104 protein-coding genes and 1 riboswitch (1 of these 105 cut by a window edge) are annotated in these 113,479 nt (G+C 69.8%); of the genes, 66 read left to right on the top strand and 38 right to left on the bottom strand.

Annotated elements, in window-relative coordinates; translation table 11 throughout:
- The 3 genes in view from AB0F44_RS18935 to AB0F44_RS18925 are tightly spaced (at most 10 nt apart) and all read left to right on the top strand, a layout consistent with a single transcriptional unit that may run on beyond the window.
- Positions 1 to 1,156 carry the 3' portion of a folylpolyglutamate synthase/dihydrofolate synthase family protein gene (locus tag AB0F44_RS18935; RefSeq protein ID WP_357357991.1) on the top strand. It extends 287 nt beyond the left edge of the window, so only the last 1,156 of its 1,443 coding nucleotides appear in the window; the start codon falls outside the window, past its left edge; the stop codon is at positions 1,154 to 1,156.
- Positions 1,146 to 1,577: a DUF4233 domain-containing protein gene (locus tag AB0F44_RS18930; RefSeq protein ID WP_357357989.1), complete on the top strand. Its 432-nt coding sequence runs from the start codon at positions 1,146 to 1,148 to the stop codon at positions 1,575 to 1,577. Before AB0F44_RS18935 ends, AB0F44_RS18930 begins: the two co-directional genes overlap by 11 nt.
- A gap of 10 nt (positions 1,578 to 1,587) precedes the next feature.
- Positions 1,588 to 1,854, top strand: a complete 267-nt coding sequence (locus AB0F44_RS18925) for a competence protein CoiA family protein (RefSeq protein ID WP_357357987.1) — start codon at positions 1,588 to 1,590, stop codon at positions 1,852 to 1,854.
- On the opposite strand, the gene AB0F44_RS18920 is transcribed toward AB0F44_RS18925, so the two are convergent.
- Positions 1,851 to 3,197: a PLP-dependent aminotransferase family protein gene (locus AB0F44_RS18920; RefSeq protein WP_357357985.1), complete on the bottom strand. Its 1,347-nt coding sequence runs from the start codon at positions 3,195 to 3,197 to the stop codon at positions 1,851 to 1,853. The two genes, AB0F44_RS18925 and AB0F44_RS18920, sit on opposite strands and share 4 nt — an antisense overlap.
- A 73-nt stretch (positions 3,198 to 3,270) precedes the next feature.
- On the opposite strand from AB0F44_RS18920, the gene AB0F44_RS18915 reads away from it, so the two are divergent.
- On the top strand, positions 3,271 to 3,966 hold the full coding sequence (locus tag AB0F44_RS18915; RefSeq protein WP_357357983.1) for a pyridoxamine 5'-phosphate oxidase family protein: 696 nt from the start codon (positions 3,271 to 3,273) through the stop codon (positions 3,964 to 3,966).
- Positions 3,967 to 3,980: 14 nt separating this feature from the next.
- Here the strand turns inward: AB0F44_RS18915 and AB0F44_RS18910 are convergent, their stop codons facing one another.
- Positions 3,981 to 4,346 carry a hypothetical protein gene (locus AB0F44_RS18910; RefSeq protein ID WP_350664018.1) on the bottom strand — a complete coding sequence of 122 codons (366 nt, stop codon included), beginning with the start codon at positions 4,344 to 4,346 and terminating at the stop codon, positions 3,981 to 3,983.
- A 90-nt stretch (positions 4,347 to 4,436) separates the two neighbouring features.
- Positions 4,437 to 6,872 carry a Tex family protein gene (locus AB0F44_RS18905; protein ID WP_357357981.1) on the bottom strand — a complete coding sequence of 812 codons (2,436 nt, stop codon included), beginning with the start codon at positions 6,870 to 6,872 and terminating at the stop codon, positions 4,437 to 4,439.
- A 112-nt stretch (positions 6,873 to 6,984) separates the two neighbouring features.
- On the opposite strand from AB0F44_RS18905, the gene ndk reads away from it, so the two are divergent.
- The 8 genes from ndk to AB0F44_RS18865 all read left to right on the top strand — a co-directional run bounded on the left by ndk (position 6,985) and on the right by AB0F44_RS18865 (position 16,917).
- Complete coding sequence (ndk, locus tag AB0F44_RS18900) at positions 6,985 to 7,389, top strand: nucleoside-diphosphate kinase (RefSeq protein ID WP_008358543.1); 405 nt, start codon at positions 6,985 to 6,987, stop codon at positions 7,387 to 7,389.
- Positions 7,390 to 7,654: 265 nt separating this feature from the next.
- Positions 7,655 to 8,680 carry a rod shape-determining protein gene (locus AB0F44_RS18895; RefSeq protein WP_160024659.1) on the top strand — a complete coding sequence of 342 codons (1,026 nt, stop codon included), beginning with the start codon at positions 7,655 to 7,657 and terminating at the stop codon, positions 8,678 to 8,680.
- 1 nt (position 8,681) lies between these two features.
- Positions 8,682 to 9,707: a rod shape-determining protein MreC gene (gene mreC, locus AB0F44_RS18890; protein ID WP_357357980.1), complete on the top strand. Its 1,026-nt coding sequence runs from the start codon at positions 8,682 to 8,684 to the stop codon at positions 9,705 to 9,707.
- Positions 9,704 to 10,258, top strand: a complete 555-nt coding sequence (gene mreD, locus AB0F44_RS18885; protein WP_357357978.1) for a rod shape-determining protein MreD — start codon at positions 9,704 to 9,706, stop codon at positions 10,256 to 10,258. Before mreC ends, mreD begins: the two co-directional genes overlap by 4 nt.
- Entirely contained in the window at positions 10,258 to 12,342 is a 2,085-nt protein-coding gene (gene mrdA / locus AB0F44_RS18880) for a penicillin-binding protein 2 (protein ID WP_357357976.1), read from the top strand. The genes mreD and mrdA overlap by 1 nt, the downstream gene beginning before the upstream one ends.
- Positions 12,343 to 12,351: 9 nt before the next feature.
- Positions 12,352 to 13,575, top strand: a complete 1,224-nt coding sequence (gene rodA / locus AB0F44_RS18875; protein ID WP_357357974.1) for a rod shape-determining protein RodA — start codon at positions 12,352 to 12,354, stop codon at positions 13,573 to 13,575.
- 92 nt (positions 13,576 to 13,667) lie between these two features.
- Positions 13,668 to 15,350: a S8 family peptidase gene (locus AB0F44_RS18870; RefSeq protein ID WP_357357972.1), complete on the top strand. Its 1,683-nt coding sequence runs from the start codon at positions 13,668 to 13,670 to the stop codon at positions 15,348 to 15,350.
- A gap of 349 nt (positions 15,351 to 15,699) precedes the next feature.
- Entirely contained in the window at positions 15,700 to 16,917 is a 1,218-nt protein-coding gene (locus tag AB0F44_RS18865) for a S8 family peptidase (RefSeq protein WP_357357970.1), read from the top strand.
- A gap of 71 nt (positions 16,918 to 16,988) precedes the next feature.
- On the opposite strand, the gene AB0F44_RS18860 is transcribed toward AB0F44_RS18865, so the two are convergent.
- Positions 16,989 to 17,663, bottom strand: coding sequence for a class I SAM-dependent methyltransferase (locus AB0F44_RS18860; protein ID WP_357357968.1), 675 nt, complete (start codon positions 17,661 to 17,663; stop codon positions 16,989 to 16,991).
- Between the two features lie 97 nt (positions 17,664 to 17,760).
- Between AB0F44_RS18860 and AB0F44_RS18855 the strand changes: the two genes are divergently transcribed.
- Complete coding sequence (locus AB0F44_RS18855; RefSeq protein ID WP_357357966.1) at positions 17,761 to 19,731, top strand: TIGR03960 family B12-binding radical SAM protein; 1,971 nt, start codon at positions 17,761 to 17,763, stop codon at positions 19,729 to 19,731.
- 118 nt (positions 19,732 to 19,849) lie between these two features.
- On the opposite strand, the gene AB0F44_RS18850 is transcribed toward AB0F44_RS18855, so the two are convergent.
- From AB0F44_RS18850 to AB0F44_RS18825, 6 genes are all read right to left on the bottom strand, one after another.
- Positions 19,850 to 20,080 (bottom strand): hypothetical protein, encoded by a 231-nt coding sequence (locus AB0F44_RS18850; RefSeq protein WP_357357964.1) that lies wholly within the window; start codon positions 20,078 to 20,080, stop codon positions 19,850 to 19,852.
- A 44-nt stretch (positions 20,081 to 20,124) separates the two neighbouring features.
- Positions 20,125 to 20,526, bottom strand: a complete 402-nt coding sequence (locus AB0F44_RS18845) for a hypothetical protein (protein ID WP_357357962.1) — start codon at positions 20,524 to 20,526, stop codon at positions 20,125 to 20,127.
- 72 nt (positions 20,527 to 20,598) lie between these two features.
- Positions 20,599 to 20,982, bottom strand: coding sequence for a RidA family protein (locus AB0F44_RS18840; RefSeq protein WP_357357960.1), 384 nt, complete (start codon positions 20,980 to 20,982; stop codon positions 20,599 to 20,601).
- Positions 20,983 to 21,033: 51 nt separating this feature from the next.
- Positions 21,034 to 21,645 carry a GNAT family N-acetyltransferase gene (locus AB0F44_RS18835; protein ID WP_357357959.1) on the bottom strand — a complete coding sequence of 204 codons (612 nt, stop codon included), beginning with the start codon at positions 21,643 to 21,645 and terminating at the stop codon, positions 21,034 to 21,036.
- On the bottom strand, positions 21,569 to 22,306 hold the full coding sequence (locus AB0F44_RS18830; protein ID WP_357357957.1) for a septum formation family protein: 738 nt from the start codon (positions 22,304 to 22,306) through the stop codon (positions 21,569 to 21,571). The genes AB0F44_RS18835 and AB0F44_RS18830 overlap by 77 nt, the downstream gene beginning before the upstream one ends.
- A 42-nt stretch (positions 22,307 to 22,348) precedes the next feature.
- Positions 22,349 to 23,338 carry an endonuclease/exonuclease/phosphatase family protein gene (locus tag AB0F44_RS18825; RefSeq protein WP_357357955.1) on the bottom strand — a complete coding sequence of 330 codons (990 nt, stop codon included), beginning with the start codon at positions 23,336 to 23,338 and terminating at the stop codon, positions 22,349 to 22,351.
- Positions 23,339 to 23,437: 99 nt separating this feature from the next.
- On the opposite strand from AB0F44_RS18825, the gene AB0F44_RS18820 reads away from it, so the two are divergent.
- From AB0F44_RS18820 to AB0F44_RS18810, 3 genes are all read left to right on the top strand, one after another.
- Positions 23,438 to 24,166: a TIGR03936 family radical SAM-associated protein gene (locus AB0F44_RS18820; RefSeq protein ID WP_357357953.1), complete on the top strand. Its 729-nt coding sequence runs from the start codon at positions 23,438 to 23,440 to the stop codon at positions 24,164 to 24,166.
- 24 nt (positions 24,167 to 24,190) lie between these two features.
- Positions 24,191 to 25,387 (top strand): winged helix DNA-binding domain-containing protein, encoded by a 1,197-nt coding sequence (locus tag AB0F44_RS18815; protein ID WP_357357951.1) that lies wholly within the window; start codon positions 24,191 to 24,193, stop codon positions 25,385 to 25,387.
- 411 nt (positions 25,388 to 25,798) lie between these two features.
- Positions 25,799 to 29,344, top strand: a complete 3,546-nt coding sequence (locus tag AB0F44_RS18810; protein WP_357357949.1) for an Rne/Rng family ribonuclease — start codon at positions 25,799 to 25,801, stop codon at positions 29,342 to 29,344.
- A gap of 141 nt (positions 29,345 to 29,485) precedes the next feature.
- Here the strand turns inward: AB0F44_RS18810 and AB0F44_RS18805 are convergent, their stop codons facing one another.
- Complete coding sequence (locus AB0F44_RS18805) at positions 29,486 to 30,697, bottom strand: hypothetical protein (protein WP_357357947.1); 1,212 nt, start codon at positions 30,695 to 30,697, stop codon at positions 29,486 to 29,488.
- Between the two features lie 68 nt (positions 30,698 to 30,765).
- Between AB0F44_RS18805 and AB0F44_RS18800 the strand changes: the two genes are divergently transcribed.
- The gene (locus AB0F44_RS18800; RefSeq protein WP_357357945.1) at positions 30,766 to 31,779 is read left to right on the top strand and encodes a helix-turn-helix domain-containing protein; all 1,014 of its coding nucleotides are present in this window, start codon (positions 30,766 to 30,768) and stop codon (positions 31,777 to 31,779) included.
- 21 nt (positions 31,780 to 31,800) lie between these two features.
- On the opposite strand, the gene AB0F44_RS18795 is transcribed toward AB0F44_RS18800, so the two are convergent.
- The 5 genes from AB0F44_RS18795 to AB0F44_RS18775 all read right to left on the bottom strand — a co-directional run bounded on the left by AB0F44_RS18795 (position 31,801) and on the right by AB0F44_RS18775 (position 37,327).
- Positions 31,801 to 33,276, bottom strand: a complete 1,476-nt coding sequence (locus AB0F44_RS18795) for a mannitol dehydrogenase family protein (RefSeq protein ID WP_357357943.1) — start codon at positions 33,274 to 33,276, stop codon at positions 31,801 to 31,803.
- Positions 33,273 to 34,109 (bottom strand): carbohydrate ABC transporter permease, encoded by an 837-nt coding sequence (locus AB0F44_RS18790; protein WP_355232661.1) that lies wholly within the window; start codon positions 34,107 to 34,109, stop codon positions 33,273 to 33,275. Before AB0F44_RS18790 ends, AB0F44_RS18795 begins: the two co-directional genes overlap by 4 nt.
- Positions 34,109 to 35,059: a sugar ABC transporter permease gene (locus AB0F44_RS18785; RefSeq protein WP_357357941.1), complete on the bottom strand. Its 951-nt coding sequence runs from the start codon at positions 35,057 to 35,059 to the stop codon at positions 34,109 to 34,111. The genes AB0F44_RS18790 and AB0F44_RS18785 overlap by 1 nt, the downstream gene beginning before the upstream one ends.
- On the bottom strand, positions 35,059 to 36,435 hold the full coding sequence (locus AB0F44_RS18780) for a sugar ABC transporter substrate-binding protein (protein WP_357357939.1): 1,377 nt from the start codon (positions 36,433 to 36,435) through the stop codon (positions 35,059 to 35,061). Before AB0F44_RS18780 ends, AB0F44_RS18785 begins: the two co-directional genes overlap by 1 nt.
- A gap of 109 nt (positions 36,436 to 36,544) precedes the next feature.
- Positions 36,545 to 37,327, bottom strand: a complete 783-nt coding sequence (locus AB0F44_RS18775; protein WP_357357937.1) for a DeoR/GlpR family DNA-binding transcription regulator — start codon at positions 37,325 to 37,327, stop codon at positions 36,545 to 36,547.
- A 287-nt stretch (positions 37,328 to 37,614) separates the two neighbouring features.
- On the opposite strand from AB0F44_RS18775, the gene rplU reads away from it, so the two are divergent.
- Complete coding sequence (gene rplU / locus AB0F44_RS18770; protein WP_160024636.1) at positions 37,615 to 37,917, top strand: 50S ribosomal protein L21; 303 nt, start codon at positions 37,615 to 37,617, stop codon at positions 37,915 to 37,917.
- 36 nt (positions 37,918 to 37,953) lie between these two features.
- Positions 37,954 to 38,211: a 50S ribosomal protein L27 gene (rpmA, locus tag AB0F44_RS18765; RefSeq protein WP_141803598.1), complete on the top strand. Its 258-nt coding sequence runs from the start codon at positions 37,954 to 37,956 to the stop codon at positions 38,209 to 38,211.
- Positions 38,212 to 38,277: 66 nt separating this feature from the next.
- Here rpmA and AB0F44_RS18760 read toward each other — a convergent pair whose 3' ends face one another.
- Positions 38,278 to 39,132, bottom strand: a complete 855-nt coding sequence (locus AB0F44_RS18760) for an LLM class flavin-dependent oxidoreductase (protein ID WP_357357935.1) — start codon at positions 39,130 to 39,132, stop codon at positions 38,278 to 38,280.
- A 77-nt stretch (positions 39,133 to 39,209) separates the two neighbouring features.
- Here AB0F44_RS18760 and obgE point away from each other — a divergent pair, with 77 nt between their 5' ends.
- From obgE to AB0F44_RS18745, 3 genes are read left to right on the top strand one after another with little or no spacing between them, the layout of a single operon-like run.
- Positions 39,210 to 40,760 carry a GTPase ObgE gene (obgE, locus tag AB0F44_RS18755; protein WP_357357933.1) on the top strand — a complete coding sequence of 517 codons (1,551 nt, stop codon included), beginning with the start codon at positions 39,210 to 39,212 and terminating at the stop codon, positions 40,758 to 40,760.
- A complete protein-coding gene (proB, locus tag AB0F44_RS18750) occupies positions 40,757 to 41,869 on the top strand; it encodes a glutamate 5-kinase (RefSeq protein ID WP_357357932.1) in 1,113 nt (370 codons plus the stop codon). Before obgE ends, proB begins: the two co-directional genes overlap by 4 nt.
- Positions 41,866 to 42,840, top strand: a complete 975-nt coding sequence (locus AB0F44_RS18745; protein WP_357357930.1) for an endonuclease/exonuclease/phosphatase family protein — start codon at positions 41,866 to 41,868, stop codon at positions 42,838 to 42,840. Before proB ends, AB0F44_RS18745 begins: the two co-directional genes overlap by 4 nt.
- A gap of 12 nt (positions 42,841 to 42,852) precedes the next feature.
- Here the strand turns inward: AB0F44_RS18745 and AB0F44_RS18740 are convergent, their stop codons facing one another.
- Positions 42,853 to 43,392: a GNAT family N-acetyltransferase gene (locus AB0F44_RS18740; protein ID WP_357357929.1), complete on the bottom strand. Its 540-nt coding sequence runs from the start codon at positions 43,390 to 43,392 to the stop codon at positions 42,853 to 42,855.
- A gap of 455 nt (positions 43,393 to 43,847) precedes the next feature.
- On the opposite strand from AB0F44_RS18740, the gene AB0F44_RS18735 reads away from it, so the two are divergent.
- The 4 genes from AB0F44_RS18735 to AB0F44_RS18720 all read left to right on the top strand — a co-directional run bounded on the left by AB0F44_RS18735 (position 43,848) and on the right by AB0F44_RS18720 (position 46,449).
- On the top strand, positions 43,848 to 44,471 hold the full coding sequence (locus AB0F44_RS18735) for a DUF222 domain-containing protein (RefSeq protein ID WP_357357927.1): 624 nt from the start codon (positions 43,848 to 43,850) through the stop codon (positions 44,469 to 44,471).
- On the top strand, positions 44,416 to 44,649 hold the full coding sequence (locus AB0F44_RS18730) for a hypothetical protein (RefSeq protein WP_357357925.1): 234 nt from the start codon (positions 44,416 to 44,418) through the stop codon (positions 44,647 to 44,649). Before AB0F44_RS18735 ends, AB0F44_RS18730 begins: the two co-directional genes overlap by 56 nt.
- Before the next feature lie 54 nt (positions 44,650 to 44,703).
- Positions 44,704 to 45,111 carry an HNH endonuclease gene (locus AB0F44_RS18725; protein WP_357357923.1) on the top strand — a complete coding sequence of 136 codons (408 nt, stop codon included), beginning with the start codon at positions 44,704 to 44,706 and terminating at the stop codon, positions 45,109 to 45,111.
- A 618-nt stretch (positions 45,112 to 45,729) separates the two neighbouring features.
- Entirely contained in the window at positions 45,730 to 46,449 is a 720-nt protein-coding gene (locus AB0F44_RS18720; RefSeq protein ID WP_357357921.1) for a phosphotransferase, read from the top strand.
- A gap of 27 nt (positions 46,450 to 46,476) precedes the next feature.
- Here AB0F44_RS18720 and ppk2 read toward each other — a convergent pair whose 3' ends face one another.
- The gene (ppk2, locus tag AB0F44_RS18715; RefSeq protein WP_357357919.1) at positions 46,477 to 47,367 is read right to left on the bottom strand and encodes a polyphosphate kinase 2; all 891 of its coding nucleotides are present in this window, start codon (positions 47,365 to 47,367) and stop codon (positions 46,477 to 46,479) included.
- A 109-nt stretch (positions 47,368 to 47,476) separates the two neighbouring features.
- On the opposite strand from ppk2, the gene AB0F44_RS18710 reads away from it, so the two are divergent.
- Genes AB0F44_RS18710 through AB0F44_RS18695 form a run of 4 tightly spaced genes read left to right on the top strand, consistent with a single transcriptional unit; the run spans position 47,477 to position 51,887 of the window.
- On the top strand, positions 47,477 to 48,670 hold the full coding sequence (locus AB0F44_RS18710; RefSeq protein ID WP_357357917.1) for a cysteine desulfurase family protein: 1,194 nt from the start codon (positions 47,477 to 47,479) through the stop codon (positions 48,668 to 48,670).
- A gap of 11 nt (positions 48,671 to 48,681) precedes the next feature.
- Positions 48,682 to 49,782, top strand: coding sequence for a tRNA 2-thiouridine(34) synthase MnmA (gene mnmA / locus AB0F44_RS18705; RefSeq protein ID WP_350663935.1), 1,101 nt, complete (start codon positions 48,682 to 48,684; stop codon positions 49,780 to 49,782).
- Entirely contained in the window at positions 49,779 to 50,777 is a 999-nt protein-coding gene (locus tag AB0F44_RS18700) for a methionine synthase (RefSeq protein ID WP_357357915.1), read from the top strand. Before mnmA ends, AB0F44_RS18700 begins: the two co-directional genes overlap by 4 nt.
- Before the next feature lie 9 nt (positions 50,778 to 50,786).
- A complete protein-coding gene (locus AB0F44_RS18695; RefSeq protein ID WP_357357913.1) occupies positions 50,787 to 51,887 on the top strand; it encodes a hypothetical protein in 1,101 nt (366 codons plus the stop codon).
- A gap of 6 nt (positions 51,888 to 51,893) precedes the next feature.
- Here AB0F44_RS18695 and AB0F44_RS18690 read toward each other — a convergent pair whose 3' ends face one another.
- Positions 51,894 to 53,378: a hypothetical protein gene (locus AB0F44_RS18690; RefSeq protein ID WP_357357911.1), complete on the bottom strand. Its 1,485-nt coding sequence runs from the start codon at positions 53,376 to 53,378 to the stop codon at positions 51,894 to 51,896.
- A 245-nt stretch (positions 53,379 to 53,623) separates the two neighbouring features.
- Here AB0F44_RS18690 and ligA point away from each other — a divergent pair, with 245 nt between their 5' ends.
- Positions 53,624 to 55,729: an NAD-dependent DNA ligase LigA gene (gene ligA / locus AB0F44_RS18685; RefSeq protein ID WP_357357909.1), complete on the top strand. Its 2,106-nt coding sequence runs from the start codon at positions 53,624 to 53,626 to the stop codon at positions 55,727 to 55,729.
- A 25-nt stretch (positions 55,730 to 55,754) separates the two neighbouring features.
- Positions 55,755 to 58,019 carry a glycosyltransferase gene (locus AB0F44_RS18680; protein ID WP_357357907.1) on the top strand — a complete coding sequence of 755 codons (2,265 nt, stop codon included), beginning with the start codon at positions 55,755 to 55,757 and terminating at the stop codon, positions 58,017 to 58,019.
- Between the two features lie 4 nt (positions 58,020 to 58,023).
- Here AB0F44_RS18680 and AB0F44_RS18675 read toward each other — a convergent pair whose 3' ends face one another.
- From AB0F44_RS18675 to AB0F44_RS18665, 3 genes are read right to left on the bottom strand one after another with little or no spacing between them, the layout of a single operon-like run.
- Positions 58,024 to 58,824, bottom strand: coding sequence for a hypothetical protein (locus tag AB0F44_RS18675; protein WP_357357905.1), 801 nt, complete (start codon positions 58,822 to 58,824; stop codon positions 58,024 to 58,026).
- Positions 58,821 to 59,597: an ABC transporter ATP-binding protein gene (locus AB0F44_RS18670; RefSeq protein ID WP_357357904.1), complete on the bottom strand. Its 777-nt coding sequence runs from the start codon at positions 59,595 to 59,597 to the stop codon at positions 58,821 to 58,823. Before AB0F44_RS18670 ends, AB0F44_RS18675 begins: the two co-directional genes overlap by 4 nt.
- Positions 59,594 to 60,178: a TetR family transcriptional regulator gene (locus AB0F44_RS18665; RefSeq protein ID WP_357357902.1), complete on the bottom strand. Its 585-nt coding sequence runs from the start codon at positions 60,176 to 60,178 to the stop codon at positions 59,594 to 59,596. Before AB0F44_RS18665 ends, AB0F44_RS18670 begins: the two co-directional genes overlap by 4 nt.
- A gap of 90 nt (positions 60,179 to 60,268) precedes the next feature.
- Between AB0F44_RS18665 and gatC the strand changes: the two genes are divergently transcribed.
- The 4 genes from gatC (at position 60,269) to AB0F44_RS18645 (ending at position 64,460) form a co-directional block, all read left to right on the top strand.
- Positions 60,269 to 60,568 (top strand): Asp-tRNA(Asn)/Glu-tRNA(Gln) amidotransferase subunit GatC, encoded by a 300-nt coding sequence (gene gatC / locus AB0F44_RS18660; protein ID WP_350663917.1) that lies wholly within the window; start codon positions 60,269 to 60,271, stop codon positions 60,566 to 60,568.
- Positions 60,565 to 62,061: an Asp-tRNA(Asn)/Glu-tRNA(Gln) amidotransferase subunit GatA gene (gene gatA, locus AB0F44_RS18655; RefSeq protein WP_357357900.1), complete on the top strand. Its 1,497-nt coding sequence runs from the start codon at positions 60,565 to 60,567 to the stop codon at positions 62,059 to 62,061. Before gatC ends, gatA begins: the two co-directional genes overlap by 4 nt.
- The gene (gene gatB, locus AB0F44_RS18650) at positions 62,058 to 63,566 is read left to right on the top strand and encodes an Asp-tRNA(Asn)/Glu-tRNA(Gln) amidotransferase subunit GatB (RefSeq protein WP_357357898.1); all 1,509 of its coding nucleotides are present in this window, start codon (positions 62,058 to 62,060) and stop codon (positions 63,564 to 63,566) included. Before gatA ends, gatB begins: the two co-directional genes overlap by 4 nt.
- Before the next feature lie 129 nt (positions 63,567 to 63,695).
- Entirely contained in the window at positions 63,696 to 64,460 is a 765-nt protein-coding gene (locus AB0F44_RS18645; protein ID WP_357357896.1) for an NYN domain-containing protein, read from the top strand.
- Between the two features lie 10 nt (positions 64,461 to 64,470).
- On the opposite strand, the gene AB0F44_RS18640 is transcribed toward AB0F44_RS18645, so the two are convergent.
- A complete protein-coding gene (locus AB0F44_RS18640) occupies positions 64,471 to 65,106 on the bottom strand; it encodes a glycoside hydrolase family 19 protein (protein WP_357357894.1) in 636 nt (211 codons plus the stop codon).
- A gap of 41 nt (positions 65,107 to 65,147) precedes the next feature.
- A riboswitch (cobalamin riboswitch) is annotated at positions 65,148 to 65,293 on the top strand.
- A 65-nt stretch (positions 65,294 to 65,358) separates the two neighbouring features.
- On the opposite strand from AB0F44_RS18640, the gene AB0F44_RS18635 reads away from it, so the two are divergent.
- From AB0F44_RS18635 to AB0F44_RS18615, 5 genes are read left to right on the top strand one after another with little or no spacing between them, the layout of a single operon-like run.
- The gene (locus AB0F44_RS18635; RefSeq protein WP_357357892.1) at positions 65,359 to 66,432 is read left to right on the top strand and encodes a prenyltransferase/squalene oxidase repeat-containing protein; all 1,074 of its coding nucleotides are present in this window, start codon (positions 65,359 to 65,361) and stop codon (positions 66,430 to 66,432) included.
- A complete protein-coding gene (locus tag AB0F44_RS18630; RefSeq protein ID WP_357357890.1) occupies positions 66,426 to 67,037 on the top strand; it encodes a hypothetical protein in 612 nt (203 codons plus the stop codon). The genes AB0F44_RS18635 and AB0F44_RS18630 overlap by 7 nt, the downstream gene beginning before the upstream one ends.
- Entirely contained in the window at positions 67,034 to 68,149 is a 1,116-nt protein-coding gene (locus tag AB0F44_RS18625; protein WP_357357888.1) for an energy-coupling factor transporter transmembrane component T, read from the top strand. The genes AB0F44_RS18630 and AB0F44_RS18625 overlap by 4 nt, the downstream gene beginning before the upstream one ends.
- Positions 68,146 to 69,735, top strand: coding sequence for an ATP-binding cassette domain-containing protein (locus AB0F44_RS18620; RefSeq protein WP_357357886.1), 1,590 nt, complete (start codon positions 68,146 to 68,148; stop codon positions 69,733 to 69,735). Before AB0F44_RS18625 ends, AB0F44_RS18620 begins: the two co-directional genes overlap by 4 nt.
- Positions 69,732 to 70,514: an ECF transporter S component gene (locus tag AB0F44_RS18615; RefSeq protein ID WP_357357885.1), complete on the top strand. Its 783-nt coding sequence runs from the start codon at positions 69,732 to 69,734 to the stop codon at positions 70,512 to 70,514. The genes AB0F44_RS18620 and AB0F44_RS18615 overlap by 4 nt, the downstream gene beginning before the upstream one ends.
- Here AB0F44_RS18615 and AB0F44_RS18610 read toward each other — a convergent pair.
- The 5 genes from AB0F44_RS18610 to AB0F44_RS18590 all read right to left on the bottom strand — a co-directional run bounded on the left by AB0F44_RS18610 (position 70,511) and on the right by AB0F44_RS18590 (position 76,121).
- The gene (locus AB0F44_RS18610) at positions 70,511 to 71,434 is read right to left on the bottom strand and encodes an alpha/beta hydrolase (protein WP_357357883.1); all 924 of its coding nucleotides are present in this window, start codon (positions 71,432 to 71,434) and stop codon (positions 70,511 to 70,513) included. The two genes, AB0F44_RS18615 and AB0F44_RS18610, sit on opposite strands and share 4 nt — an antisense overlap.
- Complete coding sequence (locus tag AB0F44_RS18605; RefSeq protein WP_357357882.1) at positions 71,431 to 71,688, bottom strand: hypothetical protein; 258 nt, start codon at positions 71,686 to 71,688, stop codon at positions 71,431 to 71,433. Before AB0F44_RS18605 ends, AB0F44_RS18610 begins: the two co-directional genes overlap by 4 nt.
- A gap of 120 nt (positions 71,689 to 71,808) precedes the next feature.
- Positions 71,809 to 72,696 (bottom strand): EamA family transporter, encoded by an 888-nt coding sequence (locus AB0F44_RS18600; RefSeq protein WP_357357880.1) that lies wholly within the window; start codon positions 72,694 to 72,696, stop codon positions 71,809 to 71,811.
- Between the two features lie 30 nt (positions 72,697 to 72,726).
- On the bottom strand, positions 72,727 to 75,345 hold the full coding sequence (locus tag AB0F44_RS18595) for a glycosyl hydrolase family 65 protein (RefSeq protein ID WP_357357999.1): 2,619 nt from the start codon (positions 75,343 to 75,345) through the stop codon (positions 72,727 to 72,729).
- A gap of 23 nt (positions 75,346 to 75,368) precedes the next feature.
- Entirely contained in the window at positions 75,369 to 76,121 is a 753-nt protein-coding gene (locus AB0F44_RS18590; RefSeq protein ID WP_357357878.1) for a beta-phosphoglucomutase family hydrolase, read from the bottom strand.
- A gap of 128 nt (positions 76,122 to 76,249) precedes the next feature.
- Here AB0F44_RS18590 and AB0F44_RS18585 point away from each other — a divergent pair, with 128 nt between their 5' ends.
- From AB0F44_RS18585 to AB0F44_RS18555, 7 genes are all read left to right on the top strand, one after another.
- On the top strand, positions 76,250 to 77,317 hold the full coding sequence (locus tag AB0F44_RS18585; protein ID WP_357357877.1) for an exo-alpha-sialidase: 1,068 nt from the start codon (positions 76,250 to 76,252) through the stop codon (positions 77,315 to 77,317).
- Between the two features lie 86 nt (positions 77,318 to 77,403).
- Positions 77,404 to 78,444 carry a CapA family protein gene (locus tag AB0F44_RS18580; protein ID WP_357357875.1) on the top strand — a complete coding sequence of 347 codons (1,041 nt, stop codon included), beginning with the start codon at positions 77,404 to 77,406 and terminating at the stop codon, positions 78,442 to 78,444.
- Positions 78,441 to 79,415 carry a M28 family metallopeptidase gene (locus AB0F44_RS18575; protein ID WP_357357872.1) on the top strand — a complete coding sequence of 325 codons (975 nt, stop codon included), beginning with the start codon at positions 78,441 to 78,443 and terminating at the stop codon, positions 79,413 to 79,415. Before AB0F44_RS18580 ends, AB0F44_RS18575 begins: the two co-directional genes overlap by 4 nt.
- Positions 79,416 to 79,471: 56 nt before the next feature.
- Positions 79,472 to 81,319, top strand: coding sequence for a dihydroxy-acid dehydratase (ilvD, locus tag AB0F44_RS18570; RefSeq protein WP_357357871.1), 1,848 nt, complete (start codon positions 79,472 to 79,474; stop codon positions 81,317 to 81,319).
- Between the two features lie 6 nt (positions 81,320 to 81,325).
- Positions 81,326 to 81,889 (top strand): pyridoxamine 5'-phosphate oxidase family protein, encoded by a 564-nt coding sequence (locus AB0F44_RS18565; protein WP_357357869.1) that lies wholly within the window; start codon positions 81,326 to 81,328, stop codon positions 81,887 to 81,889.
- Between the two features lie 91 nt (positions 81,890 to 81,980).
- Positions 81,981 to 83,201, top strand: coding sequence for an MFS transporter (locus AB0F44_RS18560; protein WP_357357867.1), 1,221 nt, complete (start codon positions 81,981 to 81,983; stop codon positions 83,199 to 83,201).
- A gap of 48 nt (positions 83,202 to 83,249) precedes the next feature.
- Positions 83,250 to 83,942 (top strand): GNAT family protein, encoded by a 693-nt coding sequence (locus AB0F44_RS18555; RefSeq protein ID WP_357357865.1) that lies wholly within the window; start codon positions 83,250 to 83,252, stop codon positions 83,940 to 83,942.
- 5 nt (positions 83,943 to 83,947) lie between these two features.
- Here the strand turns inward: AB0F44_RS18555 and AB0F44_RS18550 are convergent, their stop codons facing one another.
- From AB0F44_RS18550 to AB0F44_RS18535, 4 genes are read right to left on the bottom strand one after another with little or no spacing between them, the layout of a single operon-like run.
- The gene (locus AB0F44_RS18550; protein WP_357357864.1) at positions 83,948 to 84,790 is read right to left on the bottom strand and encodes an ABC transporter ATP-binding protein; all 843 of its coding nucleotides are present in this window, start codon (positions 84,788 to 84,790) and stop codon (positions 83,948 to 83,950) included.
- On the bottom strand, positions 84,787 to 85,860 hold the full coding sequence (locus tag AB0F44_RS18545; RefSeq protein WP_357357862.1) for an iron chelate uptake ABC transporter family permease subunit: 1,074 nt from the start codon (positions 85,858 to 85,860) through the stop codon (positions 84,787 to 84,789). Before AB0F44_RS18545 ends, AB0F44_RS18550 begins: the two co-directional genes overlap by 4 nt.
- Positions 85,857 to 86,915 carry an iron ABC transporter permease gene (locus AB0F44_RS18540; RefSeq protein ID WP_357357860.1) on the bottom strand — a complete coding sequence of 353 codons (1,059 nt, stop codon included), beginning with the start codon at positions 86,913 to 86,915 and terminating at the stop codon, positions 85,857 to 85,859. The genes AB0F44_RS18545 and AB0F44_RS18540 overlap by 4 nt, the downstream gene beginning before the upstream one ends.
- Position 86,916: 1 nt before the next feature.
- Positions 86,917 to 87,945 (bottom strand): iron-siderophore ABC transporter substrate-binding protein, encoded by a 1,029-nt coding sequence (locus AB0F44_RS18535; protein WP_357357858.1) that lies wholly within the window; start codon positions 87,943 to 87,945, stop codon positions 86,917 to 86,919.
- A gap of 158 nt (positions 87,946 to 88,103) precedes the next feature.
- Between AB0F44_RS18535 and AB0F44_RS18530 the strand changes: the two genes are divergently transcribed.
- Both AB0F44_RS18530 and AB0F44_RS18525 read left to right on the top strand, forming a co-directional pair.
- Entirely contained in the window at positions 88,104 to 88,421 is a 318-nt protein-coding gene (locus tag AB0F44_RS18530) for an SHOCT domain-containing protein (RefSeq protein WP_355021036.1), read from the top strand.
- Between the two features lie 46 nt (positions 88,422 to 88,467).
- A complete protein-coding gene (locus tag AB0F44_RS18525; protein ID WP_357357856.1) occupies positions 88,468 to 88,878 on the top strand; it encodes a VOC family protein in 411 nt (136 codons plus the stop codon).
- Positions 88,879 to 88,890: 12 nt separating this feature from the next.
- Here AB0F44_RS18525 and AB0F44_RS18520 read toward each other — a convergent pair whose 3' ends face one another.
- Complete coding sequence (locus tag AB0F44_RS18520; RefSeq protein ID WP_357357854.1) at positions 88,891 to 90,228, bottom strand: AarF/ABC1/UbiB kinase family protein; 1,338 nt, start codon at positions 90,226 to 90,228, stop codon at positions 88,891 to 88,893.
- 54 nt (positions 90,229 to 90,282) lie between these two features.
- Here AB0F44_RS18520 and AB0F44_RS18515 point away from each other — a divergent pair, with 54 nt between their 5' ends.
- Positions 90,283 to 92,403, top strand: a complete 2,121-nt coding sequence (locus AB0F44_RS18515) for a prolyl oligopeptidase family serine peptidase (protein WP_357357853.1) — start codon at positions 90,283 to 90,285, stop codon at positions 92,401 to 92,403.
- A gap of 10 nt (positions 92,404 to 92,413) precedes the next feature.
- Here the strand turns inward: AB0F44_RS18515 and AB0F44_RS18510 are convergent, their stop codons facing one another.
- The gene (locus AB0F44_RS18510; RefSeq protein ID WP_357357851.1) at positions 92,414 to 92,896 is read right to left on the bottom strand and encodes a nitroreductase/quinone reductase family protein; all 483 of its coding nucleotides are present in this window, start codon (positions 92,894 to 92,896) and stop codon (positions 92,414 to 92,416) included.
- A 365-nt stretch (positions 92,897 to 93,261) separates the two neighbouring features.
- On the opposite strand from AB0F44_RS18510, the gene AB0F44_RS18505 reads away from it, so the two are divergent.
- From AB0F44_RS18505 to ilvC, 3 genes are read left to right on the top strand one after another with little or no spacing between them, the layout of a single operon-like run.
- On the top strand, positions 93,262 to 95,013 hold the full coding sequence (locus AB0F44_RS18505) for an acetolactate synthase large subunit (protein WP_350663853.1): 1,752 nt from the start codon (positions 93,262 to 93,264) through the stop codon (positions 95,011 to 95,013).
- Entirely contained in the window at positions 95,013 to 95,576 is a 564-nt protein-coding gene (gene ilvN / locus AB0F44_RS18500; RefSeq protein ID WP_141792540.1) for an acetolactate synthase small subunit, read from the top strand. Before AB0F44_RS18505 ends, ilvN begins: the two co-directional genes overlap by 1 nt.
- A gap of 33 nt (positions 95,577 to 95,609) precedes the next feature.
- On the top strand, positions 95,610 to 96,635 hold the full coding sequence (gene ilvC, locus AB0F44_RS18495; protein ID WP_350663851.1) for a ketol-acid reductoisomerase: 1,026 nt from the start codon (positions 95,610 to 95,612) through the stop codon (positions 96,633 to 96,635).
- A 109-nt stretch (positions 96,636 to 96,744) separates the two neighbouring features.
- Here the strand turns inward: ilvC and AB0F44_RS18490 are convergent, their stop codons facing one another.
- Positions 96,745 to 97,578, bottom strand: a complete 834-nt coding sequence (locus AB0F44_RS18490; protein ID WP_357357848.1) for an ABC transporter permease — start codon at positions 97,576 to 97,578, stop codon at positions 96,745 to 96,747.
- Entirely contained in the window at positions 97,575 to 98,510 is a 936-nt protein-coding gene (locus tag AB0F44_RS18485; RefSeq protein ID WP_357357846.1) for an ATP-binding cassette domain-containing protein, read from the bottom strand. Before AB0F44_RS18485 ends, AB0F44_RS18490 begins: the two co-directional genes overlap by 4 nt.
- A 148-nt stretch (positions 98,511 to 98,658) precedes the next feature.
- Between AB0F44_RS18485 and AB0F44_RS18480 the strand changes: the two genes are divergently transcribed.
- The 4 genes from AB0F44_RS18480 to efeB all read left to right on the top strand — a co-directional run bounded on the left by AB0F44_RS18480 (position 98,659) and on the right by efeB (position 103,426).
- Complete coding sequence (locus AB0F44_RS18480; protein WP_357357844.1) at positions 98,659 to 99,354, top strand: DsbA family oxidoreductase; 696 nt, start codon at positions 98,659 to 98,661, stop codon at positions 99,352 to 99,354.
- 82 nt (positions 99,355 to 99,436) lie between these two features.
- On the top strand, positions 99,437 to 100,981 hold the full coding sequence (gene efeU, locus AB0F44_RS18475) for an iron uptake transporter permease EfeU (protein ID WP_357357842.1): 1,545 nt from the start codon (positions 99,437 to 99,439) through the stop codon (positions 100,979 to 100,981).
- Positions 100,971 to 102,176, top strand: a complete 1,206-nt coding sequence (gene efeO / locus AB0F44_RS18470; protein WP_357357840.1) for an iron uptake system protein EfeO — start codon at positions 100,971 to 100,973, stop codon at positions 102,174 to 102,176. Before efeU ends, efeO begins: the two co-directional genes overlap by 11 nt.
- Complete coding sequence (gene efeB, locus AB0F44_RS18465; RefSeq protein WP_357357838.1) at positions 102,176 to 103,426, top strand: iron uptake transporter deferrochelatase/peroxidase subunit; 1,251 nt, start codon at positions 102,176 to 102,178, stop codon at positions 103,424 to 103,426. Before efeO ends, efeB begins: the two co-directional genes overlap by 1 nt.
- A gap of 108 nt (positions 103,427 to 103,534) precedes the next feature.
- On the opposite strand, the gene AB0F44_RS18460 is transcribed toward efeB, so the two are convergent.
- Positions 103,535 to 104,104 (bottom strand): class I SAM-dependent methyltransferase, encoded by a 570-nt coding sequence (locus AB0F44_RS18460; RefSeq protein ID WP_357357836.1) that lies wholly within the window; start codon positions 104,102 to 104,104, stop codon positions 103,535 to 103,537.
- A 267-nt stretch (positions 104,105 to 104,371) separates the two neighbouring features.
- Here AB0F44_RS18460 and AB0F44_RS18455 point away from each other — a divergent pair, with 267 nt between their 5' ends.
- The 8 genes from AB0F44_RS18455 (at position 104,372) to AB0F44_RS18420 (ending at position 113,328) form a co-directional block, all read left to right on the top strand.
- A complete protein-coding gene (locus AB0F44_RS18455; RefSeq protein WP_350663840.1) occupies positions 104,372 to 104,542 on the top strand; it encodes a hypothetical protein in 171 nt (56 codons plus the stop codon).
- A gap of 9 nt (positions 104,543 to 104,551) precedes the next feature.
- Positions 104,552 to 105,607, top strand: coding sequence for a 3-isopropylmalate dehydrogenase (locus tag AB0F44_RS18450; RefSeq protein WP_357357834.1), 1,056 nt, complete (start codon positions 104,552 to 104,554; stop codon positions 105,605 to 105,607).
- Between the two features lie 113 nt (positions 105,608 to 105,720).
- Positions 105,721 to 106,806, top strand: coding sequence for a branched-chain amino acid aminotransferase (locus AB0F44_RS18445; RefSeq protein ID WP_357357832.1), 1,086 nt, complete (start codon positions 105,721 to 105,723; stop codon positions 106,804 to 106,806).
- A gap of 169 nt (positions 106,807 to 106,975) precedes the next feature.
- Positions 106,976 to 108,481: a serine/threonine-protein kinase gene (locus tag AB0F44_RS18440; protein WP_357357830.1), complete on the top strand. Its 1,506-nt coding sequence runs from the start codon at positions 106,976 to 106,978 to the stop codon at positions 108,479 to 108,481.
- A gap of 152 nt (positions 108,482 to 108,633) precedes the next feature.
- Complete coding sequence (cimA, locus tag AB0F44_RS18435; RefSeq protein WP_357357828.1) at positions 108,634 to 110,244, top strand: citramalate synthase; 1,611 nt, start codon at positions 108,634 to 108,636, stop codon at positions 110,242 to 110,244.
- Positions 110,245 to 110,308: 64 nt separating this feature from the next.
- On the top strand, positions 110,309 to 110,848 hold the full coding sequence (locus AB0F44_RS18430) for an NAD(P)H-dependent oxidoreductase (RefSeq protein ID WP_357357826.1): 540 nt from the start codon (positions 110,309 to 110,311) through the stop codon (positions 110,846 to 110,848).
- 104 nt (positions 110,849 to 110,952) lie between these two features.
- Positions 110,953 to 111,912: a GNAT family N-acetyltransferase gene (locus AB0F44_RS18425; protein WP_357357824.1), complete on the top strand. Its 960-nt coding sequence runs from the start codon at positions 110,953 to 110,955 to the stop codon at positions 111,910 to 111,912.
- Positions 111,913 to 111,921: 9 nt separating this feature from the next.
- Positions 111,922 to 113,328, top strand: a complete 1,407-nt coding sequence (locus tag AB0F44_RS18420) for an amidase (RefSeq protein WP_357357822.1) — start codon at positions 111,922 to 111,924, stop codon at positions 113,326 to 113,328.
- Positions 113,329 to 113,479 lie beyond the last annotated feature (151 nt).

The following is a 113,479-nucleotide window of genomic DNA, read 5'->3' as shown; positions in this document are numbered from 1 at the left end:
CGACGGCGAGCCGCTGACCGACGACGAGTTCGTGGCCGCGTTCAACGACGTCGCCCACTACCTCGGCATGGTCGACGACGACCAGCCGTACCCGCTGTCGTTCTTCGAGTCCATGGTCGGGATGGCGTACGCCAAGTTCGCCGAGGCGCCGGTCGATGTGGCCGTTGTCGAGGTCGGGCTGGGCGGTGGCTGGGACGCGACCAACGTCGCGAACGCCGATGTCGCCGTGGTGACCCCGATCGCGGTCGACCACGCGAAGTACCTCGGTGATACCCCGGTCGCCATCGCGCGCGAGAAGGCCGGGATCATCAAGCCTGATTCGGTCGCCGTGATCGCCGAGCAGTCCGTCGAGGTCGCCGCGGTGCTGGACCAGCACGCGGCGGAGGTCGGCGCCCGGCTGCTGTGGGAGGGCACCGACTTCGGTGTCGTGTCCCGCACCCCGGCGGTGGGCGGTCAGATCCTCACGCTGCGTGGGCTGCGAGGGGAGTACGAAGACCTCTTCCTGCCCCTCTACGGCGCCCACCAGGCGCAGAACGCGGCGACGGCGCTGGCTGCGGTCGAGGCGTTCCTGGGCGATACCGTGCTGGCCGACGAGCTCGTGCGCGACGCGTTCGCCAAGGTCGACTCGCCGGCGCGGCTGGAGATCATGCGGTCGTCTCCGACGGTCCTGCTCGACGCGGCCCACAACCCGGCTGGTGCCGAGGCCACGGTCGCCGCGCTCGAGGACTCCTTCTCGTTCTCCGGTGTCGTCGGGGTCATCGGCGTGATGGGCGACAAGGACGTGGAGGGCCTGCTCGCGGTCTTCGAGCCCGTGCTCGAGCATCTCGTCGTCACCCAGAACTCCACCGAGCGAGCCCTTCCCGCGGTCGAGCTCGCCAAGATTGCCGTCGACCTCTACGGCGAGGAACGGGTCTCGGTGGTGCCCCGCCTCGCCGACGCCATCGACGCCGCGATCGGCCTGTCGGAGTCCTCCGGCGGCGGCTCGATCTCCGAGGGTGCGGTGCTGGTGACCGGCTCCGTGGTGACCGCCGGGGAGGCGCGTACGCTGCTGGGTTCCCGCGGCCCGGCCTCCGGGTCGGCTGCGACCGCCAAGGTCGTGCCGACCGAGGACCCCGAGCTGGCGGCCTATCTGGAGGCGGACGCAGATGGCGACTGAGCGGGAGAAGTCGCCGCGGCGCGGGATGTGCGCCGCGATCGTGTCGATGGAGGGACTCGCGGTCGCGCTGGCCGCACCCGTGATGATCTCCATCGGCGGGGTCTCTCCAGGGTTGGCGCTCCCGCTGGGCCTCGGGTTCTTCGTCGCCTGCATCCTGGTGGCCGGAATGCTGCGTCGCCCCTGGGCCTACTGGGTCGGCTGGGCACTCCAGGTCGTGGCGATCGCGATGGGCTTCCTGATCCCGATCATGTTCGTCGTCGGCGTGATCTTCGCGGTCCTGTGGGGCATGGCCGACATCCTCGGTCGCAAGATCGAGAGCGAGCGTGCCGCGGCCTTCGAGGCGTTCGACCGGATCGCCGCCGAGGAAGACGCCGAGGAAAGCGCTGAGGAAAGCGCCGGGGAAGAGGCCGAGCCCAGGTAGGTTGGCTGCCGTGGAGGAGCGCGACGAGCTGCAGATGGCGACGGACGAGACGCCGACCGACTGGGCACTGTGCCCGGCGTGCGGGAACGCGCTGGTGCTGCGGCGGCCGCGGACGCGTACGGCTCACTACGCGCACAAGGCCGGGGAATCCTGCCGGCTGGTGGGCGCTCAGCTGCGGCGTACCAGCTCTGGGTGGGCCATCGGCGGCGGCGAGGACGACCCGGACAGCCTGGAGAACCTCTTCGACCTGATCGAGGACGACGCGCCGGGTCGCTAGCGCGCGAGGGCCCCGGTGAGCGCGGCGAGCGCCCGATCGAGCTCGGCGTCGGTCACTCCGCCGAAGCCGATCACCAGGCCGGTCAGGCCGCTGGTGCGGGCGTAGGTGGAGAGCAGGTTGATCTCGAAGCCGGCCGCCCGGGCGGCGTCGCGGGCTCTGCGCGCGTCCGCCTCGGGCAGCAGCCAGGTGGAGTACATGCCGGCGAGCGGGCCGGCGAGCGTGGCGTAGGGGCTCATCGCCTCGGCCACCCTCGGGGCGCGCTCGGCGTAGACGCGGCGGGCGGAGCGTACGGCCCTGTCGAGCCAGCCGTCGCGGAGCAGCGTCAGCAGTGCGCGCTGCGAGGGCCAGGCGGCTCCGGCATGGGTGATGGTGCGGCGGCGCAGGATCAGCTCGTGCAGGTCGGGCGGCGCGACCAGCCAGCCCAGGCGCAGCGTCGGGACCACCGACTTCGCCGCGGTGCCGAGATAGACCACCCGGCCGCGGTCGAGGCGGGCGAGCGCGGGCACCGGCGCGACGTCGTAGCGGAACTCCGAGTCGTAGTCGTCCTCGATCACCACCGCGTCCGCCCGTCTCGCGGCCTCGAGGAGGGCCAGCCGGTCGGCCGCCGGCATGACGCGTCCCAGCGGGTGCTGATGCGCCGGAGTGACGTACGCAGCCACAGCATCACCCAGGTCGCCCACCGTCTCCACGGCGGGCAGGTCGATGACCTCGCGTCCGTAGGTGAGCACCGTCTCGGCCGCCGCCCGGTATCCCGGATCCTCCACCGCCACCGGACCTGGGCGCAGCTCGGGAAGGAGCGCGCGGAGCCCGTCGGTGGTGCCGGCGGTCACGATGATCTCGTCGGGATGGAGGTCCAGACCGCGGGTGCGTCCGAGCCTCGCCGCCAGCGCCTCGCGCAGCTCGAGCAGCCCCCGCGGATCGTCGTAGCCACGTGGGGGAGTGGCGACCGAAACCTCCCGCCAAGCCCGCCGCCACCCCGGCTCCAAGCGCGGGTCGAAGAACGGCGTCCCCGTGTCCAGTCCAAACGTCACCCCGGTCGGCCGAGACGTCGACCGCGTCGGCCGAGATGTCACCTGGGGCGCTGCTGCGGTGGTCGTGGTGCGGGTCGCGGTGACGTACGTCCCGGATCCGCGGCGGGCCTCGAGCCAGCCCTCGGCGGTGAGCTGGTCGTAGGCCTGTTCGGTCACCGCGCGCGAGACGCCCAGGTCTGCCGCGAGCGCACGGCTCGAGGGCAGCCGGTCGCCGGTCCCGAGCGTGCCGGCGACGACCAGGGCGCGGACCTGGCCGGCGAGCTGGGCGGGAAGCGGCTCGCTGGAGGTGCGGTCGAGGGTCACGGGGAGCATCGGTCGAATGGCCTGTCGGAGTGGGGTGGAATTGGCCCGTGCATGCAGGCCACTTCGCTACCAGGATGGTCCCATGAGCACGACGTTGTCACCCACCCCACGCACCCGGATCAGCCGCGGGAAGAACCGCGCCGTCCCCGACCGCGAGCGCCTCCACGCCTTCCTCGGCGAGGCACTCATCGCCCACCTGGGCGTCACCGTCGGGTCGGGCGAGGACGCCCACCCGGTCGTCCTGCCCACGGCGTACGGCTTCGATCTCAACGGCCCGGACGCAGGCGGGTCGCTCTACCTGCACGGCTCGGTGGCCGCCGGCTGGCTCGCGCGGGCGCTGGAGCGCGACGTGTGCGTCACGATCACCGAGCTCGACGGCCTGGTCGCCGCGCGGAGCGGGTTCCACCACTCGATGAACTACCGCTCGGCCGTGGTGATCGGCCGCGCACGTCTCGTCGAGGACCCGGAGGAGCGGGAGCGTGCCCTCGCCCTGGTCGTCGACCAGATGATCCCCGGGCGCTGGGACACCCTGCGGCCGGCCACCCGCAAGGAGCTCGCCGCGACCGCCGTGCTCGCCCTCCCGCTCGCCGAGGCCTCGATGAAGGCGCGCGCCGAGGGACCGGTCGACGAACCCGCCGACATCGACGCCGGCACCTGGGCGGGTGTGATCCCGATCCGCCGCGTCGCCGGCACCCCGGTCACCGCAGTAGACGCGACCGGTCCGGCGCCGGAGGATGTCGCACGTCGCGCGGCCCAGCTGGGGGCCACAGCGGGGTAGTCCAACTCCCTGGACTACCCGCTCAGCGCGTCGGAACGCCAGAACAGCCAGCCCGAGACCGCGAACAGGGCGGCGTACAGCGCACTGATCATCACGATGTCTCGGGCGCCGTCGACGTCGTCATGGAGCCCGGCGGCGATCGCGATCAGGCCGACAAGAAGTGTGGCGAGGGCAGCGGCACCGACGGCGAACGCCATCCCGCGGGCTCGAAACCGAACCACGAGCGCGCCGAGCACGACGATGGCGATGGGGGCGAGGTACATCATGTCCGCGCGCCCGCCGTCGCCGATGATCCCGAGCGCACCGGCGCCGAGGACGAGAAGGATCGCGGTGCCGACGGCGGCGATCCCGCCGAGCACGTACAGGTTCTTGGAGGTCATGCTCCGAACCTAGGGCGCCGAGTCGGGAGGATGCGGGGAGGAGATGTGCAGGTCTCGTGCAGATCTCCTCCCCAGCGATTTTGGAGAGACCTAGGAGAGCCCGGCGCGCCGCAGCGCGTCGGCCATAGCGCTGTTGGCCGGGGCGGAGGAGCCGCGCCCGCCGCCCTGGCCACCACGGTTGCCACTGGGGCGCCCGCCGCCCTTGCCGCCACCGTTGCCGCCGCCCTTGGGTCCGCCCTTGCCCTGGCCACGCTGGCCGCCGGGGCGACCGGAGCGGTCGCCGGACTCGCCCTTGGCGGGAGCACCCGCGGGAGCGTCGTCGTTGAGCCGGAGTGTGAGCGAGATCCGCTTGCGGGCCTCGTCGACCTCCTGGACCTTCACGCGCACCACGTCACCGGAGCGGACCACGTCGCGGGGGTCCTCGACGAACTTGTCCGACATCGCGGAGATGTGGACCAGTCCGTCCTGGTGGACGCCGATGTCGACGAAGGCGCCGAAGGCGGCCACGTTGGTGACGGTGCCCTCCAGGACCATGCCGGGACGCAGGTCGGCGATCACGTGCACCGACTCGGAGAAGGTCGCCGTGCGGAACTCCGGACGCGGGTCGCGTCCGGGCTTCTCGAGCTCGGAGAGGATGTCCGTGACCGTCGGCAGGCCGAACTTCTCGTCGACGAACTCCGACGGCTTCAGCGACTTCAGCGCAGCGGCGTTGCCGATCAGCGATCCGATGTCCGCCGACGCCTTGTCGAGGATGCGGTTGACCACCGGATAGGCCTCCGGGTGCACGCCGGACATGTCGAGCGGGTCGTCACCGCCGCGGATCCGGAGGAACCCGGCCGCCTGCTCGAACGCCTTCGGGCCGAGCCGCGCCACCTTGGTGAGCTCGCGACGGGTGCGGAAGGGGCCGTTGGCGTCGCGGTGGGCGACGATCGCAGAGGCGAGCGACTCGGTGATCCCCGAGACCCGGCGCAGCAGCGGAGCCGAGGCGGTGTTGAGGTCGACGCCGACGCCGTTCACGCAGTCCTCGACGACCGCGTCCAGGGACTTGGAGAGGCCGTATTCGGGCAGGTCGTGTTGGTACTGCCCGACGCCGATCGACTTCGGCTCGATCTTCACCAGCTCGGCCAGCGGGTCCTGAAGACGGCGCGCGATCGACACCGCACCACGGATCGACACGTCGAGGTCCGGAAGCTCGGCGGAGGCGTAGGCCGAGGCGGAGTAGACCGAGGCGCCCGCCTCCGAGACCATCACCTTCGTCATCTTCAGTTCCGGCAGCAGCTTGAGCAGGTCAGCGGCGAGCTTGTCGGTCTCACGTGAGGCGGTGCCGTTGCCGATCGCGATCAGGTCGACCGAGTGCTTCTTCGCCAGCTTGGCCAGCGTCGCCAGCGATCCGTCCCAGTCGCGCCGCGGCTCGTGCGGGTAGACCGTCGAGGTGTCGACCACCTTCCCGGTCGCGTCCACGACGGCCACCTTCACGCCCGTCCGGATGCCGGGGTCGAGACCCATCGTCGCCCGCGTGCCGGCCGGCGCGGCCAGCAGCAGGTCGCGCAGGTTGTCGGCGAAGACCGCGATCGCGGCCTCCTCGGCGGCGGTGCGGATCCGGGTGCGCATGTCGAGCTCGAGGCGGAACAGGATCCGCGTACGCCACGCCCACCGCACCGTCTCGGCCAGCCACTTGTCGGCCGGACGGCCGGAGTCCGTGATCCCGAAACGAGAAGCGATCGAGCGCTCGTAGTCGGTGACCCCGCCCGGCTCCGGCTCCTCGGCGTAGGGGGAGAGGGTGACGTCGAGCACCTCCTCCTTCTCAGCACGGAGGACGGCCAGGGTGCGGTGCGACGGCAGCGAGGCGTACGCCTCGGAGAACTCGAAGTAGTCGGAGAACTTCGCGGCGGCCGGGTCGTTCTCGCGCCCTTCGCGGACGCGGGTCACCAGGCGGCCCTGCTTCCACATCCGCTCCCGCAGCGTGCCGATCAGGTCGGCGTCCTCGCCGAACCGCTCGACCAGGATCGCGCGAGCGCCGTCGAGCGCGGCCTTCACGTCGGGGACGTTCTCGCCGAGGAAGCCCTCGGCCACGACGGCCGGGTCCTGCGACGGGTCGCCGAGCAGCCCGTCGGCCAGCGGCTCGAGCCCGTTCTCGCGGGCGATCATCGCCTTGGTGCGCCGCTTCGGCTTGAACGGCAGGTAGATGTCCTCCAGCCGCGCCTTCGTGTCGGCGGCGAGGATCGAGGCCTGCAGTTCGGGGGTGAGCTTGTCCTGCTTCGCGATCTCGGCGAGCACGGCGGCACGCCGCTCCTCGAGGTCGCGCAGGTAGCCGAGGCGCTCCTCCAACGTACGCAGCTGGGCGTCGTCGAGGCCGCCGGTGACCTCCTTGCGGTAGCGCGCGATGAACGGCACCGTCGAGCCCTCGTCGAGCAAGGCGACCGCTGCGGTCACCTGCGCCGGGCGCACCCCGAGGTCTTCGGCGATGCGGGCCGGGATGGCGGCCATCGAGTCTGCGAGCGTCGGAGCTGATGGGGTTGTCGTCACGGAGCGCCATCCTGCCGCATCCCACCGACATGGTCTCAACGTGGCCGACAAGGGCACAGCGGCGACCGGCCCGAACGTGCCCGCACCGGCCCGCCCCGATACGCTCGGCCCCATGACGCAGCGCACGTTCGTGATCCTGAAGCCCGACGCCGTCCGCCGGGGCCTGGTGGGGGAGATCCTGTCCCGCTACGAGGCCAAGGGCCTCTCGATCGTGAAACTGGAGCACCGCACCATCGACGCGGGCATGGCCGACGAGCACTACGCCGAGCACGTCGAGCAGCCCTGGTACCCGCCGCTGCGTGACTTCGTCACCTCCGGCCCGCTCGTCGCCGCCGTCCTCGAGGGCGACGAGGCGATCGAGGTCGTCCGCGCGCTCAACGGTGCCACCGACGGCCGCAAGGCCGCTCCGGGCACCATCCGCGGCGACTTCTCCCTCTCCAACCGCGAGAACCTCGTCCACGGCTCGGACTCGCCCGAGTCGGCCGACCGCGAGATCAAGCTCTGGTTCGGCGCCTAATCGCCTGACCCTGGGATCGCGCCGGTAGCCCTACCGGCGCGATCTCTCATTTGCCCTGGAGACCGCTTTCACGGGCCTCCGTGAGCCGTTCCGCAACACCCGGTGAACACAGGCATCCCCTGGTTCGGCGACGTGGATGCACCCCGTATCGTTGCGGTTTCGGCGAGCCTCTCCGGATTGAGGCTCGGACCTTCGTAGCCTCGTCGGGAGGCCCGCATCCTGCAGCACAGATCCCCGACGCGGCGCCCCGGGAACGCGAGGACGCATGGCGAGCATCATTGGACGTGACATGGCGGTGGACCTCGGCACCGCAAACACACTCGTCTACGTCCGCGGCAAGGGTGTCCTTGTCGATGAGCCGAGTGTGGTCGCGCTCAACAAGAACACCGGCGAGATGGTCGCCGTCGGCCATGAGGCCAAGAAGATGCTGGGACGTACGCCCGACGACATCGTCGCGCTGCGGCCGCTGAAGGACGGCGTGATCGCCGACTTCGAGGCGACCGAGCAGATGCTTCGCTACTTCATCCATCAGGTCCACCGCCGCCGCTACTTCGCCAAGCCGCGGATGGTCATCTGCGTCCCGTCCGGGATCACCGCGGTCGAGATCCGCGCGGTGAAGGAGGCCGGCTACCAGTCCGGCGCCCGGATGGTGAACATCATCGAGGAGCCGATGGCGGCCGCGATCGGCGCCGGGCTCCCGGTGCACCTGCCGACCGGCAACATGGTCGTCGACATCGGCGGCGGCACCACCGAGGTCGCGGTGATCAGCCTCGGCGGCATCGTCACCTCGCAGTCGATCAGGACCGCCGGCCACCAGCTCGACAACGCGATCATGACCTGGCTGAAGAAGGAGCACGCGCTGCTCCTGGGCGAGCGCACCGCCGAGGAGGTCAAGATGACCCTCGGCTCGGTCTGGCCGCTGCCCAACGAGCCCGAGGCAGAGATCAGGGGACGAGACCTGGTCAGCGGCCTGCCGCGCACCGTGACCGTCTCGAGCGCCGAGGTGCGCAAGGCGATCGAGGAGCCGCTGCACGACATCTTCGACGCGGTCCGGTCCACCCTCGACCAGACGCCGCCCGAGCTCGCCGGCGACATCATGGACCGCGGCATCGTGCTCACCGGCGGTGGTGCCCTCCTGCGCGGGCTCGACGAGCGCCTGCGCCACGAGACCGGTATGCCCGTCCATGTCGCCGAGTCCCCGCTGACCTCGGTCGCGATGGGCGCCGGCCGCTGCGTCGAGGACTACGACGTACTCCGCCCCGTCCTGGTGAACGAGAACAGGAGATGGTGACGTGTCGTTGCTGAGCCCCCGCCCCAGCGAACGTCTGCGCAAAGGGCTGGCACAACGCAAGGGCCCCAAACCCATGGTCCGTACGCCGCGGGAGCGGCTCAACCGCCGCGGCAGCCTCGAGACCAAGGCCGGCGGCGGTGGCCCGAAGCGCTCCTGGCTGATCGCGCTCATCCTGTGCTGCGCCACGCTGGCCACGCTCGACCAGACCCCCGTGCTGGAGCCGGCCCGCGCCGCGGTCGGTGAGGTGATCTCTCCGCTGGAGACCGGTGCGGCGATGGTGGCCCGTCCGTTCACCGACATCCCGGAGTGGTTCGACACCCGCGACGAACTGCGTGACAAGGTCGCGAAGCTCGAGGCCGAGAACTCCGCGCTGCGCCGCCAGGTCGAGGTCACCGACTACGGCCGCGCCAAGCTCGCCGAGTACGAGTCGATCACCCGCGCCGCCGAGGACCTCGGCTACGCCATGGTGCCGGCGCGCGTCACCGCCTACGGCCCCGCTCAGACCTTCAACCGCACCGTCACCATCGACGCCGGCAGCGCCGCCGGGATCAGGTCCGACATGTCGGTCGTGACCGGCGACGGCCTGGTCGGCCGGGTGCTGCGGGTCACCAAGACCTCGGCGACGGTTCTGCTGATCGTCGATGCCGCCTCGGTCGTCGGCGGCCGCGTCGGCGGCGCCGACCGCAGCGGCAAGAAGTCGGGCCAGGTCGGCATGGTCCGGGGCTCCGGCGCGGTCGCCGGTGGCACCAACGCCGGCCTGCTGACCCTCGACCTCGTCGACCAGTCCACCGCCCCGCTCAAGGGGGACACGGTCATCACCTGGGGTGACGGCCGGGCCGCTCCGTATGTCTCCGGGCTGCCGATCGGTGAGGTGACCGACACCTTCGAGAGCGTGCGTGACTCCTCGCAGACGGTGCGGATCAAGCCGTACGTCGACTTCGGCTCGCTCGACGTCGTCGGGGTGGTGGTGCCCAACGACACCATGAGCGACCGAGCCGTCATCACGCCGGAAGGGGAGCTGCGATGAGCGAGATGGAAGGCCGCGCCTCCGGCGCCGCCCCGGTGCTGCGTAACGTCCTGGTCGGCATGCTGGTCATCATCGCGGTCGTCCTTCAGCTGAGCGTGGCGCCGGCCTTCGCCATCCGCGGGATCACCCCCGACCTGGCGCTCCTGGTCGTCCTCGCGGTCGCGCTCACCCGCGGCGGGCAGGCCGGTCTGGTGACCGGATTCGCCGCCGGCGTACTCCTCGATCTGGCGCCTCCCGCCGACCACACCGCGGGCCGATGGGCGCTGGCGCTGCTGATCGTCGGCTACGTCGCCGGCCGCGTGCGCGAGGGCAGCATCGATGAGGGCAGCATCCACGGTGGCCAGGGCCGTCCCAACGCGATGACCGTGATGGCAACGGTGGCCACCTGCGCGTTCATCGGGGTCAGCATCTTCGCGGTCAGCGGCCTGATCCTCGGTGAGGCGCCGCTGACGCTGCTGCCGACCGTGGCGATCAGCGTCGGCTACGACCTGCTGCTGGCGCCGTTGCTGATCCCGGCGATGCTGTGGCTGATCGGCAAGGGAGATCTCTAGTGCCGAGTCGACTCTCCACAGCCCAGGTCAGCCGGCTGCGGCTGATCGTGATCCAGGCGCTCGTCTTCTCGCTGCTGGCCACGCTCGGGGTCAGGCTCTTCTACCTGCAGGTACGCCACGGCGACGCCTATCAGGCCGCAGCGGCCTCGCAGTCCAAGCGCGAGATCGTGCGCCAGCCGGTGCGCGGCATCATCGTCGACGCCCAGGGCCGGCCGATGGTGACCAACCGCTCCGCCTGGGTGGTCAGCCTCGACCAGGGCGTGCTCGACGGGCTCGACGACGACGACAGGAAGACGCTGATGGCCCGCGTCGCCAAGGCCGTCGACGTGTCCCCGAAGAAGCAGGACGAGGCGATCGCCAACTGGTCCGGCACCCGCTACCAGCCGGTCCCGATCGCCACCGACGTCTCCGAGTCGACCGCGCTGCGCATCCTCGAGCAGCCGGAGGACTTCCCTGGGGTGGTCGCGGAGAAGCAGACGCTGCGCTCCTACCCGAGCCCCTTCGGCATCAACGCCGCCGGCGTGCTCGGCTATCTCTCCCCGATCACCGAGGACGAGAACGACAACGCCAAGGAGCGTGGCGACGAGTCGCTCAACATCACCTCGATGGTGGGTCGCTCCGGTGTCGAGAAGGAGTACGACCAGTGGCTGCGCGGGATGCCCGGCTACGACACCGTCACCGTCGACTCGCTCGGCCGGGAGATCGGGCGCGGCGACTCGGTCGCCTCCCAGCCCGGCGACACGCTGGTGACCAGCATCGACGCCAAGGTGCAGGGCCGTGCCGAGAAGCTGCTCGCCGAGTCGATCGAGACCGCGCGCAACACCTTCGACAAGATCTCCGGCCGCAACTTCGAGGCCGACTCCGGCTCGGTCGTGGTCATGGAGGCGCAGACCGGCCGACTGGTCGCGATGGCCAACCAGCCGACGTACGACCCCGAGGAGTGGGTCGGCGGGATCACCCAGAAGCAGCTCGACAGGCTCTACTCCGAGAAGGCGGGCTACCCGCTGTTGCCACGGGCGACGCAGGGTCAGTTCGCGCCGGGCTCGACGTGGAAGCCGTTCATGACGGTCGGCGCGCTCAACAACGGCTACAGCCGCGACACCCTGCTCAACTGTTCCAGCGGGCTCCAGGTGGGCAACCGGGTGTTCAAGAACTACGAGTCGGGCGCCTACGGGTTCATCGACTTCGCCAAGGCGCTCCAGGTCTCCTGCAACACGTTCTTCTACCAGGTCGGGGTCCACTACTGGCAGAAGTACGGCGCCAACCCCGCCGACGTCAACGCCAAGGACCCGCTGGTGGAGACCGCCAAGGCCTTTGGCTTCGGTAAGCGCACCGGCATCGACCTGCCGGGGGAGTCGACGGGCCGGATCGCGGACCGGAAGTGGAAGGCCGAGTACTACCAGGCCATGAAGGGCTACTACTGCCGGATGGACGAGAAGAAGAACGCCCCCACCGACTTCCTGCAGCTCTTCGCCCACGAGTTCTGCATCGAGGGCAACTACTACCGCACCGGCGACGCGGTGAACTTCTCCATCGGCCAGGGCGACACGATGGTCACCCCGATCCAGCTCGCTCGGGCCTACGCGTCCCTGGCCAACGGCGGCACCCTCTACGAGCCCAGGATCGGGAAGGCGGTCGTCAGCGGCGACGGGACGGTGGTCGAGAAGATCGATCCCAAGGTCGCCGGCAAGGTGAAGATGTCGGCCAAGAGCATCGACTACGTCAACGAGGCGCTGCTCGGCACTCCCCAGTCGGGCTCCCTGGCCTGGAAGTTCGGCGGGTTCCCGCTCGACGAGGTGAAGGTGCGCGGCAAGACCGGCACCGCCGAGGTCACCGGCAAGCAGACGACCGGCTGGGTCGCGACGTACAACAAGAAGTACGTCGTCATCATGACCATCTCCCAGGGTGGCACCGGTTCGGGCTCGGTGGGCGATGCCGTACGCAAGCTGTGGGAGACGCTCTACGGGATCGAGGAGGGCGGCGCCGAGGTGCGGCCCGACAAGGCCGCGATCCGGGGCATCGACCCACCCAGGAATCTGCCCGCATTCGGCGCCGACGGCTCGATCGTCGCCCCGAAGGACTGAGGCCGGAGCATGAAGAACGACGTGATGGCCTTCGTACGCCGCATCGACCTGGTCCTCCTGGGCGCGGTGCTGGTCCTGGTGTCGCTCTCGGTGCTGCTGGTCTGGTCCGCGACCATCCACCGGGACGCGATCACCGGTGGCGACACCACCGCCTACCTGCGCAAACAGGCGATCAACGTGGCCGCCGGGCTGGTGCTGATGGTGGGCGTGGTCGCGACCAACCACCGCTGGGTCCGGCTCCTGACGCCGGTGGTCTACCTGGGCGCGGTGGTGGGGCTGGTGCTGGTCCTGGTGATGGGATCGACGGTCAACGGGTCGAAGTCGTGGGTGGTCCTCGGGCCGGTGCAGGTCCAGCCCTCGGAGCTGGCCAAGCTGGCCGTGGTCGTCGCGATGGCGCTGGTCCTGGCCGAGCGCAGCGAGGGCCGTTGGCGGGCACGGGTGTCGCTGGGCGACGTGGTCGCGATGATCCTGGTCGCGGCGGTGCCGATCGTCCTGGTCCTGCTGCAGCCCGACCTCGGCACCACGCTGGTGCTCGGTGTGACGGTCTTCTGCGTGCTCGCGGCCGCGGGAACACCGCGGCGATGGCTGGCGCTGCTGGCGTTGACCGGCGTGGCGGGTGCCACGACGGTGGTCGCGACCGGGGTGCTGAAGCAGTACCAGATCAACCGGTTCATGGCGTTCACCGATCCGTCGCTGGATCCACGCGGGGCCGGCTACAACGTGCAGCAGGCGCGGATCGCGATCGGTGACGGCGGCATCTTCGGGCAGGGTCTGTTCGAGGGATCGCAGGCCCGTGCGGGCTTCGTCCCCGAGCAGCACACCGACTTCATCTTCACGGTCGTGGGGGAGGAGCTCGGGCTGGTCGGCTCGCTGCTGGTGATCGGGTTGATCGGCGTCGTGCTGTGGCGCGGACTGCGGATCGCGGCGCGCACCGACGATCTCTTCGGGCGCGTGGCGGCAGCCGGGATCGTGTGCTGGCTCGGCATCCAGAGCTTCCAGAACATCGGGATGTGCCTGGGCATCATGCCGGTCACGGGGGTGCCGCTACCTCTGATCTCCTACGGCGGTTCCTCGATGATCGCGGCCCTGCTGGCGGTGGGTGTGCTGCTCGGCATCTCGGCCCGCTCGCGACGCACCGGTCTGGACCGGTCCGGACCACTTCAGGACCTCCGCTCGCGTGATCGCCTGCAGGTTGCTGCAGTGCGAAAAGATGTCGCGTTTCATCGAAATTAAACTCGATTACGTTCCCTCCCGGTGCCCTACAGGGCATCTGTTACCCCTTGCAGCCCTCATCCCGAGGCTGCTTGACGACGGGAGCAGTAACCGTGAACCGACCCCACAAAATCCAGCGCCTCGGCGCACTGGCAGCAGCGACGGTCACCGCCGTCGGTGCGGCTACCACCATCCTGGCCATGTCCGGTCCCGCCGGCGCGGCAGACAGCCCGGCACCGCTGATCGGTGCCGAGAAGTCGACGGCCATCGACAACTCCTACATCGTCGTGATGAAGGGCAACGGTGCGGCGGCCAAGGCCAACGCCGCCGACGCCCGGGCGCTCGCGAAGGAGAAGGGTGGCTCGGTGAAGTACGCCTATGACAAGGCGGTCACCGGATTCTCCGCCACGCTCGACGCCGACGCGCTCGACGCGCTCCGCAGCAACCCCGACGTGGACTACATCGAGGCCAACCAGGTCGTGAAGGCCAGCGGCGACCAGGCCAACCCCACCTGGGGTCTCAACCGCATCGACCAGCGCAACCTGCCGCTGAACTCGAACTACCACTACGACTACACCGGCTCGGGTGTGAAGGCGTACATCATCGACACCGGCATCCGTTCCGCGCATGCGGACTTCGGTGGCCGGGTGACCTCCGGCTACACCGCCATCGGGTCCAGCACCGAGGACGAGAACGGCCACGGCACCCACGTGGCCGGCACCGTCGGCGGGTCGACGTACGGCGTCGCCAAGAACGTCACGCTCGTGCCCGTCCGCGTGCTCGACGCCTCCGGGTCCGGCACGACCGCCGGTGTGATCGCGGGTGTGAACTGGGTGACCTCCAACCACACCTCCGGTCCGGCGGTAGCCAACATGTCGCTCGGCGGTGGGGTCTCCTCGACCCTCGACTCCGCGGTCTCCAGCTCGATGGCGGACGGCGTCACCTACGCCGTGGCCGCGGGCAACGACTCCGGTGCCAACGCGTGCAACGGCTCGCCCGCTCGGGTGGCCGGTGCCCTGACCGTCGGCTCGACGACCAACACCGACGCCCGGTCGAGCTTCTCCAACATCGGCTCGTGCGTCGACCTGTTCGCCCCCGGCTCCTCGATCACCTCGGCGTGGCACACCTCCAACACGGCGACCAACACGATCTCCGGTACGTCGATGGCGACCCCGCACGTCGCCGGAGTGGCGGCGCTCTACCTGCAGGCGAACCCGACGGCATCGGCATCCGCCGTCGCCTCGGCGATCAACTCCAACGCCACCACCGGCGTGGTCACCTCGCCCGGGACCGGTTCTCCCAACCGCCTCCTCTACTCGCTGTGGAGCGGTGGCACGGACCCGACGGACCCGCCGACCACGGGCAACCTGCTCACCAACCCGGGCTTCGAGTCGGGCGCGACCGGCTGGAGCGCCTCCTCGGGCGTGATCGACAACTCGAGCGGCGCCCCCGCCCGCTCGGGCTCCTACAAGGCGTGGCTGAACGGCTACGGCACCGCCCGCACCGACAACCTGTCGCAGTCGGTCACCCTGCCGACGACCGGCAAGACCCTGTCGTTCTACCTGCGGGTGATCACCAATGAGACGACCACCTCGACGGCCTACGACAAGCTGACCGTCAAGGTCGGTTCGACGACGCTGGCGACGTACTCCAACCTGAACGCGAGCTCGTCGTACTCGTTGAAGTCGTTCTCGCTCGGGTCCTTCGCCGGCAGCACCGTCACGCTGACGTTCACCGGCACCGAGGACTCCTCGCTCGGGACCAGCTTCCTGATCGACGACACCTCTATCGCCTGATCTGAGGCGCTCGTCTGAGGATTGACCGCACCGGGTCGCTCGCGTTACGCGAGCGGCCCGGTGTGTTGGGTTACAAGCCATTTTTCCTGCCTTGTTTATGGGCTGTTTATAGGTGTTCACCTTTGGTATCTGCACGTTGCTGCAATGCGAAGAGTTGGGTCGTTACGGGTTCTACGTAACGTGATTACGTGGTTGACCGAACGCTTCGGGTTGCGGCCGTAGGGAGGGCGCAGGGCGTTCGGCCGGCACGTGCGAGGTCTGCGCGTGGGACCACCTACAGGCGGTTCCCAAGTCCGGTGCAATGAATGGTTGTGGCCCCATCGGGCCGCACGATGACGGGAGTCAGTTCGTGAACCGAACCATCAAGAACCGGGCCTTCAAGGCGCCGGCAGTCATCTCCGCCGTAGCTGTTGGAGCAGCAGCGTCGGCGATCGCCTTCACCGTCCCGGCCGGCGCCGCGGACAGTCCGGCACCGCTGCGCGGCGCGGACGCCTCGACCGCAATCGAGGGTGAGTACATCGTCGTGATGGAGAAGCAGGGCCGCAGCGACGTGGCCAAGTCCGAGGCCAAGTCGGTGCGCAGTGACGCCCGCGACGCCGGTGGAGACGTACGGGAGGTCTTCAACACGGCGTTCAATGGCTTCTCCGCCTCGCTCGACAAGGACGCGCTCGACGAGGTCCGCTCCAACCCGGACGTCGCCTACGTGCAGGCCAACCACCGCTACACCACCCAGGGCGACCAGGCGGACCCGACCTGGGGCCTGGACCGGGTCGACCAGGCCGCACTGCCGCTCGACAAGAACTACCACTACGAGCAGACCGGTGCCGGCGTGACCGCCTACATCATCGACACCGGTGTCGCGACCGACCACTCCGAGTTCAGCGGCCGCATCGGTGAGGGCTTCGACGCCGTCGACGGCGACACCGACCCGACCGACGGCAACGGCCACGGCACCCACGTCGCCGGCACCGTCGCGGGCACCACATACGGTCTGGCCAAGGAGGCCACGATCGTTCCGGTCCGCGTCCTCGACGACCAGGGCTCCGGCACCACCGAGGGTGTCGTCGCGGGCATCGAGTGGGTCACCGAGAACCACACCGACGGCCCGGCCGTCGCCAACATGTCGCTCGGTGGCGGCAACGACGCCGCTCTCGACGCGGCTGTCCAGGCCTCGATCGCCGACGGCGTGACCTACGCAGTCGCGGCCGGCAACGAGAGCTCCGACGCCTGCGGTTCCTCGCCGGCGGCCGTTCCGGAGGCGATCACCGTCGGTGCCACCGACAACGCCGACGCCGCCGCGGACTTCTCCAACACCGGTGAGTGCCTCGACATCTTCGCCCCCGGCGTCGACATCACCTCGGCCTGGAACGACGGCTCGACCAACACCATCTCCGGTACGTCGATGGCGACCCCCCACGTCGCCGGTGCCGCCGCGCTCTTCCTCGAGGCGAACCCCTCGGCCACCCCGGCCGACGTCGCCACGGGCCTGACCGGCGCCGGCGTTCCCGACGTGGTCACCAACCCGGGCACCGGTTCCCCGAACCTGCTGCTCACCACGCTGTTCTGAGCCACTGGCTCTGAGCTCAGGGCCGTTGGGGCCGTCCGGGAGGGGCGGCCCCAACGGCCATTTCCGCTCCGCTAGGACGGCTTGGTCCACGCGATCGTGTGCCGGAAGCCGAGGCGCCGCCGGACCGAGGCGCCGGGCATGACGTCGAGGACGATCTCTCGCAGCTCGTCGAAGGGCATCGTCGGGTCCTTGATCGGGACTGGGGTGACGGGTACGCCGTCGGCTGATGGCCACGGATGCTTGACATAGCCGATCACCGGGTTCGTGACGGCGGACGCGAGGTCCCACAGATGGTCCGTCGCGCTGCGCGGCGGGGCGAGGCCGACCGCCAGGAACCGCCCACCTGGCTCCAGGAGGCGGCGCACGTCGGCGAGAGCGGCGGCGATGTCGAGATGGTGCAGGACGGCGACCATCGTGACCAGGTCGATCGGGCTCGTGGCCTCGGACCACGGACGACCGTCGATGGTCACGTTGGCGAGACCCGTGCAGCGAGCGGTGGCATGTCGCCGCATCTCCTCGTCGCGATCGTTCCCGCGGACCGACGCGAACCGCGGCGACAGCGCGGCCACGAGCTCGCCGCGGCCGCAGCCGACGTCCAGCGCGCCGCGACGCAGCGCCGGCAGGTTCGCGAGGATCCAGCTGTGGAAGTGGTCGTTGTGGCTCCACGGATGCCGGGCGTTGAGCCTGGCCATGCCTGTCGCAATGGTTCCTCCGGCGAACTCTCCTGCCCACGTACGCAAAGCCATGCCCGGCATTCTGTCCTCGCGGCGCCAGGTTTGGTAGGGGAGTCAGGGGGCGGCGTACGCTTGGGGTTGATCGTTCCCGAGCTTTGAGGTGCCCATCGTGACCGTCGCCCAGAGCGACCTCGTTCCTGAGTCCGTCTTCCCTCGGCTGGAGCCGCGCCTGGCGCTGGTGTCCAAGCCGATCCAGTACGTCGGTGGGGAGCTCAACTCGACCGTCAAGAAGTGGGACGAGGTCGAGGTGCGGTGGGCGCTGATGTACCCCGACGCCTACGAGGTCGGCCTGCCCAACCAGGGTGTCCAGATCCTCTACGAGGTGCTCAACGAGCGCGACTGGATCGCCGCCGAGCGCACCTACGCCGTGTGGCCCGACCTCGAGAAGATCATGCGCGAGGGCGACGAGCAGGGGCCGATCCCGCAGTTCACCGTCGACGCACACCGTCCGGTGAAGGCGTTCGACGTCTTCGGGCTCTCGTTCTCGACCGAGCTCGGCTACACCAACATGCTCAACGCACTCGACCTCGCCGGGATCCCGCTGCACGCGGTCGACCGTGGCGACGACGACCCGGTGGTGCTCGCCGGCGGCCACGCCGCGTTCAACCCCGAGCCGATCGCCGACTTCCTCGACGCTGCCGTGCTCGGCGACGGCGAGGAGGTCGTGCTCAAGATCTCCGAGGTCGTGCGCGAGTGGAAGCAGGACGGTCGCCCCGGCGGTCGCGACGAGCTGCTGCGGCGACTGGCCGTCTCCGGGGCCGTCTACGTCCCGAAGTTCTACGACGTGAACTACGCCGCCGACGGCCAGATCGAGGCCGTGGTCCCAAACCGCCCCGACATCCCGTGGCGGGTGCGCAAGCACACCCTGATGGACCTCGACGCGTGGCCCTACCCGCGGAATCCCTTGGTGCCCTTGGCTGAGACCGTGCACGAGCGGTTCTCGGTGGAGATCTTCCGCGGCTGCACCCGCGGCTGCCGCTTCTGCCAGGCCGGGATGATCACCCGCCCGGTGCGCGAGCGCTCGATCACCACCATCGGCGACATGGTCGAGAACGGAATCCGGAAGTCCGGTTTCGAGGAGGTCGGCCTGCTCTCGCTGAGCTCGGCGGACCATACCGAGATCGGTGACGTAGCGACCGGCCTGGCCGACCGCTACGAGGGCACCAACGTGTCGCTCTCGCTGCCCTCGACCCGTGTCGACGCCTTCAACATCACCCTGGCCAACGAGTTCTCCCGCAACGGCCGTCGCTCTGGTCTGACCTTCGCCCCCGAGGGTGGCTCCGAGCGGATGCGCAAGGTGATCAACAAGATGGTCACCGAGGAGGACCTGATCCGCACCGTCGGTGCGGCTTACAGCCACGGCTGGCGCCAGGTGAAGCTCTACTTCATGTGCGGCCTGCCGACCGAGACCGACGAGGACGTGCTCCAGATCGCCGAGCTCGCCAAGAAGGTCATCGCCAAGGGCCGCGAGGTGTCGGGCCGCAACGACATCCGCTGCACCGTCTCGATCGGTGGCTTCGTACCCAAGCCCCACACCCCCTTCCAGTGGGCCTCCCAGCTCGACCACGAGACCACCGACGAGCGGCTGCAGAAGCTGCGCGACATGGTCCGCTCCGACAAGAAGTTCGGCCGCGCGATCGGTTTCCGCTACCACGACGGCAAGCCCGGCATCGTCGAGGGCCTGCTGTCTCGCGGCGACCGCCGCGTCGGCCGGATCATCGAGCATGTCTGGCGCGACGGCGGCCGCTTCGACGGCTGGAGCGAGCACTTCTCCTACGACCGCTGGATGACCGCCGCCGAGACCGGTCTTGCCGGCACCGGCGTCGACCTCGACTGGTACACCACCCGCGAGCGTGAGTACGACGAGATCCTCCCCTGGGACCACCTCGACTCCGGTCTCGACAAGGACTGGCTCTGGGCCGACTGGGAAGACGCTCTCGCCGTCGCCAACGGCGAGGACATCGAGGTCGAGGACTGCCGCTGGACCCCCTGCTACGACTGCGGCGTCTGCCCGGAGATGAACACCGACATCCAGATCGGCCCGACGGGCAAGAAGTTGCTGCCGCTCAGCGTGGTCTGAGTCGTACGACTCGCCTGGAGGCGTCACCTTCCCCCATGTGCATGGAAGTGGTGGGGACCGGCGCGACTTCAGCCGTCACTTCACCGCACATGGGGGATTGTGACGGCATAGGTCCTGGTCAGGGTCGATTGGCGCGCATCGTTCCGGTGACGGAGTCTTCGGAGACGGCCCAGCAGGAGACCACGTAGGGCTCGTCTCCGGAGACGGAGAATCCGTAGCGCCAGGCAGCCTCGTCCTCGGAGATACCGAGGTACTTCGCTACGGCGTTGGAGCAGAGCGGATCAGCCTCGGCTTCCGCATCCTCGAACCAGCCCTTGTCGGCAAGCGTGTAGGTGCCGGCGACCTCCACCCGGTGAGGCTCGTCGCAGGAGGTGAGGGTTGGGCTCTCGATACTCAGCAGGCAGTCACCGGTGACGGATTCTTCCGGAGGAACGGGCCAACCGGGATCCTTCGCCATCTCGAGATCGTCTCCGCAACCACGGGAACGTCTATGGCTTCTGTGGTCGTCACCAGGATCAGAGCGAGCGCAAGAGTGACAGCCAGGTGCAGCGCGGCACTTGCCAAGGCGATCGACGCCGGCACCTTGCCGTGGTCGACGCCGTGGCGTGAGCGCAGGAGCACAATGATGGCGAGGGTCGTGCCGCCGAATGTGCACGCCAGGCCCAAGAATGTGTCCAGAGGACCGATCAGCAGACCGAGCGGAGGAACCCACACCAAGGTGAGCGCCAGAGCGATCCAGGCCAGGTGCGACGACTGTTCGGCCTGTGGGCCGAGCGCCGCCGGCGGGTGATCCATGGCGCGGAGGCTAGGGCATCGAGCGCCTGGGCGTCCTCGGGATGGGTCGGCGTACCTGATCTGGCTGACCGGTCAGCTGATGGCGGCGGTCGCCTCGATCTCGATGAGTACGTCGGGGCGGAAGAGGCCGGCGACCTGAACCAGCGAGCTGGCCGGCGGGTGCGCGAGGTCGACGAACTCGTCGCGTACCGCGCGGATCAGCGGCAGCTCGGTGGTGGAGACGACGAAGTAGGTCAGCTTCACCACGTCCGCCCAGCTCGCGCCCGCAGCGGCCAGGGCCACGCCGAGGTTGACGAAGGTCTGCCGGGTCTGTGCCTCCCAGCCGTCGGCCGTGGCGCCCTCGGCGGTGATGCCGACCTGGCCCGAGGTCACGACCAGCCGGGCGCCGGGGTCGGTGATCACCGTGTGGCTGTAGCCGGCGGGTGCGGGAAGGTCTTCGGGGGTCAGGAAATCCATCCGCTGAACGTAGACCCGACTCGGTCTCTTTGGCGACCGGTTACCCGCCGTTCAGCCGACCGGGCGGACCCAACGACGCCACTCGGCCTGCGACTCGTACCCCGAGCTCTTCCACAGCGACTGCCCCAGGTCGTTGCCCTCCAGGACCATCGCGTCGATCCGGCCCGCGCCGAGCGCCACGAGGCGGGCCTCGGCGTGATCCAGGAGGCGGCGGGCCAGCCCTTGGCGGCGTACGTCGGGGTGGACCGCCAGACGGTAGAGGTGGGCGCGCCAGCCGTCCCAGCCGGAGATCAGGGAGCCGACGACCCGGCCGTCCTCGGTGATCGCGACCGTGCAGGCCTCCGGGTCGCGCGCGATCAGCGTCTCGACCTTTGCCGCGCAGTCGGTCGGCCGTGCGTCGTTCTCCGCGGCCACCTCCCACAGCTCCAGAAGTACGGGGACGTCGGCGGCGGTGGCAGGCCGGAGTTCGATCACGCCCGGGAGTCTTTCACGCCTCCGCCAGGCCGATACGACGGGACATCTACGTCCATCACTGATTGGTAGAGCGACGCAGACGTCCCGTCGTATCGACCATCTCGGACCGCATCTAAGGGGTATCCCGCCAGGCGGAGCCGCGCAGCGAGTCGGTCGTCGGTGACCCGGTCCCCAGGTAGCACACGACATGACGGTCGCCGGACTGCCAGGTCACCTCGCTGGGCACGTAGAAATCCATCCGCAGGTCACTCGGGCCCTCACGCTCGCCGATGAATCCGTGGAAAGCGGTACGGCACCACGGATCTGCGAGCCAGGCAACCTCGTTGTCTCCGGGCCACGGTCCGTCGGCGAGGTTGAAGTGGTGGTATGCCTCCCACTGGTGCGGCTCGGAGCAGGGCACGACGTCGATTGTGTAGAGGAAGACCGGCTCGCCCACGGGGTTGTCGTCGTCGAAGCAGTCACCGACCCGCAGCAGGTCGGGCACCGTGAGCCCGCTCGAAGTCACAGCACCGTTCTTGTCGCGGTCGATGTTGGTGCCATAGGTGAAAGACCAGAGCCAGGCGAACAGACCGGATACGAGAACCAGCCCGCAGACGCCAATCACGATCGCCGTGATTGCCTTCCTGACTCCGTGGTTGCGTGTCGGCTTCGACTGAACTAACACCGTGATCGCGAGTCCGATGCCGATGATGACGGCGACGGGGTTGAAGAGGAAGCAGCACAGAACAAAGGCGGCGACAGCCATCGCCTGAGTGGGCCGCTCGTGCAACGGCGAAGGCGACGGAACCCTCGACCCTGCCGCGTCCTGCTGGTTCTGCTCATGCGCCTGGGGCAGCGCCGTGTTGGACATGGGCGGGATGCTCCCACGCCCGGTGAACCTGCGTCCGGTGAATCAGCAGTTCGCGGCGCCGCGCATGGCGAAGTCGATGCTGACGGCGTGGTGGTCGGAGAGGCCGGTGGGGGTGACGTTGCCGTCTCCGGCGGAGAGCCAGGAGTTGGGGAGGAGGTAGTCGACGCGGCCGCCGCCGTCGTGGCTGGCGCCGAGAGAGGCCCCGGCGTCGGACAGCGTGCCCAGTGCGGCGCCCAGGACGCTGGAGCCGTCGCCCGCGTTCAGGTCGCCGCCGAGGAGCTTGGCGCCGTCGTAGGCGTTGACCTTGGACATGACCGCACCGATCTGGGCCTGCCGCAGCGAGTCGGAGGTGTGGTCGAGGTGGGTGTTGAAGACGACCAGGCGCTGGCCCTCGACGATGATGTTGGCCCGGAGCACGCCGCGCTGCTCCTTGCCGTCGCGGTTGGGCAGGTGGGTGTTGTCGTAGCCGTCGATGGGGAAGCGCGACAGGATCGCGGTGCCGTAGCCACCGCGGTCGGTGATGTAGGCGTTGGCGCCGAAGACCGACTGCATGCCCAAGTGCGAGGCGATGATCGCCGGCTGGTCGACGTTGCCGGAGCGGCGGCGGTTCTGGTCGACCTCCTGGAGGAGTACGACGTCGGCGCCGGAGGCCCGGATCACGCCCGCGATGCCGCCGAGTTCGCCGGGAGAGACCCGGCCACCCTTGATGTTGAAGGTCATCACGGTCAGGTTGCGCGGGACCGCGCACGGGTCGATCTTCGGCTTCTTCGGGACCTTGTCGATCGCCGGCGGCGCGTCCAGCGTCTTGAACTTCGGGAGCGGCTCCGACAGCACCGAGGCGGAGGCCGACGGGCTGGCATCGGGATCGGCGCTCGGCGAGGAAGAGGTGTCCGCGGAGGCCTGCCTGGAGTCGCTCAGCCGGGGCGCGAGAACGGTCAGGGCAGCGATGGCGCCGACCGTGAGGACCACCGCGAAGATCGGCAAAAGCTCCTTGAGGCGTACCGAGAACTTCCTGCTTCTGTGGTGGGTCACCGCGCGAGTCTCCCATTTTTGGTGTGCAAACCGTTACAGACCGTTCGCCTTCCATTCGCCGGATGGGTGATCGCGCCCCTGGACCGACATAATCGACCCGTGCGCCAACAGCCCGAACAGCAGGCCCCGCCGGTCCAGCGTCTCCGCATCCGCTACGCGAAGCGCGGCCGGCTCCGGTTCACCAGCCACCGCGACTTCAGCCGCGCCTTCGAGCGCGCGGTCGCGCGGGCCCGGATCCCGGTGGCGTACTCCTCGGGCTTCAACCCGCACCCGCGGATCTCATACGCCGGCGCGGCTCCGACGGGAGCGGCGAGCGAGGCCGAGTACGTCGAGCTGGGATTGCGCGAGACGGTCGACCCGGCCGCGACCAAGGCTGCCCTGGACGAGGTCATGCCCGACGGCCTCGACCTGATCGACGTCGTCGACACCGCCACCTCGCCCAAGGGCGCGCTGGCCGACCTGCTCACCGGCAGCGAGTGGATCATCGACCTGCCGGCGGCGCCGGAGGAGGCCGCAGCGGCGGTCGAGGCGTTCCTCGGCGCCGAGGAGGTCATCGTGTCCCGGATGACCAAGAAGGGCCTGCGTGAGTTCGATGCCCGAGGCGCGGTCGTACGCCTCGCCTCGGCGCCCCGCGAGCGTGGCTCCCGGCTGGAGCTCCTGCTCAAGCACGGCACACCGACCGTTCGTCCCGACGACGTCGTCACCGGACTGGAGCGCATCGGCGGCCTGAAGGTCGGTCCCGAGCACGGCGGGCTGCCGCTTCTGACCCGGCTCAGCCAGGGCATCTACGACGAGGTTTCCGGCACGATCGGCGACCCGCTCCACTAACGTGCTTTCGGTGAGGCTTCGCCGATGAGAATGGTCACCGATCGTGAGCGCCGGGCGAGGCTGGCCCGCAGGCACGGGCTCGCCCCCGCCCACAGGTACGCCGACGTGGCGGCCGCGACGCAGGCGATGACCGCCTGGCATGCGACCGAGGCGGCGACCGTCCACCTCGCGCTGCACGCGCGGGTCCGCGATCTCCAGATCGAGGACGTCGAACGAGCCCTCTACGAGGAGCGGTCGCTGGTCAAGCAGCTGGCGATGCGGCGTACGCTCTTCGCCTTCCCGCGCGACCTGCTGCCGGCCGCGCTGGGGAGCGCCTCGGCCCGGGTGGCGGCCCAGGAGGAGAAGAACCTCTACAAGTGGCTGACCTCCGGCGGCATTCACGAGGACCAGGACGGCTGGATCGAGAAGGCGTACGCGGCGACGCTGGCGGCGCTGGCCGACGGCGTGCCGCGGACCACGACGCAGCTGCGCGAGCTGGTCCCGGAGCTCGACGCGCGTTTCCAGCTCGGCACGCCGGGGAAGAAGTGGGGCGGAGAGTTTCCGATCGGTCGCTGGGTGATCGGCACCCTCGCGGCGCAGGGTCGGCTGGTGCGGGCGACCAACCTCGGTCACTGGCGGCTGAACAAGCCCGCTTGGACGCTGACCGAGTCGTGGCTCGACGAGGTGCCGGACCCGCTTGCGCCTGCGGAGGGCTATGCCGAGCTCGTCCGCCGCTGGTTGTGGACCTTCGGTCCCGGGACCGAGGCAGACCTGGTCTGGTGGCTGGGTTCCACGAAGTCGGCGGTGCGGGCCGCGCTCGCGGCGGTCGGTGCCGTGGAGGTCGGGCTCGAGGGCGGCGGCACCGGCTGGGTGCTCCCGGATGACCCGATCGCCACCTCGCCGGAGCCCGAGATCGAGCCCTGGGCCGCGCTGCTGCCCACCCTCGACCCCACCGTCATGGGCTGGAAGGAACGCGGGTTCTATCTGGACACGGAGGATGTGGCGTACCTCTTCGACTCCAACGGCAACGCCGGCAACACCGCCTGGTGGGACGGCCGGATCGTCGGGGCCTGGGCGCAGGACGACGACGGCCGGGTACACCCGATCGTGCGCCACGACATCGGCGACGCCGGCCGGAAGGCGCTGGAGACCGAGGCCGAGCGGCTCACCGCATGGCTCGACGGCGTGGTGATCGTGAACGTCTACAAGTCGCGCCAGATGAAGGAAGCAGTCCTTCCCTGAGTTTCGTTGGTGTCCGGATATCGGTCTGTCGACAGGGTGTATGCGATACTCCGAGACGACTGCTCAAATAATCGGGCCCGACCCGAGGAATGGACAGTCCGACGACGCCTCGCCGGCGTGGACCCTCCGGGGCCGCACTCCGGCACACAGGAGGTAGGGCGTCACCAGACCGCGACGCAGGCCTAGCAGGTCAGTGAGAGCGACTCGCCCGGGAAGGTCCCGGACGGCCGAGCGACCGCGGCAGGTGACGAACCGCCACCTGTGACGCACCGCTGCGGAGGATGCCGCCGCCCTGACAAGCTTTGCGCCGCGACGCGGCTGCTACGTGGAAAAAGTTCGACACTGCGCAGCGCCCGTTTCCCGGCACCTGACTATCCGGCACCTGTGAAGGTCCTGGATGAGGAGAACGGCATGGCCGACGAGACCACTGTCGAGAACACCGAGAACGGCGCTGAAACGGCGCAGACTCCGGTGACCGACACCCCCACGCCCGACGCGGAAGCGACCGGCGAGACCGCCCCCGCGAAGAAGACCGCGGCGAAGAAGACCACGCGCAAGCGCACCACCAAGAAGGCCGCCGCGGCTCCGGCGGAGGCCGTCGAGGCCCCCGCCGACGAGACCGCCGAGGCCGCTGAGGCAGCCGAGGCCCCCGCCAAGAAGACGGCGGCGAAGAAGACGACCCGGAAGCGTACGACCAAGAAGACCGCCGCCCCGGCGCCGGCCGAGGTCGAGACCACCGAGGCCACCGCCGCCCCGGAGGCCGAGACCCCAGAGACTCCCGCCGAGACCGTCGAGGCTCCGGCCAAGAAGACGGCGGCGAAGAAGACCGCCGCCAAGCGGACTACCGCGAAGAAGACGGCCGCCAAGAAGGCCGCCGCGCCTGTGGCCGAGCCTGTCGAGACCCCCGCGGAGGAGCTCGCCGACGAGACCCTCGAGGAGACCGAGGCCGAGCAGGCCGGTCCGCCGGCCCCCGCGGTGCTGTTCCAGGCGCCGACCAAGACGACCACCCGCCGGCGTACGCGTAAGACGGCGGAGCCGAAGCCCGTCGAGGAGCCGGTCGAGGCCGCTGTCGAAGCGCCCGCCGAGGACGAGCCGCAGGCCGCCGAGCCCGCCGCCGAGCCCGGCGCCGAGGTCGCGAAGGAGGAGGCGGCCCCGACCCGGACCCGCAAGCGCGGCTCGCGCAACGCGGCCCCGGTCGAGGAGAAGGCCGCCGACGAGACGCAGCCCGAGGCCGAGACCACCGTGCCCGAGTCCGAGACCGAGTCCGGCACCGAGTCCGACGACAGCTCGGACGACGGTGAGGGCGGCGGCAACGGCCGTCGCCGTCGCCGCCGTGGCGGCCGTCGCCGTCGCAAGGGTGCCAACGGGGACGCCGACGCCTCCGACGCGTCCGACAACGACGACAGCTCCGAGGACGCCGAGGCCGAGAACGACGACGCCGGCAAGGACGCCGACGCCGACCAGGGCGAGGGCGGAACGTCCTCGCGCCGTCGCCGCCGCCGTCGCCGGGCCGGCGAGGCCTCGGGCGACGCCGCTACCGGGGACGACCCGGAGAACACCGTCACCAAGGTCCGCCAGAGCCGCACCGGCGACGACCAGATCACCGCGCTGGCGGGCTCGACCCGCCTGGAGGCGAAGAAGCAGCGCCGCCGCGAGGGCCGCGAGGCCGGTCGTCGTCGCGCTCCGATCGTGAGCGAGGCCGAGTTCCTGGCCCGCCGCGAGTCGGTCGACCGGGTCATGGTGATCCGTGAGCTCGAGGACCTCACCCAGATCGCGGTGCTCGAGGACAAGGTGCTCGTGGAGCACTACGTCGCCCGCGAGAGCCAGACCAGCCTGATCGGCAACGTCTACCTGGGCCGTGTCCAGAACGTGCTGCCGAGCATGGAGGCCGCGTTCATCGACATCGGCAAGGGCCGCAACGCCGTGCTCTACGCCGGTGAGGTCAACTGGGCCTCGCTGGGCTGGAAGGAGGGCCAGCCCCGCAAGATCGAGTCGGTGCTGACCTCCGGCCAGAAGGTGCTCGTCCAGGTGACGAAGGACCCGATCGGCCACAAGGGCGCCCGCCTGACCTCGCAGATCTCGCTGGCCGGCCGATTCCTGGTCTACGTGCCCGACGGCACCACCTCCGGCATCTCCCGCAAGCTGCCCGACACCGAGCGCAACCGCCTCAAGACCCTCCTGAAGGAGATCGTCCCCGACACGGCCGGCGTGATCGTACGCACCGCTGCCGAGGGCGCCGCAGAGGACGAGCTCACGCGTGACGTCGAGCGGCTCAAGGCGCGCTGGGAGGACATCGAGAAGAAGGCCAACGGCAACGCCCCGCAGCTGCTCTACGGCGAGCCCGACCTGACCCTCAAGGTCGTCCGCGACCTGTTCACCGAGGACTTCGCCAAGCTGGTCATCTCCGGCGACTCGTCGTGGGAGACCGTCAAGGACTACGTCCAGTCGGTCGCACCCGACCTCGAGGAGCGCGTGGAGAAGTACGACGGCGAGGCCGACGCCTTCGCTGCGTACCGCATCGACGAGCAGATCGCGAAGGGCCTGGACCGCAAGGTCTGGCTGCCCTCGGGTGGCTCGCTGATCATCGACCGCACCGAGGCGATGACCGTCGTCGACGTCAACACCGGCAAGTTCACCGGCTCCGGCGGCAACCTGGAGGAGACGGTCACCAAGAACAACCTCGAGGCGGCCGAGGAGATCGTGCGCCAGCTCCGGCTGCGCGACATCGGCGGCATCATCGTCGTCGACTTCATCGACATGGTCCTCGAGTCCAACCGTGACCTGGTGCTTCGTCGCCTGGTCGAGTGCCTGGGCCGCGACCGGACCCGTCACCAGGTCGCCGAGGTCACCTCGCTGGGCCTGGTGCAGATGACCCGTAAGCGGATCGGCACCGGCCTGCTCGAGGCCTTCTCCGAGAACTGCGACGCCTGTGGCGGTCGTGGCCTCGTGATCCACGAGCACCCGGTCGAGGCCGGCAAGTCCTCCGGTGTCGCCCCCGACGAGCCGCGTTCGCGTCGTCGTGGCGGTCGCGGTGGCCGCGGGAAGGGCAAGGACGAGATCGGCACCGAGCACCGCGCCGAGCCCGTCGAGGAGTCCGCCAAGACGCCCACGCCCGCCGAGTTCGCCGCCATGGCCGGACAGAGCGACAGCGTGGAGAAGACCGACGAGCCGGCTGCCCAGGTGGCCGAGCCCGTCGAGACCCCCGCCGAGCCGGCAGAGGCGCCCAAGGTCACCACCCGTACGCGTTCGCGTCGGTCCAAGGCGTCGGCCCCGGTGGCCGAGCCGGTCGAGACCCCCGCGGAGCCGACGGTCGCCGAGCCCGTCGAGGCCGCGTCCGAGGCGGCGCCGGTCGAGGCTCCCAAGGTCACGACCCGTACGCGTTCGCGTCGGTCCAAGGCGTCCACGCCGGCGCCCGAGCCGGTCGAGACCCCCGCCGAGACCCCGGCCGCCGAGACCCCGGTCGAGCCGCAGACCCCGGCCGAGCCGGAGGCCCCGAAGGTCACCACGCGTACGCGCACCCGCCGTGCCGCCACGACCGGCCGTCCGGTCCTGGCCGCGGTCGTCGGCAGTTCGACCGAGTCGAAGCCGGAGCCGGTTGCCACCGAGCCGGTTGCAGCCGAGCCGGTCGCCGAGGAGGAGCCCGCTCCCGTGGCCCCGGCCGTCGAGCCCGAGGCGACCGAGCCCGAGTCGAAGCCGGAGCCGATCGTGGCCGAGCCGGTTGCGGCCGAGCCGGTTGCGGCCGAGCCGGTCGACTCCAAGCCCAAGGTGGTCACCCGGCAGCGCCGCGGCGCCCGCCGCGAGGTCGTGAGCACCGGTGAGGGCGCGGTGATGACCGCGACCAAGTCAGAGGCCCCGGTCGTCAGCAATGGCACCGCCTCGACCCCGGCGCCGAAGGTCGTGACCCGCACCCGCGGTGGCGCGAGCCGCTCGACCACGCCGTCAGAGACGACCGAGTGAGGTCGAGCGGCGAGCTTGCTCGTCCGCTCGCGCCGAGCGAGGGAGTAACCGCCCGAAGGGCGGAGGACAGCTGACGTACGTCCCCGGAGCCCCGGCCACCGCACCCGCGGTGGCCGGGGCTCCGGCGTTTTCCGCCCGCGACTACCGGCCCAGCGAGGGCGGGGCGGAGCGCCGAAGGCCAGGGGTGAGCCCGATGGTGACCAGCAACGAGGCCGCGGCCAGGAGTCCCATGGCGTGGCCGGGGGCGAGGTAGGTGGCGATGGCGCCGCCGATGCCGGCGCCCATGGCTTGGCCGATCATCATGCCCTGGCCCTGGAGGCCGAGCGCTTGGCCCTGGATGTCGTCGGTGGTGTGGGTGATGAGGCGCTCCTGCAGCGGGAGCGACGCGGCGTAGCCGACCGAGGCGAGGAGCACCGCGCACACCGCGACCGGGGCGGGCGGGGAGAGCCAGAAGACGAGGAAGGGCGCGGCCAGGAGATAGCGCAGCGGGCCGATCAGACGATCGCGCTGGGGGATCGTCAGGAAGCGGCCGGCGCCCAGGTCGCCGATCATCATCCCGGCCGCCCCGGCGGCGAAGAGATAGCCCGCGAGCGAACCGTGACCGTAGGGAACGAAGAGCGCCTCGCAGCCGACGATCAGCCCGTTCGGCACCCAACCGGCGAGGTAGAGCGGCCGGGTGATCCGCGAGCCGAGAAGCAGCCGGTTGATCCGGCGGGTCCTGGCGACGACCCCCTCCGACGTACGTCCTGGGGCTGGCCGGTCCTTGATGCCGAACCGCATCGTCAGCAGGCTGAGTAGGTTGACGACGGCCGCGACCACGAACAGCGTCTGGGGCGAGAGCCACAGCAGAGCGACACCGCCGAGGCCGTATCCGACGACCTGCATCCCGCCGACGGCGAGGTTCAGCGTCGAGCGACCCAGGGCGTAGGACTCGCCGGACATGATGTCCCGCAGCACGACCCACTGCGTGCCGGCGAGCATGGCGTTCACCGCGTAGGGGATGACCAGGAGCGCGAACCGTGCCTGCCACGGCATCCCCGGCACCGCCTGCAGCGTGTTGGCCACCAGCGGCCCGGCCATCTGCAGCATCAGGCCGGTGCGGGGTCGCAGGGTGTCGGAGAGCCCGAGGAACAGCTGTGATACGACCAGCGAGACCAGCGGCCCGCCGAACATCGACAGCGCGCTGAGCAGGGCCGATCCCGTCGTCTCGTACATGATCGTCCCCAGGGCCAGCGACGAGGCGGCCACCGAGATCATCACCAGACAGCGGTTGGCGAAGAGGACCCGGAACTCCGGGATCGAGAAGAGCTGCCCGTACGTCGTCGGTGTGGGCCGCGCGGAAGTGCTCGTCATGCTGTGAAGTCTGGGACGGTTGAGACCCGCATGGATAATGATTCGCACACACGCGAAAGGTCGTGGCGATGGGAACCTGGATCATCCCGGCAGATCTGCTGGCCGAGAGCAGGTTCGTGGTCTCCCCACTCCATGAGACGGTGGCCGCGCTGACCGTCCTCAGCCGTCCCGACGCCAACGGGACCCCGTGGCAGCGATCCTTCCGCGCTGCTTACCTCGAGGCGTACCGAGATCTGCTGGCCTCCGACCCGATGCTGAAGGCGCTCGACGCGACGATGTGGCGGCCCCGCCGCGGCGACAAGCCCGGGTGGATGGCCGACTTCCTCACCCCGCCACCGCTCGGTGACGGGGCCACCTTCGAGGACGAGCTCGCCCAACTGCTCGCCTGGGAGGAGCCGCGCATGCGCGCCGAGCTACGCGAGATCGCCGGCGATCTCCCGGTCGCCGCGGAGCGACCGGGGATCCGCGAGGCCGTGACCGAGCTGCTCCGCTGGATTTGGACCGCGACCGTCCAGGCCGACTGGCCGCGTCGACGACGCGTGCTGGAGGCCGACATCGTGTCCCGCGCCAGCCAGCTCGCCAGCGAGGGCTGGGCCGGCGTCTTCGACACCCTCGGCACGAAGCAGAAGAAGTGGCTCGGTGACGGGGTCCTCCAGGTCAACGGCTACGACCTGCCCACCCGGGACCTCTCCGACGCCCACGAGCTCCGCTTCGTGCCGGTCCACAGCGACGGCTCCTGGCTGGCCTGGGACCTGCCGCAGCGCTACGCGATCATCTACCCGGTCTCGGGCGCGCTCGCTGGAACCGGCAGCGATGGCGCCGACCCCGCCCGAGCCCTGGCCCGGCTGATCGGCGCCAACCGCGCCGGCGTGCTCGCCCTGCTCGACTCGCCACGCTCCACGACGCAGCTCGCGGCACTCACCCAGCTGCCCGTCGGTGCCGTCGGCAACCACCTGCGTGTGCTCCTCGACGCCGGGGTGGTGATGCGGCGCCGCGCGGGCCGCGAGGTGCTCTACTGGCGTACGGCACTGGGCGAGGAGCTGGCCGGGTCCGCTCTGCCGTCGGACACGCGACCTGAGTGAGCGCGTGCTAGAGCGACGGGACTACGGCCCCCAGGCCTCGAGGGTCTTGCGAGCCCCGACGGCGTGCAGGGATGCCAGCGCCTCGGCGTACGGCTCGGTGAACTCAGGGGAGTCGACGAGGTCGCCGAAGAGGTCGGGGTCGCGGAGGAAGGCGAGCTGGTCCTCGCGCTGCGCGATCGCGCGGGCCGTCACATCTGCCCGGCGCCGGTCGACGATGTCGATCGGCGCACCCTGCTCGTCGACACCCTCGGCGTAGCGGGCCCAGGAAGCGACGACGAGCGCCGACCGGCGCACGGAGCCGCCCGAGGCGAGCTGGGCCGAGATGACGGGGACCAGCCACTTGGGGATCCGGTCGGAGCTCTCCGCGCACAGCCGCGCCAGGGTGTCGCGGATGTAGGGGTTGGCGAAGCGGGAGATCAGCTCCTGCTGGTAGCCCGGCAGGTCCACCCCAGGCACCTGCGGCAGGGTCGGAGCGCCCTCCTGCGACATGTAGCCGAGCAGGAAGTCGACGAACAGCGGGTCTGTGCAGACCTCGTGGGCGTAGCGGTAGCCGGAGAGATAGCCGAGGTAGCACAGCGCCTGGTGGCTGGCGTTGAGGAGCCGCAGCTTCATCAGCTCGTACGGCTCGACATCGGGCACCATCTCGACGTCGGCCTGCTCGAACGGCGGCCGTCCCTGCGGGAAGTGGTCCTCGAGCACCCACTGGGAGAACGGCTCGCTGACCACCGGCCAGGCGTCTCCGATCCCGAACCGCCAGCCGACCTCCTCGACGTCGGCATCGGTGGTCGCCGGGGTGATCCGGTCCACCATCGAGCTCGGGAAGGCCACCTCCGACCCGATCCAGTCACCCAGCCCCGGGTCGCGCAAGGAGGCGAAGGAAGACAGCATCGCCCGGGCGACCTCCCCGTTGCCGGCGATGTTGTCGCACGACATGACCGTGAACGGTGGCACCCCGGCTGCCCGACGGCGAGCCAGCGCCTCCACGACGTAGCCGAACGCGGTCGAGGGCACAGCATCCGGCCGCAGGTCCGCCTGGATGGCGGGGTCGGAGGCGTCGAAGCCACCGGTCGCCTGGTTGACGTGATAGCCGCCCTCGGTGATGGTCAGCGACACGATCCGGATGCGTGGGTCGGTGAGCAGCGCCAGCACGTCCGTGGGGGAGTCGGGTGCGAAGAGGTAGTCGATGATCGAGCCGATCACCCGCCCCCGCACGCCTCCGTCCGGTGCCCGCTCGACGAGCGTGTAGAGATGGTCCTGTGCGGCGAGAGCGTCCCGCATGCGTACGTCCTGGGGCATCAGCCCCACCCCGACGATGCCCCAGTCGCGGACGCCCGAGGCGAGCAGGTCGTCGACGTAGCGCGCCTGATGGGCGCGGTGGAAGCCACCGACCCCGAGATGCACGATCCCGGGGGTGACGGCGGAGCGGTCGTAGGCGGGGACGGCAACGGCCGCGGAGAGCTCGCCGAGTCGGCCCGTCGTGAGTCGCGGAAAGGTCACTTGACCGCCCCGAGGGAGAGTCCCTGCACCAGCTTGTCCTGAGCGGCGAACCCGGCGATGAGCACGGGCAGCGAGATCAGCGTCGCCCCGGCGGCCAGCTCGGCGAGGTAGGCGTGCTCGGTCTGGATCAGGGTGTTCACGTAGACCGGTCCCGTCTGCGCGGCGACCGAAGTGAGGACCTTGGCGTAGAGCTGCTCGTTCCAGGCGAAGATGAAGCAGATCAGCGAGGTGGCCGCGACGCCGGGCATGGCGATCGGGGCCACGATGCGGGTGAGGATCCGGAACGTGCTGGCGCCGTCGATCGAGGCCGCCTCGATGATCGCGGGTGGCACCTCGACCAGGAACGAGCGCATCATCCAGACCGCGATCGGCAGGTTCATCGCGGTGTAGATGAGGATCAGGACGATCACGTTGTCGGGCATGTTGATGACCTTCGTCGTGAACAGGTAGAGCGGCAGGATGCCCGCGACCATCGGCAGCATCTTGGTCGAGAGGAAGAAGAACATCACGTCCGACCACTTCCTCACCGGCCTGATCGCCAGGGCGTACGCCGCCGGGATGGCCAGGACGAGCACCAGCAGGGTCGAGATCACGCTGGTGATCACCGAGTTGATCAGCGCCGGCGTGATCGGGTTCGCGGAGGTGAACAGGCCGGTGTAGTTGTCCAGCGTCAGCGGGGCACCCCAGCTGGGCGGGTACGTCTGGGCGTCCTGCGGCGCGTGCAGCGAGGTCAGGACCATGTAGAGGATCGGGATCACGAAGATGATGCCGACCAGCCACGCTGCTAGCGGGATGACGATCTTCGCCACCCGTTGCCGGTTCCAGGTGTTCATCAGCTCTCCTCCTCGAGCAGGGACGACACGACGCGCAGCGCGAAGGTCGCGATGATCAGTGAGCCGATGACCACGACGACGCCCAGTGCGGAGGCGACCCCGTAGTCCTTGGCCGAGTAGAACGTCTCGTAGACGGCGAACGGGATGTTGGTGGAGTTCAGCCCACCGGTCATGCCCAGGACCGAGTCGAAGTTCTGGACGATGAAGATCGTGCCGAGCACGATCGAGAGTTCGAGATAGCGGCGTACGTGGGGGAGCGTCATGTGCACGAACGTCTGCCACCCGTTGCAGCCGTCGATGCTCGCCGCCTCCAGCACCTCGGGATCCTGCGACTGCAGGCCGGCGAGCAGGATCAGCATCATGAACGGCGTCCACTGCCAGATCAGCTCGATCTCGATGGCGAGCTTGGGATGGTCGGTGAGGAAGGCGATGTCCTGGGCGCCGGGCACCCCGAGCTGACCGAGCACACCGTCGACCAGGCCGAACCCGGTCATCAGGATGCCGTTCCCCCAGAAGACCGCGGCCGCGATCGGCACGATCAGGAACGGCGCGATCATCATCGTGCGCACCAGCCCGCGGCCGATGAACGCGTGGTTGAGCAACAGGGCGATCCCAAGGGCGAGCACGGCGCTGACCCCGACGACGACCACGGTCATCTCGATCGTGTTCAGGACGGCCGTACGGTAGGCCGGCGTCGTGAACACGGTCTTGAAGTTGTCGAAGCCGGCGAAGCTGCGCTCCGGGGCGTCGGGCTGGGCGCTCCAGTTCATGAACGACATCACCAACGTCGCCACGAACGGCAGCTGCGTCACGACGATCAGGAAGATCAGCGCCGGCAGCAGCGGCGCGCGCAGCTTCCACGACTCCCGGCCCCATTTTTTGTACGCCGCGGGCGGCCGGGTCGCCGTCGGCTCGGTCGATTCGCGGAGTGGTGCGGTCACGGTGGCCATCACTGCTTCTCCTTCTGGACGTCGCCGTACGCCTGGGCGAGGGACTGACAGCGGTCGAGTGCCGCGTCGGTGGTCTTCGAGCCCGAGATGGCGCTGCTGAGCTGTTTGGCGCACTCGGTGCCGAAGTCGGTGAAGCTCGGAACGCCGACGAACTGGATGCCGTTGTAGGGCCGCTTCTGGACCCCGGGGTCGTCGGCCTGGGCGTTCTTGATCGCGTTCACGGTCGGGGTCGCGAACGAGCCGGCCACCTCGAGGTACTCGGGGTCTTCATAGGTCGAGGCCCGCTTGCCCGCCGGGACGTTGGTCGGCCCGCCGGTGTCGTTCTCGGTGTCGGCCATCACCAGCTGCTCGTACTCCTTGCTAGAGGCCCAGGCGACGAACTCCTTGGCCTCCTCCTGGTGCCGGGACGCCTTCTGGATCGCCCACGCCCAGGTGTAGAGCCAACCGGCGTTCTCGGTCTGGTCGTGCGGGGCCGCCACGTAGCCGACCTTCCCCTTGACCGGCGACTCCTCCGCTTCCAGCGACCCGGCACCGGAGGTGGCGTCGTACCACATCGCGACCTTGCCCTGCTGCATGGCGTTGAGGCACTGCGGGAAGCTGAACGTCGCGGCACCGGCCTCGCCGTGCTCGCGGACCAGGTCGACGTAGAAGTTGGCCGCCTTCTTGAAGCCGCCCTTGTTGACCTGGGCGTTCCAGTCCTCGTCGAACCAGGTGCCGCCCATGGTGTTGACCACCGTCGTGATCGAGGCGAGGTTGTCGCCCCAGCCGGCCAGGCCACGCAGGCAGATGCCACGCATGTCGGCCTCGGCCTCGTCGATCTGGGCGGCGAAGCCGGCCACCTGCTCCCAGGTCGGGTTGGCCGGCATCTCGATGCCGTGCTTCTCGAACAGGTCCTTGCGGTACATCAAGAACGAGGACTCGCCGTAGAAGGGCTGGCCGTAGACCTTGCCGTTGGCCGAGAGCGCCTCGGTCATCGGCGGCAGGATGTCGTCCTGGTCGAACTCGGGGTCGTTCGCGATGCTCTCCATGTCCGAGATCCAGCCGGCCTCGGCGTAGTAGGGGATCTCGAAGTTGGACAGCGTCGCCACGTCATAGATCCCGGACTGGTTGGCGAACTCGGTGCTCGCGGTGTCGCGCATGTCCTGCTCGACCTTGACCACGAAGTTCACCTCGATCCCGGTCTCCTTGGTGAAGTGCTCCGCGGTGAGCTCCTGGAGCTCGAGCATCTGGGGGTTGTTGACCATCAGCACCGTGATGCTGTGCTCACCCGCGCTCGTCCCGCCGGCGCCCAGCCCGCCCGTGCCGCATGCCGTCAATAGAACCGTGGCCAATGAGAGCGCTGTCAGCGCTGCGGAGGTCCGTCTCCGTGCCCGCATCGATCTGCCTCCTCGCAGTGTGACTGTCGTCACGGACCACGATGGCGTAATTCCGGCCGGACCCCCTAGCCCGGTCGATGCGCCCGAAGCGCCCGGTTTCTGCCCGTTCTCAGGCCCGTACGACCCGAGGTCCGAGAGCCGAGAACCGGCGGGCCTCGGAGGCCGGCAGCTCGGTGCCGGTGATGAGCAGCTCGAAGTCCCGTACGCCGGCGAAACGGCACAGGCTGGAGGCCCCGAACTTGGTGTGGGCGCCGAAGAAGATCCGGCGCCTCGATCGTTCGATGGCGGTGCGCTTGACCGCTGCCACCGACGGATCCTGGGTGGTCAGGCCCTGCTCGCGGGAGATCCCGTTGGCGCCGATGTAGGCCAAGTCGATCACCAGGTCGGCGAGCATCCGGGTCGCCCACTGGTCCACGACGCCTCGGGTGATGGTGCGGACCCGGCCGCCCAGGACGATCACGGTGAGGTCCGGATCGGCGGAGAGACGCGTGGCCACCGGAAGCGATGGCGTGATGATCGTCGCGGGGCCCTGGCCGAGGAGCTCCTCGGCCAGGAACTGCGGCATCGTGCCCTCGTCGATGTAGATCGTCTCCGCACCGTGCCGGTGCTGGAGGGCGGCCCGGGCGATCCGGTGCTTCTCGTCGACGTCGCGGCCCGCCCGGAACTCGAGCGAGGTCTCGAAGCTGCCGCTCTCCAGGGCGACCGCGCCGCCGTAGACCCGCTCCACGACGCCGCGGTCGGCGAGCACCTTGAGGTCGCGCCGGATCGTCTCGACGCTCACCCCGAGATCGGGCGCGAGATCTGTCACCGACACCCGGCCGGTCGTACGTGCGCGCGCCAGGATCTCCTCCTGCCGGGCCTCGTTCGCGAGCGACGGTTCGGTCGAGGTCATGGGCGCCATCATGCCCGGAATCGTGCCCGGTTCGTAGGGGCTACGGCCGAACCGGGCGCCCGGTTGGTGCGATCGGGGCGTTCTGAGGCACCATGTCACCGGCATTGTCCAAGCGGACGGTGCCGCGGCGTTTTGCGGCTACCTCGCCGCGTACGTAAGATTGAATCTCGGCGTGCGCAGTGCGCCGTTCCTGCAGGCATCTGCTGGCACCTATCGCTTCGGGGTCCGGTCTGCCTTGCCGCGGGTCGACACAAGACTTTGAGTTCGGAGCAATGAAGGAGACCGCGGTGTACGCGATCGTGAAGGCTGGCAGCAAGCAGCAGAAGGTCGTTGTCGGCGACGTCATCGAGATCGACCGCCTCGACGGTGAGAACGGCTCGGCCGTCTCGCTGCCCGTGGTCCTCCTGGTCGACGGCGAGAACGTGACCTCGACCGGCCTCGACAAGGCTTCGGTTGCGGCTGAGATCGTCGGTGCCTCCAAGGGCCCGAAGATCATCATCCAGAAGTACAAGAACAAGACCGGCTACAAGAAGCGCCAGGGTCACCGTCAGAAGTACACCCAGGTCAAGGTCACCGCGATCAACGCCTGATTCCGGCGTTCTAGAGACACCTAAAGGACTGAGAAGATGGCACACAAGAAGGGTGCGGCAAGCACCAAGAACGGTCGCGACTCCAACGCACAGCGCCTCGGCGTGAAGCGCTTCGGCGGCCAGGTCGTCAGCGCCGGCGAGATCATCGTCCGCCAGCGTGGCACCCACTTCCACCCCGGCACCAACGTCGGCCGTGGCGGCGACGACACCCTGTTCGCCCTGCAGCCGGGCGCGGTCGAGTTCGGCAAGCGCCGCGGCCGCCGCGTGATCAACATCGTTCCGGCTGACGCCTGAGTCGATAGCACTTCTCCGAAAGGGCGCTCCCCGCTGGGGGAGCGCCCTTTCGCATTTTGGGTTGTCTCAGAGCTCTGTCGCGCGCTGTGCGATCGCCTCGAAGACCTGCTGCGAGACCTCCCAGCGGGTCCCGGCACGCGGCCAGTGGATCGCGATGTCGGTGATCCCGATCTCGGCGTAGGAGCCGACGAGGTCCTCGAACGCGTCGGCCGACTCGGTCCACGGCTCGTCGGTGAAGCCGGACATGAACAGCTTCGGCATCGCGTCGTAGTCCCGGCCGTTCTTCTCGCAGGCCGTACGGAGCATCTCGAGCCGCTGGGAGACGTACGCCTTCGGGTCGTCGCTCTGCGGATTGGCGATCCAGCCGTCGCCGACCTCGGCGGCGAGCCGGATCCCGCGCGGGCCGTTGCCGGCCAGCCACAGCGGGGTACGCGGCTGCTGCACCTGACCGGGGGAGACGGAGACCTCGTGGGTCTGCCAGTGCTCGCCGTCGATCGTCACCGGTGAGTCGCGCAGCAGCTGGTCGACGGTGCGGGTCCACTCCGCGAACCGGTCGGCGCGCTCGCGAGGCGTGAACTCCCGCCCGAGCACGTCGCCGTCGGAGGTGTGGTCGTCGCCGCCCGCGCCGATGCCGATCGTGATGCGACCACCGGAGATCCGGTCGAGACTGCGGATCGCCGCGGCGGTCGGGATCGGCGTACGGAAGTTGGGGGTGGTCACCAGCGTGCCCAGACGGATCGTGGAGGTCAGGGCGGCCGCGGCCGCCATCGACGTGAACGCCTCCTCCCACGGGCTGTGCCCGCGCCATGCCAGGTGGTCGTAGACCCACGCCGTCTCGAACCCGAGCTGCTCGGCCTGCATCCAACGCTCGCCCATCGCCGGCCAGTCCTCGATCGGCCACATCACTGTTCCAACACGCATGCGCACAGTCTGCACCCGAGGCTGCGACGCGTCGCGCGGATAACAGGTGTGGGGCGTGCCGTCGGTAGGCTGGAGCCATGGCTGTACCCACCTTCGTCGACCGCGTCACCCTCCACGTCGAGGCCGGTCGCGGCGGACACGGGGTGGCGTCGGTCCACCGTGAGAAGTTCAAGCCGCTCGGCGGCCCCGACGGCGGCAACGGCGGTCCGGGCGGATCGATCATCCTGCGCGTCGACCCCGACGTGACCACGCTGATCGACTACCACCACAGTCCCAAGCGCAAGGCCCCCAACGGCGGCCAGGGCGCCGGTGACCACAAGAACGGCGCTCACGGCGAGGACATGGTGCTCTCCGTCCCCGACGGCACCGTGGTGACCGACATGAACGGCAACGTCCTGGCCGACCTGGTCGGCCCGGGCTCCGAGCTGGTCATCGCCGAGGGCGGCCGTGGCGGGCTCGGCAACGCTGCCCTGGCCTCCTCCAAGCGCAAGGCTCCCGGCTTCGCGCTCCTCGGTGAGCCGGGCGAGGCGCGAGAGATCGGGCTCGAGCTCAAGGTCGTCGCCGACATCGGCCTGGTCGGGTTCCCGAGCGCAGGCAAGTCGTCCCTGATCGCGGCGATCTCGCGAGCCAGGCCGAAGATCGCCGACTACCCGTTCACGACCCTGGTGCCGAACCTCGGCGTCGTGAAGGGCGGCGAGATCACTTTCACCGTCGCCGACGTGCCGGGCCTGATCGAGGGTGCCGCCGACGGTCGCGGCCTCGGCCACGAGTTCCTGCGCCACATCGAGCGCTGCGCCGCGCTCGTCCACGTCATCGACACCGCGAGCATCGAGCCGGGCCGCAACCCGATCGACGACCTCGACGTCATCGAGAACGAGCTCACCCGCCACGGCGGCCTCGAGGACCGGCCCCGGCTGGTCGCCTTGAACAAGGTCGACGTCCCGGACGGCCGCGAGATCGCCGAGATGACCATCGGCGAGTTCGAGAAGCGCGGGATGAAGGTCTTCGAGATCTCCGCAGCCTCCGGGGAGGGCACCCAGCAGCTGATCTACGCGATGGCCGAGCTGGTGGCCGCCGCCCGCAAGGACGTCCCCGTGGTCCCGCCGACCCGGATCGTGCTGCGCCCCGAGGGCGCGGAGGGCAAGAACGGCTTCACGGTCAAGGTGTCGAAGAACGGCGAATACCTCGTCCGTGGTCCGCAGCCCGAGCGCTGGGTGCGGCAGACCGACTTCGAGAACGAGGAGGCCGTCGGCTACCTCGCCGACCGCCTCAACCGGCTCGGCGTCGAGACGCGCCTGGTCGAGCTCGGCGCCCAGGAGGGCGACACCGTCATCATCGGCGACCCGGCCAACGCGGTCGTCTTCGACTTCCGCCCCTCGATCGACACCGGTGCTGAGATGCTCGGCCGCCGCGGCGAGGACCAGCGCTTCTACGAGGAGCGCCCCGCCGCCTCCCGGCGACGCGAGATCGACGCTGGGATGGAGACCAAGGAAGAGTACGAAGCCCGGGCCGACGTCGCCCGTCGGCTGCGTGACGGGGCCGGCCCGGTGGCGTACGAGATCGGCGGGGAGGACGATCCGGACAGCGACTGGGCCGAGGACGATCCCGAGGCCAAGGAGGCCGAGTGAGTCGTGTCCAGGTCACCGGCGCGCGGCGGATCGTCGTCAAGGTCGGTTCCTCGTCACTGACGACCGCGGCCGGCGGCATCGACCCGGCCCGTCTCAGCGGGCTCGTGGACGTACTCGCCAAGACGCGGGCCGCCGGACAGGAGGTCGTCCTGGTCTCCTCCGGGGCGATCGCGGCCGGGCTGTCGCCGCTGGGGCTGGCCAAGCGTCCGAGGGCGCTGGCCAAGCAGCAGGCGGCGGCGAGCGTGGGGCAGGGACTGCTCGTTCACCGCTACACCGACGAGCTCGCCCGGCACGGCATCATCGCAGGTCAGGTGCTGCTCACGGTCGATGACCTGAACCGGCGGGCGCACTACCGCAATGCCGACGCGACGCTGTCGAAGCTACTCGACCTGGGTGTGCTCCCGATCGTCAACGAGAACGACACCGTCGCCACCTCCGAGATCCGGTTCGGCGACAACGACCGGCTCGCGGCATTGGTTGCCCACCTGGTCAAGGCCGACCTGCTGGTGCTGCTCAGCGACGTCGACGCTCTCTACGACGCACCGCCGTCCCAGCCCGGCTCGCAGCGGATCGACGAGGTCGCCTCGCTGGCCGACCTCGCCGGGGTGACCATCGGCAAGGCCGGCGCTGCCGGAGTCGGCACCGGGGGCATGGTGACCAAGCTGGAAGCCGCCCGGATCGCTGTCGACGACGGTGTTCCGGTCGTGCTGACCTCGGCCGATCAGGCCGAGTCCGCGCTGGCGGGCGAGCCGGTCGGCACCCTGTTCCATGCGGTCGGCAAGCGGCGCCCGGCGCGACTGCTGTGGCTCCAGCACGCCACCGAGCCGGTCGGCTCGATCACCGTCGACGCCGGGGCGGTCGCCGCGATCAGTCGCCGCGGTGCCTCGTTGCTCGCCGCGGGGGTCACCGGCTCCTCCGGCGCGTTTCATGCCGGAGACCCGGTCGACGTCGTCGACCCGTCGGGCGTGGCCGTCGCGCGCGGGCTGGTGAACTACGACGCCGACGAGATCCCGCGGCTGGCCGGGCGTTCCTCCGGCTATCTCGAGGCGAATCTCGGGGCTGCGTACGCTCGCGAGGTCATCCACCGCGACGACTTGGTGGTCCTATGAGCCGAGCCCGGTGGGTGCCGCTGGTGCTGGCGTGGGGAGTGTTGGTCCTCTGTGGCCTGCCCGCGCTGGCGATCACGTTCTCCCGGGCGCTGGCGAGCACGGACCTGCGGGCGGTGCGTCTGGCCGCGTTCGCGCCCTACGGCGTCGGGTTGTACGCCCTGTGCCTGGTCGCGGTCCTGGTGCTGGTCTGGCTGGCCACCGGTCCCGGACGGATTCGTCTCGGCGTCGTCGCCGGGGTCGTCGCGCTGTTGTTGGCCGTGCACGTGGCCTGGCAGGCGCCGCTCTATGCGGGATCCCGCGCGACCAGTGCCGGTGAGCCGCTGACGGTGATGACCACCAACCTCCTCGAGGGCAAGGCCGACACCGACGTGGTGGTCGAGGCGGTGCGCGCGCACAAGGTCAACGTGCTCGCCATCCAGGAGATCACCCCGGCGGCGTTCGCGAAGCTGTCGAGGACGCTGCGTGACCAGCTGCCCTACCGGATCGGCGAGGCCGCGCCCGGCACCACGGGCACGATGATCTTCGCCGACCAGCCGATCACCAAGTCGCGCCGGATCGAGACGTCGATGGGGTCGTGGGTCGCCGACGTGGGGGAGTGGCGGGTCGTCGTCGCGCACCCCGCGCCGCCCACGCTCGCATCGTGGCCGGCCGAGCAGGAGCTGATGATCGAGGAGACGGCGGCGGAGAAGCCCGACCTCGTCCTGGGCGACCTGAACGCCTCGCTCGACCACCACACCGTCCGGCAACTGCTCGACGATGCCGACCTACAGGACGCGGCTAGGGCCAGCAACGCCGGCTGGCAGCCCACCTGGCCGACCGAGGGGTTCGCCGGCGTACCTCTCCCGCCTTCGACCGCCATCGACCACGTCCTGATCGGGGATGACCTGGTCGCGCTGGCGACAGAGACGGTCGAGGTGCCGGGCACAGACCACCTGGCCCTGGTCGCCTACCTCGGCACTCCCTCGGAGTGAGCCACGGCCGGGCTAGCTGGTCTTGAGCACCCCGAACCACTGCTCGGCGCCGAAGCCCAGGAACCGCTCCACTTCCACGAACCCGAGCCTCCGGGCCAGGCGCAGGGAGCGCTCGTTGGCCACCTGGGTGGTGAGGACGACCGGCTCACCCGGGAGCGTCTTCTCGATCCAGCCGAGGGCCGCTCTGGTCGCTTCGGTCGCGATGCCTGCGCCCCAGGATGTCGGAAGAAACTCGTAGCCGAGCTCGACCTCGTCGCCCTCTTCGCGTACGTGGTGCGCCCACGCCCGATCGCGGCGCTGGATCGTGATCCTTCCGATGAACTCGCCGGCGTGCTCGACGGCGAAGATTCCGGGCCTGGTGTTGGGATCCTCGGGGATCAGCTGTTCCAGCTCTTCTCGGGTGTGCTGTGGGCCGCCTAGGTAGGCCTGCACGGTCTCGTCCGTGAGGAGTTCTACCAGTCCTGGCCTGTCCTCGGGCTTGGTCTGTCGGAGGATCAGGCGGTCGGTGACGATCGGGTCTGGGGGCCAGGGGACGTCGCCGAGGGGTTTCATGTCTTTGGACGGTAGCCGGGATTTTGGGGTTGGTCAGGGGCTTTTGGGCGTACGTGGCTGGTGGCTCTGGTTTCGTCGGGTGCTGTGCTTCTTGGTTGGGGTGGGGCCGCCGACCCGTTCTTGGAGGGTCTTCTCGATCCGGACCGGCGTCAAGGACGCCCTTCGGGCGCCGGCTTCGCCGGCCGCCTTCGGCGGTCCTGAACTCCGGAGCAGATCGAGAAAAGATTTGGCTGGCTATCGGGGCGGCGGCCCGGGTGTGGCGCGGAGAAATTCGTACGCGGCAGGTTGAGGTTGATGGGGCGGAAGGGTGGCCCTTCGGGCCACTTACCATCCACAGATGCGAGGTCGTTCGCTCACCGCGAAACAGCCGTTGACCTGCGCAAATAGGTGGCCAGAGAAGGGGCGGAGGCGTAGAATCAGACCCATCACAACACACCTCTGAAGGGAGGGAAACGATGAGTCTCGAACGCGACATCAACCCATGGGGCACCAACCCCGACGACGCGATCGACGCAGAGATGAGCGCCATCGAAACCTCCCTCGACAAACTGCTGACCAGAGACCCCGCCTACTGGCGCACCGGGCAGAAGAAGGACCGGCTGGAACGACTGGAGAAAATCCAGACCAAACTGGCCGCCCTAAAACTCCGGGTGCTCGCATCTGCTGGCGACATCGCCGAAGAGACCGGCGCCAAGGATGTGTCGGGTTGGATGCGGACCGAGCTGCTGGTCGACAAGTCGGTCGCTCGCTCGCAGGTGAAACTCGCGGCGGCGGTGACCAAGTACGAACTCGTCGCAGATGGCCTCGCTGAGGGTGTCGTCTCCCAGGACAAGGCAAGGGTGATCACCCAAGCCCTCGACCAGATCGAAACCGACCCGGCCGCGAGCGCTGAGGACCTGGTCCTCGCCGAGAAGCTGCTGGTCGACTACGCGACCCATTTGACGGCGAACGAGTTGAAGATCGTCGGGCGACGGATCCTGAGCGAGATCGACCCGGAGCGATTCGAAGCCGCCGAAGCGAAAAGTGCTTCAGCGCGAGGAGGAGCACGCCCAACGGCGTACGTTCTTCCAGTCCCGTGACAACGGCGATGGCACTATCGACATCCACGCCCGCGTCTCCCGCGCAATCGGGATGCGGCTCCGCACCCTGCTGGACTCCCTGGCCCAGCCCAGAAAGCTCTCAGCCGAGAACCGTGGCCGCAAAGCCCCCTACGACCGGCTCCTCGGCCAGGCCTTCGCCCGAGTCGTCGAGACCTAAGACGTCGACAACCTGCCCCGCCACGGTGGCCACGGCACCACGGTGTTCATCACCATGAGCGTGGAAGACCTCCGCAAGGACCTCGGCACCGCAGCCCTCGGATTCGACGGCGAGCAGATCACCGCCGCCGAGGCCCGCCGGATGGCCTGCAACGCGGACCTGGTCCCGGTGGTGTTGGGGACCGACTCCGAGATCCTCGACTTCGGTCGAACAGCGAGGTTGGCGTATCCGGTCCAACACCGTGCACTTCGGTTACGAGATAAGTGTTGCCAGGCCGAGGACTGCGACGCACCGGCAGCGTGGACCGAGGCCCATCACTTGAAACCGTGGTCTGAAGGTGGCCTCACGAATCTGGCCAACATGGTCCTGCTCTGCTCCAGTGACCATCGCCGAATCCACGACCCCAACTACGGGTATGAGCGCCTCCCGAGTGGGCGGATCTGGTTCACCAGACGCACATGAGCCGGCTGGCTCCGCCGTTCCCGTATTCACACCTGCCACGCGACGATCGCTGGTCTGTGTCGGCGCGTACCGTCGTGTCGTGCCACTGCTGAGGAGCAGCCGCCTTCTGTGACTTCGGCCAAGCTGATCTGGGCCGCTGCATCTGGCGGTGCCAGTCCTTGGCGTACTCGTCGCCAGGAGATGGCCCTGCCCATTTGCCCGTGTGGGCCGTCCAAGAGCGGATTGGGTCGGTCAGCTGAGGCGGAATCTTGCGCCGTGCCTGGCCCACCCGCACTCATGACACCTTGTGAAGCATTCACAAGGTGTCATCGTCTTGTAAAAGCACGAGGAAGCGCTCCGTCGCCAGGAGCCACCGACCCGAGATCCCAAGCTCGTACCCAACCCAAGTAATCCGCGCCAAACCCCGCCGCCGACCCGATAGCCAGCCAAAATTCTCGGCGGGTCCCGGTGTCAAGGATCGCCGAAGGCGACCGGCGAAGCCGGCGGCCGAAGGCCGTCCTTTACTCCGGGACCCGTTGAGAACACCCTTCCCGAAAGGGTCGGCGGCCATCAGCATTCCAGATCGAGCACCACGCAACACCCATCAACGCCCACACCCCACCGGCTTTACTGCGACCCATGACCGAAGCCGAAGCGCTGACGACGCCGATCAGCATGCTCTGGGAGTCGGCCGATCCAGGCGCTGCACTGACCGACCGGTTCGGCTTCGCCTCTGCGACCGAGGCGACGGACTGGTTGACCGGGGTACTGGCCGAGCACTGGGGGCTGAAGGTGGCCGCCTGCGAGCGGCTAGTGATCAGCGACGCCAACTGTCTGGCGTGGATCGTCGTCGACGGCTGTCGGATGATCGCCAAGTGGTCGATGCGGCCACGCGTGTTCGCGCGCTTGGAGGCGATCGCACGGCTCACGGTGTGGCTGGGGGAGCGTGGGATACCTGTGTCGATGCCGCAGGCGGCTCGGGACGGCAGGGTCCAGGTGGAGGTCGCGGGGTTCTCGCTCGGGCTTCAGCGGGTGGTCGATGGTGAGCTGTTGGACATCACCGATCCCGTCCAGGTCGAAGCGGCCGGCGAGATGCTCGCGAGGATGCATGCTGCGATGGCCGAGTACCCGGAGGGGATCCCTACCGACGAGCCGCCGGCACCGGGCGCCCAGCTGGTCGGTACCGCCGCCGGGTGGACGACCTCGCTCAGGCCGCCGTCCTGCTCGGGACGCGCTACCACCACTGGCGCCCGACACCGGCCGATGTGCGCGGGGCGTTCGTCGCGGCCTACGAGTCGGTTCATCCGTTGGCGGAGGACGACGTCGGCTCGCTCGAGGACGGCATCGAGGCGCACCTGAGGCGCATCCCGTGGCCGGGATGATCCGTCAGTCGCCGACGGCGTCGATGCCGCGCTGGACGATGAGGGGGTCGGGGGTGCCGACTACGTCGGCGTCCTTCTCGTCGTAGTCGTGGTTGGCGAGGAAGTAGCGCATCGCGTTGAGGCGGGCGCGCTTCTTGTCGTTGGAGCGGATCGTGGTCCAGGGGGCCCAGTCGGTGTCAGTGCGGCGGAACATCTCCTCCTTGGCGGCGGTGTAGGAGTCCCACTTGTCCAGCGACTGCACGTCGATGGGGGAGAGCTTCCACTGCCTTACCGGGTCGATCTGGCGGATGATGAAGCGGGTCCGCTGCTCCGAGCGTCCTACCGAGAACCAGAACTTGGTGAGTGTGATGCCGGAGTCGACGAGCATCTGCTCGAAGAGCGGCACCTGGTGCATGAACTGCTCGTACTGGTCGTCGGAGGCGAAGCCCATGACCCGCTCGACGCCGGCTCGGTTGTACCAGGAGCGGTCGAAGAGGACCATCTCGCCGGCGGTGGGCAGGTGCTGGACGTACCGCTGGAAGAACCACTGCTGCGACTCACGGTCCGACGGCTTGGACAGCGCGACCGTGCGGGCGTAGCGGGGGTTGAGGTGCTCCATGAACCGCTTGATCGTGCCGCCCTTGCCGGCCGCGTCCCGGCCCTCGAAGATCAGCACGTGCTTGCCGCCGACGCGGTCGTTCCAGCGCTGGAACTTCAGCAGCTCGACCTGGAGAAGGTACTTCTGCTCGTCGTAGACCTCACGGGCGATCCGCTCGGCGTAGGGATAGTTCTCGCGCCAGGTGTCGACGGCCCTGCCGGCCGGGTCCAGGAGCACCGGGTCGTCATCGTGATCCTCGCCGATCGTGTGACCCTCGGTGATCAGGTTGTCGATGTATTCACGGAATCCCTGGGACATGGCACGAACCTAGGGATCAGAGGTGAACGTCAGGTTGCGTACGCAGCTCGCCCGGACCGTCGGCGGCGGTTCGTGGAGCGCGCCGGGTGCGCCGTACCCTTGGTAGACGATGAACCCCCGGACCGTCTATCTGGACCACGCCGCCACCACGCCCATGGCCTCGGCGGCGATCGAGGCGATGACCGCGGAGCTGGCGCTGGTCGGCAACGCGAGCTCGCTGCACGCATCCGGGCGCCGTGCGCGCCGGGTGCTGGAGGAGTCCCGAGAACGGATCGCCGCGGCGCTCGGATCCCGGCCGGGTGAGGTCGTCTTCACCTCCGGTGGCACCGAGGCCGACAACCTGGCGCTCAAGGGTGCCTTCTGGGCACGCCGCGGCCAGGACCCTGCCCGCACCCGGATCCTGGCCTCCACCGTCGAGCACCACGCCGTGCTCGACCCGCTGCACTGGCTGGAGTCGACCGAAGGCGCCCAGGTCGAGCTGATCCCGTGCGACGCGACCGGTCGGATCGACCTCGCCGCGATGAAGGAGGCCATCGAGCGCGATCCCGCCTCGGTCGCGCTCATCTCGGTGATGTGGGCCAACAACGAGGTCGGCACGCTGCAGCCAGTCCACGACATTGCCGTAATCGCCTCCGAACACGGGATCCCGGTCCACTCCGACGCCGTCCAGGCGGTCGGTGCGGTGCCGGTCGACTTCGCGACCAGCGGCGTCGACGCGCTCTCCCTGACCGGCCACAAGCTCGGCGGCCCGGTGGGCGCCGGGGCGCTCGTCGTGCGCCGCGAGCTCGAGCTGACCGCGCTGGTCCATGGCGGAGGCCAGGAGCGAGACGTACGCAGCGGCACGCATGCGACCGCTGCCATCGTCGGCTTCGCGGCCGCCGTCGAGCTCGCGGTCAAGGAGCAGGAGGCGTACGCGACCAGGGTCGGCGCGCTGCGCGACCAGCTGGTCGAGCAGGTGTTGGCGGCCGTGCCGGACTCCCACCTCAACGGCCCGGCCCTCACGCCGCTCGGCCGCCACCGACTGCCCAACAACGCCCAGATCGCGTTCCCCGGGTGCGAGGGCGACTCGCTGCTGATGCTGCTCGACGCCGCCGGGGTCGAGTGCTCGACCGGTGCGGCCTGCTCGGCCGGCGTACCTCAGGCTTCCCACGTGCTCCTGGCCATGGGCCAGTCCGACGAGCAGGCGCGCTCCTCGCTGCGCTTCTCGCTCGGGCACACCACGACGACCGAGGACGTGGACCGGCTGGTCGCGGCCATCGGGCCTGCGGTCGAGCGCGGCCGGGCTGCGGGGTTGCAGCGATGATGGGAACCGGGATGAGAGTTGTCGCCGCCATGTCCGGGGGAGTGGACTCCGCCGTCGCCGCCGCCCGCGCGAAGGAGGCCGGTTACGACGTCACCGGCGTCCACCTGGCGCTGTCGCGCAACCCGGCGTCCTACCGCACCGGCGCCCGCGGGTGCTGCACGATCGAGGACTCCAACGACGCCCGCCGTGCCGCCGACGTGATCGGGATCCCGTTCTACGTCTGGGACCTCTCCGACCGCTTCCACGAGGACGTGGTCGAGGACTTCATGTCGGAGTACGCCGAGGGGCGCACCCCCAACCCCTGCCTGCGCTGCAACGAGAAGATCAAGTTCGCCGCCGTGCTGGACCGGGCGCTCGCGCTCGGCTTCGACGCGGTCGCGACCGGTCACTACGCGACGCTCCGCACCGGCGCCGACGGGCTCGTCGAGCTTCACCGCGCCGTCGACGCCGGCAAGGACCAGTCCTACGTGCTCGGCGTGCTCGACCAGGCCCAGCTCGAGCACTCGCTGTTCCCGCTGGGGGACACCCCCAAGCCGCTGGTGCGTGAGGAGGCCGCTCGCCGTGGCCTGCTCGTCGCCGACAAGCCCGACTCCCACGACATCTGCTTCGTCGCCGACGGTGACAACGCCGGCTGGCTGCGCGAGAAGCTGGGCGACCGGGCTCCCAACGAGTCCGGGCCCATCGTCGACGAGACCGGTGAGGTCCTGGGCGAGCACCAGGGGACGTACGCCTACACGATCGGGCAGCGCAAGGGCCTCCGCCTCGGAAAGCCCGCGCCCGACGGGAAGCCGCGGTTCGTGCTCGACATCGAGCCGGTCTCCGGCACCGTCACCGTCGGGCCCAGGGAGCACCTGGCTGTCGACGGGCTCTCCGGGATCCGGCCGCGGTGGGCCGGGCGTGCACCCGAGGGTGTCCTCGAGGGCACCGTCCAGCTGCGCGCGCACGGCGACGAGCACCGGGCGCGGGTGACCGTGGTCCCCGAGGGAGCCGAGATCGAGCTGCTCGACCCCGCCTACGGCATCGCGCCTGGCCAGGCCGCGGTCATCTACGAGGGCACCCGCGTCGTCGGCTCGGTCACCATCTCCACGACCCGCCGGGTGGCTCTCGCGTGAGGGCTACCGGGATCGGGTCGCTGCCTGGTGAGGACTATGCAGAGGCCTGCCGCGTCGTACTCGGCGAGCTCACCGACCTGCCGCACCTGCCCGAGCTGCCTGCGCGCGGCGCGATCGCGAACATGACCGGCCGGGCGCTGGCGGTCCTCGAAGGGCTCGACGCCGACCTGCAGCCCGCGGGCTGGCGGCTGACCGGCACCTCCGGCTCCGCCGGGGTCGACCACCGGCGCGCCCGCAGCCTGCTCGCCCAGGACCTCGACACCGTCGAGGAGCTGGTCCAGGACTCTCCGCTGACCGCTGGTGGAGGCGCGTTCAAGATCCAGGTCGCCGGGCCCTGGACCCTCGCCGCCACCGTCGAGCGGCCGCGCGGCGACAAGCTGCTCGCCGACCACGGCGCCCGGCGTGACCTGGCGCAGGCGCTGGCCGACGGCGTACGCACCCACATCCGTGACGTACGCCGCCGCCTCCCGGGCGCGGAGACTCTGGTCGTCCAGGTCGACGAGCCGGCGCTGAGCGCCGTGCTCAACGCCCAGGTGCCGACCGCTTCGGGGTTCGGCAAGCACCGCAGCGTCGACCTGCCCGAGGCCTCCCAGGCTCTGGAATGGGTGCTCGGCGCGATCGCCGAGGAGGGCGCGATCCCGTGGGTGCATTCGTGCGCACCCGGGACCCCGCTGGACCTGCTCCGCAACGCCGGGGCGAAGGGGATCAGCGTCGACCTGACCCAGCTCACCGCTGCCGACCACGACGACCTGGCCACGGCCCTGGAGGCGGGTGACACGGTTGCGCTCGGCGTGGTTCCCTCGATCGCTCCGGCGGGCGCTGCGCCCACCGACAAGTCGGTCACCGAGACCGTGGAGCGCTGGCTCGACATGCTCGGGCTGGATACCGCGAATGACATCGTCCTGACGCCCGCTTGCGGCCTCGCCGGGGCCGATGGGCGATGGGCCCGCACCGTCCTGCGGATCCTCACCGAAAGTGCACGTCACCTGGCGTAGATTCCCCCCATGCAAAAACGGGGGATGGCACTGCTGGCCGCGGCTCTTCTGCTGGCCGGCTGCGGCAGCGACGACGTGAGTGAGGCTGCAGAGGCGGACGAGAAGCCCAGGCCGACACAGGCAGCGAGCATCGACCCGGCCGATCTGAGGCCCGGCAACCAGCCCGCGACCCCCGAGGCGCTCGCCGCGATCACGCTTCAGCGCGTGCACGTCGAGCCTGAGGCCTTCGAGGGCGGCGACCTCTACTTCGAGCAGGACGAGGTCGGCACCGTGCTCCTGTGGGGAGACGACCACTCGCTGGAGGTCAAGGCGGGGCCGGTCGACGACGACCTCCTCTCGACCTGGTGCCGCGACGGAATGTCGGGCTGTGTCGAGGTGAAGGCCGAGACCGGCGCGGCCACCGTCGCCTGGGACCTCGCCACCGACGACGGCACGCCCGGTCAGCTGATGGTCTCCCACACGTCCGGGGGAGAGGAGCGCCGGGCCGCATACGCCGGCGAGAAGATCACCGGCGACCCCCGCAAGCTCGATCTCGAGGTGAACGTGGACGATCTCGTCGCCCTGGTCACCGACCCGCGCCTCGGCACGAAGACGACCACGAAGATGACGAAAGCGCAGGTCAGCGGCTTTCCCTCGGATGGCGCCAACGGCACCGGCGAGGTCGCACTGACCGCCGGGGCGATCGCGGCCGGACTGCTCGAGACCAAGGCGTACGCCGACATCGACTCCTTCAAGAAGGCCGACGTCTCGGCCTACGGCAAGGGCGCCTTCGGCGTCGTCGGCACCACCCCCGGCGGCGGCACTGTCACCGCGGTTCACGCCCCGAACCTGCCCGCCGGGCAGCGGAAGTGCCCCAAGACGCTCACCTGCTCCAAGGGCGACACCGATGGCTACGACGGCTGGACCGACGGGTCTGCCGAGACCGTCCGCTGTCACAAGGCGGAGGGGGACCTCCCCGCGTTCTGTGCGGTCGTACGCCAGCAGGCGCCCGCGCCGTTCCCCGGCGACGACCTCGACCCGGTCCTGACCGGGCTCGAGGTGGCACTGGAGACGCTGTGGCCGACGGTTGCGGCCGAGACCGCCAGCCAGGGTGAGTCGCTGGTCGGCTGACCGTGCTCAGCGTCCGGCGACGCGCTGGCCCTCGTAGTTCGGGCTGTCGTAGGCAGGGCTCTCGTAGGCCTGGCCCCGCTGGCTCGGCGGTGCGAACGACTCGGGCGGCCGGGGCTGGCGATGGGCGGGCTGTGGCGGAGCCGCGTGCTGCGGTTCCAGGTGCTGGGGGGCCGGTTGACGATGGCTCGGCTGACGCGGAACAGGCTGCCGCGGACCGGGCTGGCGAGGACCCGGCTGGCGCCGGACCGGCTGTTGGTCCTCAGGGAGCCGGCGCGGGAGCGGAGGCTCGGGCCGGGACTGGGGCTGCTGGCGCGGGTGGGCCGGGTAGGGCCCCGATGCCTGTCGCGGGTCCGAGGGATACCGCGGTGCCTGGGCATAGCTCGGCTCGTCCCACTCCCCGTCGCGCTTGCGGCGTCCGGAGAGCATGGCGACGGCACTGGCCACGAGGGCGAGGACGACCATCGAGGCGACGATGATCCAGGTGAGAGGGCCGACGCCGCCCTCCTCGGCCGGTGCCGCCAGCTTGACGGCCTCTGTCTTCGGGGCGCAGCCGCTCTGTACGCACTCGCCGTCGCTGGGGGTGCCGGTCACGACGAACGAGATCCCGCGGTCCACCGAGCCCTGGAAGGTGAGGGTGTGCTTGCCGAGGCCGATGTCCTTGGGAAGCCGGCCGGACCACTTCGCGACGCCCTGACCGTTGGCCTTGACGCTGGTCGAGAGGACCAGCGGGGTCGAGTAGACGACGACCCTGATGCCGGTCTCATTGGGTTTGAAGCCGGAGGCCTGGGCGCGGATGACGTCCTCCGCGTCCACGGAGGCGTCGTCGAGCCCGGTCAGGCTCAGGCCCTTGGCCGTCGGCGGCTCCTCGGGCGCGGTCCACGGCTTCTTGGATGCCTTCTTCTTCGGCTTCTCGCCGGAGCCGGCATCGGCGCCGTCGCCGGAGTCGCCATCTGTGGTCCGACCTGAGGACGTACCGCCTCCGGCGCCGCCGGAGTCTGAGCCGGAGCCATCCGACGATCCGGTGCCGGTCGAGGGCTCGTCCGGGGTCGGCGAGCTCTCGGGCTCGGAGAGAGCGTCGAAGTCGAAGGGGACCTCCACGTGCCTCGACTCGGAGGAGTCGTAGACGTCGCGCCCCTCGCCACGCATCGTCATGATCTGGTAGTTCGTGTCCGGGTCGAGCTGCGCGACCTGGGCGGCGTCGAGGGTGAAGCGGTAGGTCCAGTCGTCGGGGTTCTCGGGGTCGTACAGCACCGACTTGATGAAGGTGTTCCGGGTGCCGGAGCCGTAGTAGCCAACCGGATTGAGCGCGATCTCGATGCCCGGGTTCTCACCGCTGTACTCGGTGCCGTGCACCTGAAGGACCACGCCGCTCTTGGACTGCTCGACGATCGACACCTCGACCTCGGCGTCGGAGAAGACGCCCCCGAGTCCGAGCGCGTGCGTAGCGCCGACCGGAGCCAGCAGAAGCGCGAGCGCCGTCAGCAGCGTCACCACGACCCGAGATACCACTGCAGACCTCACAAGGCGGTCACTTGGGGGTTGGTGCCGGCCCGCCTCTCCCGACGGGGGAGGAAAGTAGCCCTCTTTACCCTCCGTCGTGACCCGCGTCACCCAGGTGTTGATGGGTTGCGTCGATATTGAGGGGGTTGAGTGTCGTTTGGGTCGATGAAACGCCGAAAACGCCCGGGTGGGTATGCGGTCGGAAATTGTCGGCGGGACCAGGCAAGATGGTGCCCGTGAACGATGACGTGACCGACGCGGGCCCCGAGCACAAGAACGAGCACCAGGAGCTCGCCGAGCAGATCGAGGACGCGCGCTACCGCTACTACGTGCTCGACGACCCGACGCTCTCCGACGCCGACTTCGACCAGAAGTGGCGCCGGATCAACGAGCTCGAGGAGCAGTTCCCCGAGCTGCGCACGCCCGACTCGCCGACCCAGAAGGTCGGTGGCACCTTCTCGACGGAGTTCACCGCGGTCGACCACCTGCAGCGGATGGAGTCGCTCGACAACGTCTTCTCCTTCGACGAGCTCGCCGGCTGGCACGCCCGGATCGCCAAGGACGGCGCCGGTCAGGCCGAGCTGCTGTGCGAGCTCAAGGTCGACGGGCTCGCCATCAACCTGCTCTACGAGAAGGGCCGTCTGGTCCGGGCGCTGACCCGTGGCGACGGCCGCACGGGTGAGGACGTCACCCCGAACGTACGCACCATCAAGTCCATCCCGCACCGGCTCACCGGCACCGACGAGTTCCCGGTGCCCGATCTGGTCGAGGTCCGCGGCGAGGTCTTCTTGTCCATCGAGGCCTTCGACAAGCTCAACGCCTCCCTGGTCGACGCGGGCAAGCCGATGTTCGCCAACCCGCGCAACTCCGCCGCCGGGTCGCTGCGCCAGAAGGACCCGCGGGTGACCGCGACCCGCGAGCTCGGGATGGTCTGCCACGGCATCGGCGCCCGGCAGGGCTTCCAACCTGTCGCCCAGTCGCATGCGTACGACGCCCTGAAGGCTTGGGGGCTGCCCACCTCCAAGCGGGTCAAGGTGCTCAAGACCCTCGCGGAGGTCGAGGAGTTCATCAGCTACTTCGGCGAGCACCGCCACGACGTCACCGAGCACGAGATCGACGGTGTCGTGATCAAGGTCGACGCCATCTCGCTGCAGCGCCGCCTCGGTTCGACCAGCCGGGCGCCACGGTGGGCGATCGCCTACAAGTACCCGCCGGAGGAGGTCAACGCCAAGCTGCTCGCCATCGACGTCGGCGTGGGCCGCACCGGCCGGGTCACGCCCTTCGGCGTCATGGAGCCGACCAAGGTCGCCGGCTCGACCGTCGAGCGCGCGACGCTGCACAACGCCCACGAGGTGAAGCGGAAGGACGTACGCCCCGGCGACACGATCATCCTTCGCAAGGCCGGCGACGTGATCCCGGAGATCCTCGGCCCGGTGCTGCCGCTGCGGCCCGAGGGGCTGCCGGAGTGGGTGATGCCCACCGAGTGCCCAGCCTGCGGCACCACACTCGCCGAGCAGAAGGAGGGCGACAAGGACCTGCGCTGCCCCAACCACCGCGGCTGTCCGGCGCAGGTGCGCGAGCGGGTCTTCTTCGCCTCCGGACGAGGCGCCTTCGATATCGAGGGGATGGGCTACGAGGCGGCGGACGCGCTGCTGGCCGCCGAGGTGATCACCAACGAGGGCGACATCTTCTCGCTCGACGAAGCCAAGCTGGCCACCACCGCGTTCTTCACCCGTGCCGCGAAGAAGGCCGAGAAGGAGGCCGGGGCCGGCGACCGCGTGCTCAACGCCAACGCGCTCGGTCTGCTGCGCAACCTCGAGGAGCGCAAGCAGGTCCCGCTGTGGCGGGTGCTGGTCGCGCTCTCCATCCGCCACGTCGGCCCGTCCGCCGCCCGGGCGCTGGCCACCGAGTTCGGCTCGCTGGACGCCGTCTGGGCCGCCTCCCAGGAGGAGCTGGCCGCCACCGAGGGCGTCGGCGGGATCATCGCCGAGGCCATCGTCGAGTGGCGCCAGGTCGACTGGCACCAGGAGATCGTGGAGAAATGGCGTACGGCCGGGGTCTCCCTCGCCGACGAGCGCGACGAGTCGGTGGCGCGGACCCTCGAGGGCCTGACCATCGTCGTCACCGGTTCGCTGGACGACTTCTCCCGCGACGGCGCCAAGGAGGCGATCATCAGCCGCGGCGGCAAGGCCGCTGGGTCGGTCTCGAAGAAGACCGACTACGTCGTGGTCGGCGAGAGTGCCGGCTCCAAGGCCGCCAAGGCGGAGGAGCTGGGCCTGCCGATCCTCGACGAGGCGGCGTTCAAGGTCCTGCTGGAGGCCGGGCCCGCTGGACTCGGCTAGATAATACCCCCCATAGTGTGGCGTCGTGCTCGACGCTCTCCCCCCACTCCTCACGGTCGCCGCGGTCCTGCTGGTCCCGGCGACCGTGCTGCTGTTCACCATCCGTACGCCACGCTCGGGCTCGCTCTCCGCGGCCACGGCGACCCTTGCAGCGATCCTCACCGCGGTGGTCGCCCTCGGGGTCGGCCTGCTGCTCGGCCACGACGTCACCCGGGCCGCGATCGGCGGCGTCGTCCTCGGCGCCTCGCTGCTGGCCTGGCTGCCCGCGGCGCGGGACTGGGACGTACGCGGCCTGGTCGGCTGGGCGCTCACCATCGACGTGGGTCTGCTCTACCTGACCTATGTGGGGCTGTGGACGGTCACGATCCACCCCGGCGCGTGGACGACGACGCTGTCGAGCCTGCTGTGGCTGCTGGAGGTCTTCGTCTTCGTGATCGGCGTGGGCTACCTGTGGGAGATGGTGGACGTGCTCGCCCGGCGCCGCTGGCGTGGCTGGCCGACGCGTGGCGAGCACCACCCCGGCTGGGGCCGGCCCTTCGTGAGCCTGCACGTCCCGACCCACAACGAGCCGCCGGAGATGGTCATCGAGACCCTCCAGCGGATGCTCGAGCTGGACTACGACGCGTACGAGATCCTGGTCATCGACAACAACACCGACGATCCCGCGTTGTGGCGGCCGGTGCAGGACTTCTGTGAGCAGTACGACGGAGTCACCTTCATCCACCTGGCCAACTGGCCGGGGTTCAAGTCCGGGGCGCTCAACTACGCGCTGACCCGGATGAACCCGCGCACCGAGGTCGTCGGGATCGTCGACGCCGACTACCACGTCGCCCCTGACTTCCTGGCTCACAACGCCCCGCTGTTCAGCGACGAGTCGGTGGCCTTCGTGCAGACGCCGCAGGACTACCGGGACTGGGACGTCTCGGCGTACTTCCGCCGGCTCTACCACTCCTACGGCTACTTCTTCGACGTCAGCCAGGTGTCTCGCAACGAGCGCAACGGCGCCATCTTCGGCGGCACCATGGGACTGATCCGGGCCTCGGCCCTGATCCGGTCCGGCGGCTGGGACGAGTGGTGCATCACCGAGGACGCCGAGCTGTCGCTGCGCCTGCTGAAGATGGGCTACAACGGCATGCACGTCGACCGTTCCTACGGCCACGGCGTGATGCCGCTGACCTTCGAGACGCTCAAGAAGCAGCGGTTCCGGTGGTGCTTCGGCGGCATCCAGATCCTGCGCATGCACTGGCGCTCGCTGCTCCCCGGACGTCGGACCGAGGAGAACCAGATGACCCTGTCGCAGCGCTGGGCCTACCTCGTCGGCGGGCTGCAGTGGTTCGGCGACCTCGCCGGCGCCCTGTTCACCTTCTTCCTGATCTCGGGCGCGCTCGACCTGATGCTGGGTGAGGGACTGGTCGTACGCCGCCTCTCCGGGCTCCTCCTGTTCGCCGCCGTCGCGCTCGTGCTCTTCGGCGCTGCCCGCTCGATCGCACTGGTCCGCCTGCGCAGCGGGGCCTCCTGGCGCGACGCGCTCGGTGCCTTCGGGCTGTGGCTGGCGCTCGGGGTCACCGTCGCACGTGCCTCCTGGCTCGGGCTGGTCTCGCGTGAGGGCACGTTCCTGCGTACGCCGAAGATCAAGGGGCAGCCGCGGGTGCGGGACGTGGTGCGGGGCAACCGGGTGGAGACCTTCGCCGCGGCGGTCTGTCTGGTCATGGCGGTCCTGGTCGGCGTGAGCGGTGGGGCGACCGGTCTCGCCATCGCGGCGCTGCTCGGCTTCCAGGGGATCGGATACGCGCTGGCCCCCATCAACAGCTGGGCGGCGATCCACAGCGACCTGCCGGCCGACCTGCGACGCCGTCGCGAGCGGATCTGGGCATGGAGCGCCGCCGCCGCTCCTGCTGCTCGGCGCGGGGGACTGGTGCTGGCCTTCTCCGCGGTGATGCTCGCCGGACTCGTCGCGCTCGCGGCGCCGGTGGGCAGCCCGGACGTACCCGAGGTCGGCGACGTCCATGGGGCGCTGGAGAAGAAGGCTCGCGACGCCAAGGACGAGCCGGTGCCTTCGCCGAGTCCGGCTCCTGCGTCGACCGACGACCCCTCCCCGACACCGGGAGAGACGCCGAGCCAGGCCACCACCACGCCCAGCGACCGGCCGACTCAGGCCGCCGAGCCCACCCCGGCCACCGATCCCACCCAGGCCGCCGACCCGACCCAGGCTCCGTCCACGCGGCCCAGCACCGGAGGCAGGCCGACAGGCAAGCCGTCCAACGGTGGTGGCCAGAACAAGACGTCCTAGGCGACTACACGTCGGTGAGGCGCTGCCAGGCGTGCACGACGGCCACCACCGCGACCGGGCCGACGGCAGCGGTCAGAGCCAGCTGCGGCAGGCCGACGGCCGCGGCTGCTTCCGGTCCGCCCATGCCGGTCCACAGCGACGAGGCCGCGTAGGGGAACCAGGAGCCGGCGCCCAGCAGGACGATCACCTGCGTGGCGGCGATGACGGCGATCAGTACGCCGACGGTGCCGAAGGCGCTTCGGGTGACCGTCGCGACCCAGGCGAACGGAAGGGCCAGTCCGATGCCGAGCATCCCGGCGGTGAAAGCGGTGAATGTCGTCCGTCCGAGTCCGGACTGGGTGTTCGGTGGCCCCGTCGCGAGGGTCGCGCCCGCCAGCGCGGCGAGGGCGAGCCCGACGAGCGTCGCGGCGAGCACGACCGCCGCCAGGCTCGCGAGGATCACCAGGCAGCGGGCCAGCGCGATCGTGGTGCGTGGCACCGTCAGCCCGAAGGACGCACCTGCGGTGCCGTCGGCGAAGGGCTGCCCGAACGCCCATGCCGTCGCGAACCCGCCGGCGGTGAGCACCGCGACGCTGAGGATCTGGGCGAGCGCCACCATCACGGTGGTGCCCGGGTCGCCGGTGGCGTACGGGGCCAGCTTCGCCGCGGTGGCGCCGACTCCGTAGTCGGAGCGCGCCAGGGCCACGGCCCCGAAGCTGGCGCACGGGACGAGCACGACCAGCACGGGTACGGCGATCCGGAGGACCACCGACCGGCGCAGCAACAGTGCCTCGACCTGGAGGGCTGCTCGTAGACCGGGAATCATGCTTCTCCTCTGGTGGAGGCTCGGGGCTCCTCGGCTGCTAGCACGCTCGCGAAGAAGCGCGACTCGAGATCGGAGCCTCTGGGGTCGAAGGTGTCGACCACTCGGCCGGCGTGGACGGCCACGATGCGGTCGGCGATCCGGGACACCTCGTCGAGATGGTGGCTGCTGACCAGGACGGCCGCGCCCTGTGCCGCCAGGTCCCGCACCAGCGCCCGCACGATCACCACCCCACGCGGGTCGAGGGCGCTGGTGGGCTCGTCGAGCACCAGAGCGCGCGGTGTGTGGATCGTGGCGCCCCCGATGCCGAGACGCTGTCTGTTGCCCTGGGAGAGAGCGCGTGCGCGGACGTCCGCCCACGCATCCAGGCCGAGTCGATTCCTGACGGCGGTGGCCAGCTCCTCCACCCGGTCGGCGTGACAACCGTGCAGGCGCGCAGCGGCTCGAAGGTTCTCCGTCACGGTGAGATCCGCGAAGACGAGTGGTGCATCGACCACGTGCCCGAACCGTGCCGCGACGCTCCGGGGCAAGTCTGCAGCGTCATGACCGAGGATCTCCGCGGTGCCGGAGTCGGGGCGGAGCCTGCCGGCGAGCGCGCGCAGCGCGGTCGTCTTGCCTGCGCCGTTGAGGCCGATCATTGCGGCCACCTCGCCGTGATCCACGTGGAGGGAGAGGTCGTCCAGTGCCAGGCGTGCCGCGCCCGGGCGGTGCCTGGCCCACGGCGACCGGTGGGCCGGGAAGGAGTGCCTGACGGAGTCGAGGCGTAGCGCGGTCATGGTCGTTCACCGGTCGCCGGCGTGAGCTGGTCGAGGGCGTGACGTACGAGCTCCTCGAGCGACGCGTCGTTGTCGAGGGCGACGCTGTCGGGGTCTGCCCACGACATCAGTGCTGCCGTCACCGCGCCGAGAACGGCCGCGGTCGCGATGACGGCGTCGAGGCGCGGAGCGCCATCAGCGGTCAGCCTGTCGACGATCGCGTCCTGAGTGCCCTGGGTGGACGCGGCGACGGCCGCACGCAGGCTCGGGTGACGAGCGACGATCGCGACGCGCCGACGGGCCGTGGCGTCCTCGACCTCGGCGATCCCGGCGAGGGCGCTGAGGAAGCCACCTCGAACCCGATGGAGCGGTGGTAGCCCGAGCGGCTGCGCCCCGACCGCCTCGGCGATGAGCGGGTCGTACGGATCGGTGACCAGCACCGCGTCCTTGGTGGGGAAGTGCCGAAAGAAGGTCATCTGCGTGATGCCGGCCGTCTCGGCGATCTGGCTCACAGTCGTCGCGTCGTACCCCTGGCGCTCGAACAGATCCAGGGCGACATCGAGGATGCGTGCCCTGGTTCGGAGCGTCTTGGAAGTGACCACGCCATAATGTTAGTCACTAACATTATGGCGTGGCAACTGCCACGGCTTACCGACGTGAGAGTTGGGGCCGCTGACACCTAGGATGTGCGCATGCCAGAAATCACCCGCGACGAGGTCGCGCACCTGGCCGACCTCGCCCGCATCGACCTCAGCGACGCCGAGCTCGATCACCTTGCCCCGCAGCTTCAGGTGATCCTCGAGTCCGTCGCCTCGATCCAGGGGCTTGCCGGCGACGACGTGCCTGCCACCTCCCACCCGCTTCCGATGACCAACGTCTTCCGTGAGGACGTCGTCGTGCCCGGTCTGACGCCGGAGCAGGCGCTCTCCGGCGCGCCGAGCGTCGAGGAGCAGCGATTCTCGGTGCCGCGGATCCTGGGGGACGAGCAGTGAGCGACCTGATCCTGAAGTCGGCCGCCGAGCTGGCCGACTCCCTCGCCGCCGGTGAGACCACCTCGGTCGAGCTGACCCAGGCCCACCTCGACCGGATCGCCGCGGTCGACGGCGACGTCCACGCTTTCCTGCACATCGACGCCGAGGGCGCACTGACCCAGGCCGCCGCCTCCGACGCGCGCCGGGCCAACGGTGACGCGCTGCATGCTCTCGACGGCGTACCGATCGCGGTCAAGGACGTGCTGACCACCACCGGCCTGCCGACGACCTGCGGCTCGAAGATCCTCGAGGGCTGGGTCCCGCCCTACGACGCGACCGTGGTCAAGAAGATCAAGGCAGCCGGTCTGCCGATCCTGGGCAAGACCAACATGGACGAGTTCGCGATGGGCTCCTCCACCGAGCACTCCGCATACGGCCCGACGAAGAACCCGTGGAAGCTCGACCGGATCCCCGGCGGCTCCGGTGGTGGTTCGGCCGCGGCCGTCGCCGCTTTCGAGGCGCCGCTGGCGCTCGGCACCGACACCGGTGGCTCGATCCGCCAGCCGGGTGCCGTCACCGGCACCGTCGGCGTGAAGCCGACCTATGGGTCCGTCTCCCGCTACGGCCTGGTCGCCCTGGCGAACTCGCTGGACCAGGTCGGTCCGGTGACCCGCACGGTCCTCGACAGCGCCCTGCTGCACGAGCTCATCGGCGGCCACGACCCGCTCGACTCGACCTCCACGACCACCCCGGTGACCGGGCTCGTCGACGCGGCCCGTGCCGGCGCGACCGGTGACCTCAAGGGTCTCAAGGTCGGCGTCATCAAGGAGCTGGCCGGCGAGGGTTGGGCGCCCGACGTGATGCGCAAGTTCAACGAGTCGGTCGACCTGCTCACCAAGCTGGGTGCCGACGTCGTCGAGGTCTCCACGCCGAGCTTCGAGCACGCGATGGCGGCCTACTACCTGATCCTGCCGGCGGAGTGCTCCTCCAACCTGGCCAAGTTCGACGCGATGCGTTACGGCCTACGGGTCACCCCCGACGGCGACCCGAGCGCCGAGGACGTCATGAAGGCGTCGCGTGACGCCGGGTTCGGCGACGAGGTCAAGCGCCGCATCATCCTCGGCACCTACGCGCTCAGCAGCGGCTACTACGACGCCTACTACGGTCAGGCGCAGAAGATCCGCACGCTGATCATCGAGGACTTCAAGAAGGCCTTCGAGCAGGTCGACGTGCTGGTCTCGCCGACCTCCCCGTCGACCGCGTTCCCGCTGGGCGCCAAGCTCGACGACCCGCTGGCCATGTACATGCAGGACCTGGCCACCATCCCGGCCAACCTGGCCGGCACGCCCGGCATCTCCATCCCGGCCGGGGTCTCCGACGTGGACGGGCTGCCCGTCGGCGTACAGCTCCTGGCGCCCGTCCTGGAGGACGCCCGTCTCTACCGCGTCGGTGCCGCGCTCGAGGGCGCCATCGGCCCGGTGCTCTCGATCGACAAGCTGGAGGTGGCCCGATGACCGCTGTGCCTGATTCTTTGGGTCTTGTCGGTTTCGACGAGGTGCTGGAGCGCTACGACCCGGCCTTCGGGCTCGAGGTGCACGTCGAGCTCAACACCAACACCAAGATGTTCTGCGGCTGCCCTGCGACGTTCGGTGGCGAGCCCAACTCCCAGGTCTGCCCGACCTGCCTCGGCCTGCCCGGCTCGATGCCGGTCGTTAACGCCAAGGCCGTGGAGAGCGCGATCCGGATCGGTCTCGCGCTCAACGGCTCGATCGCGGAGTGGTGCCGGTTCGCCCGGAAGAACTACTTCTACCCGGACATGCCGAAGAACTTCCAGACCTCCCAGTACGACGAGCCGATCGTCTACGACGGCTACCTCGACGTCGAGGTCGAGGGGGAGATCTTCCGGGTCGACATCGAGCGCGCCCACATGGAGGAGGACACCGGCAAGACCACCCACATCGGTGGTGCGACCGGCCGCATCCACGGCGCCGACTACTCGCTGGTCGACTACAACCGCGCCGGCATCCCGCTGATCGAGATCGTCACCCGCCCGATCCTCGGCACCGGCGCCAAGGCGCCGCTGGTGGCGAAGGCCTACGTCGCCGCGCTGCGCGAGATCCTGCTGGGTCTGGGCGTCTCCGACGTACGCATGGACCAGGGCTCGATGCGCTGCGACGTCAACCTGTCGCTGTCCCCGAAGGGCTCCGGCGAGCTCGGCACCCGCACCGAGACGAAGAACGTCAACTCGCTGCGCTCGGTCGAGCGGGCCGTACGCTTCGAGATGTCGCGCCACGCCGGGATCCTCGACGCGGGGGAGGCGATCTTCCAGGAGACCCGCCACTTCCACGAGGACACCGGCACCACCTCGGCCGGCCGGCCGAAGTCGGACGCCGACGACTACCGCTACTTCCCCGAGCCCGACCTCGTCCCGGTCGCGCCGTCGCGCGAGTGGGTCGAGGAGCTGCGCGCGAGCCTGCCGGAGCGTACTGCTGACAAGCGGGCTCGCCTGCAGGTCGAGTGGGGCTACTCCGACCTGGAGATGCGTGACGTCTGGGCCGCCGGCGCGCTGTCGCTGATCGAGGCGACGGTCGCCGAAGGAGCCTCCGCACAGGCGGCCCGCAAGTGGTGGATGGCCGAGCTGTCCCGCAGCGCCAACGACCGTGGCGTCGAGCTCGCCGAGCTCGGTGTCACCCCGGTGCAGGTCGCCGAGGTGCAGAAGCTGGTCGACGCCAAGACGCTGACCGACAAGCTGGCCCGTCAGGTCTTCGAGGGTCTTCTCGCCGGTGAGGGCACGGTTTCCGAGATCATCGACTCCCGCGGGCTCGCCGTGGTCTCCGACGACGGCGCGCTCGGCGCAGCTGTCGACGAAGCCATCGACGCCCAGCCCGCGGTCGCCGAGAAGATCCGCGGCGGCAACCAGGCCGCGGCCGGTGCGCTCATCGGCGCGGTCATGAAGGCGACCGGCGGCAAGGCCGACGCCATGCGCGTCCGCGAGCTGATCCTGGAGAAGCTCTCCTAACCCACGCCGAGTCGGCTCGTCCTGACAACAAACCCCGCCGAGTCGGCGCGTCATGACGCGCCGACTCGGCGTTGGTTTTGGTCAGGATGAGCCGACTCGGCGATGGGGTGCACTGGCAGACTGTCCGGCGTGACCGTGACCGAGCCCTTCCGCATCGCACTGCTCATCGACGCCGACAACGCGCCTGCCTCGAAGATCGACGAGATCTTGAACGACCTGGCCGAGTACGGCGAGGTGACGATCCGGCGGGCGTACGGCAACTGGACCAAGTCCGAGCTCAAGGGCTGGATCGAGGAGCTGCACGACGCCGCGATCAGGCCGATGCAGCAGTTCGACCTGACCGCCCACAAGAACGCCTCCGACATGGCGCTCGCGATCGACGCCGTCGAGCTGCTGCACGCGGCGATCCCGGACGCGTTCGCGCTGGTCTCCTCCGACTCCGACTTCACGCCGCTGGTGCACTACCTGCGGGAGAAGGGCCGCGCGGTCTACGGCTATGGCCGGGAGAAGACGCCGGCGCCGTTCAAGAGCGCCTGCACCCGGTTCACCGTGGTGGAGAAGCTCGGGAGCTCCGAGGAGGAGACCGAGGTCGACGCCGAGCCCGGGGCCACGCGTACTCGCAAGCAGTCGTCATCGGCGACCAACGGGCAGGCGCTGAAGCGCAACGCCCGGCTGATCCAGCTGCTGCGCAACTCCATCGCCGCGGCCGCCGACGACGACGGCTGGGCCCTGGTCGGCACCGTGGTCTCCCGCATCCGCAACCAGTCCTCCGAGGACCCGCGCAACTACGGGTACGCCACCTGGACCAAGCTCATCAAGGCGATCGACCTCTTCGAGCTCAAGGACGAGGGCACCTCGGCGATCGCGGTCAGCGACAAGCGCACCAAGAAATGACGTACGTCCTCTACCGGGTCTGCGCGGAGGCCGGGCGGGCGCATCTGACGCCCTTGGGCACCGACCCGTGGAGATGCTCGAGCGCGGCCTTGAAGTCGCGGCAGCGCTCGGCGTCCTCCTTCTTGTTGGAGGGGTAGCCGATCGCCGCGTTGACCTTGCCCATGTCTAGAGCGTCGGCGAGCGGGTTGATGTCACGGGCGACGGTCCAGTACCACCGCGAGATCGGGGCGCTGTAGTCCAGCGACCGGGCGAGCTCGGGGCGGCGGCGCAGGTCGATGTCGAAGTAGGTCCCGGCGTCGGTGTAGTTGGCCTCGCCGGTCAGCTGGATGTAGCCGCGGCCGGTGAACTTCCGCTTGTCGCGGCCCTTGGCGTCGTGGTGGAAGGAGCTCTCGTTGGCGAGCGTGGTCAGATAGGCGGCCTGCCGGTAGGCGGTGGTGATCCCGGCGTCGGCCATCGCGCGGTTGAGGCTCGGCAGTCCGGTCTCGACGGTGCTCCGGTCGCCGACCTTCTCGCCGAACATGGCGACCAGATCGGCGTACGTGACCGACGTCCGTGCCTCCTCGGCGCCGGCCGTCGTGGTCGGGGAGAGGGCGAGAAGGGTGGCCGAGATCGATGCTGCGACAAGGCCGAGAATCCTGTGGCGCATGGGGACAGAGTGACTGCTCGGTGGCGATCCCGCAAGCACGGCTCGCCCGGCATAGGATGGGCGCCTCAATCAACACACGCCGTGGTGGGGGAAGCCGGTCGAATCCCGGCGCTGACCCGCAACCGTAGGCCCAGGCACCGAGTGTCCTGAGCGAGCCGGAGCACCTGCCGACGGACGCGTACTGACCTGACGCTGTCGTGGAAAGCAGCGGGTCGGCCCTGGGCCTTCCCGACGAACAGCGCGGAAGGAACCATGAAGAAGACCGTCCTCGGTGGCATCGCCGCCGCCCTCGCCCTCACCTCGCTCGCCGGCTGTGGCGAGAAAGCCGTCGAGGAGGGGGAGAAGCCCACCTACGACGCCAAGGTGTCCACCTCGGTGGCCGACTGGCTCGTGGCCCAGGCGCCGGAGGGCGTGGCCCGCAACGCGCAGTACGGCACCGACGACTTCGGGCTCAGCGCCGACATCGGGATCGCGCTTGCAGAGGTCGGTGGCTACGACGAGGAGATCTCGACGATCGCCACGGCCGTGATGGAGAACAAGAAGGCCTACACCTCGCCCGGGTTCGGCACGGTCACCTCGGCAGGGGCCACTGCGAAGGCGCTGGTCCTCCAGCAGAACGTCGACGCCTCCGACCCCGGTCTGCTGAAGCAGCTCGAGGGCACGGTCGCCGAGAACGGCCGCATCGCCGACGAGCTCGACCCCAAGAACAAGAAGGCGGCCGACTACTCCAACACCATCGGACAGTCGTACGCCGTGTGGGCCCTGAACAACGCCGAGAGCAAGGAAGCCGCCGCCGCGACGGAGTTCCTGGCCGGGCAGCAGTGCGAGGAGGGGTGGTTCCGGGTCACCTTCACGGCCGACCCCGCCGCTGCTGACCAGACCTGCGACGCCGACCCGAAGGCCGTCCCGGACGCCGACGCCACGGCGTTTGCGCTGATCGCCCTGTCCGGGGTTGCGTCCCCGGAGGCGGAGAAGGCCGTCGAGGCCGGTGTCGAGTGGCTGAAGGAGACCCAGGCGAAGGACGGGTCGTTCAAGGCCGCCACCGGCAACATCGCCAACTCCAACACCACCGGCCTGGCCGGGTGGGCGTTCGGTCGCGCGGGTGAGACCGCTGCCGCGGAGAAGGCGGCAGCCTGGGTTGCTGACCACGTCGTGACCTGTGGCGACGACGCCGGCGCGGTGGCCTATGACGACGCCGCGCTGACCGAGGGCAACACCAAGGGCCTGACCAAGGAGTCCGAGGGGATGTACCGCCTCGCCGCCGCTCAGGCGCTGCCGTCGCTGGTCTTCCTGCCCAAGGACGCGACCGCGAAGAGCTCGTGCTGATCCTGCGGTCCTCGTTGGTGGCCCTCGCGATCCTCGCCGGGGCCACCGCACCCGTCCTCGTCCCGGTCGCCGCATCGTCTGCCGCCGAGACGTGCGACGGCGTCACCGTCGTCGTCGAGCCCAACGCGTTGGGTGGCGAGCCTGAGGTCACCTGTGTCCAGCCCGAGGAGGGCGACACCGGCGCCGATCTCTTCGAGAAGGCGGGACATCCGCTCACCTATGTGACCTCGATGCCCAGCGTCGTATGCCGCGTCGATGAGCGCCCGAAGGCGGCGGGTTGCGCCCAGATGCCGCCTGCCGACGCGTACTGGTCGCTGTGGATCACCGACGATTCGGCGGCCTGGAGCTATGCCTCCAGAAATGTTACCGAAATCAGCGTGACCTCCGGGCAGGGTGTTGCGTTCACGTGGATAGACGACGATGTCGTTACCGCTCCGGCGACGGAGCTTGGGGATGCTGTGGGGGCGCCCTCAAGCCCGTCGCCGGAGTTATTTCCGGAAGAATCGAAAGATTCGGCCCCCGAGCATCTGCCCGCCTGGGTCGCGCCCGCGGGGATCCTCGCACTCTTCACCGTCGCCGGTGCCGTGTGGTGGCGCCGGCGATGAGCACCCTGTTCCGTACGGCCGCGGTCGCGCACCTGCCCCGCGATCTGCACCCCGTCGCCTGGTGGGTGTGGGCGATCGGCCTGGCTGCGTACGCCTCCTTCACCACAAACCCGTTGCTGCTCCTGCTCCTGGTGGGGGTGGTGTCGGTCGTGGTCGCCGCGCGCCGAGGCGACCAACCGTGGGCGAAGGCGTTCCGGCTCTACGTCGGCCTCGCGGTGTTCATCGTCGTGACCCGGGTGCTCTTCCGGGTGCTCCTGGGTGCGGTGCCGGGCCACGTTCTCATCGACCTGCCCGAGATCCCGCTCCCGGAGTGGGTGCTGGGGATCAGGCTGCTCGGGCCGCTCACCCGCGAGGCGCTGCTGGCCGGCCTCTACGACGGGTTGCGGCTGGGCGTCATCGTGATCTGCGTCGGTGCGGCCAATGCTCTGGCGAACCCGAAGCGGCTGCTGCGCTCGCTGCCGCCGGCGCTCTACGAGATCGGCACCGCGGTCGTGGTCGCCGTGACGGTGCTGCCGCAGCTGGCCGAGTCGGTGCAGCGGGTGCGCGCGGCGCAACGGCTGCGTGCCGGTGCGACCGGAAACGTCAGGCGCCTGCGCCGCTTTCTGGTGCCGGTGCTCGAGGACGCCCTGGAGCGGTCGATGGCGCTGGCGGCGGGGATGGACACCCGCGGCTACGGACGTACGGCCGGCGTTCCGGTCGCCACCAGGCGGATCACCTCGGTGCTGATGCTGGTCTCCCTCGTCGGGCTCTGCGCCGGCGTCTACGCGGTGCTGGACGGCACCACGCCCGGCTGGCTGGCCGCCACCATGCTGAGCCTGGGCGTCGGCACCGCCGCCGGAGGGCTGGCACTCGCCGGCCGTCGGGTGACGCGGACCGTCTACCGGCCCGACCGGTGGCGCTGGCCAGAGGTCGTGGTGGCGCTGAGCGGGATCGTGGTCGTCGCCGTGGGCTGGTGGGTCGCCCGCTATCAGGTCCCGGTCGCCTATCCGGGAGTGAGCACCGTCCCGGAAGTCACGCTGACCGCAATGCTAGGTGTGCTCGTCGGGCTGGTCCCGGCCGTCGCCGCCCCGCTACCGGCATCATCGCTCGTTCACGAGGAGGCAGTCGCATGATCGAGCTGCGAGGCATCACCTTCACCCCGCCCGACTCCTCTGAGCACGTGCTCAAGGACGTCGATCTCACGATCGAGGAGGGCGAGCTGCTCCTCGTCTCCGGTCCGACCGGCTCGGGGAAGTCGACGCTGCTCGGCGTGCTCGCCGGCCTGGTGCCGCGCTTCTCCGGCGGCGTGCTCGACGGTGACGTGCTGCTGGACGGCGCCTCGATCGTTCGTACGCCGCCGCGCGAGCGCGCCGGGATCATCGGGTACGTCGGGCAGGACCCGGTGGCCGGATTCGTCACGGACACGGTCGAGGAGGAGCTCGCCTACGGGATGGAGCAGCTCGGCCTGCCGCCGGCGACCATGCGGCGCCGGGTGGAGGAGACCCTCGACCTGCTCGGCATCGCCGAGCTGCGGCAGCGGTCGCTGCGTACGCTCTCGGGAGGGCAGCAGCAGCGCGTCGCGATCGGCTCGGTGCTCACCACCCACCCGCGGGTCGTCGTGCTCGACGAGCCCACCTCCGCCCTCGATCCCACCGCCGCCGAGGACGTGCTCGCCACCATCACCCGGCTGGTGCACGACCTCGGCACCTCCGTCGTCCTCGCCGAGCACCGGCTCGAGCGGGTCGTACCGTTCGCCGACCGCATCGCGCTCCTCGTCGGCGACGGCTCCGTCGCCGTCGGTGACCCCGCCGACGTCCTGGAGACCTCACCCATCGTCCCGCCGCTCGTCGAGCTCGGCCGCGAGGTCGGTTGGTCCCCCCTGCCGCTCACGGTGCGGGATGCGAGGCGGCGGGCGCGGGGCCAGGGATACCCGGTCGACCGGGTATCCTTGGGGTTGACGGGCACTGAAACACCCGACAAGTCCATGAAGTGCCTGACAAGTTCGGGCCTTACCGTCACCCGAGGACGTACGCCGGTCCTGCACGACGTCTCGATCGAGCTGCCCGCGGGGCGGGTGACGGCGCTGATGGGACGGAACGGATCGGGCAAGTCGACGCTGCTGTGGACGCTGCAGGGGACCCAGAAGCGGCTGGCCGGGTCGGTGGACGTGGACGGCAAGGATCCGGCGACCCTCGACCCCGAAGAGCGACGCGAGCTCGTCGGGCTGCTGCCGCAGACCGCGGCCGATCTGCTCTACCTCGAGACGGTGGCCGAGGAGTGCGACGCGGGTGGCCCGCGGACCCGCGAGATCCTGGACAGCCTCGTCCCCGGCATCCCCGACGGCCAGCACCCTCGTGACCTCTCCGAGGGTCAGCGCCTCGCCCTGGCGCTCGCTCTGATCCTGAGCGCCGACCCGCCGGTCGTGCTCCTCGATGAGCCGACCCGCGGCCTCGACTACGCCGCCAAGCACGCCCTGTCCGAGATCCTTCGCGAGCTCACCGAGGCCGGCAAGGCCGTCCTGGTGGCGACCCACGACGTCGAGTTCGTCGCCGAGGCCGCCGACGACGTGGTGGTGCTCGCCGACGGCGAGGTGGTCTCCGCCGGTGACGTACGCAGCGTCACGGCCGAGTCACCCGCGTTCGCGCCCCAGGTGAGCAAGGTGTTCGGCCCGGGCTGGTTGAACGTGCGCGAGATCGTCGAGGCGGTGGGGGAGGCATGATCAGGTTCTCGCCCCGCACGGCGGTCCTGCTCGCGATCATCTCCGTGGCCGGCCTGATGATGTTCGGCTGGCCGCTGCTGCTCCACGGCTACGAGCGGGTGCAGCCGCCGTTCATCTTCCTGGCGCTGCTGCCGCTGATGATCGTGGTGCTGCTGAGCGAGCTCTCCACGGGCGGGATCGACACCCGGATGATCGCGGTCCTCGGCGTGCTCAGCGCGATCGAGGCCATCCTGCGCGCCGTCTCCGCCGGCACCGGCGGGGTGGAGCTGGTCTTCTTCATGCTCATCCTCGGCGGCCGGGTCTTCGGCCCGGCCTTCGGCTTCGTCCTCGGCTGCACCAGCCTGTTCGTCGCCGCGCTCGTCACCGCAGGCGTCGGACCGTGGCTGCCCTACCAGATGCTCGGCGCCGCCTGGGTGGCGATGGGAGCCGGGCTCCTGCCGCGCGCGAGCGGCCGCCGGGAGATCGGCCTGCTGGCGGCGTACGGGATCTTCGCCTCGTACGCCTACGGGCTCCTCCTCAACCTGCAGGGCTGGCCGCTGCTCACCGGCGTCACGGTGCCCGGCGCGAGCGGCAACCTCTCCTACGAACCCGGCGCCGCGTTCGGCGAGAACCTGGCGACGTTCCTGCGCTACACCCTGGTCACCTCGACCAGCAGCTGGGACACCGTGCGCGCGATCACCACCGCGGTCGCCATCGCCCTCCTCGGCCCCGCCGTCCTCGCCACCCTGCGCCGCGTCGCCCGCCGGGCCACAGTCACAGGCGTCGTCTCGGCGCCCTAGACGCGCTGGTGCTCGGAGACCCGGGCGAGAAAGCCGAGCAGCAGCTGGTGAACGCGGTCGGGCTGCTCCATCTGTACGAAGTGGGTGCCGTCGAGCTCGATGAAGGTGCCGTTCTTGACCCCGGCTGCGACCCGCGACATGTGGCGCGCACCGGCGATGAGGTCCCGGGTGCCCGCGACCAGCACGACCGGCACCTTGATCCGGCGCAGCGAGACCGAGCGGCGCTGGGAGGTACGCAGCGCGAGGTGGAAGTACCACTCGACCGGGGTGGTCAGGAACTCGGCCAGCGCCGCCGCGGCGAGCTCGGGATCGGGGACCTTGCCGATCAGGCCGGCCTTGGAGAACACCTCGATCGCCCGCGGGCCGAGATCGAGGCGCGCCGCCAGTGGAGTGATCAGGGAGCCGGTGCGGCACAGCACCCTCGAGGCGGTCCGAGTCACGATCGCGGCCGCCGGGGCGGGCAGCGGCAGCGGTCCCAGCATCGACTTGAACGTGTCACCGGGCACGCCGGCGACACCGAAGACGCCGGAGACCCGCTCGGGATGGTCCGCAGCCAGCTCGAACGCGGTGTTGACGCCGATCGACCAGCCCATCACGACCGGCCGGGAGAGCGCGAAGGCGTCCATCACCGACAGCGCGTCCTCGGCGAAGTGCCTCGAGGTGGTCTGCTCCGGGTCCTTCGGCCGCGCCGAGCCGGAGGTGCCGCGGTGCTGCCAGGAGACGACGCGTACGCCGCACGAGGTGTGCAGCAGTGCCGGCCAGTTCCACGGGCTGGTGCCGAGGCCGTTGCACAGCAGCACCGTCGGCCCGTCGATCACGCCCTCGGGGTCGTTGGTCCAGGCGCGGATCAGCGTGCCGTCGTCGGAGAGCACATCCCGGAACACGACGGTCGACTCGGCCATCGCCCGCGGAACAGTCATGCAGACATTCTCTCCGAAGCGAGCAGCTGGAGATAGTGCTGCACATCCTCGCGCTCGGCACGCCGCAGCAGGAGGACCTCCTCGGCGGCCTTGGCGTTGTGCCGGGCGGCGAGGTGGGAGGCCACCGGCCAGGCGAGCAGCAGCTGGATCGGTCGTAGGAACGGGCCGACCATTCGCCCCGCGGTGCGAGCGGCGAGGAGGGCGGCCACCTGGGCGACGGCAGCGGTGTGTACGGGTGCGGTGATGGTCGACAACGGAGCAACTCCAAAGACAGGCGGCGGACCGGGCGGCGGAGGGGGAGTTGTCACCGAACTGTAGTGACCTCAACGTTCGGAGTCAGTGACGTGCGGATGTCGCTTGTGTGAAACGCCCCACTACACCGGGGTCGACTCGGCCGGCACGTGGTGCTCGGGCTTCCCGGTGCGCGTCGCCCCCGCGGAGGCGACGACGACACAGGCGATCGCCAGCCACTGCAGGACCGAGAGACCCTCGTGGAGGATCAGGATCGCGGCCAGAGCGCCGGCGGCCGGCTCCAGCGACATCAGGATCGCGTAGAGCCCCGACTTGATCGAACGCAGGGCGACGAGATCGAGGGAGTACGGGATCACCGACGACATCAGGCCCACGATCAGCCCGACCAGCCACACGTGCGGAGAGCCCAGCCCGTCGGCGTACGCCATCGCCGCAGGCGTCAGCGCCACCGCCGCGACCGTGGAGGCCAGGGCGAGCCCGTCGAGCCCCTCCCACCGCGCTCCGGTCGCCTTCGACAGCACGATGTACGCAGCCCAGCAGGCCCCCGCGAGCAGCGCGAAGAGCACGCCCACGATCGAGATCCGCCCGGGCTCGAGACCGAGCAGGACCACCCCCGCGGCCGCCAGCGCGACCCAGACCAGGTCGCGGGCCCGCCGCGAGGTGACCAGCGCGATCGTGAGCGGGCCGATGAACTCGATGGTGACCGCGATCCCGATCGGGAGCCGGGCGAAGGACTGGTAGATGGCCCAGTTCATCAGTCCGAGCGAGGCGCCGAAGGCGACCACGACGAGCCAGTCGCGGCGGGATAGGCCGCGGACCCGGGGCCGGGTGATCGCCAGCAGGATCAGCGCGGACAGCGTCAGCCGCAGCCACACCATGGCCGTCGGGGTGACCTCGTCGAAGAGCGACTTGGCGAAGGTCGCGCCGACCTGCACCGACGCGATCCCGATCAGAACCAGGACGACCGGGTGGGCCAGCCTCGCCCGGAGAGAGGAGGAAGCTGTGACCACCCGGTCAGTCTAGGACCACGTAAAGACCCGCTACTGCGCCGAGTCCGTCTGCGAGATGTTGGACAGGTTGATGGCCTTGTTGGCCTCCTCCGCGAGCCGCTCGGACCCACGCCGCGACTCCTGCGGGACCATCGCGTGCTCGACGTGGTCCTGCTCGTAGAGCTCCGGCGGGATCGGCGGAGGCACCGTGGCGGTGATCCGCGATCCGTCGGGGCGGATGCCGCCGTGCGGCTCCTCGTCGATGTGGGTGCCGATCCGCGGGCCCTGGTCGTCGAGCGGCACGATGACCGGCGAGCCCTTCGAGACCACGAACTCCTTCCCACGGACGCTGATCGGGATGTCGAACTCCTCGCCCGGGGTGTCCACGACGGTGAACACGATCTGGTCGCTGGTCAGCGCGACCTGCATCCGGGTCGAGTGCCACTGGACCCGGAAGATCAGCGAGCCCCACTGAACGGGAAGGCGCGGGTCGAAGGAGAGCTTGCCGTCGTAGTCGCGCATCCCGCCGAAGCCGAACGCGAGCCCGCCCCACACGCCCCCGGTGGAGGCGATGTGCATCCCGTCGACCGTGTTGCCGTGCATGTTGTGGAGGTCGACGTAGAGCGCGTCATAGAAGTAGCGCAGTGCGTCGTCCTGGTAGCCCACCTCGGCCGCCACGATCGACTGCACGACCGCCGACAGCGTCGAGTCGCCGGTGGTGATCGGGTCGTAGTACTCGAAGTCGGCCCGCTTCTGCTCAGGGGTGAACCGGTTGCCCTGCTGGAAGAGGGCGAGCACCACGTCGGTCTGCTTGAGCACCTGGAACCGGTAGATCACCAGCGGGTGGTAGTGCAGCAGCAGGGGACGTACGTCGTCGGGGGTGTTGGGCAGGTCCCACACCTCGCGGTCGAGGAAGTTGTCGTCCTGCGGGTGGATGCCGAGCCCCTCCTCGTAGGGGATGTGCATCGCCGCGGCGCAGCGACCCCACTCCTCGACCTCGTCGGGAGAGATGTCGAGCCGGCCCATGACCTGCGCATACTCGCGCGGGTAGTCCGCCCGGAGCATCTCGATGGTCTCGACGGCCTTCTCCAGGTTGTAGCGGGCCATCACGTTGGTGAACAGGTTGTTGTTGACCACCGTGGTGTACTCGTCCGGCCCGGTCACGCCGTGGATGTGGAAGGACGGCTCGCCGTTGTGGCGCCAGAAGCCGAGGTCGGCCCACATCCGTGAGGTCTCGACCAGGATGTCGACGCCCTCGCGGATGAGATAGCCGATGTCACCGGTCGCGTAGACGTACTTCATCAGCGCGAAGGCGATGTCGGCATCGATGTGCACCTGCGCGGTGCCGGCCGCGTAGTAGGCCGATGCCTCCTGACCATTGATGGTGCGCCAGGCGAACAGCGCCCCCTTCGCGGCCATCTCCAGCGCCCGCTGCCGGGCCGCGGGGAGCATCACCGAGCGGGCGTGCATCACGTTGCGGGCGACCTCGGGCTGGGTGTAGCAGAGGAACGGGACGACGTAGCACTCCGTGTCCCAGAAGTAGTGCCCCTCGTAGCCGGAGCCGGTGACCCCCTTCGCGGGGACGCCGAGCCCGTCGGTGCGGGCGGTCGCCTGGGCCAGCGAGAACAGGTTGAACCGGATCGCCTGCTGGGCCGCGGCGATGTCCTCGACGCTGTCCTCCGTGGCGGCGGAGATCTCGACGTCGGCGGCGGACCAGAAGTCGTCGTACCAGTTGCGCTGGTCACGCTCGAAGTGACCGACGCCCAGGCGGATCGCCCGGTCGAGCGTACGTCCGCAGCGGTCGGCCAGCTCGCGCACCGGCACCCCGCGGGAGGTGTGGTACGCCACGGTCTTCTGCAACCGCAGCGTGCTGCCCTCGGTTGCGTCGACCCGGAAGACCGTCTTGGCCAGGTCGTCCTCGGCGCGGACGACGGTCTCGACCGGGTCCGGCGTGTCGATCTGGTGGGCGGCGCTGACCGCGATCGTCATCCCCGAGTTGGCGCAGCGGTAGCCGAGGGTCATCTGCTCCTCGTCGGCGACCGACATCTGCGGGAGCAGGACGCGGGTGTCGAAGGCGGAGGCCTTGCGGGGGTCCATGCCCTCGCCCAGCGCCGCCGACGGCACGTGGTACTCGTCCTTGCCGTCCTGCCTGTTGAGCAGCTGGGACGAGACCACGATCGGCGCCGCGCCGCTCAGCATCGTGATCTCGAGGGTCTGGATCGAGAGGTGCCGCTGCGTCATCGACACCATCCGGGTCGACTTGATCGAAACCCGCTTGCCCGAGGGCGTACGCCACACCAGGTGCCGGCGCAGCACACCCTCGCGGAAGTCGAGCACCCGCTCGTACTCCTCCAGGTCGGAGGTGCCGAAGGTCAGCGGCTCGTCGTCGACGTAGATCTTCATGATCTTGGAGTCGGGGGCGTTGACGATGGTCTGGCCGGTCTTGGCGAAGCCGTAGGCGTTCTCGGCATGGCGGATCGGCCAGGTCTCGTGGAACCCGTTGATGAAGGTGCCGTGCGCGTAGGTCGGGCGCCCCTCCTCGGGGGTGCCGCGCATGCCGAGATAGCCGTTGGCGACGCTGAAGAGCGTCTCGGTCAGGCCGAGGTCGTCGGGGGAGTAGCTGGTCTCCACCAGCCGCCACGGGTCGATGGGGTAACGGGCCCGGTCCATCGGGTTCGGGCCGACGTTGGTCTTCACTGCTGTGCTCCTCGAGCAGGGTCTGGAATGAGTTCAGCAAGGTCGGATACGACGAGACTGGCGCCGGCGGCCGTGAGGGTGTCGTGGCCGGCGCCACGGTCCACCCCGACGACGAGCGCGAAATCTCCTGCCTTGCCGGCGCGCACCCCGGAGACGGCGTCCTCGAGCACGACGGCCTCGCTCGGGGTGGCTCCGAGGACCTTACCGGCGTAGACAAACGTGTCCGGTGCAGGCTTGCCGGGAAGACCCTGCTCATCTGCGACGGCGCCCGACACGACCGTCTCGAAACGGTCCAGCAGCCCGGCCGCCTTGAGCACGGTCGGGGCGTTGACCGACGAGGACACGACGCCGAGCCGGACGTCGAGGGCGGTCAGGTAATCCAGGAATTGCACCGATCCGGGGTAGGCCTCGACGCCGTCCCGCTCGAGCACCATGTTGAAGGCGTTGTTCTTCCGGTTGCCGAGACCGCAGACGGTCTCGAGCTCCGGCGCGTCGTCCGGGGTGCCCTCGGGAAGCCGGATGTCGCGGGAGGCGAGGAAGTCACGGACGCCGTCATAGCGCGGCTTGCCGTCGACGTAGGCGAAGTAGTCCTGGTCGGTGTAGGCCGGCGCCCCCGGGGTCTTCTCCTGCAGGTAGGCGTTGAACATCTCCTCCCACGCACGCATGTGCACGACAGCGGTCGGCGTGATCACGCCGTCCAGGTCGAAGAGGATCGCGGTGAACGTCTCCCAGGCAACAGGTCTGGTCATGACTTCAGGCTAGGGGCTGGGCGGCCCAGGCCGAAGAATCAGGCCCCGCTGGGGCTGGTGTTTTCCCTCACCGTTCTTTCGCCGAAATCTCCTGGCCACAGACGGCGGGCGGGTGGATGCTGGAAGGCATGGGTACGCAGCTGCTTGTCGGGACCCGCAAGGGTCTGTGGATAGGGCGCTCTGACGACGCCCGGCAGGACTGGGACTTCACCGGTCCGCACCATGACATGGAGGAGATCTACTCCGCCATGATCGAGCCCGGAACCGGGCGAGTCCTTGCCGGATGCTCCTCGCTGTGGCTGGGTGCGCTGGTGCGCGCCTCGGCTGACGGCGGCGAGACCTGGACCGAGACCTCGATGTCGTTCCCCGACGACGTCGACGCGAGCCTGGCCCGGATCTGGCAGCTCCAGCCAGGGCTGCCGGAAGGCACGATCTGGGCCGGTGTCGAGCCCGGCGCGATCTTCCGGTCGACCGACGGCGGAGCCAGCTTCTCGCTGGTGCGTGGGCTGTGGGACCACCCGCACCGCACCGAGTGGAACGAGGGCTTCGGCGGGCAGGCGTTCCACACGATCCTGCCGCACCCCACCGACCCGGACTCGGTGACCGCGGCGATCTCGACCGGCGGCGTCTACCAGACCCGCGACGGAGGGGAGACCTGGGAGGCGCGCAACAACGGCATCATCGCGGTCTTCCTGCCCGAGGGGCAGCAGTACCCCGAGTTCGGCCAGTGCGTCCACAAGGTCGCCCGCCACTCAGCCCGTCCCGAGCGGCTCTACCTGCAGAACCACGGCGGCGTCTACCGCTCCGACGACGAAGGGGGCTCCTGGAAGTCGATCGCCGACGGCCTGCCCACCGACTTCGGCTTCGCGATGGTCGTCCACCCGAAGGAGCCCGACACGATCTTCACCTTCCCGATCGGCGCCGGCGAGTCCCGCTACCCACCGGAGGCCAAGCCGATCGTGTGGCGCTCGCGCGACGCTGGCGACCACTGGGAGGCGCTCGACAAGGGCCTGCCCGACCACTTCTACGTGGGCGTCATGCGCGACGCGATGTGCGCCGACGACCACGAGACGGCCGGGGTCTACTTCGGTGCTCGCAACGGCTCGGTCTGGGCCTCCGCCGACGCCGGCGAGACCTGGCGCGAGATCCTCCGCGACATCCCCGACGTGATGGTCGTCAGGGCCGCGAAGAACTGAGGCGCACGGATCCGTAGCGTGTTGCCGTCCTCGATGCGGTCGGTCGAGGCTGCACGGGATCCTTGGTCTGGGGGCATGCTGGAGGTATGGGATGCCACTGGCTCACCGCCGTGCTCGTATGCGCGCTGTCCGCCTGTGGCGCCGGCACACCAGTCGGGTCCGCAACGACGCGGGCCCCTCCCGCGTCCTCCTCGGTTCCGGCGCCCACTATTGCTGCCGAGCCGCGAGTGCGGTTGACCGTCGTCGGGGATCTGATGCTGACCCGCGGGGTGCCCGATGCGACGGCGGCGCTGGCTCCGATGCAGGCTCGCTTGGCGGGCGCTGACATCACCGTAGGCAATCTCGAGTCGACGTTGTCGAAAGCAGGGAGCCCGACTCAGGGTGGGGATTCCTTCGGTGCTGGGCCGGAGGTGCTGCGGCCTCTGCGGGAGGCTGGTTTCGATGCGATCTCGTTGGCGAACAACCACACAGGTGATTTCGGCGACCGGGCGTTGACGGAGACGGTCGAGGCGTTATCGGGGGCGGGGATCGTGCCGTTCGGGGCCGGGCGGGATCTCGACGTGGCTGCCCGGCCGGCCGTGGTAGAGAGAGCCGGGATCACCTTCGCGTTCCTGGGGTTCAACGCGATCGGCGAGACGCCTCGGGCGACGAGGAGCGACCCGGGCGCCTTCTCGGTGCGGATGCCGCCACGTACGGGTCCTCTCGTCGATGCCGACCTGCGCCGGGTCGAGCGGGAGGTCCGAGCCGCCGAGAAGGTTGCCGACGTCGTGGTGGTGCTGCCGCACTGGGGTACGCAGTACACCCATCGCCCCGAGGCAGTTCAGCGCCGTGTCGCCCGCCGTCTCGTCGCTGCAGGGGCGGATCTTGTCGCCGGCGGCCACCCCCACTGGGTCCAGCCGCTCGAGCGGGTCGGCGGCGTACCGGTCATCCACTCGCTCGGAAACTTCGTCTTCGACATGGACTTCATGTCCCAGACGATGGAGGGCGTCGTTCTCGAGGCGACCTTCCGCGGCGCCACGCTGGAGGATCTGCACCTCGTGCCCTACCGGATGGATCCCGAGACGTTTGCTCCACGCGTGGTGGGCGGTCGTGAGGCGGCCCGGATCCTTGGGCAGGCGAGGCCATGATCCGTCGTATCGCGTTCGCGGCCGGGTCCCTCCTCGTCCTCACCGGGTGCGGTGAGGCGTCACCGACCCCCGAGACCTCTCCGACAACCACCGCGACAGCGCCGGCCACCGCGTCCAAGCCCTCGCCCACCCCGAGCGAGACCCAGGCCGCCCCGCCATTGACACCCGAGCAGCTCCGCGTCGGGACAGCGACCGACGCCGTACGCCATCTGGCGGGTGAGATCGGCCCGAGACCCGGGACGTCGCCCGCTTACCATCGAGCCGCAGCCTGGGTCGAGGGACAGCTGGCAGGGTTCGGCTGGCAGGTGCACCGACAGCGGTTCCAGACGCCTGCCGGAGTCTCGTGGGGCATCCCGGTCCGCGCGGGGGAGTCGGTCAACCTGGTCGCCGACAGAGGAGACGTACGCCCCGGGCAGCCGTGGCTCCTGGTCGGTGCCCACCTCGACACCGTCCCGCAGGCACCGGGTGCGGAGGACAACGCGTCCGGCGTGGCCGTGCTGCTGGCGATCGCCGAGACGGCCGCAGGACGGTCGACGAGGGTGCCGGTGCGGTTGGTCGTCTTCGGCTCCGAGGAGCCGCGAGGTGAGACCGACGGCGACCACCACTACGGCTCTCGCGCGTATGTTGCGTCCCTCACGCCCGTCGAGCGCAGAACGCTGGCCGGCATGGTCTCACTGGACCGGGTCGGCGTAGGGGAGGCTGTCCCGGTGTGCGGCGCACGCCCAGGACTCGACCGCACCCTGGCGAGCCTCCGAGCGGCGGCAAGGCGTGCGAAGGTGCCGACCACCGGCTGCTCCCAGACCCCCAACCGTTCCAGCGACCACTGGTCCTTCGTACGGGCGGGCCTGCCCGGCGTGCGCCTCGGTTCGACTCCATACGCCGCCTACCACTCACCCGCCGACACACCCGACGTCGTCGACCCGGCCCAGCTCGTGCGCACCGGCCGGATCATGCTTGCGTGGCTCGCCTGACGTCCGCGGTTCGTCGCTGGTCGAACGATCCACCCGAACCGGTCTAGCCTTCTGGCATGCCCACTCTTCGCTCCGCAACCTCGACCTCGGGCCGCAACATGGCGGGTGCCCGCGCGCTGTGGCGCGCGACCGGCATGACCGATGACGACTTCGGCAAGCCGATCATCGCGATCGCCAACTCGTTCACCGAGTTCGTACCCGGCCATGTCCACCTCCGTGACCTCGGCAAGATCGTCGCCGAGAAGATCCAGGAGGCCGGGGGAGTGGCCAAGGAGTTCAACACGATCGCCGTCGACGACGGCATCGCGATGGGCCACGCCGGGATGCTGTACTCGCTGCCGAGCCGTGAGCTGATCGCGGATGCGGTCGAATACATGGTCGAGGCGCACCGCGCCGACGCGATCGTGTGCATCTCCAACTGCGACAAGATCACCCCCGGCATGCTGCTGGCCAGCCTGCGCCTCAACATCCCGGTCGTCTTCGTCTCCGGCGGCCCGATGGAGGCCGGCAAGACGGTCGCCGTCGAGGGCCTGGTCCACGACAAGCTCGACCTGGTCGACGCGATGGTGCTCTCGGTCAACGAGGCGGTCAGCGACGAGCTGCTCGACACCGTCGAGCGCTCCGCGTGTCCGACCTGCGGCTCCTGTAGCGGCATGTTCACCGCCAACTCGATGAACTGCCTCACCGAGGCCATCGGCCTCAGCCTGCCCGGCAACGGGTCGACCCTGGCCACCCACGCCAAGCGCCGCGCGCTCTTCGAGGAGGCCGGACGTACGGTCGTCGAGCTGTGCCGCCGCTACTACGAGGAGGGCGACGAGTCCGTTCTGCCGCGGAACATCGCCAACCGCAGCGCCTTCGAGAACGCGGTCGCCCTCGACGTCGCCATGGGCGGCTCGACCAACACCGTGCTCCACCTGCTCGCGGCCGCGCGTGAGGCCGAGCTCGACTTCAACGTCCACGACATCGACGCGATCTCGCGCCGGGTGCCGTGCCTGAGCAAGGTCGCCCCCAACAGCCCGAAGTACCACATGGAGGACGTCCACCGCGCCGGCGGCATCCCCGCCCTGCTCGGCGAGCTGCGCCGTGGTGGCGCGCTCAACGAGGACGTCCACACCATCCACTCCGACACCATGGAGGAGTGGCTGGGCACCTGGGACATCCGCGCCGAGAACCCCAGCCAGGAGGCGCTCGACCTCTTCCTCGCCGCCCCGGGCGGGGTGCGTACGACCGAGGCGTTCTCCACCGAGAACCTCTGGGCGAGCCTGGACACCGACGCCGCCGAGGGCTGCATCCGCGACTTCGAGCACGCCTACTCTGAAGACGGCGGGCTGGCGATCCTGTCGGGCAACATCGCCCCCGACGGCTGCGTCGTGAAGACCGCGGGCGTTCCCGACGACTGCCTGACCTTCACCGGCACCGCGATCGTCTTCGAGTCCCAGGACGACGCTGTCGACGGCATCCTCGCCAAGAAGGTCGAGGCCGGCCACGTCGTGGTGATCCGCTACGAGGGCCCGAAGGGTGGGCCGGGCATGCAGGAGATGCTCTACCCGACCTCGTTCCTCAAGGGCCGTGGCCTGGGCCAGAAGTGCGCGCTGATCACCGACGGTCGCTTCTCCGGCGGCACGAGCGGCCTCTCGATCGGCCATGTCTCCCCGGAGGCTGCCGGCGGCGGCCTGATCGCCCTGATCGAGGACGGCGACCAGATCTCCATCGACATCCCGAACCGCTCGATCTCGCTCGACGTCGACGACATCGTCCTCGGCCAGCGTCGCGCGGCTCAGGAGAAGCGGGACAAGCCCTACACCCCGGCCGACCGGGACCGGAAGGTCTCCGCGGCGCTGCGGGCGTACGCCTCGATGGCCACCTCCGCCTCCGACGGCGCCTACCGCCTCGTGCCCGAGTAGACGGGCGTGGGAAAGGTTCATGCCCGCGTCGAGGGGCGGCTGCGGGAGTTCGTCGACCGTCAGGTCGTCTTCTTCGTAGCCACCGCAGCGCTCTCCGAGGAGGGCCACGTCAACCTGTCGCCGCGGGGGATCCCGGGCACCTTCGGGATGCTCGACGAGCTCACCTTCGCGTGGGTCGACGGCACCGGGAGCGGCAGCGAGACGATCGCGCATCTGCGTGAGAACGGCCGGATCACGGTGATGTTCTGCGCCTTCGACGGGGCGCCGAACATCGTCCGCTTCCACGGGCGTGGCCGGGTCGTGACCCGCTACGACGAGGAGTACGCCGACCTGGCCGGCCGCTTCACGGAACTGCCCGGTGCCCGCGCGGTCGTCGTCGTGGACATCGAGCGGGTCTCCGACTCCTGTGGCTTCGCCGTCCCGCTGATGTCGTACGTCGGCGAGCGCGACCTGCTCCCGGCGTACTTCGAGCGCAAGGGGGTCGAGGGGTCGGCCGAGTACCGGCGCCGGAAGAACCTCGCGAGTCTCGACGGGCTCCCGGCGTTCGACTTCGACCCGGCATCCGAGTAGCCGTCTTCGCGACTGTCGAAACGGACCGTGGCCGTTCGTGGCATGGGTGAGGGGCCGACACGGCGGCCCACCTGATGCGGGAGTGGTTGCGATGTCGGATCGATGGAAGCGGAATCTGCTGATCTTCCTAGGCGGCCAGACGGTGTCGTCGTTGGGGTCGATGATCGTCGGGTACGCGGTGATGTGGCACCTCACCGTCGAGACCGGGTCGGCCGCGGTGCTGACGCTGAGCGTCGCGGCCGGGATGCTGCCGCAGGCGGTCGTGTCGGTCTTCGGCGGCGTATGGGCCGACCGGCACTCGCGCAAGCTGTTGATCATCGGGGCCGATTCGGCGATCGCGGTGGCGACCTTGGTGCTCGCGCTGCTGATGCTGAGCGGCGTCGGCGACCTGTGGATGATCTTCGTCGCGATGGCGGTCCGCTCTGCGCTGGCCGGGATCCAGGGGCCGGCAGTCAATGCGATGCTCCCGCAGATCGTCCCGGCCGAGCACCTGATGCGGGTCAACGGCGCCCAGCAGACGATCCAGTCGGGGATGATGCTGTTCGCGCCCGCGGTGGCCGCCGCGGTCTACGCGAGCACCGGCATCGTCGCGGTCTTCTTCATCGACGTGGTGACGGCTGTGACCGGCGTACTCCTGCTGCTTCTTGTTCCGGTGGCGCGGATGGTCCGCTCGACTGAGCCCGTGAGCTACTTCGGTGACCTCCTCGCCGGGGTGCGGTACGTCAAGGGGAACCCCTCCGTGCGCTGGGTGATGGGGCTCGTGGCGGTCGTCATGTTCATGGCCGGCGCCCCGGCGCACCTCACCCCGCTGATGATCACGCGCAGCTTCGGCGACGAGGTCTGGATGCTGAGCGTCAACGAGCTGTTCTGGAGCGTCGGGATGGTCGTCGGCGGCGCGCTGATGGCCACCTTCGGGCCCAGGGTGAAGCGCCGGGTGCGGCTGATGGTGGCCGCCTCGGTCGGTGTCGGGGTGCTCGTCATCGGGCTGGGTGTCTCGGACGACTTCTGGGTGTTCTCGGTGGCCGGCCTGGTGATCTGCATCCTCTTCCAGACGCTGCTGGTGCCCGCCGCGACGGTCCTGCAGGAGCAGGTCGAGGACTCGATGCGGGGCCGGGTGTTCGGGTTCTACGGGATCGTCATGTCGGTGTCGATGCCGGTCTCGATGATTGTCTTCGGGCCGCTCGCGGACAGGTTCGCGGTGGAGTCGGTGATGGTCCTCGCCGGGATGCTGCTCCTGGGCTGCCTGGTCGGGATGCTCGCCCTCGGCAGCGCCCGGCGCTCGCTCGCCACCGTGGACGCGGCAACCTCCTGATCGCAGCCTCCTGAGCAACGGTCACGGCGGTCGGAGACAATGACCGCCGTGACCGATTTCTCCTATCCCGTGGGCAGCGTCGTCGAGGACTGGAAGCCGCGGCCCTGGCCCGAGCCGGTGACCCTCGAGGGAAGCTACGTCCGGGTCGCGCCGCTCTCATCGACGCAGTACTCGGACCTCTACGCCGCGGTCTGCGGCCCCGACGACGCCGACCTGTGGACCTACCGGCCGATCGCGATGCCGACCTCGCTGCAGGACCTGTGGATGCACTTGGCAGGGCTCGTCGACGCGCCCGACGTCGTGCCGTTCGCGTTCGTCCCGAAGGAGGGGGAGCGGGAGGGCAGGGCGAGCGGGGTCGCGGGCTACCACGCGATCAACCCGGCGAACGGGAGCATCGAGGTCGGCGGCGTGCTCTTCGGGTCCGCGCTGGCCCGCACCAGGGCGGCGACCGAGGTGATCCATCTGCTCATGCGGCACGCGTTCGACACGCTGGGCTATCGACGCTTCGAGTGGAAGCTCGACTCGCTCAACGAACCGTCCCGGCGGGCCGCGGAGCGGCTCGGGTTCAGCTACGAGGGCCGGTTCCGCAACCACATGGTGGTGAAGGGCCGCAACCGGGACACCGACTGGTTCTCGGTGACCGCCGAGGAGTGGCCAAAGGTTCGGGAGCGCCACGAGCGCTGGCTCGACCCCGTGAACTTCGACGAGCAGGGGCACCAGCGCAGCCGGCTCGGGTCGTAGGCGGCCTACTGCGCATCCAGCGCCACGACGTGGTGGCGCCCGATCGGCAGCATGAGCGGCTTGTCCGAGACCGGGTCCTGGATGATCGTGCTGCGCATCCCGAAGACGTCCCGCACGAGCTCGGGCACCAGGACCTCATGAGGCCGGCCCGCGGAGTGCAGGCGGCCGTCGTGCAGCGCGATCAGATGGTCGGCGTAGCGTGCCGCGAGGTTGAGATCGTGCAGCACCATCACGATCGTGGTGCCGGCATCGCGGTTGAGGTCGGTCAGCAGGTCGAGCACCTCGACCTGGTGGCTGATGTCGAGGAAGGTGGTGGGCTCGTCGAGCAGCAGCACCTCGGTCTCCTGCGCGAGCGCCATCGCGATCCAGACCCGTTGCCGCTGCCCACCGGACAGCTCGTCGACGGTGCGACCCATCAGGTCGACGGTGTCGGTGGCGCGGAGCGCGGCGGTCACGGCACGGTCGTCGGCCTCCGACCAGCGAGCCATGACTCGCCGGTGCGGGTGCCGGCCGCGGCCCACCAGCTCGCCGACGGTGATCCCCTCCGGTGCGATCGGCGACTGCGGCAGCAGGCCCATCCGACGGGCGAGCTGCTTGGCCGGCGTTGCGTGAACCTCCTTGCCGTCCAGGAGCACGCGGCCGGTCCGAGGCGGCAGCAGCCGCGTCATCGAGCGAAGCAGCGTCGACTTGCCGCACGCGTTCGGACCGACGATGGCGGTCACCTCGCCCGGGGCGATGACGAGATCCAGATCGTGCACGACCTCCCGGTCGCCGTAGCCGAGAGTCAGCTTCTCGATCTCCAGGCGCGGCGGGCCGTCGGGCTGGTCAGCGGGCTGGTTGGTGGTCACAGAGTGCCTCCGACTCGGTTGACACGGACGATGAGGTAGAGGAGATAAGGGGCGCCGAGGATGCCGGTGACGACGCCGACCGGCAGCCGGGTCCCGAAGGCGTACTGGCCCGCGAAGTCGGCGACGAGGGTGAGCAGCGCGCCGACCAGGGCCGCCGGAACCAGGAGAGAGGCCCGGGAGCCGACCACCCGCGCGGCGATGGGCCCGGACAGGAGAGCGAGGAACGCGATCGGTCCGGACGCAGCCGTCGCTACGCACACGAGTCCGACCGCGGCGACGATCGTGAGCAGCCGCGTGCGTTCGATGCGTACGCCGAGCGCCGAGGCCGCGTCGTCGCCGAGCTGTGCGGCAGCGAGGGCTCGGGTCTGGAGTAGCACGGCGCTGCCCAGCACGGCGACCGCCGTGAGGACCACGAGGACGTCGCGCCACAGTGCTCCGTTGAGGCTGCCGGTGAGCCAGCGCAGCGCCTCGGCGAGCTGGAAGTTGGTGGCGCGCTCGAGCTGCCAGGCGATGACGCTCTGCATCATCGCGGCCACGCCGATGCCGATGAGGATCAAGCGTGTGCCGGCAGCGGTGCCGCGCCGATAGGCCAGCAGGTAGATGGTGAGCGCGACGCCCACTCCCGCCACGACCGCTACCCACGAGACGACGAGGCCGCCGAGCGAGAAGCTCACGATGGCGACGGCCGCAGCCGCGCTCGCGCCCTCGGTGACGCCGATGACGTCGGGGCTCGCGAGCGGATTGCGAAGCAGGGTCTGGAAGGTGACGCCTGCCAAGCCGAAGGCGATCCCCACCAGCAGCGCGAGGGTGGCTCGGGGCAACCGCAGCCGCCCGACGATGAACTCGGCACCGCCGGCGTCGTCGCCGAACACGACCCCGGCCACCTCGGCGATTCCGTAGGTGGTCGACCCCAGCATCAGGCTGCCGAGGTAGGCGGCAGCCACGAGCGAGGCCAGGAGGGCGATCAGCTGGCGACGCCTGCGCTCACGGCTCCGGCGCGCCGCGACGACCTTGCGCAGGTCCGCGTCGGCAGCGGGCTCCGACCCGATGACGTACGGAAAGAGGCTCACAGCTCACGCACCTTGGACTGGCGCACGACCGCGATGAGGACCGGCGCACCGACGAGCGCGGTGATGATCCCGACGTCCACCTCGGTCGGCGGGGCGACGACGCGTCCGAGGACGTCAGCGACCAGCAGCAGCACCGCGCCGCCCATCACGCTGAAGGGCAGCAACCAGCGGTGGTCGGTCCCGATCAGGAGCCGGCCGAGGTGCGGTACGACCAGCCCGACGAACGCGATCGGGCCGGTGATCGCGGTGGTGGCCCCGGCGAGCGTGACGGCCCCGGCGGCCGCCAGCAGCCTGGTCCGGTTCACGTGCTCGCCCAGGCCGGAGGCGAGGTCGTCGCCGAGGCCGAGCATGTTGAGGCCGCGTACGCACCACAGGCACAGCAGGGCGCCGACGAGGAGGAACGGCGCGACCAGCCACAGCTTGTCGTCGGTGGCGCCGCCGACGCCGCCGACCTGCCACGACACCACGTTCTCCGAGATGTCGGGTCGCGGCAGGACGACGGCGGTGACGAACGACGACAGCGCGGCCGCGGTGGCGGCGCCGGCGAGGGTGAGCTTGAGCGGCGTGGCGCCGCCTCGGCCCAGTGATCCGACCGTCCACACGAACGCTGATGCGAGGGCTGCGCCGAGGATGGCGACCCAGATGTAGCTGATCGGGGAGACCAGGCCGAACCAGGCGATGCCGCTGACGACGGCCAGCGAGGCGCCGGTGTTGACCCCCAGGATGCCGGGGTCTGCCAGGGGGTTGCGGGTGATGCCCTGCAGCACCAGACCCGACACCGCCAGCGCGGCCCCCGCGACGGCGGCCAGCACCGTACGTGGCACCCGCTTGGCGACCGCGGCCTGCGCGAATCCCTCGGCCTGGCCGGAGATCCCGGCCCAGATGTCGGCCCAGGACACCTCGCGCGAGCCCATGATGATGGAGGTGGCCGAGGCCGCCAGCACGGCGGCGGCGAGCACGAGCAGCGCCAGGCTCCGCGTCCGCCGGGTGCCCCGCAGCTGGGCGGCGGGGTCGGCGGGCGCGGAGCCCTGACGGTTGGTCAGAGACGTCGTCATCTCACTTGGTGGTGTACGCAGCTGCGTCGGCCAGCAGGCCGACATAGTCCTCCGCAAGAGCCGACACCGACAGCGCGGTCGGGTTGGCCGCGGTGCCCATGGCCTCGGCGCCGTCGAGGGTGACGATCGCCTTGTTCTTCACGGCCGGCAGCTGGGAGAGCACGGGGTCACCCTCGAGCGCGTCGATGAGCTCCTGGCCGCCATAGGTGATGATGACGTCGACGTCAGCGAGCTCCTCGGCCCGCTCGGCGCTGATCGAGCCGGAGTAGTCGGCGCTGTCGCCCGTGGCCTTGACGATGCTCGGTGCGATCTCCATGCCGATGTCGGTGAGGTACTTCGACCGGGTGTCCGCGGCGCTGTAGAAGTTGACCTCGCTCAGGTCGGCCGGGTCGACGTGGGTCATGAACATGCCGGTCGTGCCCTCGAGCTCGGGGCGCGTTGCCGCGGCGTCAGCGATGGTCTTCTCGAGGTCCTCGACCAGGTCCTTGCCCTCGGACTCCATGCCGAGGCCCTTGGCGTTCTGGACGATGGAGTCGCGCCACTCGGTCGCCCACGGGTCGTCCGGGTAGGCGACCACCGGGGCGATCTCACTGAGGGTCTTGTAGTCGTCCTTGGTCAGGCCCGAGTAGCCGGCGAGGATGACGTCGGGATCTGTGCCCGCGACGGCCTCGAAGTCGTAGCCGTCGGTCTCGTCGAACAGCACGGGCGTCTCCGCGCCGAGCTCCTTGAGCTTGTCCTCGGTCCACTGCTGGACGCCGTCGCCGTCGTCGTCGCCCCAGGTCATCTTCGACATGCCCACGGGCACGATGCCGAGCGCGAGCGGGACCTCCTGGTTGGCGAAGTCGACGGTGGCCACCCGCTCGGGCTTCTCCTCGATGACGGTCTCGCCGAAGGCGTGCTGCACGGTGACGGGCTTCCAGCCCTCGCCCGCGCTCTTCGAGGAGTCTTCGGCGTCAGATCCACACGCCGCCAGGCCTGCCGCGACCGCGATCAGTGCGACGGGCACTGCCGCCTTCCGTGCGATGAACATCTCGTCCCGCTTTCTGTAATTAGGTAAGGCGTACCTTACTAGACCTCTTTACTCTACGCGGGATTGCGTACCTGTTCTCCGCTCCTGAGCCGATGTGCCGGTGGCTGGAGCGCAGCAGTCTGGGGGCATCGAGAAGCCCAACAGATTGGACACGAGCAATGAGCATCAACGAGACGGTGGCCACCCTCGCCGTGACCGGCGACAACTGGGGCCCGTGGCGCGAGAACGGACCATGGCACGACGGGGGAGGGCCGCCCGCGTTCTGGCCGATCTTCCCGATCCTGTGGTTCCTGGTGATCGCGGCGATCATCACCGCGGTCGTCCTCTTCAACCGCAAGCGGGTGGCTGAAGGGCCGCGGCGCGCGGGCGAGGCGAGGCTGGCCGAGAGGTACGCAGCGGGCGAGATCGACGAGAACGAGTACCGGGCTCGCCGTGACGTCCTGCGAGAGAAGCCGGGCCGGCCCAAGGAAGCCTGACATTGGAGGCCTGACGCCCCCGCTGGTCCGTGGCAGTGTTGCTGCCATGGACCAGCGCATCAGCTTCATCACCCTGGCCGTCGCCGATGTGGCGGCGAGCCGGTCGTTCTATGTCGACGGCCTCGGCTGGACCCCCGAGATGGAAGCCGACGGCGTGCTCATGATCAGCGTCGGCGAGCACGTCATCCTCTCGCTGTGGGACCGGGGAGAGTTCGAGGAGGAGGTCGGCAAGATCGCCGTCGCCGACGGCGTAGCGCCGTTCACCCTCGCCCACAACGTCGCCACCCGCGAGGAGGTCGACGGTGTTCTGGAGCTCGCCCGGTCGCTCGGGCGGGAGGCCTCGGCCGCCGAGGAGCGGGTCTGGGGCGGCTACACCGGCTACTTCGCCGATCCCGACGGCGTGCGCTGGGAGATCGCCTACAACCCCGGCCCGGTGGGGCAGACGGTGCTGCCCTGACGCGGAGGATCCTCAGCCCGCGAACCCGGGCAGATGCTCCTCGAGGATCGACCGGAACGGCGCCTCCGCGTTGAGCTGTGCCAGCACGCCGAGGCCACCGAGCCAGACCCGGTGGATGAGCAGGTAGGACGGCGGCAGGTTGAGCTTGAGGCCGACCGTGTAGGCGGGATCCTTGGGATCGTTGATCCGCTTGAACTCCTCGCGCATCCACTCCCGGGTGAACCGGAAGCGCTCCTCCAGCGCCGGCGTCACGAACGGCGCCAGGTAGTCGAGCACGTGCTGCGGCTCGACCTTGATGCCCTCGCGGATGAAGCCCACGTCGCGCAGGCCTGCGACCAGTGCGTCCGCGTCGCCGGTCGCGGCGATCCGGATCAGCCGCCCCATCGGCTCGGGGAAGCCCCGCTCCGGGAGCCGTGCGGCGAGCCCGAAGTCGAGCACGGCCATGCGACCGTCGGGAAGGACCCGGAAGTTGCCGGGGTGCGGGTCGGCGTGCAGCATCCCGGTCAGCCCGGGCGCGGAGAACCAGAACCGGGCGAGCAGCTCGCCGTAGTGGTCGCGCTCCTCGGGAGTGCCCTCGGCGATCACCTTCGCGATCGAGCCCTCCGACTCCACCCACTCGGTGACGAGCACCGAGGGTCCTACGGCGACGACATCGGGAACGTCGATGAGCGGATGGGACGCGTACGCCTCGGCGAAGACGTGCTGGGCCTCGGCCTCCTTCGGGTAGTCGAGCTCCTCGACGACCCGCTCCTGCAGCTCGGCGACCAGTGCCTTGACGTCCATCCCGGGTACGACCGCGTTGCCGATCGCCGCGACCCGGCCGATCTGGCGCAGGTCGGCGCGTAGCGCCTCGTCGGCGCCCGGGTACTGCACCTTCACCGCGACCTCGCGACCGTCGGCCCACCGGCCCCGGTGGACCTGCCCGATCGAGGCCGAGGCGGCCGGTTTCTCGGACAGCTCGACCAGCTGCTCGGACCAGTCAGTGCCGAGGTCGCGGGCCAGCAGCCCGCGTACGATCCCGGTCGGCATCGGGGGAGCGGAGTCCTGGAGCCGGGTGAGCTGGGCGCGGTAGTGGGCCGCCTGCGACTCCGGCAGCGCCGCCTCCATCACCGAGAGCATCTGCCCGAACTTCATCGCGCCACCCTTGAGCTCGCCCAGGGTGCGGAACAGCTGGTCAGCCGTACGCTGGTGGACATCGGCCAGCACCGCCTCGGCGGGCTTGCCCCCGATCCGCTTCCCGAGCCCGAGCGCCTTGCGCCCGGCGTATCCCATCGGCAGCGCGGCCAGCTTCGCCGTCCGTGTCGCCGCTCGCCGCGGCAACCCCTTCGACGACCCCTCCGCGTCACTCATGAGGCCAGTGTGCCTGTCGGCTGCAACTTGCGCACCGCGAAGTAGCCTTCCCGCATGACCTCTGAGCTGACGATCGTGACCCCGCTCGACCCCGCCGGGGAGGACCCGTTCGGCTGGTTGGAGGAGGTCGAAGGGGTCGAGGCGCTGGCATGGGTCCGGGCCCGCAACGAGGAGGCTCACGCGAGCGTCGGCGCCGATCCCGTCTTCGCCAAGATCGAGGCGCAGATCCTCGAGGTCCTCGACTCCGACGACCGGGTGCCCGAGGTCTCGCGCCTCGGTGAGCATCTCTACAACTTCTGGCGCGACGCCGACCACGAGCGCGGCATCTGGCGACGCACCACACCGGATTCCTACCGCACCGACGATCCCGAGTGGGAGATCCTGCTCGACCTCGACGCGCTCGCCGAGGAGGAGGGCGAGAGCTGGGTCTGGCACGGCGCCTCGATGCTCCGGCCCGAGCCCGGCGAGCCGTGGCGCAAGGTGCTCGTCGACCTCTCCCCGGGCGGCTCGGACGCCGACGTGACCAGGGAGTTCGACCTGGTCGAGAAGGCGTTCGTAGCACCTGAGGACGGTGGCTTCACCCGCGCCGTCGAGCAGGGCGGCGCCAAGGGCGCACTCTCCTGGTGCGGCCCTGACGCGGTCTACGTCTTCACCGACTTCGGTCCGGGATCGCTCACGCCGAGCGGCTACCCGCGCATCGTGAAGCTGTGGCGTCGCGGCACCGCGTTCAAGGACGCGGCGGTGGTCTACGAGGGCACCGACGAGGACATGTACATCTCTGCCCGCCACATCCACACCCCCGGCTTCGAGCGCGACCTGGTCAGCCGATCGATCGCGTTCTACAAGTCCGAGACGTACGTCGCCACCGACCCCGGCACCCCCGAGCAGACCCTCACCAAGCTCGACATCCCCGACTCCGCCGAGGCCGGCTTCCACCGCGAGTGGCTGGTCATCGAGCTCCGCGAGGAGTGGACCGTCGCCGGAACGACGTACGCCGCCGGGTCGCTGCTCGCGACCGACGCGGAGCGGTTCCTGGCCGGGGAGCGCGACCTCACCGTGCTCTTCGAGCCCACCGCGAAGACCTCCCTCGCCGGGGCGACCTGGACCCGCAACCACCTCGTCCTCAACGTGTTCGAAGACGTCAAGAACCAGCTTCATGTACTAACCCCGTCGCCCTCCGGCGAGTGGACGCGCTCCGACTTCCCCGCGACGGACCCGGTGGCCGCGGTCGGCACCCGCGCCGTCGACGCGGTCGAGTCCGACGAGGTCTGGGTCGTCACCAGCGGCTACCTGACCCCGGCGACGTACGGGCTGACCGAGATCGGGGCGGAGACGATCGAGCCGCTCAAGTCGGCGCCGGCCTGGTTCGACACCGACGGGCTTCGCGCCGAGCAGCGCTTCGCCACCTCGGCGGACGGCACCCGGATCCCCTACTTCATCGTCGGTTCCGAGGCCGCCCTTGCCGGCAACGGTCGGCCGGCGCCGACGCTGCTCTACGGCTACGGCGGCTTCGAGATCCCGATGACGCCCGGCTACTCCGCCGGCGTCGGCCGGTCCTGGCTCAGCGAGGGCGGTGTCTACGTCGTCGCCAACATCCGCGGGGGAGGGGAGTACGGCCCGGCCTGGCACCAGGCGGCGCTGAAGGAGAACCGGCACAAGGCGTACGAGGACTTCGCCGCGGTCGCCCGCCACCTCGTCGAGACCGGCGTGACCGATGCGAGCCACCTCGGGATCCAGGGCGGCTCCAACGGCGGGCTGCTGACCGGCAACATGCTCACCCTCTACCCCGAGCTCTTCGGCGCGGTCGTGATCCAGGTGCCGCTGCTGGACATGAAGCGCTACTCGCATCTTCTCGCCGGCGCGAGCTGGATGGCCGAGTACGGCGACCCGGACGTGCCGGAGGAGTGGGAGTTCATCAAGACGTTCTCGCCCTACCACCTGCTCGACGGCGCCAAGACCTACCCGCCCGTCCTGCTCACCACCTCCACCAAGGATGACCGCGTCCACCCCGGCCACGCCCGCAAGATGGCCGCGCTCCTGGCCGCGACCGGCAAGGACGTCACCTACTACGAGAACATCGAGGGTGGCCACGGCGGCGCCGCCAACAACGCCCAGTCGGCCCACCTCTCCGCCTTCGCCTGGACCTTCCTGCGCGAGCGGCTGGGGATGGCCTGAGCTGGGTCCGCTACGCGGGCTCGCTGGGCTCCAAGACCACGACCGGCGTCGGGTGGGAGCGCCGAGCGGCATAGTCGTTGAGGTCGCCCCAGCCGTCGTCCACGGCTGTGAGCAGCACCCAGAGCCGGTCGCGCTCGGCGCCGACGGCCTCGCGCGCACGCACCGGGCCGACGCCGCCCTCGACCGTCTCCACGCGCGCCTCGGGGTGAGCCTGCAGGTTGAGCCACCACGCCGGCGCGGGCTCGGCCCAGCCGTTCATGGCGAGCGTCGCGTAGCCGGACCCGTCGGGGACGTAGGACACGATGACCGAACGCTCCTGTCCGGTGCGGCGTCCGACAGTGGTCAGCCGGAGCATGCCGGCCCGGCCCTCGCGTGGGCGGCGCAGGAAGCGGGCTCCGCCCGCGGCGTACAGCCGGCGGTGGAACCACCACGCGGCGCGGATGAACCAGCGCGGCGGGAGCCACCCGGATCTGTGCTTCTCGTCGGTCGACATCGTTGCCTCCACAGGGCAGTCAGACCCGAGATCCACTTGTCCGGCCACCGTATCCACCGCCGCGGGCCGGTCGCCTCGGTGAGAACCCTGAGATCCGCCCCAGCCGAACGACTGACAGATACTGGGACGGTGATCTCAAATCATGGGACGCACGATAGGGTTGGGTGACACGGCGCGACACATGGGGTTAACGTGTGGGCATGCTGAACAGCATTCTCGTACTTATCAGGCGCGTCGCCTAGGAGCCACTGGCCCCAGACGACGCGTCTCCCTCCGTTGCCCGCCGGGCCGGAGGGTTTTTTGTTGCACAAGCGACAGACCACGAGATCCATGAGTAGACAGCTCTGATGAGTAGGACGGCGGACATGAGCGAGCAGATGACAGGCGCGCAGAGCCTGATCAAGTCGCTGGAAGCAGCGGGGGCCGAGAACATCTTCGGCATTCCGGGAGGAGCGATCCTTCCGGCGTACGACCCGCTGATGGACTCGAAGATCCGCCACATCCTCGTACGTCATGAGCAGGGCGCCGGCCACGCGGCCCAGGGCTACGCCGCCGCGACCGGCAAGGTCGGGGTCTGCATGGCCACCAGCGGCCCGGGGGCGACCAACCTGGTCACGCCTCTTGCCGACGCCAACATGGACTCCGTGCCGATGGTGGCCATCACCGGCCAGGTCGGCGCGGCGATGATCGGCACCGACGCCTTCCAGGAGGCCGACATCCGCGGCATCACGATGCCGGTCACCAAGCACAGCTTCCTCATCACCGACCCCGCGGAGATCCCGCTGCGGGTCGCTGAGGCCTTCCACCTCGCCTCCTCCGGGAGGCCGGGTCCGGTCCTCGTCGACGTCACCAAGTCGGCGTTGCAGGCCACCACCACCTACCGGTGGCCGACCGAGCTCCACCTGCCGGGCTACCGCCCGGTGACCAGGCCGCACGCCAAGCAGATCCGCGAAGCGGCGCGCCTGATGCTGGAGGCCAAGAAGCCGGTCCTGTACGTCGGTGGCGGCACCATCCGCTCCGGCGCCCACCGTGAGCTCCTGCAGCTGGCCACGCTCACCGGGATCCCGGTGGTGACCACCCTGATGGCGCGCGGCGCCTTCCCCGACTCCCACCCGCAGCACCTCGGCATGCCGGGCATGCACGGCACCGTCCCCGCCGTCGCCGGCCTGCAGAAGTCGGACCTGATCATCAGCCTCGGTGCCCGCTTCGACGACCGCGTCACCGGAAACCTGGACTCCTTCGCCCCCAACGCCAAGGTGATCCACGCCGACATCGACCCGGCCGAGATCGGCAAGAACCGCTACGCCGACGTCCCGATCGTGGGCGACGTGCGTGAGGTCCTCACCGACCTGATCGCGGTGCTCACCGCCGAGAAGGAGGCCGGCAAGGAGGGCGACTACGAGGGCTGGGTCGCGTTCATGGCCGGGATCAAGAAGGCGTACCCGCTCGGCTACGACCTCCCTGCGGACGGCCTCTCGCCGCAGTACGTCATCGAGCGGCTCGGCAAGATCTCCGGCGAGGAGACGATCTTCACCGCCGGCGTCGGCCAGCACCAGATGTGGGCCGCGCAGTTCATCGGCTACGAGCACCCCAACACCTGGATCAACTCCGGTGGCCTCGGCACGATGGGCTACTCCGTCCCGGCCGCGATGGGTGCGAAGGTCGGCTGCCCGGACTCCACGGTGTGGTCGATCGACGGCGACGGCTGCTTCCAGATGACCAACCAGGAGCTGGCCACCTGCGCGATCGAGGGCATCCCGATCAAGGTCGCGATCATCAACAACGACAACCTCGGCATGGTGCGCCAGTGGCAGACGCTCTTCTACGGCGAGCGCTACTCCAACACCAACCTGCAGTCCCACGGCCAGCCCAAGCGCATCCCCGACTTCCCCAAGCTGGCCGAGGCGATGGGCTGCGTCGGCCTGGCCTGCGACTCCGCCGACGACGTCGACGCCACCATCGAGAAGGCCATGGAGATCAACGACATGCCCGTCGTCGTCGACTTCCGGGTCAACAAGGACGCCATGGTGTGGCCGATGGTCGCCGCCGGCTCCTCCAACGACGAGATCCAGTACGCGCGCGACCTCGCGCCCGAGTTCGACGAGGACGACCTGTGATGAGCATCCAGCCCGTGAAGACCGGCGGCAAGCACACGCTGAGCGTCCTGGTCGAGAACAAGCCCGGTGTCCTGGCCCGCGTGGCAGCGCTCTTCTCGCGCCGCGGCTTCAACATCGAGTCGCTCGCGGTGGGCCCGACCGAGCACGACGAGCTCTCCCGCATGACGGTCGTGGTCAATCTCGAGAACACCCCCCTCGAGCAGGTCACCAAGCAGCTCAACAAGCTGGTCGAGGTGATCAAGATCGTCGAGCTCGAGCCTGAGACGCGCGTCCAGCGCGCCCTCATGCTGGTCAAGATCACCGCCACCACGGAGACCCGCAGCCAGGTGCTCGACACCATCCAGCTCTTCCGGGCCAAGGTCGTCGACGTGTCCACCGACACCGTCATCGTCCAGCTGGCCGGCAACACCGGCAAGCTCAACGACTTCCTCCGGGTCATCGAGCCCTTCGGCATTCGTGAGCTCTCCCAGTCCGGCATGGTCGGCATGGGCCGCGGCTCCCGGTCGATCTCCGAGCGCAGCCTGCGATCCGTGGCTGTGCCCGCTCCGCCTTCCGCGGTCTGAACCCCATCAAACACAACTAAAGGAGAAGCCCTCGTGGCTGAGATTTTCTACGACGACGACGCCGACCTCGCGCTGATCCAGGCGAAGAAGGTTGCCGTCATCGGCTACGGCAGCCAGGGCCACGCCCACGCGCTCAACCTGCGTGACTCCGGTGTGGACGTGCGCATCGGCCTGCAGCCCGGTTCGAAGTCGACCCCCAAGGCCGAGGAGGAGGGCCTCAAGGTCCTCAGCCCGGCCGACGCTGCCGCCGAGGCCGACGTGATCGTCATCCTCGCCCCGGACCAGCACCAGCGTGGTCTCTACAACGACGAGCTCGCGCCCCACGTGACCGCCGGCAAGACCCTCGTCTTCGGCCACGGCTTCAACGTGCGCTTCGGCTACATCAAGGCGCCCGAGGGCGTCGACGTGATCCTGGTCGCCCCGAAGGCCCCGGGCCACACCGTCCGTCGCGAGTACGTCGCCGGCCGCGGCATCCCGGACATCATCGCCGTGGAGCAGGACGCCTCCGGCTCCGCGTGGGACCTCGCGAAGTCGTACGCCAAGGGCATCGGTGGCACCCGCGCCGGTGTCATCAAGACGACCTTCACCGAGGAGACCGAGACCGACCTCTTCGGCGAGCAGGCCGTGCTCTGCGGCGGCGTGTCCCACCTGGTCCAGGCCGGGTTCGAGACGCTGACCGAGGCCGGCTACCAGCCGGAGATCGCCTACTTCGAGGTGCTCCACGAGCTCAAGCTCATCGTGGACCTGATGTGGGAGGGCGGCATCGCCAAGCAGCGCTGGTCGATCTCCGACACCGCTGAGTACGGCGACTACGTCTCCGGCCCGCGCGTCATCGGCCCGCAGGTCAAGGAGACCATGCAGCAGGTGCTCGCCGAGATCCAGGACGGCTCCTTCGCCGCCCGCTTCATCGCGGACCAGGACAACGGTGCGGCCGAGTTCCAGAAGCTGCGCGAGGAGGAGGCCGGTCACCCGATCGAGGCCACCGGCAAGGCCCTGCGCGCCCACTTCTCGTGGAGCCAGTCGGACGACGACTACACCGAAGGCTCAGCCGCCCGCTGACCCCTGAGGTGCCGAGTCGGCACAAACTGACCGAAAACCAAGCCGAGTCGGCGCGTTCTAACGCGCCGACTCGGCTGGATTTATGGTCAGTTTGCGCCGACTCGGCGGGTTACTTGACCTCGGACCTGAGCACGAGGCGGAGGCCGACGAGCATCGGGACCACGAGCCAGATCACGCTCGCGACGCCGAGCTGTGCCCACGTCTTGTCGGTCATCTCGGAGTAGAGGTTCATCGTCGCCCAGTTGAGGTCGAACCAGGTGGCGTTCTCGGCCCACCAGGTGTTGGTCGAGGCGAGCGCCGAGGAGACGCCCGGGAGGACGAGGGCGTAGACGAAGTACGCCACGATCGCGCCCGGCGAGCTGCGGAAGAGCGTGCCGAGCATGAAGCCCATGAACATGCCGATCTCGCTGGCCAGGGTCACCTGGGCGAGCTCGGTGAACGAGATGTTCCACACCGGGTCGAGGTCCATGACGGCTGCCACGCCGAGGTAGCCGAGCGCACCGACGGCCGCTGCGACTGCGATGGCGACGACGCCCACCACGGCGGTGACCAGCGCCTTCGCGGCGATGACGCGGCCACGGGCGGGCACCAGGGTGAAGGTGGTCAGGGCGCTGCGGGCGCTCCACTCGCTGGTGACCGCGAGCACCGCGATCATCGGCAGGACCACCGACATCGGCATGCCCCAGGCGCTGGCGAAGCCCTCGTAGTCGAGGTTGTCGGCGTCGACGAAGATGATCGTCACCACGGTCGCGGCCAGCGAGAGCACGACCAGGCTGGCCATCAGCCAGAACCCCGAGCGGGTGTCGAACATCTTGCGCAGCTCGATGCCGGCGATCCGGCCGAAGGGGATCGGGGCGGGCACGGCCCGCTCGCGGCGGCGTACCGTCTCGGGGTTGCGCCCGGCCGGGGTGGCCGGCTCAGGGGCGAGGGTCGTGGTGGTCATGCTGCCTTCCCTTTCGATGAATCCAGCCCTTCGGGGGTCTGGAGGTGGTCGCGCTGGGTCTCGGCGGTGAGCTGGAGGAACATTTCCTCCAGGCCGGCGCCGTCGGCGGCGCGGAGCTCGGTCAGCACGAGCCCGGTGTCGAAGGCGATGTGGCCTACGGTGGTGAGGTCGGCGTCGCTGCGGACGGCGCCCTCGGTGGTGATCTCGGCGGTGTGGCCGGCCCGCTGGAGCGCCCGGCCGAGTGAGGTGGGATCACTGGAACGGGCGTACGTCTCGCCGCTGTTGAGCAGCTCCTGCTTGGTGCCCTGCGCCACGATCCGGCCGTTGCCGATGACCAGGATGTCGTCGGCGATCACCTCGATCTCGTGCAGCAGATGCGAGGAGAGCAGCACGGTGCCGCCTTCGTCGGCGAAGCCACGCAGCAGGTCCCGCATCCAGCGGATGCCGGCCGGGTCGAGGCCGTTGGCCGGCTCGTCGAGGATCAGCACCTCGGGGTCGCCGATCAGGGCCGTCGCGATGCCGAGCCGCTGCCGCATCCCGAGGGAGTAGTTGCGTACGCGACGCCCGGCCTCCTCCTCGGTCAGGCTGACCCTGTCGAGGGTCTCGGCGACGCTGGACTTCGGCAGCCCCATCGTGCGGGCCGCCAGGGTGAGGATCTCGCGCCCGGTCCGCCCGCCGTGCTGGGCGGAGGCGTCCAGCAGCACGCCGACCTCGCGACCGGGGTTGGGCAGCTGGGAGAAGTGGCGGCCCAGCAGATGGGCACTGCCGGAGGACGGATCGGTGAGTCCGACCAGGATGCGCATGGTCGTGGACTTACCGGCGCCGTTGGGGCCGAGGAAGCCGGTCACCCGGCCGGGCTCGGCGGTGAAGGTCACGTTGTCGACGGCCGTGAACCTGCCGTACCTCTTGGAGAGGGCATCGATCTGGATCATGCTCCGAGCCTGGTGCCAGGCGACCCCCGGGCGCGTCGGGCAGATCCCTGGCGGGTGCCTGGACCTTCCCCTGATCTCCCCTGAGACCGTCTCAGGGAAGATCGGTCCGCTGCGGAATGTTTCGTACCGGACGAAACGTTCTCTGGGCATGCGTATTGATGTCTGGTCCGATGTCGTCTGTCCCTGGTGCTACATCGGCAAGCGCCACCTCGAGGAGGCCCTGGAGCGGTTCGAGCACAGCGACGACGTCGAGATCGTCTACCACTCCTTCGAGCTCGACCCGAGCGCACCGCAGGTTCCGGTCGAGACCACGGTCGAAGCCCTGGCGAAGAAGTTCGGCGCCTCCGTCGACCAGGCCCGCGAGATGATGAAGCAGGCCAACGTGCCCGCCGCCGCGGCCGGTCTCGAGTTCCGTCACGAGGACACCCCGCACGCGCGCACCATCGACGCCCACCGGCTGCTCCACCTGGCAAAGGCCGAGGGCAAGCAGGCGGTGCTCAAGGAGGAGCTGCTCGCTGCGTACGTCACCCGCGGTGAGTCGATGGGCGACCACGCCGTCCTGAAGCAGGCCGCGGTGAGCGTCGGTCTCGACGCCGCCCGCGTGGACGAGGTGCTCGCGGGCGACGAGTTCGCCGGCGACGTGCAGGTCGACATCGATCAGGCCCGCGCCTACGGCGCGACCGGGGTGCCGTTCTACGTCGTCGAGGGGAAGTACGGCGTCTCCGGAGCCCAGCCGACCGACCTGTTCAGCCAACTCCTGGAGAAGGTGCACGCCGAGACCAAGCCGGCGCTCACGCTTGTCGGCGAGGGCGACGCCTGCGGTCCCGACGGCTGCGCGATCTGATCCGTCGGCCCGAGACGTACGCCACAGCAAAGTTCTGGTCCCGGCCTACAAGGTGAGGCTTACCTAACGTTACGCTGCCGGAATGCTGCCAACGTTCGTCATCGGCCTGCGCGAGGGGCTCGAGGCTGCGCTGATCGTGTCGATCATCGCCACCTTCCTGCGTCGCAACCGCGCGCCGCTGCGGGGGCTGTGGGTGGGCGTCGGCGCCGGCATCGGGCTGAGCATCGCCGTCGGGGTCGCGCTGCGGCTCCTCGAGCAGGCGCTGCCGCAGCGGCAGCAGGAGATGCTCGAGTGCGTGATCGGCGTGATCGCGATCGTCTTCGTGACCGGGATGATCCGCTGGATGCACGCCCACGCCCGCACGTTGAAGGGCGACCTCGAGCAGGCGGCCGCCGCGGCGCTGGGCGCGGGCACGATGACCGCGATGGCGCTGATGGGCTTCCTGGCGGTGCTGCGCGAAGGCTTCGAGACCTCGGTCTTCCTGCTCGCCACGATCCAGAACGCCACCAGCGCGCCCGCCGCGATCCTCGGCGCGCTGCTCGGGCTGGCCATCGCCGTCGGGCTCGGCTGGGGGATCTACGCCGGCGGGCTGCGGCTCAACCTGAGGATGTTCTTCCAGGTCACCGGCGTGTTCCTGGTCTTCGTCGCGGCCGGGCTGGTGATGTTCGCGCTGCGTACCGGACACGAGGCGGGCTGGGTGACCGTCGGCCAGGGCCCCACCGTCGACCTGTCCTGGTTGATCCCGAACGGCTCGGTCCGCTCGGCGGTGATCACCGGGATCCTCGGCGTCCCTGCCGACCCGCGGGTGATCGAGGTGCTCGGCTGGATCGCCTACCTGGTGCCGATGCTCGCGATGCTGCTCCTGCCCGCCCGCCTGCGCCCGGGCACCGCGCTCGCGCGACGGCTGCGGATCGGCGGCGCAGTCGCCGCCGTGGCCGCCGCTGCCGCGCTCTTCGTCCTCGTGCCGCTGCCGAGCGTCGACGTGCCCCGCGAGGCGCCGCTGGCCGACGGACGTACGGCAGTGTTGGCCGTCGCCGGCGACCGAGCGACCCTGACGGTGGGCGAGGAGAAGATCGAGCTCGCCGACCCAAGCGACCACACCGGCAACGCGGACACCGCCTGGCACGGGGAGGGCTCCGGCGACCTGCCGGCCACCCTCACCGCCCAGGACCTGCTCACCTACACCGGCAACAGGGTCCCGGTCGGGCTCAATCTCGCCACCGCCCCGGGCCCCTACGAGGCCCGCTGGACCGACACCACCCGTCACACGGTGCTGAGCCGTGACGAGGGTCTGGTCGACGTACGCACCACCGGCAAGCTCGTGGTCACGATCGAAGGCGGCGGCCTGACCTCGCCGCGCACCTTCACCGTCGACGGCGCCGCGCTGCAGGTCGAGGAGACGTACGCGACGGAGCTGTCCGCGACGATCGCCGACGCGGACCACGTCGCCCACGACCGGTTGCTGTGGAAGCACTGGGTGCCGGTCGCCCTCATCGTCCTCGCCGGACTGCTGCTGTGGCAGTCCCGGCGCAGGCCCGGCCGCGGCACCGAACCGCGCGCCGCCAACGACCCCGGCCGCGAAGGCAGCCAGGAGTCATCAGTGGAAGGAACCACCCATGTCGCGTAAGGCGATCTCCGTTGCAGCACTCACCGCGCTGTGCCTGACCGGGCTGGCCGCCTGCGGCAGCGACGCCGACGACTCGGCCGCCCCGAAGAAGAAGGGCGCCGGCCAGGTCGCGGTCAAGCTGGTCAGCGGCTCCGACGGTGACGTCTGCGAGCTCGACACCGACACCGCCGCCGCCGGACCGGTGACCTTCACGGTCGTCAACGAGTCGGCGGCCGGCGTCACCGAGGTCGAGCTGATGGATGGCCAGAAGATCCTCGGTGAGAAGGAGAACCTCGCCCCGGGTCTGCCCGAGGTGTCCTTCACGCTCACCCTCGGCGGTGGCGACTACGAGGTCTACTGTCCGGGCGCCGCCGAGGAGCGGATCCCCTTCGAGGTCACCGGCGAGGCCGCGGCCGCGCCGACCGGCGACGCCGCCGAGCTGCTCGCCGCCGGGGCCGAGGACTACACCACCTACGTACGCACCCAGATCGACGCCATGGTCGTCGGAGTCCAGAAGCTGCAGGAGGCCGTCGACTCCGGTGACGTCGCCGCCGCGCAGCAGGCGTACGCCGACTCCCGCCCGTTCTACGAGAAGATCGAGTCCGACGTCGAGGGCTTCGTTATGGAGGGCTTCGACCCGACCGACAACAAGGGCAACCTCGACTATCTGATCGACATGCGCGCCTCCAACCTCGACGAGGCGGTCGGCTGGAGCGGCTTCCACGCCGTCGAGCGCGACCTGTTCGAGGCGAAGAAGATCACCGACCAGACCAAGAAGTACGCCGCCGACCTGGTCACCAACGTCACCAAGCTCGCCGAGGTGGGCAAGACCCTGGAGTTCAAGCCCGAGGACCTCGCCAACGGGGCCGCCGCGCTGCTCGAGGAGGTCCAGTCGGGCAAGATCACCGGCGAGGAGGAGGCCTACAGCCACATCGACCTCGTCGACTTCGCCAACAACGTCGAGGGTGCCCAGCAGGCGTACGCCGCCCTCCGGCCGGGCCTGGAGAAGGTCGACGCCGAGCTGGTCAAGACCATCGACGAGCGGTTCACCGCGGTGACCGATGACCTCGAGGGCTACAAGGACCCCGAGGCCCTGGGCGGCTACCAGCCCTACACCGCCGAGCTGAAGGCCTCCGACGGCAAGAAGCTCTCCGCGACCGTGCAGTCGCTGCAGGACGTGCTCGGGCGCCTGGCGGAGAAGGCAGCGACGGCCTGATGGCCACCGAGGGCAAGGGCCTGTCCCGGCGCCGGCTCATCGCCGGCGCCGGGGGTGGCGCCGCGGCCGGTGCGGCGGTCGGCTTCCTCGGCGGTCGCGTCGCCTCGCCCGCCGAGGCGGCGGCCTCCGACGGGCTCGACCTCGGCAAGGCTTACGACTTCTACACCGGCGACCACCAGGTCGGCATCGCCACACCTCCGCAGCGGCACCTGGTCTTCATGTCCCTCGACGTCGTCGAGGGCACCACGGCCGAGCAGCTGAAGGTGCTCTTCGCGCGCTGGTCGGCGGCCATGGCGACGATGATGAAGGGCAACCCGGTCGGGTCCGTCGAGCCCTCGCGGAGCAACGGGGTGCCGCAGGACACGGGGGAGGCGTACGACCTCTCGCCGGCCTCGCTGACCGTCACCCTCGGTCTCGGGCCCGGGCTCTTCGACGACCGCTTCGGGCTGGCCAGACGTGGCCCGAAGCTGCTCGCCGAGATCCCGCGGCTGCCCTCCGACGAGCTCAAGCCCGAGCTGTGCGGCGGCGACCTGGCGCTGCAGGCGTGCGCGGACGATCCGCAGGTGGCGTACCACGCGATCCGCGACCTGGTCCGGATCGGGCGCGGCCTGGTCACCACCCGCTGGACCGTGCTCGGCTTCGGTCGCGCCTCGGCCGGCAAGGGTCAGAAGACGCCGCGCAACCTGATGGGCCTCAAGGACGGGACCCGCAACATCAAGACCGAGGACGAGCTCGACGAGTTCGTCTGGGTCACCGACCCGGACGAGCCGGCGTGGATGCAGGGCGGCAGCTACCTGGTCACCCGCAAGATCAACATGGACATCGAGGTCTGGGACGGCACCACCATCGACACCCAGCACCTCACCATCGGCCGGGACAAGGCCGAAGGTGCGCCGCTGGGCGGGAAGAAGGAGTTCGACACCCCGGACTTCAAGGCCGTACGCGACGGGGAGCCCGTCATCGACCCGACCTCCCACGTCGCCCTGGCCGCCTCGGAGAACAACGGGGGAGCGAAGATGCTGCGCCGCGGCTACAACTTCACCGACGGGCTCAACTCGCTGGGCCAGCTCGACGCCGGTCTCTTCTTCATCGCCTTCCAGAAGGACCCCGCGACCTTCGTGGACCTGCAGCGCAAACTCGGACGCGTCGACCTGCTCAACGAGTACATCGCCCACGTGGGGTCGGCGATCTTCGCCGTCCCGCGCGCGCCGAAGTCAGGCCACTACCTGGCCGAGGAACTCTTCGCCTGAGGGGTGTCCTCCGTCAAGGGATGCAACCGAAGGCGCACATCCCGTGTGGAACTCCGCATGGGATGTGCGCCTTGACCTGCATACCTTGATGAAGGAACGCGCAGCCGCTCAGCGCTTGGTGGCGAGCAGCACGCTGGTGTCGGCGGCGACCATGACCTCGACGGTGGTGAAGCGCTCGTCGGTGAGCCAGGACTCGCGCAGGCTGTCGACGCGGCCGTAGACGATCGGCGGCCACAGGTCGGTGGGGATGAGGTCGTCGATGACGACGATGCCGCCCTCCTCGACCAGGTCGGAGAGCTGGTCGGGGGAGACCCCGCCGGGGGTCTCGGCGTCGAGGAAGAGCAGCGCGAACGGGCCACGGTCGCGCAGGATGCCCCAGTCGGCGGCGATGACCTCGACCTGCGCGTCGTCGGCGAAGATCTCGGCGGCCTCCTTGGCGAGGTGCTCGTCGAGCTCGGCGGAGACGATCTGGGCGGCCTCGCCGCGTACGCCGCTTCGCAGCCAGGCGGTGCCGACTCCGCACCCGGTGCCGAACTCCGCCATCGTGCCGCTCCGGGTGGCCGCCAGAGTCGCCAGCAGCCGCCCGGTCTCGTTGCGGCAGAACGACACATAGCCCGCGCGACGGGAGACGTCGAAGGCGCGGGTCACGATGTCCGGAAGCTCTGGGGGTGCACTCACAAGGCCAGTCTTCCCGATAACGCGTGTGAGCGCGCGCACGGGTGTCTCGGATGGCGGACCATTCGTCCAGATCTGCTCTCTCGAGGCGTCTTCCGGGTTAACGTCAGATCACCATGCGGAGCATTTTTCTCGTACTCGAGTGCCGCGACGGGGCCCGGCGGTAACGACCGCAGGAGAAGCCACCTCGTCGCGGTGGCTTCCGTCTTCTAAAGACCCCGGCTTCTCTCCCACACCCTCTGATTACCCGAAGTGTGAAGGAAGAAGCCCATGTACGCGATGTACCCCGAGAGCCCTGCCGACCACAACAAGTGGAGCCGTGAGTGGGGCCCGGCGAGCCACGACCCCGACAACCCGCACAGCGTCGAGAACACCATCGCCGCGGTGCAGCAGGCGCTCGACCTGCGGGACAACGGCGGCCAGCTGCCCGACGACAACTAGTCTCGCCGTATGTCTACGACCAACCTCGCAGTGATCCCCGGCGACGGCATCGGACCGGAGGTGACCGCCGAGGCGCTGAAGGTGCTCGAGATCGCCTCTCCGGTGAAGTTCGAGCAGACCCGCTACGACCTCGGCGCCGAGCGCTATCTCGCCACTGGTGAGGTGCTTCCCGAGTCCGTTCTCGCCGAGATCAAGGAGCAGGACGCGATCCTGCTCGGCGCGATCGGCGGCAAGCCGAACGACCCGAACCTGCCTCCCGGCATCCTGGAGCGCGGGCTGCTGCTCAAGCTCCGCTTCGAGCTCGACCACTACGTCAACCTGCGCCCGTCGCGACTCTTCCCGGGGGCGACCTCCCCGCTGTCTCCGGCCGTGCTCGACAAGGGCGAGATCGACTTCGTCGTGGTGCGCGAGGGCACCGAGGGGCTCTACGTCGGCAACGGTGGCGCGATGCGGGTCGGAACCCCGCACGAGGTCGCCACCGAGACCTCGATCAACACCGCCTACGGCGTGGAGCGGGTCGTACGCGACGCCTTCGCCCGCGCCCAGGCCCGCCCGCGCAAGAAGCTGACCCTGGTCCACAAGACCAACGTGCTCGTCAACGCCGGCTCGCTGTGGTGGCGGATCACCCAGCAGGTCGCCGAGGAGTTCCCCGACGTCACCGTGGACTACCTCCACATCGACGCGGTGATGATCTTCCTCGCGACCGATCCGGCCCGCTTCGACGTGATCGTCACCGACAACATCTTCGGCGACATCATCACCGACCTCGCCGCTGCCATCACCGGCGGCATCGGCCTGGCCGCCTCCGGCAACATCAACTCCTCCCGGGAGTTCCCCTCGATGTTCGAGCCCGTCCACGGCTCCGCCCCCGACATCGCCGGCCAGCAGAAGGCGGACCCCACCGCGGCCATCCTGTCCGGGGCCCTTCTGCTCGAGCACCTCGGCCACCCCGAGGCTGCCGCGACCATCGACGCCGCCGTGCTCGCCGACCTCTCCGAGCGCGGTTCCGAGCCACGTACGACCTCCGAGGTCGGCGACGCGATCGCCGCCCGCGTAACCAGCTAGACGCTCAACCCACGAAGGGCCGGGCGCAGGAGAATCTGCGCCCGGCCCTTCGTCTGCGCCCATCACTTACCCCGCCCGCATTAGCACAGCATCCGAAGAACAGGACTAATCTCATGGTCATGGAGATCAGCACCACATTGTCGACCCAACCGGCCACCGACAAGCAGCTCGCGGAGGTACTGGCGAACCCAGGCTTCGGCAACCATTTCACCGATCACATGCTCACCGTCGAGTGGACGCCCGAACAGGGCTGGCACAACGGTCGCATCGAGGCGTACGCACCTCTCAGCCTGGACCCGTCGGCAGCCGTGCTGCACTACGCCCAGGAGATCTTCGAGGGGATGAAGGCCTACCGGCACGCAGACGGCTCTATCTGGTCGTTCCGGCCCGAGGCCAACGCCGCCCGGATGGCCCGCTCCAGTGAGCGGCTCGCGCTGCCCATCCTCGAGATCGAGGACTTCGTGCAGACCGTCTTCGACCTGGTCAAGGTCGACCAGCGCTGGGTGCCCGAGGCCTCGGAGAGCGATGAGAAGAGCCTCTACCTGCGGCCCTTCATGTTCGCCTCGGAGTCGTTCCTCGGCGTGCGCCCGGCCCAGCACGTGACCTACATGGTCATCGCCTCGCCCGCCGGCTCCTACTTCAAGGGTGGCGTGAAGCCGGTGCGGATCTGGCTCACCGAGGACTACACCCGCGCCGGCCGTGGCGGCATGGGCGCGGCCAAGACCGGTGGCAACTACGCCTCCTCACTGGTCGCCCAGGCCGAGGCCTCGGCCAACGGCTGCGACCAGGTGGTGTTCCTGGACGCGCAGGAGGGGAAGTACGTCGAGGAGCTCGGCGGCATGAACCTCTACTTCGTCCACGCCGACGGCCGGATCGTCACCCCCGAGACCGGCACGATCCTCGAGGGCATCACCCGCGCCTCCATCATCGAGCTCGCGGGCAAGCTCGGCTACACCGTCGAGGAGCGCAAGTTCGCCATCGACGAGTGGAAGGCCGGCGTCGAGTCCGGCGAGATCACCGAGGTCTTCGCCTGCGGCACCGCCGCCGTCGTCACCCCGGTCGGTGAGCTCGTCTACAACGGTGGCTCCATCGCCTCCGCCGGCGACGGCGAGGTCTGGAAGACCATCCGCAAGCAGCTCGTCGACATCCAGTTCGGCCGGGCCGAGGACACCTTCGGCTGGATGCGCAAGATCGTCTGACGCCGAGACGTCGGCCGCGTCGGCCGACACGTCACGTACGCAGGCCGAGGCGTCACTCCCGCGAATCGACATGGCAGATCGGTGCCATGTCGGCCGACGGGAGCGACGCCTCGGCCGACGGAGCTGACGCCTGGGCGGGGTGTCGTCTGCGGCGGATAAGGTTTGTCTCGTGACGACAGCCCCTCGCCGTCTCCCGGCGACCCAACGGGACACCGTTGGCGACTACGACCTGCTCTCCCTGCTGGGGCAGGGCGGGATGGGACGGGTCCACCTGGCCAGCCACCGCACGAGCGGTGAGCGGGTGGCGCTGAAGGTGCTGCGTACCCAGTTCGTGGGCGACGAGGAGGGCCGCCATCGGCTCGCGCGCGAGGTCTCCTCGCTGCAGCGGGTGCGGAGCCGGTGGGTGGCCGGCGTCGTCGGTGCCGACCCGTGGGGTGAGGTGCCGTGGCTGGCGACCCGCTACGTGCCGGGGCCGACGCTGCACGACAAGATCATCAACGAGGGCGTGCTCTCGCGTGACGAGGTCGAGCAGCTGGCCAGCGACCTGGCCGAGGGGATTGCCGACTGCCACGCCGTCGGCGTCCTGCACCGCGACGTCAAGCCGGCCAACATCATCATGGAAGGGCGTACGCCGATCCTGATCGACTTCGGGCTGGCCCGCGTCGCGGACGACCCGAAGATCACGGTGACCGGCCTGCTGATCGGCACGCCCGGATACCTGCCGCCCGAGATCGCCGTCGGCGACCCGGCGACCCCGGCCTCGGACGTGCACTCGTGGGCCTCCGTGGTGGCGTACGCCGCGACCGGCCGCCCGCCCTTCGGCGAGGGCAACTCGATGAAGCTGATGGACCGCGCCCGGCGCGGTGAGCACGACCTGGAGGGGGTCCCGCAGCCGCTGCGCGGGCTGCTCGGCCAGGCACTCTCGCCCGACCCCGCCGACCGCCCGACGCTGGACGAGGTGCGCGAGTGGCTGCGTACGCCGCGCCGACCGTTCGTGCACAAGCCGGTCGAGCAGCTCTCGCTGAGCGACCGGGCCGAGCGCGAGAAGGCCACCACCCCGGCCGCACCGTTCATCCCTGCGCCTCAGCTCAAGCCACGCCAGGACACCGGCCTGGAGAAGCTGCGCCGCGGGGCCATCTGGCTCGGTCTGCTCGCCTTCGCCGTCGGCCTGACCGCCGCGTTGCCGAGCATCGGATTCTGGACCGTGCTCGGCGCGGCGTGGCTGATCCGTGCCGGCACACTGGCCGCCGGCGATCTGCGCCGCTGGCGCTGGTATCGCGGCCGCAAGTGGCATGACGCGCCCCGGCTCCTGATCGGCGCGCCCTGGCGGCTGGTCCGTTCGCTCCCGAAGACGTTCGTCGTCGGGGTGTGGGGCTACGGGTTCGTGGTGGCGGCGGTGCTGATCGGCTTCGCCCTGCAGCTCTCCCTCGAAGCGGCGCTGGGGTTCGCCGGCGTGGCGTTCGTCATCGCGCTGTGGACCGGCTCCGGGCGCGACCGGCTGCGTGACCCGGTGACCAAGGCGGTCCACCGGATCTCGGCGCGCTGGGTGCCGTGGATCCTCGGGTTCGCGGTGGTCATCACCCTGGCGCTCTTCCCGATCCAGACCCTTGCCGACGAGGGCTCGCAGTTCTCCGGCGGCGACGAGCCGTGGTGGGTCGAGCTCCTCGGCTGGTGAGACGCTCGTCCCACGGAGAAAGATTTCGTGGCAGTATCAGGGCTATGACGACGTACGTCATCATCATTCGCTAGCGCGTCGAGCCTTGCCCGACGCGCCACCCTCTCGTTCCCGAGAGGGTTTTTTGTTGCCCAGCCCGAGGACACAGAGCCATGGAATTCCACGTCTACGACACCACCCTGCGCGACGGTGCGCAGCAGGAGGGCCTCAATCTCAGCGTCGCCGACAAGCTCGCGATCGCCCGGCACCTCGACGGCCTGGGCGTGGGGTTCATCGAGGGCGGCTGGCCCGGCGCGAACCCGAAGGACACCGAGTTCTTCAAGCGCGCGGTCTCCGAGCTCGACCTCAAGCACGCGCGGCTGGCGGCGTTCGGGTCGACCCGCCGGGCCGGCGTAAGGGCTGCTGACGACCCCCAGGTGGCCGCGCTCCGCGATTCCGGCGCGTCGGTCGTCACCCTGGTGGCCAAGTCCCACGACCGCCACGTCGAGCTCGCGTTGCGCACCACGCTCGAGGAGAACCTCGCGATGATCCGCGACACGGTCTCCCACCTGCGCGAGGAGGGCCAGCAGGTCTTCCTCGACGCCGAGCACTTCTTCGATGGCTACCGGGCCAACCGCGACTACGCGCTGGAGGTCCTGAAGACCGCCTACGAGGCGGGTGCCGACGTGGTCGCGCTGTGCGACACCAACGGCGGGATGCTGCCGGGCTGGGTGGCCGACGTCGTCCACGATGTCCGCAGCGCGACCCAGGGAGCGGTCGGCATCCACTGTCACAACGACACTGGGTGCGCGGTCGCCAACTCGCTGGCCGCCGTGGACGCCGGCGCGATGCACGTCCAGGGCTGCATCAACGGCTACGGGGAGCGTACGGGCAACGCCGACCTCGTCTCCGTGGTCGCCAACCTGCAGCTGAAGCTGGGCCGCGAGGTGCTGCCGACGGGGCTGCTGGGCGAGGCGACCCGTGTCGCCCACGCGGTGGCCGAGGTGACCAACGTGCCGCCTGCGGGCCGGCAGCCCTACGTGGGTGCCTCCGCGTTCACCCACAAGGCCGGGCTGCACGCCTCCGCGATCAAGGTCGACCCCAACCTCTACCAGCACATGGACCCGGCCGGCGTCGGCAACGACATGCGGCTGCTGGTCTCGGACATGGCCGGCCGGGCCTCGATCGAGCTGAAGGGGCGCGAGCTCGGCTACGACCTCTCCGACGACCGCGACCTGGTGACCCGGGTGACCGAGCGGGTCAAGGAGGCCGAGCAGCGTGGCTACACCTTCGAGGCGGCCGACGCCTCCTTCGAGCTGCTCCTGATCGAGGAGGTCGAGGGCTCGCGGCCGTCCTTCTTCGACGTCGAGTCCTGGCGGGTCATCTCCGAGGCCCGCGGTGGCGGCCCGGAGACGGCGTCGACCACCGAGGCGATCGTGAAGATCCACGCCGACGGCGTACGTCACGTCGAGACCGGCGAGGGCAACGGCCCGGTCAACGCGCTCGACCAGGCGCTGCGGGCCGCGATCACGCGTGCCTTCCCCGTGGTCGCCGACTTCGACCTGATCGACTTCAAGGTGCGGCTCTTCGACCAGGGACACGGCACCGACGCGAGGACGCGGGTCCTGATCGAGACCTCCGACGGCTCGACGTCGTGGACGACGGTCGGGGTCGGGTCGAACGTGATCGAGGCGTCGTGGGAGGCGCTTGTCGACGGGCTCACCTTCGGTCTGCGCCGGCATGTGGGCGAGACCACACCTGCGGAGGCCGCTGTCACGGAATGAATCCCCGGGACGCGGGCGTTGAACACTTCAACATTGAACCTTCCGCGTCCTACGAGGAGAACCCGTGACCGACACCCGTATCGCCGTACTCGTTGGCAGCCTGCGCGCCGACTCCATCAACCGCAAGCTCGCCGAGAAGCTCGTCGCCGAGGCGCCTGAGGGTGTCGTCCTGGAGATCGTCGACGGCCTGGCGGACGTGCCGTTCTTCAACGAGGACCTCGAGGCCGACCCGGGCGAGGCCGTGAGCCAGCTCCGCAAGGTGATCGACGAGGCGGACCGCGTGCTGATCGTGACCCCGGAGTACAACGGCACCATGCCCGCCGTCATCAACAACGCGATTGACTGGCTCTCGCGCCCGTACGCCGCCGGCGTGCTCAAGGGCAAGATCCTCTCGGTCGTCGGCGTCGCCCCCACCCCCTACGGTGCCAAGTGGTCCCACGCCGACGCCGCGCGCTCGGCCGGCATCGGCGGCGCCATCGTCGTCGAGGACGCCATCGTCTCCCAGCCGGTCCACGAGATCGACGTCTTCACCGACGCCGAGGCCCAGGCCCGCTTCCGCGAGGCCGTCGAGAAGCTCGCGGGCTTCGCGCCCGCCGCTGTCTGAGCCCCAACCGGGCAGCACCACGAGGGCAGGTCTCTGCGGGGGAGAGACCTGCCCTTCGTGATTTATCGCGTGCGCTACGGGCGATTGGGCCGTACGTTGCGGGCATGAGTGGACCCGTGAAGCAGCTCCGACTGGTGGTCGAGGCAAAGGACTACGAGCAGGCGGTGGCTTTCTACCGCGACACCCTCGGCCTTCCCGAGCAGGCCGCTTTCTCCGGGCCCGGTGAGGCTCATGTGACGATCCTTGACGCCGGGCTGGCCACGCTCGAGCTCGCCAACTCCGCCCAGCACGCCTACATCGACGAGGTCGAGGTCGGGCAGCCGGCGGCCGGCCACGTCCGAGTCGCGTTCGAGGTCGAGGACTCCGCCGGCGTCGCGTCCCGGCTCGTCGATGGGGGTGCCACGCTCGTCGCGCCACCCACCCGAACCCCGTGGGAATCCCTCAACGCCCGTCTCGACGGGCCGGCCGGTCTGCATCTGAGCGTTTTCCAGGAGCTCGCCGAGCCCGTTCTGGCGCCGGACTATCCGGTCACCACCGAGCGGTTGGCGCTGCGCCCGATCGACGTCGAGCGCGACCTCGACGACCTGCACGCCTACCTCTCGCTCGAGGAGGTCTGCCGCTACATCCCGCCGGTGCCGCGCGACCGCGAGCAGCTGCGAAAGGCGTACGCACCCGAGAGGCGTCTCTCCGTCCTGCGCCGGGAGGGTGAGGTGCTCTGCCTCGCCGTCGAGCACGAGGGCCGGCTGATCGGCGACGTCGTGCTCTTCTGGCACAGCAAGGAGCAGCGGTCCGGCGAGATCGGCTACGCGTTCAACCCCGAGTTCGGCGGCCGCGGCTTCGCCACCGAGACCGCGCGGGCGCTGCTGGGGCTGGCCTTCGACGGGCTCGGCCTGCACCGGGTGACCGCCAGGGTCGACGAGCGCAACACCGCCTCGGCGCGGGTGATCGAGCGGCTCGGGATGCGGAAGGAAGCGGTCGAGCGCGAGGCCGAGTGGTTCAAGGGCGAGTGGACGACACTTGTGCACTACGCGATGCTCGAGGACGAGTGGCGCTCGGGCCACTAGTCTGCAGGGGTGGCCGAGCTTCATGATCTGACCGCCCTGGAACAGGGAGAGCTGCTCCATCGATGCGAGGTGTCCGCGGGCGAGCTCGCCGAGCACTATCTCGACAGGATCGCCCGGCTCGACAACGTCGGTGCCTTCGTCACCGTGGCCGAGGAGCGGATCTCGACCTGCGCTCGTGAGCTCGCGGTCAAGCCGGTCGGCGCCTCGCCGCTGTGGGGCGTACCCACCGCGATCAAGGACCTCAACCTCACCCGTGGGGTGCGTACGACCTTCGGGTCGGCGGCCTTCGCCGACTTCGTACCCGACGTCTCCGACAACGTCACCCTGTCCATCGAGGCGGCCGGGATGATCTCGCTCGGGAAGACCAACACCCCCGAGTTCGGCTCGCCCTGCTACACCGAGCCTGACGTGGCGCCGCCCGCCGTCACCCCCTGGGACCGTACGCGGATCGCCGGTGGCTCCTCCGGCGGCGCCGCCGCGGCGGTCGCCGCCGGGCTCGTGCCGGTCGCGCAGGGCTCCGACGGCGGCGGCTCGATCCGGATCCCGGCCTCGTGCTGCGGACTGGTCGGGCTGAAGCCGACCCGCGGCCGGATCTCCTCGTCGCCGATGTACGGCGACGCTGCCGGGCTCGCCACCGCCGGTCCGATCGCGCGCTCGGTGCGGGACGCGGCGGCCTTCCTCGATGTGCTCGCGGGGCGGCGTACCGGTGATCCCTTCTGGGCTCCCGAGGAGCCGCTTCCGTTCCTGGACGCGTGTGAGCGGCCGCCGGGGCGGCTGCGCATCGCCCGGTTCATCGAGCCGCTGATCGCCGAGACCTCGGTCGACGCAGAGTGTGTCGCAGCCTGGGAGAACGCCTCCTCGCTGCTGGAGTCGCTGGGCCACGAGATCGTCGACATCCCGCGGCCGCTGCCGGTCGAGGCGGTCGCGGTCTTCGAGACGGTCTGGGCCGTCGGGACCGCGATGGCGGTCGTGAATCTCACTCCCGACCAGCGATCTCAGATCCGGCCCCTGACCCGCTGGCTCACCGAGCGGGGAGAGGCGTTCAGCGGCCCGGAGTTCGGGCTGGCGATCGCCGAGCTGCGCCGGTACGCCGCCATGGCACTCGAGGCGCTGGCTCCCTACGACGCCGTCCTCACCCCGACCCTGGCCACCCCGCCGCCCCTGGTCGGCGCGATCCGTGACGACGCCGACCCCGCAGCCGACTTCCAGGCGCAGAAGGAGTTCACCCCCTGGACCTCCGCCTGGAATGTCACCGGCATGCCCGCCATCTCCCTACCCCTCCACTGGACCCCGTCCGGTCTCCCGGTCGGCGTGATGCTCGCCGCCCGCCCGGCCGAGGAATCCCTCCTGCTCTCCCTCTCCGCTCAGATCGAAGACGCCGCCCTCTGGGACCACCGCCTCCCGCCCGGCTGGTGACAGCCGAGACTGCAGAAATGGCGAGCCGAATCTGTAGTTGTGGGTGACGAAGGTCGACCTTCGCTCGGTCTCGGCCGACCTCCTCCTGGGCCAAGCGGTCGACGAGGTGGTCGTGGTCGCCCCGATGACCACCGAGGGTGGCGTACCCGCC

Source organism: Nocardioides sp. NPDC023903 (assembly GCF_040639295.1).
Lineage (GTDB): Bacteria > Actinomycetota > Actinomycetes > Propionibacteriales > Nocardioidaceae > Nocardioides.
Note: the sequence above shows the minus strand (reverse complement) of the source record. Positions and strands in the feature narration are given on the sequence as shown.

Coding starts and splice junctions, on each gene's coding strand:
- AB0F44_RS18930 (WP_357357989.1), top strand. CDS start 1,146: ATGGCGACTGAGCGGGAGAAGTCGCCGCGGCGCGGGATGTGCGCCGCG.
- AB0F44_RS18920 (WP_357357985.1), bottom strand. CDS start 3,197: ATGCTCCCCGTGACCCTCGACCGCACCTCCAGCGAGCCGCTTCCCGCC.
- AB0F44_RS18915 (WP_357357983.1), top strand. CDS start 3,271: ATGAGCACGACGTTGTCACCCACCCCACGCACCCGGATCAGCCGCGGG.
- AB0F44_RS18910 (WP_350664018.1), bottom strand. CDS start 4,346: ATGACCTCCAAGAACCTGTACGTGCTCGGCGGGATCGCCGCCGTCGGC.
- ndk (WP_008358543.1), top strand. CDS start 6,985: ATGACGCAGCGCACGTTCGTGATCCTGAAGCCCGACGCCGTCCGCCGG.
- AB0F44_RS18895 (WP_160024659.1), top strand. CDS start 7,655: ATGGCGAGCATCATTGGACGTGACATGGCGGTGGACCTCGGCACCGCA.
- mreD (WP_357357978.1), top strand. CDS start 9,704: ATGAGCGAGATGGAAGGCCGCGCCTCCGGCGCCGCCCCGGTGCTGCGT.
- rodA (WP_357357974.1), top strand. CDS start 12,352: ATGAAGAACGACGTGATGGCCTTCGTACGCCGCATCGACCTGGTCCTC.
- AB0F44_RS18860 (WP_357357968.1), bottom strand. CDS start 17,663: ATGGCTTTGCGTACGTGGGCAGGAGAGTTCGCCGGAGGAACCATTGCG.
- AB0F44_RS18845 (WP_357357962.1), bottom strand. CDS start 20,526: ATGGATCACCCGCCGGCGGCGCTCGGCCCACAGGCCGAACAGTCGTCG.
- AB0F44_RS18840 (WP_357357960.1), bottom strand. CDS start 20,982: ATGGATTTCCTGACCCCCGAAGACCTTCCCGCACCCGCCGGCTACAGC.
- AB0F44_RS18835 (WP_357357959.1), bottom strand. CDS start 21,645: ATGTCGTGTGCTACCTGGGGACCGGGTCACCGACGACCGACTCGCTGC.
- AB0F44_RS18830 (WP_357357957.1), bottom strand. CDS start 22,306: ATGTCCAACACGGCGCTGCCCCAGGCGCATGAGCAGAACCAGCAGGAC.
- AB0F44_RS18815 (WP_357357951.1), top strand. CDS start 24,191: ATGAGAATGGTCACCGATCGTGAGCGCCGGGCGAGGCTGGCCCGCAGG.
- AB0F44_RS18810 (WP_357357949.1), top strand. CDS start 25,799: ATGGCCGACGAGACCACTGTCGAGAACACCGAGAACGGCGCTGAAACG.
- AB0F44_RS18805 (WP_357357947.1), bottom strand. CDS start 30,697: ATGACGAGCACTTCCGCGCGGCCCACACCGACGACGTACGGGCAGCTC.
- AB0F44_RS18800 (WP_357357945.1), top strand. CDS start 30,766: ATGGGAACCTGGATCATCCCGGCAGATCTGCTGGCCGAGAGCAGGTTC.
- AB0F44_RS18790 (WP_355232661.1), bottom strand. CDS start 34,109: ATGAACACCTGGAACCGGCAACGGGTGGCGAAGATCGTCATCCCGCTA.
- AB0F44_RS18785 (WP_357357941.1), bottom strand. CDS start 35,059: ATGGCCACCGTGACCGCACCACTCCGCGAATCGACCGAGCCGACGGCG.
- AB0F44_RS18780 (WP_357357939.1), bottom strand. CDS start 36,435: ATGCGGGCACGGAGACGGACCTCCGCAGCGCTGACAGCGCTCTCATTG.
- AB0F44_RS18775 (WP_357357937.1), bottom strand. CDS start 37,327: ATGACCTCGACCGAACCGTCGCTCGCGAACGAGGCCCGGCAGGAGGAG.
- rpmA (WP_141803598.1), top strand. CDS start 37,954: ATGGCACACAAGAAGGGTGCGGCAAGCACCAAGAACGGTCGCGACTCC.
- AB0F44_RS18760 (WP_357357935.1), bottom strand. CDS start 39,132: ATGCGTGTTGGAACAGTGATGTGGCCGATCGAGGACTGGCCGGCGATG.
- obgE (WP_357357933.1), top strand. CDS start 39,210: ATGGCTGTACCCACCTTCGTCGACCGCGTCACCCTCCACGTCGAGGCC.
- AB0F44_RS18745 (WP_357357930.1), top strand. CDS start 41,866: ATGAGCCGAGCCCGGTGGGTGCCGCTGGTGCTGGCGTGGGGAGTGTTG.
- AB0F44_RS18740 (WP_357357929.1), bottom strand. CDS start 43,392: ATGAAACCCCTCGGCGACGTCCCCTGGCCCCCAGACCCGATCGTCACC.
- AB0F44_RS18735 (WP_357357927.1), top strand. CDS start 43,848: ATGAGTCTCGAACGCGACATCAACCCATGGGGCACCAACCCCGACGAC.
- AB0F44_RS18725 (WP_357357923.1), top strand. CDS start 44,704: ATGAGCGTGGAAGACCTCCGCAAGGACCTCGGCACCGCAGCCCTCGGA.
- AB0F44_RS18720 (WP_357357921.1), top strand. CDS start 45,730: ATGACCGAAGCCGAAGCGCTGACGACGCCGATCAGCATGCTCTGGGAG.
- ppk2 (WP_357357919.1), bottom strand. CDS start 47,367: ATGTCCCAGGGATTCCGTGAATACATCGACAACCTGATCACCGAGGGT.
- AB0F44_RS18710 (WP_357357917.1), top strand. CDS start 47,477: ATGAACCCCCGGACCGTCTATCTGGACCACGCCGCCACCACGCCCATG.
- mnmA (WP_350663935.1), top strand. CDS start 48,682: ATGAGAGTTGTCGCCGCCATGTCCGGGGGAGTGGACTCCGCCGTCGCC.
- AB0F44_RS18695 (WP_357357913.1), top strand. CDS start 50,787: ATGCAAAAACGGGGGATGGCACTGCTGGCCGCGGCTCTTCTGCTGGCC.
- AB0F44_RS18675 (WP_357357905.1), bottom strand. CDS start 58,824: ATGATTCCCGGTCTACGAGCAGCCCTCCAGGTCGAGGCACTGTTGCTG.
- AB0F44_RS18670 (WP_357357904.1), bottom strand. CDS start 59,597: ATGACCGCGCTACGCCTCGACTCCGTCAGGCACTCCTTCCCGGCCCAC.
- gatC (WP_350663917.1), top strand. CDS start 60,269: ATGCCAGAAATCACCCGCGACGAGGTCGCGCACCTGGCCGACCTCGCC.
- gatB (WP_357357898.1), top strand. CDS start 62,058: ATGACCGCTGTGCCTGATTCTTTGGGTCTTGTCGGTTTCGACGAGGTG.
- AB0F44_RS18640 (WP_357357894.1), bottom strand. CDS start 65,106: ATGCGCCACAGGATTCTCGGCCTTGTCGCAGCATCGATCTCGGCCACC.
- AB0F44_RS18635 (WP_357357892.1), top strand. CDS start 65,359: ATGAAGAAGACCGTCCTCGGTGGCATCGCCGCCGCCCTCGCCCTCACC.
- AB0F44_RS18625 (WP_357357888.1), top strand. CDS start 67,034: ATGAGCACCCTGTTCCGTACGGCCGCGGTCGCGCACCTGCCCCGCGAT.
- AB0F44_RS18620 (WP_357357886.1), top strand. CDS start 68,146: ATGATCGAGCTGCGAGGCATCACCTTCACCCCGCCCGACTCCTCTGAG.
- AB0F44_RS18615 (WP_357357885.1), top strand. CDS start 69,732: ATGATCAGGTTCTCGCCCCGCACGGCGGTCCTGCTCGCGATCATCTCC.
- AB0F44_RS18610 (WP_357357883.1), bottom strand. CDS start 71,434: ATGACTGTTCCGCGGGCGATGGCCGAGTCGACCGTCGTGTTCCGGGAT.
- AB0F44_RS18595 (WP_357357999.1), bottom strand. CDS start 75,345: ATGGACCGGGCCCGTTACCCCATCGACCCGTGGCGGCTGGTGGAGACC.
- AB0F44_RS18590 (WP_357357878.1), bottom strand. CDS start 76,121: ATGACCAGACCTGTTGCCTGGGAGACGTTCACCGCGATCCTCTTCGAC.
- AB0F44_RS18585 (WP_357357877.1), top strand. CDS start 76,250: ATGGGTACGCAGCTGCTTGTCGGGACCCGCAAGGGTCTGTGGATAGGG.
- AB0F44_RS18580 (WP_357357875.1), top strand. CDS start 77,404: ATGGGATGCCACTGGCTCACCGCCGTGCTCGTATGCGCGCTGTCCGCC.
- AB0F44_RS18575 (WP_357357872.1), top strand. CDS start 78,441: ATGATCCGTCGTATCGCGTTCGCGGCCGGGTCCCTCCTCGTCCTCACC.
- ilvD (WP_357357871.1), top strand. CDS start 79,472: ATGCCCACTCTTCGCTCCGCAACCTCGACCTCGGGCCGCAACATGGCG.
- AB0F44_RS18560 (WP_357357867.1), top strand. CDS start 81,981: ATGTCGGATCGATGGAAGCGGAATCTGCTGATCTTCCTAGGCGGCCAG.
- AB0F44_RS18540 (WP_357357860.1), bottom strand. CDS start 86,915: ATGACGACGTCTCTGACCAACCGTCAGGGCTCCGCGCCCGCCGACCCC.
- AB0F44_RS18535 (WP_357357858.1), bottom strand. CDS start 87,945: ATGTTCATCGCACGGAAGGCGGCAGTGCCCGTCGCACTGATCGCGGTC.
- AB0F44_RS18530 (WP_355021036.1), top strand. CDS start 88,104: ATGAGCATCAACGAGACGGTGGCCACCCTCGCCGTGACCGGCGACAAC.
- AB0F44_RS18525 (WP_357357856.1), top strand. CDS start 88,468: ATGGACCAGCGCATCAGCTTCATCACCCTGGCCGTCGCCGATGTGGCG.
- AB0F44_RS18520 (WP_357357854.1), bottom strand. CDS start 90,228: ATGAGTGACGCGGAGGGGTCGTCGAAGGGGTTGCCGCGGCGAGCGGCG.
- AB0F44_RS18515 (WP_357357853.1), top strand. CDS start 90,283: ATGACCTCTGAGCTGACGATCGTGACCCCGCTCGACCCCGCCGGGGAG.
- AB0F44_RS18510 (WP_357357851.1), bottom strand. CDS start 92,896: ATGTCGACCGACGAGAAGCACAGATCCGGGTGGCTCCCGCCGCGCTGG.
- AB0F44_RS18505 (WP_350663853.1), top strand. CDS start 93,262: ATGAGCGAGCAGATGACAGGCGCGCAGAGCCTGATCAAGTCGCTGGAA.
- ilvN (WP_141792540.1), top strand. CDS start 95,013: ATGAGCATCCAGCCCGTGAAGACCGGCGGCAAGCACACGCTGAGCGTC.
- AB0F44_RS18490 (WP_357357848.1), bottom strand. CDS start 97,578: ATGACCACCACGACCCTCGCCCCTGAGCCGGCCACCCCGGCCGGGCGC.
- AB0F44_RS18485 (WP_357357846.1), bottom strand. CDS start 98,510: ATGATCCAGATCGATGCCCTCTCCAAGAGGTACGGCAGGTTCACGGCC.
- AB0F44_RS18480 (WP_357357844.1), top strand. CDS start 98,659: ATGCGTATTGATGTCTGGTCCGATGTCGTCTGTCCCTGGTGCTACATC.
- efeU (WP_357357842.1), top strand. CDS start 99,437: ATGCTGCCAACGTTCGTCATCGGCCTGCGCGAGGGGCTCGAGGCTGCG.
- efeO (WP_357357840.1), top strand. CDS start 100,971: ATGTCGCGTAAGGCGATCTCCGTTGCAGCACTCACCGCGCTGTGCCTG.
- efeB (WP_357357838.1), top strand. CDS start 102,176: ATGGCCACCGAGGGCAAGGGCCTGTCCCGGCGCCGGCTCATCGCCGGC.
- AB0F44_RS18455 (WP_350663840.1), top strand. CDS start 104,372: ATGTACGCGATGTACCCCGAGAGCCCTGCCGACCACAACAAGTGGAGC.
- AB0F44_RS18450 (WP_357357834.1), top strand. CDS start 104,552: ATGTCTACGACCAACCTCGCAGTGATCCCCGGCGACGGCATCGGACCG.
- AB0F44_RS18445 (WP_357357832.1), top strand. CDS start 105,721: ATGGTCATGGAGATCAGCACCACATTGTCGACCCAACCGGCCACCGAC.
- cimA (WP_357357828.1), top strand. CDS start 108,634: ATGGAATTCCACGTCTACGACACCACCCTGCGCGACGGTGCGCAGCAG.
- AB0F44_RS18425 (WP_357357824.1), top strand. CDS start 110,953: ATGAGTGGACCCGTGAAGCAGCTCCGACTGGTGGTCGAGGCAAAGGAC.